The sequence below is a fragment of the Enterobacter cloacae complex sp. 2022EL-00981 genome (assembly GCF_028737495.1).
GTDB classification, from domain to species: Bacteria; Pseudomonadota; Gammaproteobacteria; order Enterobacterales; family Enterobacteriaceae; genus Enterobacter; species Enterobacter cloacae.
In genome coordinates, this window is sequence record NZ_JAQZRK010000004.1 from 55,545 (window position 1) to 170,887 (window position 115,343).

A 115,343-nucleotide genomic window follows, 5' to 3' on the forward strand; every position below is an offset into this window, starting at 1 on the left:
GCCTGGAAGCGGGCATGAACCTTTACGGTCAGGAGATGGACGAAAGCGTCTCTCCACTGGCCGCTAACATGGGCTGGACCATCGCGTGGGAACCGGCTGACCGCGAATTTATTGGCCGTGAAGCGCTGGAGATGCAGCGCGAAAAGGGCACTGAACAGCTGGTTGGCCTGGTAATGAAGGAAAAAGGCGTGCTGCGCGGCGAACTGCCGGTACGTTTTACCGATGCAGACGGCAATCCGCGTGAAGGCGTGATCACCAGCGGTACCTTCTCCCCGACGCTGGGCTACAGTATTGCACTGGCACGCGTGCCGGCCGGCATTGGCGAAACGGCGGTGGTACAGATCCGCAACCGCGAAATGCCGGTCCACGTGACCAAACCGATTTTTGTTCGCGCCGGTAAGCCGGTCGCCTAATCATTTTTATCAGGAGAACTTCAATGAGCAATGTGCCAGCAGAACTGAAATACAGCAAAGAACACGAGTGGCTGCGCAAAGAGGCGGACGGCTCTTATACCGTTGGGATCACCGAGCACGCGCAAGAGCTGCTGGGCGACATGGTGTTTGTTGACCTGCCGGAAGTGGGCGCGACCGTTAGCGCAGGCGATGACTGCGCTGTCGCGGAATCTGTTAAGGCGGCATCCGATATCTATGCACCGGTGAGCGGCGAAATCATTGCCGTCAACGACGCGCTGAGCGACTCCCCGGAACTGGTCAACAGCGAACCGTATGAAGGCGGCTGGATCTTCAAGATCAAAGCCAGCGACGAATCACAGGTTGCTGCGCTGCTGGATGCCACCGCATACGAAGCCCTGTTAGAAGACGAGTAAGCCATTATCCCTCTCCCTTCGGGCTGAGGAATCCCCAGAAAATTAGATATGGATAAATGGTTGTTTATTGTTCAAAAATGGAGCTAAAAACAACCGATAACTCGACAGAAGATGCACATTTATGAGCGTTTTCTGTCTGTCTACGAGCTGAGTGAATCTAACTGCTCGCAAAATATTCATTCTAATCCTCTGAAACCACTAATAAAAAATTAGTGGGGATTCCTCAGCCCTTCGGGAGAGGACAGGGGTGAGGGTGCCCATCTTCCCCTCACCCTAACCCTCTCCCGGTGGGAGAGGGAACTTATATTCACTGCACGTTTCAGGAACCATCGCTCATGACACAGACTTTAAGCCAGCTTGAAAACCGTGGCGCCTTCATTGAACGTCACATAGGGCCGGATGCTCAGCAACAGCAGGAGATGCTGAAGACAGTTGGCGCGGATTCATTAGACGCACTGATCGGCCAGATCGTGCCAAAAGACATCCAGCTTGCCACGCCACCACAGGTGGGCGAGGCGACGACTGAATTTGCTGCGCTGGCAGAATTAAAGGCCATTGCAGCCCTTAACAAGCGCTATAAGTCTTACATTGGCATGGGTTATACCAACGTGCAGTTACCGCCGGTGATCCTGCGCAACATGCTGGAAAACCCGGGCTGGTATACCGCGTATACCCCCTATCAGCCGGAAGTGTCCCAGGGCCGTCTGGAAGCGCTGTTGAACTTCCAGCAGGTGACCCTGGATCTGACCGGTCTCGACATCGCCTCTGCGTCTCTGCTGGATGAAGCGACCGCCGCGGCAGAAGCCATGGCAATGGCGAAACGCGTGAGCAAGCTGAAAAACGCCAACCGCTTCTTCGTGGCGGCGGATGTTCATCCGCAGACGCTGGATGTGGTACGCACTCGTGCGGAAACCTTTGGCTTCGACGTGATTGTCGATGATGCCGACAAAGTACTGGATCACCAGGATGTCTTTGGCGTGCTGCTACAGCAGGTGGGCACCACCGGCGAAGTGCATGACTACAGCGCGCTGATGACCGAACTCAAATCCCGCAAAGTCGTTGTCAGCGTCGCCGCTGATTTTATGGCACTGGTACTGTTGACGGCGCCTGGCAAACAGGGTGCGGATATCGTCTTCGGCTCTGCGCAGCGCTTCGGCGTGCCGATGGGCTACGGCGGCCCGCACGCGGCATTCTTTGCGGCAAAAGATGAATTCAAACGCTCCATGCCTGGCCGTATTATCGGTGTGTCAAAAGACGCTGCCGGTAACACTGCGCTGCGCATGGCGATGCAGACGCGTGAGCAGCATATCCGCCGCGAGAAAGCGAACTCCAACATTTGTACCTCGCAGGTTCTGCTGGCTAACATTGCCAGCCTGTATGCGGTGTTCCATGGTCCGGTTGGCCTGAAACGCATCGCCAGCCGCATTCACCGTCTGGCCGATATTCTGGCCTGCGGTCTGCAGCAGAAAGGCCTCAAACTGCGTCACGCTCACTACTTCGACACCCTGTGCGTTGAAGTGGCGGACAAAGCGGCGGTGCTGGCGCGTGCTGATGCGGCGCAAATCAACCTGCGCAGCGACATCCATAACGCGGTCGGCATCACCCTCGATGAATCCACCACCCGTGTAGATATCGTCAACCTGTTTAACGTGTTGCTGGGCGACGCGCACGGTCTGGATATTGATACGCTGGACAAAGAGGTCGCGCTCGACAGCCGCTCAATTCAGGAAAGCATGCTGCGTAACGATGCGATCCTGACGCACCCGGTCTTTAACCGCTACCACAGCGAAACCGAGATGATGCGTTACATGCACTCTCTGGAGCGCAAGGATCTGGCGCTGAACCAGGCGATGATCCCGCTGGGTTCCTGCACCATGAAGCTGAACGCGGCGGCGGAGATGATCCCTATCACCTGGCCTGAATTTGCCGAGCTGCACCCGTTCTGCCCTGCCGAACAGGCGGAAGGGTATCACCTGATGATCAACCAGCTCTCCGACTGGCTGGTGAAACTTACAGGTTACGATGCGCTCTGCATGCAGCCCAACTCAGGTGCGCAGGGTGAGTACGCCGGTCTGCTGGCGATCCGCCACTATCACGAGAGCCGTAACGAAGGCCACCGTGATATCTGCCTGATCCCAAGCTCTGCCCACGGCACCAACCCGGCCTCCGCCCAGATGGCGGGGATGGAAGTGGTCGTGGTGGCGTGCGATAAGAACGGCAACATTGACCTCGCTGACCTGCGTGCAAAAGCCGAACAGGCGGGCGATAAGCTCTCCTGCATCATGGTGACCTACCCGTCGACTCACGGCGTGTACGAAGAGACCATCCGTGAAGTGTGTGAAGTGGTGCATCAGTTTGGCGGCCAGGTCTATCTCGACGGTGCGAACATGAATGCGCAGGTGGGCATCACCTCGCCGGGCTTCATCGGCGCGGACGTTTCGCACCTGAACCTGCATAAAACCTTCTGCATTCCGCACGGCGGTGGTGGCCCGGGTATGGGGCCAATCGGCGTGAAAGCGCACCTGGCACCGTTTGTTCCAGGCCATAGCGTGGTGCAGATCGAAGGGATGCTGACCCGTCAGGGCGCGGTGTCAGCGGCACCGTTTGGTAGCGCCTCTATCCTGCCAATCAGCTGGATGTACATCCGCATGATGGGCGCGGAAGGGCTGAAAAAGGCAAGCCAGGTGGCGATCCTGAACGCTAACTACATCGCGACCCGCCTCAAGTCAGCCTATCCGGTGCTCTACACCGGTCGTGATGGCCGCGTGGCGCACGAGTGCATTCTGGATATTCGTCCGCTCAAAGAGCAGACCGGCATTAGCGAGCTGGATATTGCCAAACGTCTTATCGACTATGGATTCCATGCGCCAACCATGTCGTTCCCGGTTGCGGGTACGCTGATGGTGGAGCCAACGGAGTCCGAGAGCAAAGCCGAGCTGGACCGCTTTATTGATGCGATGCTGGCCATCCGCATGGAGATCGACCGCGTGCAGGACGGCGAATGGACGCTGGAAGACAACCCGCTGGTCAATGCGCCGCACACGCAGCATGAAATGGTGGCGGAGTGGAATCACGGTTACAGCCGTGAACTGGCGGTCTTCCCGGCCGGTGTGGCAAACAAATACTGGCCAACCGTGAAACGTCTTGATGACGTCTACGGTGACCGTAATCTGTTCTGCTCCTGCGTACCAATGAGCGAATACCAGTAATCGTGTTGATGTAGTAACGTAGGCCGGGTATGGCGAAGCCGCCATACCCGGCTTTTTTATTGGGAGAAAAGAATGGGTATTGCACTTGTAACAGGCGCCAGCCGCGGTATCGGTAAAGCCACCGCGCTGCAGCTGGCAAACGAAGGCTACACCGTGGCGGTGAATTATCACCACAATATCAAGGCTGCGACGGACGTTATCAACCAGATCGTCGGGGCGGGCGGTAAAGCCTTTGCCCTGCGCGCAGATATCAGCGATGAAGCGCAGGTACTGGCGATGTTCGACAGTCTTGACCGAGAAGCTGAGCCGCTGACCGCGCTGGTGAATAACGCCGGGATCCTGTTTGAGCAATCCACTATCGAAAATCTTTCGGCTGAACGCATTAATCGCGTGCTGGCAACCAACGTCACGGGGTATTTCCTTTGCTGCCGTGAAGCGGTAAAGCGTATGTCGCACAAACATGGCGGCAAGGGTGGGGCGATTGTGAATGTCTCCTCCGCGGCGTCACGACTGGGCGCACCGGGTGAGTATGTGGATTACGCGGCGTCCAAAGGGGCGGTGGATTCACTGACAACCGGGTTAGCGCTGGAAGTGGCGGCGCAAGGTATCCGCGTTAACTGCGTGCGCCCTGGGCTTATCTATACCGACATCCATGCCGACGGTGGAGAGCCGGGACGTGTGGATCGCGTTAAGTCGTTGCTGCCGATGCAGCGCGGCGGCCAGCCTGAAGAGGTAGCCCAGGCGATTGTCTGGCTGCTGAGCGAGAAAGCGTCGTACGTGACGGGCAGTTTTATTGAGTTAGCGGGCGGGAAGTAAACCCCTTACCCTAACCCTCTCCCCAAAAGGGAGAGGGGATCAAGCGTAGCGCCGCCCGGCGTTACAGAGTTAAAGCGTCTCACCGTTACTGGCAATCACACCTTTATACCACTCGAAGCTTTTCTTACGGGAGCGCGACATGTCGCCCGTGCCGTCGTCGTGCTTGTTCACGTAGATAAAACCATAGCGCTTGCTGTACTGGCCGGTGGTGAACGACACGCAGTCGATACAGCCCCACGGCGTATAACCCATCAGGTCCACGCCATCGTGCGTCACGGCTTTGATCATCTCTTCCACGTGAGCGCGCAGATAGTCGATGCGGTAATCGTCGTTGATGCTGCCATCTTCTTCCACTTTATCGTAGGCGCCAAAACCGTTCTCGACGATAAACAGCGGTTTCTGATAACGCTCGTATAGCTCACACAGAGAGTAGCGCAGACCCACAGGGTCAATCTGCCAGCCCCAGTCAGAGGCTTTCACATGCGGGTTGGGCACGCTGCCTTCAAAGCCTGAAATTGCATCGCCGGTACCGCCTTCTGCTTTGACGGCGTTAGTCATGTAATAGCTGAAACCTAAGTAGTCGCAGGTACCTTCACGCAGGATCTGCTCATCACCCGGCTCCATGTTAATGTTGAAACCACGGCGCTCCCACTCATTCAGTACATAAGACGGGTAATAACCGCGCAGCTGAACGTCGGTAAAGACATAGCGTTCACGCATGGATTCCTGGGCAAACATCACGTCCTCCGGTTTACAGGAGAACGGATAGAGCGCCACCATCGCCAGCATACAGCCGACCTTCATTTCCGGGTTAATACGACGCGCAGCTTTCACTGCCAGGGCGCTGGCCACAAACTGATGATGCAGCACCTGGTACATGGTCTCTTCCGGGTTGTCGTGCTCGGTATAGACCACACCGGAGCAGCAGTAGCCGAACAGCGGGGCACGCCAGTTACGCTGATTGTTGATTTCGTTGAAGGTCATCCAGTATTTGACCTTGTTTTTGTAACGCTCGAAGACCACTTCCGCGAAACGGACAAAGAAATCGACCACTTTACGGTTGGTCCAGGCGCCATATTCCTGCACCAGGTGCAGCGGCATTTCGAAGTGGGAGAGGGTGATCACCGGCTCGATGTTGTACTTCAGCAATTCATCGAACAGATCGTCGTAAAACTTCAGCCCTTCTTCATTGGGCTGCGTTTCGTCACCTTTCGGGAAGATGCGCGTCCACGCGATAGAGGTGCGGAAACATTTGAAGCCCATCTCGGCAAACAGCTTGATGTCTTCTTTGTAGTGGCCGTGAAAATCGATGGCCTCGTGGTTGGGGTAGTATTTACCCGGTACCACTTCCTGAGTGATTTCACGGGGGACGCCATGTGCACCACCGGTCAGCACGTCACAGATGCTCGGCCCTTTGCCGTCCTTGTTCCAGCCGCCTTCCACCTGGTGAGCAGCAACCGCGCCGCCCCATAAAAAATCTTTTGGTAAGGTTAATTTTTTCATCGTTGCTATTCTCAATTCATGACTTATTGGAATCGAGTCTAGCAAAGCGACATTAAATGTCACGATATAACAATTTGCCTGAATTGTAATTTGTTACATGCAAAAAACAGGATGTTTTATTCTGTTAATTTCTTCGCCAGTTTACGCCCGAGCGACTCCAGAATATAAATAACGGGGATTTGGGTGGTGATATCATACACGCCTGCAATACGTGTCTGTGGAACATGCCAGGAAAGATTAAAATCGGCCAGTTTTGCCAGCCGCGAATGCTCATGGCTGGTAATGGAAAGTACCTTGCAGTGATGCAGGCTGAACTGGCTGGCAAAGCGCAGGATCTCTTCCGTTTCACCGGATACCGACAGTACAATCGCCAGCGCATTTTTGGCCATGTCATTGGTTACCGGGAAATAAGGATCGTCGATATGGTTGCTGAATTTACCGATATTAGAAAAGAAGCGTGCGCCATATTTTGCCAGCGAGCCTGAGGTCCCCGCGCCGACAAAGATAATTCGCTCGGACGATAATATTATCTCCACCGCTTCATCTAATAATGTATCGAACTCTTCATTATTAACGCTTTTAAAGAAGCTGATAATTTCACTGGCACCAAAATTTACCTGCTGAGGCTCATTCTGCTCCAGATAGAGCTTAAAGCGTACGCGGAATTCAGAGTAGCCTTCGCAGTTGAGTTTGCGGCAAAAGCGCAGGATAGTGGTGGTGGAGACACCCGCCGCGTCCGCCAGTTCGCGGATTGTCATGTACATCACTTTGTCACGATTTTTGATGACATAGTTGTAGACCATCATCTCCAGATTATTGAGACTGGCAATGGCGGCGTGGGTGAACATACTCACAGTGGCATAACTCTCATTCAGACTTCATTGATCCATCATAACATGCAGCCGGAGGGCAGGATCCATTTTTATGCCTTTGATTCATAATGATTAAATTTTAATGTGAACAAATGTAAGGTGAAACGGTTTTTTATATATATGATTTTTATATATAAATTATGGATTGAAATTATTTTAGCTAACAGGTGTTCACTGGAATCATTCTCAGTTAGCATAGTCATGCGATGAATAATCATCTTTCGTTTTCCCGGAGTTTTGTATGGTGAGCAGACCATTAATCGCACAGGGATATTCACTGGCTGAGGAAGTAGCCAACAGCATCAGCCACGGCATTGGCCTGGTGTTTGGGATTGTCGGTTTAGTGTTATTACTGGTGCAGGCGGTGGACACCAACGCCAGTGCCATGGCCATTACCAGCTACAGCCTGTATGGCGGGAGTATGATCCTGCTGTTTCTGGCGTCGACGCTGTATCACGCCATTCCGCATCAGCGGGCGAAGATATGGCTCAAAAAATTTGACCACTGCGCTATCTATCTACTTATTGCAGGCACCTACACGCCGTTCCTGCTGGTGGGCTTGAACTCACCGCTGTCGCGTGGCCTGATGATTGTGATCTGGAGCCTGGCACTGCTGGGGATCCTCTTTAAGCTGACCATTGCGCACCGGTTTAAGGTGTTGTCGCTGGTGACCTACCTGACGATGGGCTGGCTGTCGCTGATAGTGGTTTATCAGCTGGCGATTAAGCTGGCGGTAGGGGGCGTGACCTTGCTTGCCGTAGGCGGCGTGGTCTACTCGTTGGGCGTCATTTTCTATGTCTGCAAGCGCATCCCTTATAACCATGCTATTTGGCACGGCTTTGTACTTGGGGGCAGCGTGTGTCACTTCCTGGCAATTTATTTGTATGTGGGGCAGGTTTAGTTTTTACATCTTGCGGCCTGTTGCCCTCACCCTAACCCTCTCCCACAGCGAGAGGGAGAACACCAAAACCGTAGGCCCGGTAAGCGCAGCGCCACCGGGCGATACAGCATCACTCTTCCAGTGAATACGGCAGCGGCTCAATACTCAAGGTATTGGCATCATCACGCACGCGGAACACGCTGTCGGCTTCCATGTCGTTGTTCATCACCGCCTGCACCAGCAGACGGCCATCATCCAGCTGAACGGCGGCTAGCACGGTGCCGGTACGGCGCCAGTTTTCACCCATCTTCAGTTCTAAATCTTCACCTGCTTCCGGTACACGGCTGGCGTGACCCGCCAGAGTCCACAGCGCGCGCTTATTTGCGCCGCGGAATTTTGCCCGCGCGACCATCTCCTGGCCGGTGTAACAGCCTTTTTTAAAGCTAATGCCGCCCAGCGCCTGCAGGTTGGTCGCCTGCGGAATAAACTGCGCGCTGTTGGCCGCGTCAATCACCGGCAGACCCGCTTCAATGTTCAGTGCCAGCCACTGTTGGCTGTTATTGAACTGGGCTTCACCGCGCAGGGCCTCAGTTACGCGCTCGGCGGTCGCGGCGTCGGTCACCAGCAGGAAACGCTCTGCAGGGTGTTCAAACCACAGGATGGAGGTCTCACCTTCGCTAACCAGCTGCTTTTCTGCATCCGGCAGTTCGTTGAACAGGTTTTTCAGCGCGGCACGCGCCTGGAAACCGGCCACGCCCAGCAGCACGTGCTCGTCATCTGGCGCAATGGTGACTTTGGAAAAGACCGCGTATTTCTTCAGCTCTTTAAGCTGGTCATCACGCAGGCTGCGGCGCTCAATAAAGGCAAAGCCATCCTGACGGCGGAACAGACGCAGGTTGCTCCACATTTTGCCTTTTGGATCGCAATGCGCAGCCAGCAGGTGCTGATGTTCGGTCATCTGGCTCACGTCTGCCGTGACCTGGCCCTGAAGGTATTTTTCGGCATCGGCACCAACGAGTGTGGCCAGTGCCCAGTCATCAAGAGAAATAAGCGTCAGCGGCAGACGCGCAGAGGCGGCGGGCTGGCGAGGAGAAAATGGTGTAAATGCCATAACGGTATCCTGAATTGCTTAACGCTTTGATAATGCCTAATGGTAAAAGAGACTACAGCCATTGCAAGCGCTTTCAGCAGGCCATTCGTGCCATAACGCAGCAATGCGTAGCGCCACGCAAAATAGTGTAATCCGCTGTCTTTATAGGGGTTATTCTGGAAGCCCGCTTCAGCTTCGCAATATTCCAGTAAAGAAACGGTCAAAAACACGTTACACTAGCGAGTGTCCCCGCAGAGAAATAAAGAAGACTGAACGGGGTACCGACTGTGCCAAACGTAATGCAGGAAACAGAACATGGATATTAACAACAAGGCCCGTATTCACTGGGCATGCCGACGCGGCATGCGTGAACTTGATATCTCCATCATGCCTTTCTTCGAATATGAGTATGACAGCTTAAGCGATGAGGATAAGCGTCTGTTTGTTCGCCTGCTTGAGTCTGACGATCCCGATTTATTCAACTGGCTGATGAACCACGGCAAGCCCGCCGACACCGAGTTGCAACGGATGGTGCAATTAATTCAAACACGGAATCGGGAACGTGGTCCTGTGGCAATCTGATCTTCGCGTCTCGTGGCGCTCGCAGTGGATGTCGTTATTGCTCCACGGCCTGGTCGCGGCATTTGTTTTACTGATGCCGTGGCCGCTTAGCTATACGCCGCTGTGGCTGTTGTTGCTGTCGTTCGTCGTTTTTGACAGCGTGCGCAGCCAGCGCCGGATCAATGCCCGCCAGGGTGAGATCAAATTACTGATGGACTCCCGCCTGCGCTGGCAGGGTAAAGAGTGGGATATCCTCGGTATGCCCTGGATGCTCAGTTCCGGCATGATGCTACGGTTACGCCAGGTGGGCGGCGGTAAGTGCCAGCATCTGTGGCTGGCCGCCGACAGTATGGATATTGCGGAGTGGCGGGAACTGCGCCGGATGCTACTGCAGCAGCAACCGACGCAGGAATAATACGCGTTAACTGAACTTCTCGGCCATTTCGCCCAGAATCTGTTCGCACCAGGTTTGCAGACGCTCGTCGCTCAGATCGTACTGGTTGGTTTCATCCAGCGCGAGCCCGACAAACAGTTGGCCGTCTGCGATAATCGGTTTTTTACTGGTAAATTCGTAACCTTCCGTTGGCCAGTAGCCGATAAACGTGACGCCCTTCGGTGCCAGCTTATCGTGCAGCATGCCGAGTGCATCCAGGAACCATTCCCCGTAACCGAACTGGTCGCCCATACCGTACATGGCAATGATTTTGCCGTCGAGGTTGAGCGTATCGAGCTGATCCCAGATGGCTTCCCAGTCTTCCTGTATCTCACCGAAATCCCAGGTCGGGATGCCGAGGATCAATACGTCGTACTGCTCCATCAGCGTGAGCGCATCGTCCTTCAGGTTATGCAACGTCACCAGTTCCGGGCCAATGATGTCGCGAATTTTCTCTGCCGCCATTTCGGTGTAGCAGGTGCTGGAACCATAAAACAGACCAATATTCATCGCGTATCTATCTCAATTCTTGCTATGACTTTGCGCGTAGTGTACCAGAAACCGCTCGCAATCAGGCATAATGCCCGGATTGCAGAATCAAAGGGGCTGATGTGGAAAAGGATCTCGCACTCATCGAACAGTTTCTCGACGCGCTGTGGCTGGAGAAAAACCTGGCCCAAAATACGCTGAGCGCCTATCGGCGGGACCTCACCATGCTGGTGGAGTGGCTGGCACACCGGGAACTGTCGCTGGAGAGCGCACAAAGCGACGACCTGCAGGCGTTGCTGGGCGAGCGTATGGAAGGGGGCTACAAAGCCACCAGCTCTGCGCGTCTGCTCAGTGCAATGCGTCGACTGTTCCAGCATCTCTATCGTGAGAAAATTCGCGCGGACGATCCCAGCGCCCTCCTGGCATCGCCTAAACTCCCGCAGCGGCTACCGAAAGATCTCAGCGAAGCACAAGTTGAGAGATTATTACAATCACCGGCTGTTGACCTGCCGCTGGAGTTACGCGATAAAGCCATGCTTGAGCTATTGTATGCTACCGGCTTGCGCGTTTCGGAACTGGTTGGCCTGACGATGAGCGACATCAGCTTGCGTCAGGGCGTGGTTCGTGTGATCGGTAAAGGGAACAAGGAACGGCTGGTCCCGCTGGGAGAAGAGGCGGTGTACTGGCTGGAAACGTATCTGGAGCACGGTCGTCCGTGGTTGCTGAACGGCGTTTCTATCGATGTCTTGTTCCCCAGCCAGCGTGCGCAGCAGATGACGCGGCAAACGTTCTGGCATCGCATCAAGCATTACGCCACACTGGCGGGCATTGACAGCGAAAAGCTGTCGCCGCACGTGTTGCGGCATGCCTTTGCGACACATCTGCTGAACCACGGCGCCGATCTGCGCGTGGTGCAGATGCTGCTGGGACACAGCGATCTTTCCACGACGCAAATTTACACCCATGTCGCGACGGAACGCCTGCGGCAGCTACACCAACAGCACCACCCTCGCGCGTGAGTGCCGACGAATTGTTACAGGATCTTATATGAAAAAGTCTTTTGCGCTGTTCACCCTGCTGGCAGCCTCTTTTACCGGTTTTGCCCATGCGGATGACGCCGCTATCAAACAGTCGCTGACGAAACTCGGCGTAACCAGCAGCGATATTCAGCCTGCGCCGGTGGCGGGGATGAAAACCGTTTTAACCAACAGCGGCGTGCTGTACGTGACCGAAGACGGCAAACACATTATTCAGGGGCCGATGTACGACGTAAGCGGCGCGCAGCCGGTGAACGTGACCAACCAGCTGCTGATGAAAAACCTGAATGCGCTTGAAAAAGAGATGATCGTTTATAAGGCGGCGCAGGAAAAACACGTTATAACCGTCTTTACCGACATCACCTGTGGCTACTGCCACAAGCTGCATGAAGAGATGAAAGATTACAACGCGCTGGGCATTACCGTGCGTTATCTGGCTTTCCCTCGCGCGGGTGTGCAGAGCCAGCCTGAGCAGGACATGAAGGCCATCTGGTGTGCAAAAGATCGTAACAAAGCGTTTGATGACGCGATGAACGGTAAGGGTGTACAGCCGGCTTCCTGTGATATTGATATTGCCAACCACTACGCGCTGGGCGTGCAGTTTGGCGTGACCGGTACGCCAGCCATTGTCTTAAGCAACGGCTACGTTGTCCCGGGCTATCAGGGGCCAAAAGAGATGAAAGAGTTCCTCGACGCGCACCAGAAACAGTTTGGTGGTAAATAATCCGCGTGAAAGCCCCAATAAAATTGCGCCGCCGCGACGCGGTTGCACAGGTTGATTTGCCAGCCGATCTTCCGCCGCTGTTAAAGCGGCTCTACGCCAGCCGCGGCGTGCGGAGTGCAGGCGATCTTGAGCGCAGCGTCAAAGGGATGCTGCCCTGGCAGCAGCTGAACGGCATCGAAAAAGCCACTGAAATGCTCTACAACGCGCTTCGTGAAGGCACGCGCATTGTGGTGGTGGGGGATTTCGATGCCGACGGCGCCACCAGCACCGCGCTGAGCGTGCTCAGCCTGCGCGCGCTGGGCTGCGAAAACGTCACCTATCTGGTGCCTAACCGCTTTGAAGATGGTTATGGCCTTAGCCCGGAAGTGGTCGATCAGGCACATGCCCGCGGCGCGCAGATGATCCTGACCGTAGATAACGGGATCTCCTCCCATGCGGGTGTCGATCACGCGCATCAGTTGGGGATCCCGGTGCTGGTCACCGATCACCACCTGCCGGGTGACACGCTGCCGGCCGCTGAAGCCATTATTAACCCGAACCTGCGCGACTGCGATTTCCCATCGAAATCACTGGCGGGCGTGGGCGTGGCGTTTTATCTGATGCTGGCGCTGCGTACTCTGCTGCGGGATAAAGGCTGGTTCGAGTCCCGCGGGATCGCCGTGCCCAATCTGGCCGAGTATCTCGATCTTGTTGCGCTCGGCACCGTGGCGGACGTGGTACCGCTCGATACCAATAACCGTATCCTCACCTGGCAAGGGTTAAGCCGCATTCGTGCGGGCAAGTGTCGTCCGGGTATTAAGGCGCTGCTGGAGATTGCGAACCGCGATCCGCTCAAGCTCGCCGCCAGCGATTTGGGCTTTGCCCTCGGCCCGCGCCTGAATGCGGCTGGCAGGCTGGACGATATGTCCGTCGGCGTCGCGCTGCTGCTGTGCGATAACATTGGTGAAGCGCGCGTGCTGGCGAATGAACTGGATGCGCTGAACCAGACCCGCAAAGAGATCGAACAGGGAATGCAGGCTGAAGCACTAACCCTGTGTGAAAAGCTTGAACGCAGCGGTGAAGCATTGCCGGGCGGGCTGGCGATGTACCACCCTGAATGGCATCAGGGGGTGGTGGGTATTCTGGCGTCGCGTATTAAAGAGCGTTTCCACCGTCCGGTGATTGCATTTGCGCCCGCAGGCGATGGCACGCTGAAGGGCTCCGGTCGTTCGATTCAGGGGCTGCACATGCGCGATGCGCTGGAGCGTCTGGATACGCTCTACCCGGGCCTGATGCTCAAATTCGGTGGTCACGCGATGGCGGCAGGCTTGTCGCTGGAAGAGGCGAAATTCGACGAGTTCCAGCGTCTGTTTGGCGAACTGGTGACTGACTGGATCGACCCCGCTCTGCTGCAGGGTGAAGTGATTTCCGACGGTGAGCTCGCACCGATGGAGATGACCATGGAAGTGGCGCAAATGCTACGCGATGCAGGCCCGTGGGGGCAGATGTTTCCGGAGCCACTGTTCGATGGCCGCTTCCGTCTGCTGCAACAGCGCATCGTGGGCGAACGTCACTTGAAAGTGATGGTGGAACCGGTGGGCGGCGGCCCGCTGTTGGATGGTATTGCCTTTAACGTCGATACCACTGTCTGGCCGGACAATGGCGTACGCGAGGTCGAACTGGCCTACAAACTGGATATCAACGAGTTTCGCGGTAACCGCTCCCTTCAAATCATCATCGACAATATCTGGCCAATTTAGCGGCAGTAATCTCTATAAAAAAGGGCGTGGATTCGTTACAATCCCGCTCTTATCACCGCATTTTGACAAGTCCATAAAAGAAAACAGACCATGTTTGAAATTAATCCGGTAAAAAACCGTATTCAGGACCTCACGGAGCGCTCTGACGTTCTTAGGGGGTATCTTTGACTACGATGCCAAGAAAGAGCGTCTTGAAGAAGTAAACGCCGAGCTGGAACAGCCGGACGTCTGGAACGAGCCTGAACGCGCGCAGGCGCTGGGTAAAGAGCGTTCCTCTCTCGAAGCTATCGTAGATACGCTGGATCAAATGGCTCAGGGGCTGGAAGACGTTTCCGGTTTGCTGGAGCTGGCTGTAGAAGCCGACGACGAAGAAACCTTTAACGAAGCCGTGGCAGAGCTCGACGTGCTGGAAGAGAAGCTGGCGCAGCTTGAGTTCCGTCGTATGTTCTCCGGCGAATACGATAGTGCTGACTGCTATCTCGATATCCAGGCGGGTTCTGGCGGTACTGAAGCGCAGGACTGGGCCAGCATGCTGATGCGCATGTATCTGCGCTGGGCTGAAGCGCGTGGCTTTAAAACCGAGATTATCGAAGAGTCTGAAGGCGAAGTGGCTGGCATTAAGTCCGTCACCATCAAGATCATTGGTGACTACGCCTACGGCTGGCTGCGTACCGAAACCGGCGTTCACCGCCTGGTACGTAAGAGCCCGTTCGACTCCGGTGGTCGTCGTCATACCTCATTCAGCTCCGCGTTTGTTTACCCCGAAGTTGACGAAGATATCGATATCGAAATCAACCCGGCAGATCTGCGTATCGACGTTTACCGCGCATCTGGCGCGGGCGGACAGCACGTTAACCGTACGGAATCGGCGGTACGTATTACCCACATTCCAACCGGGCTGGTAACACAGTGCCAGAACGACCGTTCCCAGCATAAGAACAAAGACCAGGCCATGAAGCAGATGAAAGCGAAGCTTTATGAGCTGGAGATGCAGAAGAAAAATGCTGAGAAACAGGCGATGGAAGACAACAAGTCTGATATCGGCTGGGGCAGCCAGATCCGTTCTTACGTCCTTGATGACTCCCGCATCAAAGACCTGCGTACCGGGGTTGAAACCCGTAACACGCAGGCGGTGCTGGACGGCAGCCTGGACCAATTTATCGAAGCAAGTTTGAAAGCAGGGTTATGAGGAACCAACATGTCTGAACAACAAGCACAGGGCGCTGACGCGGTAGTCGATCTTAACAACGAACTGAAAACCCGCCGCGAGAAGCTGGCAGCGCTGCGCGAGCAGGGCGTGCCGTTCCCGAACGATTTTCGTCGTGACCACACCTCAGACCAACTGCACGCTGACTTCGACGCTAAAGAAAACGAAGAGCTGGAAGCGCTGAACATCGAAGTGGCCGTTGCGGGCCGTATGATGACCCGTCGTATCATGGGTAAAGCCTCTTTCGTTACCCTGCAAGACGTGGGCGGCCGCATTCAGCTGTACGTTTCCCGTGACGATCTGCCAGAAGGCATCTACAACGAGCAGTTCAAGAAGTGGGACCTGGGCGATATCCTGGGCGCGAAAGGTAAACTGTTCAAAACCAAGACCGGTGAACTGTCTATCCACTGCACCGAACTGCGTCTGTTGACCAAAGCCCTGCGCCCGCTGCCGGACAAATTCCACGGCCTGCAGGATCAGGAAGCGCGCTACCGCCAGCGTTATCTGGACCTCATCTCTAACGATGAGTCCCGCAAGACCTTCAAAATTCGCTCCCAGATCATGGCCGGTATCCGCCAGTTCATGGTTAACCGCGACTTTATGGAAGTGGAAACCCCAATGATGCAGGTGATCCCAGGCGGTGCTTCCGCACGTCCGTTCATCACCCATCACAATGCCCTGGACCTGGACATGTACCTGCGTATTGCGCCGGAACTGTACCTGAAGCGTCTGGTGGTGGGTGGGTTCGATCGCGTGTTCGAAATCAACCGTAACTTCCGTAACGAAGGCATCTCCGTGCGTCATAACCCAGAGTTCACCATGATGGAACTCTATATGGCGTATGCAGATTACAAAGATCTGATCGAGCTGACCGAATCCCTGTTCCGCACCCTGGCGCAGGATATTCTGGGCACAACGCAGGTACCTTACGGTGAAGAAGTGTTCGACTTCGGCAAGCCGTTCGAAAAACTGACCATGCGCGAAGCCATCAAGAAATACCGTCCTGAAACCAACATGGCGGATCTGGATAACTTCGATTCTGCAAAAGCGATCGCTGAAAGCATCGGTATTAAAGTGGAGAAGAGCTGGGGTCTGGGCCGTATCGTGACCGAGATCTTCGAAGAAGCGGCAGAAGCGCACCTGATTCAGCCGACCTTCATCACTGAATACCCGGCTGAAGTGTCCCCGCTGGCGCGTCGTAATGACGAGAACCCGGAGATCACTGACCGCTTTGAATTCTTCATCGGTGGCCGCGAAATCGGCAACGGCTTTAGCGAGCTGAACGATGCAGAAGATCAGGCGCAGCGCTTCCAGGATCAAGTTGACGCAAAAGCGGCAGGCGACGACGAAGCGATGTTCTTCGACGAAGACTACGTGACGGCGCTGGAGCACGGCCTGCCACCAACGGCGGGTCTGGGTATTGGTATTGACCGTATGGTAATGCTGTTCACCAACAGCCACACCATCCGCGACGTGATCCTGTTCCCGGCGATGCGTCCGGTTAAATAACGTCTGCAGATCGTAAAAAGCCCCGTGCGATAGTCGCCGGGGCTTTTTTATTTGGCGGCGAAGGCCCGCAGTTTTTCGCGTGCCGCCGTAGCCTCCATCACCATCCAGGGGCTAAAGGCCCACGGTGTGGCATCCAGAGCCTGGAACAACGCGTCCAGATCAACCCATTCGTATGCCATCACTTCATCACTGTTGATCGTCAGCGCATTCGTGATCCTGGCGGCAAAGACCGGACAAATCTCATTTTCAACGATCCCGGAAGGATCGGTTTCACAGTAGCGAAACTCAGCGGCGACAGGGGTGATCCCGGTAATTTCGGCTCCCACTTCATAGCGGCAGCGGCGCACAATGGCCTGATCAATCGCTTCACCAGATTGCGGATGGCCGCAGACTGAGTTCGTCCAGACACCCGGCCAGGCTTTTTTGCTTAATGCGCGACGGGTGATAAGACATTCCCCTTTGGCATTGAAGAGCCAGGAAGAGAACGCCAGATGGAGTGGGGTATGGGAGGTATGTGCAGCGTATTTTTCCTGAGTGCCAATCACCATTCCCTGGTCATTTACCAAAATAACGTGTTCTTGAATACTCATTGATGCTCCAGTGCTAACCATGCGGATGGCTCAGCACCACCAGCGATGTCATTATACTGCATTCCGGTACGAACGGTTTGTTCCACAGAGCGGAAAAGGGCTGACCCATATCTGTTTGGGCTGGTATTATAGGGCGCCATTCACGCTGACCGAGGATCTGTTTTGTTTGCAGGAAGCCTGACGAGAAACCCCATCACTGCCGTGTTCTGCCTGATGCTGACGCTATTACTGGCAGGCTGTTCAGGGAGTAAATCTTCGGATATGGGCAGCTATTCCGGCGCGGTCTATACCGTGAAGCGCGGGGATACGCTGTACCGGATTTCGCGCGCGACGGGGACCAGCGTAAAGGAGCTGGCGCGTCTGAATAATATCTCTCCGCCATATACCATCGAAGTGGGGCAGAAGCTGAAGGTTAATGGCGGTTCATCCTCGGGCAAAAAATCTTCATCGAAAGGCAAAACCGCCAAAGTGACGCCATCCTATGCGGTGCCGCAATCCTCCTGGCCGCCTGTCGGACAGCGCTGCTGGATTTGGCCGGCCAGCGGTAAAGTTGTGCTGCCGTACTCCTTGTCTGAAGGCGGCAATAAGGGCATCGATATTGCAGCCGCGCGCGGTACGCCGGTTTATGCCTCCGGAGCAGGGAAGGTCGTGTACGTGGGCAACCAGCTGCGCGGTTACGGTAATCTGATCATGATTAAGCATGGTGAAGACTACATCACGGCTTATGCGCATAACGACACAATGCTGGTTAATAACGGTCAGAACGTGAAGGCGGGGCAGAAGATCGCCACCATGGGCAGCACGGGCACGGATACGGTGAAGCTGCACTTCCAGATCCGTTATAAGGCCACCGCCATCGACCCGCAGCGTTATCTTCCGGCACAGGGCAGCAAGCCGAAGTGCTAAGTGATTATTTTATCGCCATTTAGTTGCGAAGAGGCTTGTATGAAGAGGCGTAAGGTCTATAATGCTTTACGCACCTCAAAGCGGGCGTAGTTCAATGGTAGAACGAGAGCTTCCCAAGCTCTATACGAGGGTTCGATTCCCTTCGCCCGCTCCAGATCTCTCCCCTTGTTGCAAAACACCGCCAGTTACTAGCTTAAAGGTGATTTGCTATCAACATGTTACTTCACACAAGTTGTCTATGATCGTTCTACCAGTGAACGATGATTTACCAACACAAGGTACACTGTAAGTTGTCACGGATAGTTACTATCGAAATGAAAGTATAATTATTCGTTTGCTGCAGTTCCAACCTCACACCGCGATAATTCAACGCGAAGAAAAAGCCTGAGCCGTGCATTTATTTACAGTGAAGCGCATTTTGCCGATGCTCTCCTATGCCACACGTCGAAATAACGTTGTAGGGAATAAACAGGTGTTCGTACCTGTAAACGATATGCAGGCTCTACCAGCGGTTCAGCCTCTTTCCTTCGGGTACATGGTCAGCCTGATAAACTTCATTGTCTGACATACCCTGATGTTGTCGTCTAACGGCTCCGCTCGTTGTCTAACCACCAACGGGCTTATTGGCTACTATACCCTTAGTTTATGTGTGTTATTATGCGGGGACATCTTGAAAGAAGGGTGGTTTATGGGCTGGTCTTCGTTGGTTAGGATAACCATTGGTACATTTCTATTGGCTGGGTTGTCATTATCTGTACACGCTAAGAACTGCAAGAAGGGTATTCCATGCGGTAATTCGTGCATTGCGGTTGGAAAAACGTGTCGGATTGGATCAGGTGCCTCTTCTGTGTATAAAAATTATTCTTACTCTTACCCGTCATCTTCTCTTCATAGTTCAATCCCGAAATCCTCTTCACATTCCTCATCAGCCAAGGCTAACGAACAAAATACGTCTTCAACTGCGAAAACTTATCTCTGTCAGTATGCTATTGCAACGATACAGAATGGAAGAATAGGTGCACTACGTGTGCTAGGTAATGCTGAGGTAACATTGTTTGTTGATAGCTTCAAAGCCAACCGTTTAAACGGGACATACCTGCTCTCGCCGAAGCTGAAATCTAACGGTAAGTTAATGATGGCAGATGATAAAAGCAAAGTTTACGCTTATGATTCGTCGCTGATGAACTTTGCAATTAGTGACCGCATAGCAAGAAGTACTGAACAATGGGATCGTTGCAGATTGGTTGATGGACTGACCCCATACCCGTAGACAATTCCTGACCTCACGATGAAACCTATTCAGTGGCCTCTGGTCGGCTCGCCTGTATGCCGATGAGCGAAGCTTACAGACAGCCGTCCGGCCTGTAATCTAGCCTCGCGCCACCCTGAATTAACCAGACAGGTCTTGTATCGTTTAGCGATATAGCGGCAGTACAATTACGTTGCCTTTTAATTAAACAGGGATGTGCTTTGCTAATTGTAGGTTGTGGCTCTTCCATGGTGCACTTTTACAGGCACCATGATCTTTTTAATTACGTGAATATGCAGCCCTGAATGCGTATTCAGAACCGATATTACCCCACTGGTGTTTATTTGGCATGAAATGAGTATGTTACTTCCGCTCAGGTACGTTAATCGAGACGTGTCTTGTTTCAAATCGCTGCCGATACTGAGAGGATATGCAACATAACAAAGAGTAATGCCGTGTGTTTATTGCCTGTTGGTGTAGCGCATATGTTGAACATGTGCGCTACACAATTTTTGAACATCAAACTGCCATCCAGCATTCTCGCTGAATAGCAGTCCGACTTTTTGAAATTAACCCTTTATTTTAAGTTCTTTAATGCGGAAATCATTTCCCATACTGGCTGAAACATGGCTGACTACCGCGAGTTCAGCCTGACTGCCGGTGGCTTTGAATTTTCCACTCAGGGTTACCCATTCATTTGCCTGCTTCAGTTCCAGAGGGGCGGTAATGTCTTTGCCATCAGCACGTAGCGAAACCTTTGGCGCTTCATATTTTCCTATGATGCGCGCACTTTTCACCGTCCAGGTATATTCATGCCCGGCAGTCAGACCTATCAGCGTCTTTTTGAGGATCTCGCCGGCATGGTTTTTATTAGGTCTGGTAATAAACTCGACGGCGCGGGTGCTGGTGTCAACCAGATAAAGATCGTGCCCGGCAGGTCCGGCCTGCCAGTTATTCCAGTTATCGCGCTCAAAGTTGGTTAAATCTTCAAACGGAGCTGGCGCCGCGACGGAAATATCCGCCTCGCGATACACTTCAACGCTGAATTCACCGGCGTTGTCTTTGTACTGGTCTTTGCCATCGGCAAAAAACAGCGTCAACGTCCCTTCAGCTGGAACCGACCAGCGGTATTTATGATTACCAACCGGATAATTTTCGTTACCAAGGCGTGCCTGAAGCGAAGGATTGCGTAACGTAAGCGTTTCACCCTCTCGGGGAATACGCCCCTGTGGTGCGGTAAGCGCAAAATTTTCACTTCCATTCCTGGCCCAACCACTGGCCAGAATGGTAATTATCTCTCCCGCTTTGAGGGCAATTCCTGTATTTGTCCCTTCGGCATTTTTTGCGTCAACTTTTCCTGACCAGATTAAATTTTCGCTCATGTCTGACTCCTGTGACAGCGTGGCGAAGAATTTCGCCATTGAAAGATAGTCCTTACGAAATGCGTGATTTAAGTCACTCAGTTCTGCTAACTGCCTGATAATTTGAATAAATAAAATCATGAGAAGCACGAACTTCTCATCATCATTACCCGGTTGTTATCGGCAGGAATGAGAATAGTCAGGTGGTATATACAATTCAAAACGCTAAAAGCTTTATTAAGGGTTGCGATTTTGTAATCAATTAAAAAAAATAAAATAATTATCGCTGAATTAGGAATAATCTTAAGTAATAAGAGGGTGGGTGCAGGGATTTTTAATCGTTTATTCTCCCCATTGTTTACGTTGATAATCATGTAAGCACTTCAGGAAATCGGGCATATTTATCACGTGTCACGCGGGTAAAGTTCAAAAATAAACAAATTATCTTTTTACGTATGCAGCGACCTCTGATATACCTTCATTCCCTCATACCAGTCTGAGTCATGGCCGCTGTGGTCTATACTGGCCATTATCGAATACCCAAAGGTGGTGTCATGCATATATTGCCTCCTGTTCGCCCTGAACACTCCATTGAACGTCTGACGGCGGTACTTGAACCAATTGCGGAAAAAGTGAAGCTCGCGCCGCGTAAGCGGATTACCTGGAAACATAAAGGCCGCCAGCAAATGTATCTTTTCCAGGAAGGAGAGCTTTCTTTGTTGCGGGCATCTGACGGGTTACTGTTAGTTAGCGTTTTTGAGCCACATCTGTTCGGCATTGCCGAGATGATCCAGCCGACGCAAGGACATATATTACGCGCAGAACGGGAGTCTCTGATTTTGCGTGCTGATGCAGATGAAGCCGCCGCGCGATTTCGTGAACAGGGCGTCTGGGAGGATGTGGCAGCCTTGCTGTCGTACCATACGGCCTATCTCATTTATCGTGATGCCCAGGTTGTGCAGCAGCGCACCTATTCCGTGATTCGCAGCTATCTGCAGGAGATGATATTACTGCCCGATGAGGTGCGGATGCGAACAACTATTCTGGAATATATTCAGGATCGTACGCTTCTTTCCCGCAGCAGTATTCTCAATGTATTATCTGCACTTAAGCAAGGTAAATATATCGCGTTCAAACGTGGCGGATATTTACTGGAGGTAGGGCATTTGCCAGAGTCATTTTAAAATTTAAAAATAAACAGAAAATGATTTCGCGATTGTCGTGTTTGTCGATATCGTTTGCTCACTGAAATATTCAACAGAGTAAACGGGATTTCTATGAAAAAGACACTTGTTGCATTAATTCTGGCTAACGCTTTTACCGCAACGTCTGCATTTGCAGCGGCAGATACAGGCACCTGGTATAGCGGTGCTAAATTCGGCTGGTCACACTATTTTGACGCCAACACCGGCTCGAAAGCGAGCGATAATAATAATGGCTCGAACCAGTATAATATCGATCATGATAATGTCGGTGGTGGGGTATACGCGGGTTATCAGATGACTCCGTGGCTGGCACTGGAAGGCGGTTACGATTATTTAGGCAATATGCAGATTAAAGGCAAACATAGCGCGGGGGCACAAATGAAAAGCCAGGGGCTACAGATGTCCTTAAAAGCCAGCTATGCCGTGACCGACAGCTGGGATATCTATGGTCGTGCCGGGGCGATGGCCTATCGTGCTGAATCTGATGTAAGTGGTCACAATCGTTTTGAAACAGGCGTTCGCCCGCTTGCCGCAGTCGGGACGGAGTATGCGTTTAACAAAAATTTAGCGGGCCGTCTGGAATATCAATGGGTAAGCAACGTGGGTAATGCCAACCAGATTGGCGTCAGCAGCGACGTAAGCTCTGTGACTGCTGGACTGACATGGCGATTTGGACAGCACGATTAATCCTTGCCATCCTTTCCGTTACAAAAGCCCGACTGTTCAGCAGTTGGGCTTTTGGCATTTAACCGGTGACTAAAGGTTGAAGGACAATGTTAATCTTTTGCAGTCCCGTGACGTTTTTATCTTTCAGGTACTGCTGATTAACCATTTCCAGCTGCTCAAGTTTAGTCAGCGAGGCGAAGACCGGCTGAACAGGGCTATCTTCGGTAAAAATATCTTTCGCGGTAGTCTGTTGTAAATAATCTGATTTCAACTGCGCAGTTAAACGGTCAATCTGAACTTTATTTTCCTGATACAGCGCAGCGATACGCGATGCTGGAATTTCTGGCGGTTTTTCTCCCGGCAAAACTAATGGGATCTGCAGATGATGGATTTGTTCAACCTTATCAGGCGCAGACGCGCTGCAGGCGGTTAATAAACTGAGGCTGAGCAGAGTCAGTAATAATGACCGTTTCTTCATGGGGGACTCGTGTTAAATAAGCAGAGCGGACATTATCGTAAACAACCGATACATCTTCAGATTAAACTTGTTTAATTTTAAATATCCCGGCGGGAATAATCAGCCAGGCTGACGCAACCACCCCGTCTGCGTCAGTCATGCACGCAGGGGAAACAATCCGGCAAGAAAACGCTATACGTTATAGCCATCAGGATCCCGTAAGGCTATGCTTCATTCAGCACGATAATAATTACAGAGGCAATGTCATGGATAAAGAACTACTGGATGCGGGTTACCGGGCCTATACCGGGGAGAAAATTGACGTCTACTTCAATACCGGGATCTGCAAACACTCCGGTAACTGCGTTCGCGGCAGCGCAAAGCTGTTTAATCTGAAACGTAAACCGTGGATCATTCCTGATGAAGTGGACGTGGAAACCGTTGTACGCGTGATTGATACCTGCCCGAGCGGTGCGCTGCAGTATCGCCAAAAATAAGCGAGGAACCATGGATATTCTGGAAGGCCATAACAAGTTTTATGTGAACGATGCGAACGGCAATCAGGTCGCAGAGATTGTCTTCGTACCCACAGGTGAGCACCTGAGTATTATTGAGCACACTGATGTCGATCCGAGCCTGAAAGGGCAAGGGGTTGGCAAGCAGCTGGTGGCGAAGGTGGTGGAGAAAATGCGCGGTGAGAATCGCAAAATTATCCCGCTGTGTCCGTTTGCGAAGCATGAGTTTGATAGCACGCGGGAATATGACGATATTCGGGCGTAAAACACACCGGCGATGGCCGGTGTTTTTTTATCTCACCTGCTCCAGCAGCAATCCCAGCGCGATCGCCACCATAATCCCCCCTGAGGCCATGCTCACCGCACGTGCCGCCTGCGGACGGGTCGCCAGCACCGCTTTCGAACCATACCCCACCAGCAAATAGACCAGTGTGCAGGTGATAAGATGCATCACACCCAGGGCTGACATCTGCGTGGCAATCGACCAGCTTCCCTTTGGATCGGTAAACTGCGGAAGCAACGCCAGAAACAGTAAGAAGACTTTTGGGTTGAGCCCGCTGATACATAATCCCTTCACCGCCCACTGTTTCCAGTTTCCTGCATGCTGCACGGTGCTTTCCGGCGCGGCAGGATGGCGTAACAGCGTGATGCCGAGCCACAGCAGATAAACCGCCCCCGCAATTGTCAGCCCTGATAATGCCAGTGGATGTTGAGCCATCAACACACCCACGCCCGCCACTACGACCAGCGTGGCGAGCAGATGCCCGGACATCAGTCCCATCACCGCCGGCACTACGCGCCGCCCGTTGATCCCGGCGCTGATCGCATAGGCCCAGTCTGCACCCGGTGTCATGATGAGCAGGAAGGACACCACCCAAAAACCGGCCACAATACTCATTTCCATCGTCTGTGAAACTCCTGTACCTGAATTACCCGGAGAGAAAGAATATCGGTATCGGTACGAAATGAGTTTTCAATGTTATGCTCATAAAACGCTAAAATTGAGAAAATCTTCCATATGGATAGCATTGATCGAAAAATTCTTGCTGAACTGCAGGCTGATGGCCGTTTATCTCTTACGGAGCTGGCGGAGCGGGTGAACCTGAGCCTCTCTCCGTGTCACCGACGCGTACGTGCGCTGGAGCAGAGCGGAGCCATTACGGGGTATCGCGCCAATCTCGATCCCGCCAAAATGGGGTTTAATTTCCTGGCGATTGTGTTTGCCACCCTGAAAGAGGGTGATAAGAAAGCGGTCAGCGCGTTCGAAGAGGCGGTGGAAGAGATCCCGCAAATCGTGCTGGCCCAGCGATTATTTGGTGATCCCGACTACCTGATGCATGTTGTCACCCGCGATCTGTCGGCTTTTCAGAAACTGTATGATGAGAAACTTTCTGCCATGCCAGGCGTACAGCATCTTCGCTCTACGCTGGTGATGAAAACGGTCGTGCAGGACAGACCGTTTCCACTGTAAAAATCAGACGCGCCCGGCAGAAGGCCGGGCACGCGAGGGTTAGCCGACAAACATCACCGACACGCACAGCACGCCAACAATGAGCGTGAGCAGGCTGCCAATGGAGCGATACGGCTTCAGGGCGGGGATCAGGTACGTCGACAGCGTCGGCATGATAAACAGGATCATGGCGATAAGCGGACCGCTGATGGCGTAAATCATCGAAATGGCGTTCGGGTTAATGCAGCAGACCGCAAAGGTGATCAGCGACACGCCCAGAATAGAAATCGCACGGTTAAAGGCGCGGCTCTTCTTCACGCCGACCTGATTCAGCGACGACTTTACGATTTCCGTCGCCCCTTCAATCACCCCAAAATAGGTGCCCAGGAACGATTTCGACATGGCAATAATCGCAACAATAATGCCGGAAATGCCGAGCCAGGCCGGAGAAGAGGGCATCATCGACAGCGCTGACAGGATCGTCACCCCTTGCTCTTTTGCGGTCACAATATAGGACGGCGGAATCGAGAGCAGGCAGCTGAACACAAAGAACAGCACGCTCAGGCAGATGATCAGATACGCCACCTTCATGATTTTCTTGCACTTGTCCATGGCTGCTTCACCGAACTTCTCGCGGCGATCGACGGCAAAGGTGGAGATAATCGGCGTATGGCTAAACGCGAACACCATCACCGGGATTGAGATCCACACCTGATGCAAAGTGTGGCGATCAAACGCCATCTGGCTGGTGAGCAGTGAGGGTTGCCAGCTGCCGGTCAGGTACAGGGAGACAAACAGGAAATAGGCGATCAGCGGAAACACCAGGAAGCCCATCACTTTGATCGTGATATGTCGCCCCATCAGGAAGATAAGATTCAATACCAGCACCACGCCAAAACTGACCAGCACGCGAGTGGCGGTATCCACCGTCATCCTTTTTGCCAGCTGCTCGGTTAATGAATTGGTGATGGCCACGGCGTAAATCTGCACCACCACGAAGAAGGCGATGAAATAGAGCGTGGTGATCAGATTCCCAATTTTCCTGCCGTAGTAGTGGGAGACCGCGCCGGTGATCCCTTCATTGCCTTTCATTTTTGACGACAGGATAAATTGCGCCAGCGCTTTATGCGGCCAGTAGGTTAATGGGTAGGCCACAAGGGCAGTAATGAACAGGACAATAGCGCCTGCGGAGCCCAGCTGGATGGGCAAGAACAGCGTTCCTGCGCCCACGGCCGTGCCATAGAGAGCGAAACTCCACAGAGTCTCATCTTTTGACCAAATTTTCGACATTAGAGCAACGTATCAACTAGCAAACCATTCAGAATGGAGTGCAATTTACCATAGTTATGCGTTGAGAGCGCAGTTGCTTCGACGGAGTTTGGCCGGACCAGTCGTCCGGCCAGGGGGGAGTTAGCCCGCCAGGGCGCGTCGCTGCTGACGACGCTTCAGGAATTTCTCACGTAACGTGTCATACGCCCAGTTGTAGAACATGGTGTAGGGCAGGAAGAACAGGAAGAAACCTATTTCCAGCGTGAATGCCTGCAGCAGCGTGACGCCCAGAACCGCGGCGACAATCGACACGCCAATCACGATAAACCCACATTCGAACCCCAGGGCATGCAGCGCGCGGACTTTTGCCGTGCGTTTTACGCACTGGACAGGCCAGAAACGGTCGAAACCGAAGTTATAGATAATGTTCCAGAGCATGGCCGTAGTGGCGAGGATAATGGTCAACCCACCCATTTCCACCACGGAACGCTGCATCAGCCACGCTGCCGTTGGGGCGAGGATCGCCGTGGCAATCCCCTCAAAGCAGACCGCGTGGAAGATCCGCTCCGGCAGTTTACGTTGGAGTGCATCCTGATGTTGCATAGCTTTCGACCTCGTTAATTCGCCGGTATGGGCGTTGATGGCGCCTATTTTTATCGCTAAAGGTGATATATTAAAGATGGTATCCATCGATAAAGTAGATAGGTTATGCGCTACTCACCTGAAGCCCTTACCGCGTTTGTTGAAACCGTGGCAGCGGGCTCTTTCTCTGCTGCCGCACGGCGGCTGCGTAAAAGCCAGTCAACAATCAGCACCTCAATTGCCAATCTTGAAGCTGACCTCGGCTTTGATCTGTTCGACCGTTCGGCGCGCCAGCCGGTGTTAACCGCTCAGGGAGAGCAGGTGCTGGGCTATGTCCAGGCGATCCTCGCCGCCAGCACGCGGCTGGACGAACTGGCGGTATCGTTGACCGCGCAAACGGAGGCGCGCCTGACGTTTGTCCTCTCTGATACGCTTAACCCGGACGTGCTGGAAGATCTGATGAACCAGTTTGACCAGCGTTTTCCCCATACGGAATTTGAGTGCCTGATTGGCGAGGAAGAGGACGTCATCGATCTGCTGCAAAAGGAGAGGGCGCAGGTTGGCCTGACGGAGGCGCGTGACGCTTACCCGACCGATATCGGCGTCACCCGGCTGCCGATGCAAACCCGGATGGCGATTTATGTCGCGACCACGCATCCTCTGGCCGGGCAACATGAAGTGCAGGCCGATGAGCTGCACGGCTGGCGGGAACTGCGGCTCAGCACCTACCTGGAGCGCGAGGCAACGCTCGCCCGGGGGCCGGTCTGGTCGGCACCGAATTACCTGTTACTGCTGAGTATGGCGGTGCAGGGATTTGGCTGGTGCGTGTTGCCGTGTGCGCTGGTGGAAGAATTTGCCGCCGCGAAATCGCTGGTGCAGTTGAATGTTCCTGGCTGGCCTCGCGCGATCGGTATCGATCTGCTGTGGAATAAACGATCCCCTCCCGGCGTCGCCGGAAGCTGGCTGCGGCAGTATTTGCAGGACGCACGCTGATCCTTGTGATTAAACTCACTATTTTTAAACAATTAAGATAAATGCCAGTAACAATCCTCTACTATCGTCATGTCCTTTAACGCAGAGGTGGTGATGAAAGATGTCGTTATAGTGGGTGCGTTGCGTACAGCTATCGGCTGTTTTCAGGGAGCGCTGGCGCGTCACTCGGCTGTTGAACTGGGTAGCGTGGTGGTGAAAGCGCTGGTGGAGCGCAGCGGGATCCCGGCACATGAAGTCGATGAGGTGATCCTCGGACAGGTCCTGACGGCCGGCGCCGGGCAAAACCCTGCCCGTCAGGCGGCGCTAAAAGGCGGCCTGCCCAACACCGTCTCGGCAATCACCATCAACGACGTCTGTGGCTCAGGGTTAAAGGCGCTGCATCTTGCCACGCAGGCCATCCAGTGTGGTGAAGCGGATGTGGTCATTGCCGGTGGGCAGGAGAACATGAGCCGCGCGCCGCATGTCCTCACCGACAGCCGCACCGGCGCGCAGCTGGGTAACAGCCAGCTGCTCGACAGCCTGGTGCATGACGGGCTGTGGGACGCGTTTAATGATTATCATATGGGCGTGACGGCGGAAAACCTGGCGCGTGAGTACGGTATAAGCCGTGAGCTGCAGGATGCTTACGCGTTGAGCTCGCAGCAGAAAGCGCGTGCCGCGATTGATTCCGGGCGTTTTCGCGATGAAATTGTCCCGGTGTGCACCCAGCGCCAGAACGGTCAGACGATTGTCGTCGACACCGATGAGCAGCCGCGAACCGATGCCAGCGCAGAAGGGCTGGCCATGCTCAATCCTGCTTTTGAAACGCAAGGGTCGGTCACGGCGGGAAATGCCTCTTCGATTAACGACGGTGCGGCAGCGGTGATGATGATGAGCGAAAGCAAAGCGCAGGAACTGGATCTCCCCGTGCTGGCCCGGATTAAGGCGTTTGCCAGCGTGGGGGTTGATCCGGCATTAATGGGGATCGCGCCGGTGTATGCGACCCGCCGCTGCCTGGATCGCGCGGGCTGGCAGCTTTCCGATGTGGATCTGATTGAAGTCAACGAGGCCTTTGCCGCGCAGGCGATCTCAGTGGGCAAAATGCTGGAGTGGGATCCGCTGCGGGTGAATGTCAACGGCGGTGCGATTGCGCTCGGTCATCCCATCGGTGCTTCCGGCTGCCGCATTCTGGTATCGCTGGTTCACGAGATGAAAAAGCGTAACGCCCGTAAAGGCATTGCCACGCTCTGTATCGGCGGTGGGCAAGGAGTAGCGCTGGCTATCGAACGTTAATCCCTTCCTTCATAAAAAAACCTCCCGATGGGAGGTTTTTTTATGCGCGTTATTCCTGCCTGACGTGATCTCCCTCCATTAATTTCGCCTAAATCCCACTTGTTTGTTGACGTGTATCACGCCGATTTGTACCGAAAAAAATGAAACAAATAATTACGATCTTGCTCACTAAAATAGCATTTATTAAAAAATAAACTGCCATTTCATAAAAATGAAACGTTATTTTAATTGAGGGTTTTTGTCATGTTTAACAAATCTCTGGTTGTAGCTTCTCTTATTGGTACCTCTTTCGCCGCGCAGGCGGTGACCGTCGATCTGCGTCATGAATACATCGACAACGGCGCAAATGCAGACCGTGTTTCAGTCTCGCATCGCTTTGCGAATGGCGTCGGTTTTTCTGTAGAAGCGAAATGGAAATCGGGTGGTGATAAGGCCGACCAGCCTTTTGCGGATGTGGTGGGTAACGGTCATGAAGATCAAATTAGCTGGCGCTGGAAAGCGACAGAGAATATTGCGCTGACTCCCGCGTTCACGCTTGAGAGTAACGACAGCCGTACCATTTATAAACCGAACCTGCACCTGCAATACAGTTTCGATAATGGCTTTTACGTGGCCGCGCGTTACCGTTATGAATATACCCGTTATCCGTCGAGCTCTAATAAAGACGATGACAAAGTTAACCGTGGTGATGCCTGGGTCGGCTGGGTCATGGGAGACTGGCGTACCGAACTGAATTATGTTTATGCAAAAAGTACGGAAGGGATGGTCCGTAATAATAATAAAGATTATTCCACCGAATATAACGCGAAGCTGGCGTATAAATGGGATAAAAACTGGGCGCCGTATGTTGAGGTGGGTAATGTGGGGGTAAAAGAGAGCGATGAACGTCAGACCCGCTTCCGTTTAGGCGTGGCGTATTCCTTCTGATATTTCCCTCCAGGCCCGGTGAGCGCAGCGTCACCGGGCAAAACGTTCAGAGCAAAAAAAGCCCTCCGTAAGGAGGGCAAGGCCAGTTACAGAAACACATTTTTAAATCATGCAGACAACATATCCGGTTGCGCGGGGAGTTTCGCAATATAGAGGGCAGGTTTACCGTCTTTATCGGAACTGAATAGCACCGCTTTCTCGTCCGGTGTAAAGGAGGGATGCGGATGGGTGACCTGGCGGCTATTTTCTACCGTCGCCCAGGAGGTGTCATGACGGGCGATGCGATAGTAGCGCTTTTTCGCCACGTCAAAGGCGTAGAGATAGGGATCGTTATCGATGGTGTAACCGTGGGTGTCTTTCACATCCACCGGTGTGCCGGAACCGTCGCCTACCAGTAACGTGCCGTCGAAATTACTCATCAAATGTGAACAGGATGGCATCTGCATTATCGTCTCATTCACGCCGGTTTGTGGATCGAAGCGGCAGATGGAACGACCCTGCTGGCCTTTCAGATACGAGACGTATACCAGCGCGGAGCCATCCGGGACCCAGAATTCGTGGGTACAGCTTTCACCTTGTGCATGCGTTTTGACTTTACGTATGTCGGTGCCATCTTCGTTGACCAGCCACATCCGGGCATCGACCAGATCGTGTGGTCCCTCGTGACAAAACGCCACCGTATGGTCATCAAACGGACGATAGATAGGATGCCCCAGCCACTTCTTCTCTTCATGAATGATTGAGCTCTCGCCGGTTTTCAGATCCACGCGCAGCAGCCGGCAGTGTGGCCCTTTATGGAAGAAGTCGTGGAAAATTTGCCAGTCGTTCAGCGGCGTCCAGTCGCGTTTCGCAATTTCAATGCCCACAAGGCTGGTGCAGTCGCTGTTCGCCACCCAGGTGCCGTAACCGACCCAGTCATCCGGGACGCGGTACACTTCACGCTCTGCCCGTGTCTCAAGAGAGACCTCCATAAGCGTGCGATCGTTCTTCACATAGTAGAAGGCGCGATCGTCCGGGGAGAGAAATCCGCCAAAGGTGTTATCGCCTGCGCCCTCCGTCAGCTGTACGGCTTCGGCGTTCTGCAGATCCAGCAGGTAATAGTTCCAGTGACCATCGAACGCTCCGGCGAACAGCAGATGACTGCCGTCATTAAAGAAGCACTTCTGGTAAAAGTAGTTGCGATGACAGGTTACTTCAGGCGGGGTCAGACGCGTGACTTCCACGCCTGTATCCGGATCCCGGCCGATCTCGTAGTTCAGCTTGACCCGCATACCTTTAGCCATAATGCGCTCCTTTCGGCAATAAAAATAAGATTAAAAAGTAGGTGTTAAATTATCAAAACACTGTTTTATTTGGTGTGACTTATCGCGCAGTTTGTCAGTTTGAGGGAGATGAAGCGGCGAATCCTGACGCTTCCGTGATCGGAACACCATTTCTGGTATAAAGAATCACAAAAAATGAAACGATGTTTTAAATGTAATTGAAAACCCCATTATGGGCGTTTACACTGTGCTTATCCTTAAAACGGAACGATGTTTCGTTAATTTTCTGCCTTCGGGCACGATCCATTCTGGAGGTTATCGTGGACGTCAGACAAAGCATCCACAGCGCGCACGCCAAAACCCTCGACACGCAGGGGCTGCGCAGTGAATTTTTAGTTGAGCAGGTGTTCGAAGCCGATCGCTACACCATGGTCTACAGCCACATTGACCGCATTATTGTGGGCGGAATTATGCCGGTGACCAAAACTGTCTCCGTGGGTGGGGAAGTGGGTAAGCAGCTCGGCGTGAGCTATTTCCTGGAACGGCGTGAACTGGGCGTGATTAACATTGGCGGGCCGGGCACCATTACGGTTGACGGCCAGTGCTACGAAATTGGTCACCGCGACGCGCTGTATGTCGGCAAGGGCGCGAAAGAGGTGGTTTTTGCCAGCGTCGACGGCAGCACGCCAGCGAAGTTTTACTACAACTGCGCCCCGGCTCACACCACCTGTCCTACCAAAAAAGTTACCCCGGCAGACGTAGCCCCGGTGACACTGGGCGATAACCTCACCAGCAATCGTCGCACCATCAACAAATACTTCGTTCCGGATGTGCTGGAGACCTGCCAGCTCAGCATGGGGCTGACCGAGCTGGCGCCGGGCAACCTGTGGAACACCATGCCGTGCCATACCCACGAGCGCCGCATGGAGGTCTATTTCTACTTCAACATGGATGAGGATGCCTGCGTATTCCACATGATGGGGCAACCGCAGGAAACACGCCATATCGTGATGCATAACGAGCAGGCGGTTATCTCTCCAAGCTGGTCAATTCACTCCGGTGTGGGGACGAAGGCGTATACCTTCATCTGGGGAATGGTCGGTGAAAACCAGGTCTTTGATGACATGGACCACGTCGCGGTAAAAGATCTGCGCTAGTCGCGGGCAGTTAAGTATAAATCTGCCTGTTGCTGACAGGCATCGAAAGAGTAAGGAACAAACATGATTCTGGATGCATTCTCTCTGCAAGGTAAAGTGGCTGTGGTTTCCGGTTGTGACACCGGTCTGGGCCAGGGCATGGCGTTGGGGCTGGCAGAAGCGGGCTGCGATATCGTGGGCATCAACATCGTCGAGCCTACGGAAACCATCGAGCGCGTGACCGCGCTGGGCCGCCGTTTCCTGAGCCTGACCGCGGACCTGCGTAAAATCGACGCCATTCCTGACCTGCTGGATCGCGCCGTGGCGGAATTCGGTCATATCGATATTCTGGTCAATAATGCCGGGCTGATCCGCCGTGAAGACGCGATTAACTTCAGCGAGCGCGACTGGGACGACGTGATGAACCTGAATATCAAAAGCGTGTTCTTTATGTCTCAGGCGGCGGCGAAACACTTCATCGCTCAGGGGAACGGCGGCAAGATTATCAATATCGCTTCCATGCTCTCCTTCCAGGGGGGCATCCGGGTGCCGTCTTACACCGCGTCAAAAAGCGCAGTGATGGGGGTCACCCGTCTGCTGGCGAACGAATGGGCGAAGCACAATATCAACGTTAACGCCATTGCCCCGGGCTACATGGCGACCAACAACACCCAGCAGCTGCGTGCGGACGAGCAGCGTAGCGCGGAAATCCTTGACCGAATCCCGGCAGGGCGTTGGGGGCTGCCGGACGATCTGAAAGGACCTGTGGTGTTCCTGGCATCGAAGGCGTCGGACTACATCAACGGTTATACCGTAGCGGTTGATGGCGGCTGGCTGGCACGTTAATTCGCGCTGACGAAAGAGCCTCTGCCTGCGGGTGGAGGTTTTTTTTGCTCAAAAATTGTCATTATCCATATCGACAAAGATGAAAAATCCATACTAAAAAATCATAAATGACGCGCATCACAGTTTTATTACTTAAATATTAATCAATTAGTAAAATATGGCGATATTTCACCGCGAGTTGAAATTGTAATGTCCATCACAGATCGCCATGCCATAGCGAAATAATCCATATCTTCGCGAATTCCGGCCTGACACTTTTCTTCGCTATCTCGTAATTTCACTTAACGAATTTCTCTGTTCAGGCAGGAAACTATGACATCTATAAATGACTCTACCCTCATGCCCGCGGCGCTGCGCGATACTCGCCGCATGAACCAGTTTGTCTCCATTGCGGCGGCAGTGGCTGGCTTGTTATTTGGACTGGATATCGGCGTCATTGCTGGCGCATTACCGTTTATTACCGATCACTTTACGCTGAGCAGTCGCCTGCAGGAGTGGGTGGTGAGCAGCATGATGCTTGGCGCGGCCATCGGCGCGCTGTTCAACGGCTGGCTCTCGTTCCGTCTCGGGCGCAAATATAGCCTGATGGTTGGGGCGATCCTGTTTGTGGCAGGCTCCATTGGCTCTGCGTTCGCTACCAACGTGGAAGTGCTGTTGCTCTCCCGCGTCCTGCTGGGCGTGGCGGTCGGGATTGCCTCCTACACTGCGCCGCTGTATCTCTCGGAGATGGCGAGCGAGAACGTGCGCGGCAAGATGATCAGTATGTACCAGCTGATGGTCACGCTGGGTATCGTACTGGCGTTTCTGTCAGATACTTACTTCAGCTACAGTGGTAACTGGCGCGCCATGCTGGGCGTGCTGGCGCTGCCCGCGCTGTTGCTGATTGTACTGGTGATTTTTCTGCCGAACAGCCCGCGCTGGCTGGCGCAGAAAGGTCGTCACGTGGAAGCGGAAGAGGTGCTGCGCATGCTGCGTGATACCTCAGAGAAAGCGCGTGAAGAGCTGAACGAGATCCGCGAAAGCCTGAAGCTGAAGCAGGGCGGCTGGTCGCTGTTTAAAGCCAACCGCAACGTGCGTCGCGCGGTGTTCCTTGGCATGCTGCTGCAGGCGATGCAGCAGTTCACCGGGATGAACATCATCATGTATTACGCGCCGCGTATCTTCAAAATGGCCGGATTTACCACCACCGAACAGCAGATGATTGCAACGCTGGTGGTCGGGCTGACCTTTATGTTTGCCACGTTTATCGCGGTATTTACCGTGGATAAAGCCGGTCGTAAACCGGCGCTGAAGATTGGCTTTAGCGTAATGGCGCTCGGTACGCTGATCCTCGGTTACTGTCTGATGCAGTTTGATAACGGCACCGCCTCAAGCGGTCTCTCCTGGCTCTCTGTCGGGATGACCATGATGTGTATCGCCGGGTATGCCATGAGCGCCGCACCGGTGGTGTGGATCCTGTGCTCTGAAATTCAGCCGCTGAAATGTCGCGATTTTGGTATCACCTGTTCCACCACCACCAACTGGGTGTCGAACATGATCATCGGCGCAACCTTCCTGACGCTGCTGGATGCTATTGGCGCAGCAGGAACGTTCTGGCTCTACACGGTACTGAACGTGGTGTTTATCGGGGTGACCTTCTGGCTGATTCCTGAAACCAAAGGCGTGACGCTGGAGCATATTGAACGCAAGCTGATGAGCGGGGAGAAATTACGTAATATTGGCGTGTAATGTTATTGCCCGGTGGCGCTTCGCTTACCGGGCCTACAATACCTTGTCGGCCCGGTAAGGCGTCGACTTTTAACGCATCGCCCGCTTCAGAATACGCTCAGCCTGACGCTGGAAATCTGCAGCGGTCTCTTCCACCGATTTCTGACCATAGTCGATATACTGCAGCGAGGTGCCGAACTGCGCCACAATCTGCGGATCGTCAAAGTAAGGTGACACGCTGAGTTTTGCAGGCAGCGACTGCGCCAGACGCAGGCCAGCAACCGACGGGTCGTTTTCTTTAATGGTACCGGCTTCAGTCAGGTACTGAACCGCCACTTTGCTCAGCGGTACGCCACGCTCCAGGCCCAGCGTCTCCACGCCCTCTTTACTGTTCAGCAGGAAGTTAATCAGCTTTGCCGCCGCTTCCGGGTTTTTGGTCGATTTACCGATCGACAGCATCTGTGCCGGTTTGAAGAACAGGCCCGCATCCGTGGCACCCGGCAGCATCGGGTAACTGCCCAGCACCAGTTTTGCCGGTGGCTTGAGGTTATCGGAGTATTTATTGATGGTGGAGTTCCACATATAGGTGCCGCCCCATTCCCCCTGGATCCACGGCTTCATCTCATACATGTTGCTCTTGCCAAACGACGCATAGTATTTGGTGTCCGGCATCACATGGCTATCAATCAGTTTTTTGTAGGTCTGGAAGAACTCCACCCATTGCGCCTTGCTGTAGGTGAATTTTTTGGTTTTCTCGTCCACGGCAGGGATGTTGTATTTCTGAACCATGTAAGAATTTAGCAACGCCAGCGTGTCCTGGTGTTCCAGTATGACAGGGTAATACTGCTTGCCGAGCTTGCTTTCGAAGGTTTTACCGGCGGCCATCAGTTCGTCCCAGGTTTTTGGGTAGTCGATGCCCGCTTTTTTCCACGTTTCGTCGTTAAAGTAGAAGACGCGCGCGGTCACGGAAATTGGGATCCCGTTCAGCTTGCCGTTGACCGTTGTGGACTGGAGCTCTTTGGCATCAAACTGGCTTAGATCTACCACGTCCTTCATTTTGTTCAGATCGTAAAAGCCGTCGCCGGTTTTCGAGAAGATCGGCAGCCAGTTCCAGTTGGTTTGCATCACATCCGGCTCTGTGCCGCCTGCGATCTGGGTGGTCAGACGGGAAAGATGGCCGTCCCAGCCGGTGTATTCCGCCTTAACGTTAATGTCAGGGTTCTGTTTATGGAACTCTTCTAACGCTTTCAGCGTCACCTGGTGACGGCCATTACCGCCCCACCAGGACATACGTAAATCGGTATTTTGCGCCATCGATGGCAAAGCAGTAAGGCCCAGGGTAGCGGAGATTGCTGCGCTTAAAAGCACATTTTTCATTTTTCTTGCTCCATCAGAGAGAGAGGTTCAGTTCAGTTTTTGCGTCAAAAATATGGCACTTATTCATGTCGAAGCGGAAATAGACTTTGCGGTTAAGCCCTTTAGCAATCATCGGCTTAGCCTCTTCCGAAGGGATTCTGGCGGTCAGTTCGTGGTCCGCTACCTTCAGGTACACAAAGAATTCGTGGCCCATGTTCTCCACGCGCACCATTTCGCCGCTGCACCCATCCGGGAAAGGCGAGTCTGAGATCGACACAAATTCCGGGCGCACGCCGTAGAACACGTCCTGACCGGCGTAAGCAGCGACTTTTTCCTGCGTTTGTGCATTGAGCGGCATGGTTTCATTGCCGAGGGTGATGTGCAGTTGACCGGCTTTTTCCACCAGCTGGCTTTTACGAATGTTCATCTCCGGTGCACCGATGAATCCCGCGACGAACATGTTGTTGGGCTTGTGGTAGAGGTTATCCGGGGTATCGACCTGCATGATGTGGCCCAGCTTCATTACACAGATACGGTCGCCCATGGTCATCGCTTCGGTCTGGTCATGCGTGACGTAGACGGTGGTGGCCGGTTTACCGGACTGCTTCAGCTGCTTATGCAGATCTGAAATACGAATACGCATCGAGGCACGGAGCTTGGCATCAAGGTTTGACAGCGGTTCGTCAAAGAGAAACACGTCCGGCTTTTTCACAATCGCGCGGCCAACCGCGACGCGCTGGGCCTGTCCACCGGAAAGCTGACGCGGCAGGCGGTCAAGCAGCGACTCCAACTCCAGGATTTTGGCCGCTTCGTTTACCTGCGACTCAATTTGCTCTTTCGGCAGTTTGCTCAGCTTCAGACCAAAGGCCAGATTTTCGCGCACCGTCATGTGCGGGTAGAGCGCGTAGTTCTGGAACACCATCGCAATGCCGCGCTCCTTCGGTGCGAGGTTGTTCACGATCTTATCGCCGATCCGCACTTCACCGCCGCTGATGGTTTCCAGCCCCGCCAGCATGCGAAGGGTGGTGGACTTGGCACAGCCGGATGGACCGACGATCACCATAAACTCCCCCTCGGCGATCTTCAGGTCGATAGCATGTACGGCTTTGAAGCCGTTGGAGTAAACCTTTTCCAGTTTATTGAAGACAACTTCAGCCATGATATTTCCCTCTTAACCTTTAATTCCGCTGCTGGAGACGCCCTGCACGAAGTAGCGTTGGGCCAGGAAGAACACAATGATGGATGGCAGAATGGAGATGCTCGCCATTGCCAGAATTTCGTTCCACGGCGCACCTTCGGTAACGTCGATGGACATTTTCAGCGCTAATGCAATCGGGTATTTATCCACGCTGTAGACGTAAATCAGCGGCCCGATAAAGTCATTCATTGACCACATGAACTGGAACAGGGCGACGGAGATAATGGCCGGTTTCAGGATCGGCACCACCACGTACCACAGCACCTGAAGGGAGTTACAGCCGTCGATTTGCGCCGCCTCTTCCATGTCACGCGGCACGCCGCGCAGGAACTGGATCAGCATAAAGACGAAGAACCCCTGCGTGGCGAAGGCCAGCGGCAGGTACAGCGGCATGTAGCTGTTCAACATGCCCATTTCACGGAACATCAGGTACTGCGGAATCAACAGCACGGTGCTGGGCAGCAGCATGGTAGTGATGAGCGTGGCGAACCAGAATTTTTTCCACGGGATCTCAAAGCGGGCAAAACCATACGCCACAATGGTGGAGGAGATAATGGTCAGGATCACTTTGGGGATCACATACTTAAAGGTGTTCAGCATGTAATGGCCGAAGGTGTACTCGGTCCCGGTCTTCCAGCCGTTGATAAACCCGTCCCAGGTGGCATGCGCCGGCCACAGGCTCAGGGTAGTGAAGATCTCGTGGTTAGGTTTGAACGACGCTGAGAACATCCACACCAGCGGGTAGAGCATCAGCAGGCCGACAAACAGCAGGATCGTATAGCGAACGGTGGCGTTGATTTTCTCTCTGCGCTGCGTACGGGCAACCTCGCGTTCGGCGACGCTTCTTGCCGCGGAAAGGTGTTGAATATCAGCCATTTTTGCCTCCTTTATCGGCGGAGTAGAACACCCAGTATTTCGACGACTTAAAGGCGATACCTGCAAAGACGGCCACCACCAGGAACAGGATCCACGCCAGCGCCGCGCCATAACCCATATCGAAATATTTGAACGCCGTGTCGTAGATGTAGAGCGAGAACAGATAGGTCGAGTAGGTTGGCCCGCCGCCGGTAATGACGTACGGCCCGGTAAATTCCTGGAATGCCTGAGTGGTTTGCATGATGAAGTTGAAGAAAATCACTGGCGTAATCAGCGGCACGGTCACTTTCATGAACATTTGCCATCTGGACGCGCCGTCGATCATTGCCGCTTCATACTGAGACTGCGGAACGTTTTGCAGCGCCGCCAGGAAGATGACCATCGCGGAGCCGAACTGCCAGACGCGCAGCAGGGTCACGGACATCAGCGCCAGAGAGGGCTCACCCAGCCAGTTCACCGGGTCGAAGCCAAATACGCCAATAAAGCTGTTCAGCAGACCATCTATCGCAAATAAGGCGCGCCACAAGACAGCAATCGCCACGGAGCTGCCGAGGATCGACGGAATATAGTAAGCGGTACGGAAAAAGCCGATCCCGCGTAATTTGAAGTTGAGAACAAACGCAATCCCTAATGCAAACGCGAGCTTCAGCGGAATGGTCAAAAATACATACGCGAACGTGACACCCATTGATGTCCAGAAGAGCGTGTCTTCAGTAAACATATAGCGATAGTTTTCGATGCCGTTAAACACCGGTGGGCTCATCAAATCGTAATCCGTAAAACTGAGGAAAAACGATGAGACGAAGGGGAAAGCCGTAAAGAGTATCAACCCAATAATGTAGGGGGATATCCATGCGAGCCCCAGCAGCTTGTTTTCATTCATACAGACCTACCTGGCAATCAGTGGGTGAAATGACGGTATGAGTTTCAGGACATCCGAACCGTAGTTTTCGAATAATAAAACAGTGTTTTATTTTATATTATGGCTATTTTTTCCCGCGTCATTCGCTTAATGATGGAAATGTGATCAGCATCGAAACGCTGTTTCAATAAAGTGAGGAGGGTGGCATTTTGCCGCTATTTCTGGCGATCAAGGCAGGTCTTGCATGTAAGCAGAAAGAAAAGCGGATGATTAATAACAATAATACCGGAAAGGTACTAACTACCAACTTTGATAGCCAGTACACAGATAGATCAATATCGCGTTCAGATTATTCTTACTTTCTTGTATCATCGGACCACTTGAACTCACGAGGCAGAAATTACCTGCACTCTTAACAGAAGAACGTCTATGTCAGCGATGGATTTCAAAAAAAACACGGACCTCGATTTTCCTTCTTATGCCACCCCGGCTGTCAGCACTAAAGAAATCGACCTTTTGGGGCTGTTAGACATCCTGCTTGCCGCCAAAAAACGCATCATCGCAATTGCGTTCGCGTTTGCGCTGGCCGGACTGGCGATTGCCTTTTTACTGCCGCAGAAATGGACCAGTAAAGCGGTGATCACGCCTGCCGAACAGACGCAGTGGAACCCGCTGCGCCAGATGATGGTGGCACTCCAGGTTTTGGATGTGGACGTAAAAGTGTCCCGTGATGAAGTGTTTGGACTGTTTATCAAAAAGTTTCAGTCGCAGTCATTGCTTGAAGAGTATATGAAATCCTCCCCTTACGTTATGTCACAGCTTGAGGGGACAAACGTGGATCCGCTGGAGCTGCATCGTGCGGTGGTCAATATCTCTGAGAAGATGAAAGCGATTGATAACACTCAGGTAAAAGACGCGGATAAAGCGCCTTACGTCTCCTGGACGCTCAGCTTCACCGCCCCCACGGCGGGAGATGCGCAAACCGTTCTGGAAGGGTATATCAAGTATATTGCCGCGATTGTCGAGCAAGAGATCATGCTGAATATCCGTAACCAGCTCGCCCTGAAAACGAAGGTGGTAGAGCAGCAGCTGGATCTGGATCGGGTGCGTCTGACCAATATTCACAACACCAATCTGCAGCGTCTTAACTATTCGCTGGAAGTGGCTAACGCGGCGGGTATTAAGAAACCTGTCTACAGCAACGGACAGGCCGTAAAAGACGATCCGGATTACTCCGTTGCCCTCGGCGCTGACGGTATCGCGCAGAAATTGCAGATTGAGAAAAATCTCAAGGATGTGTCTGAGCTGAATGCAGACTTCCAGAACCGTGAATATTATCTGGCGCAGCTGAAAAAACTCTCCGTTGAAGACGTTAAACTGGAACCCTTCAAATATCAGCTTTCGCCTTCCATGCCGGTGAAAAAAGATGGCCCGGGGAAAGCGCTGATTGTCATGCTGGCGGGGATCCTGGGTGGGCTGTTCGCCTGCGGTAGCGTATTGCTTCGTGAAGCGATGCTTAGCCGTAACCCGCTGCCAGAGCCGGTAGCGGAATAACTGACGCAGAGAAAAAGGGCGCTGAAATCAGCGCCCTTTTTTATTGCAGAAAATCTTCCCGTACGGGGGTAAAGGTATCCAGCAGGGTGCCGGGTTGAAGACATACGCAGCCGTGCATGACGTGTGGCGCTTTGTAGAGCGTATCGCCGGCCCTGACGATATGCTTCTCTTCACCAATGGTGAATTCGAACTCACCGGACAGCACATAGGTTAGCTGTTCATGCGGATGGCTATGCATCGGGCCAATCGCGCCCTGGGCGAAATTCACTTCAACCGCCATCATCTTACCGCTATGGGCCAGGATCCGACGGGTTACGCCGTTACCCAGATCGTCAAGCGTGGTCTCGTTGTGGAAAATAAACATGCTTTCCCTCATCATAAAATGAAATATTGTTTCATTTAATTTATATCACCTCTTTTTAAAAAGAAACGGCGCGACAAAGAACTGGAAACGCGATCACAAGTTTGCTTCACTGAGATAAACAAAGAAGGAGGGATAATGAAAACAATCGGCCTGCTGGGTGGCATGAGCTGGGAATCGACCATTCCCTACTATCGTTTAATTAATGAAGGGGTGAAGCAGCGCCTCGGGGGACTGCATTCTGCCAGTTTGCTGCTGCACAGCGTGGACTTCCATGAGATTGAAGCGTGCCAGTCGAGCGGTGAATGGGACAAAGCCGGAGAGATACTGGCGCAGGCGGCACTCGGGCTTCAGCGTGCCGGTGCCGAAGGGATTTTGCTCTGTACCAACACGATGCATAAAGTCGCTTCGCACATTGAAGCGCGTTGCCCGCTGCCGTTTTTGCATATTGCGGATGCGACCGGGCGCGCGATTGGCGCGGCGGGGATGCGTCGCGTGGCGCTGCTGGGCACGCGCTACACCATGGAGCAGGATTTTTACCGTGGCCGGTTGAGCGGTGAGTTCGGTATCGAAAGCCTGATCCCGGATGACGCCGACCGGGCGCGCATTAATCAGATTATTTTTGATGAGCTTTGCCTCGGCACCTTCAGTGAATCTTCCCGGGCGTATTACGTCAGCGTGATTGAACAACTTGCCCGGCAGGGGGCAGAAGGGGTGATCTTCGGCTGTACCGAGATCGGCCTGCTGGTACCGGCTGAGCGAAGCCCGATCCCGGTATTCGACACTGCCGCCATTCACGCTGCTGATGCGGTGGAGTTTATGCTGTCATAACGGATTTTGCCGGTCAGGTAAGCGAAGCGCCACCTCACGCGCATGCTCAACTAAATGCCCGGTAAAGGCATCTACCAGTGCCGACGCCGGGCGATGCAGGGGGCGGATCAGGCTGACGGTAAACGGGACGGAGAGGCTAAACGGGCGAATCACAATCTCGCTCCCGGCATAGTCCAGTGCCGTAAGCGGGTTAACCACGGCTACGCCTACCCCGGCACGTACCATCGCGCATATTGAGGCCGCGCTGTGCGTTTCCACCACCATCCGGCGTTTTACCTGATGTTCGGCAAACAGCGTGTCCAGCAGCTGTCGATAGCTGTCGGTCTGCGACAGGCTAATGTAATTTTCCCCGTGGAAATCAGCGGGGGTCAGCATTGCTTTACTGGCAAGCCGGTGCCCGGCAGGAAGCACGCAAACCTCATCCAGCGTGAGCAGTTCCGTGCGCTCCGTACCTGCAGGGGTGGTGAGGGTTTCGGTTAACCCCAGGTCGTGACGCTGCGCTGAAAGCCACTCTTCCAGCAGCGGAGATTCCTGCGGCACGATAGTGAGACTGACCTCCGGATATCGGGCCAGAAAAGGCTGCAGCAGCGTCGGTAAAAAGGATTGTGAAAAGACGGGCAGGCAGACAATCGACAGTTCGCCCTGACGAAACTCGCGCAGGCTTTCCGCGGCACTGACAATTCTGTCCAGCCCATACCACGAGCGCTGAACTTCCTCGAACAGACGCAGCCCTTGTACCGTTGGGTGCAGCCGGCCCCGGGTGCGTTCAAACAGTTTCAGTCCCAGCACTTTCTCGAACCGTGCCAGCTCGCGGCTTACCGTAGGCTGCGAGGTGTGCAGCATCTGCGCGGCTTCGGTGAGGTTGCCGGCGGTCATCACGGCGTGAAAAATCTCAATATGGCGTAAGTTGACGGCGGGCATAGGGCACCTGAAAGCGAAGGACTGTCCATATCATTTTTGCATAGACTCGCGATAAAACGATATTTTTTATTCTCTTTCTGCTGTGGCGTAATCATAAAAAAGATGACCACCCGGAGAAGACCATGCCACGCCCGCTTAACCAGACTGACACCGATTTAAATGCCGACAACCTGCTGCGCCTGCCTGCCGAGTTTGGCTGCCCGGTATGGGTCTACGATGCGCAAATCGTTCGCGAGAAAATTGCCGCGCTGCATCAGTTTGACGTGGTGCGTTTTGCCCAGAAGGCGTGCTCCAATATCCATATCCTGCGCCTGATGCGCGAGCAGGGCGTGAAGGTTGACTCCGTGTCGCTGGGTGAAATCGAGCGCGCGCTGGCGGCTGGTTACGATCCTAAAACCGATCCTGACGCAATTGTCTTTACTGCGGATCTGATCGACGACGCGACGCTTGCCCGCGTGCATGAACTGCAGATCCCGGTTAATGCCGGGTCTGTGGATATGCTGGAACAGCTTGGACAGGTTTCTCCCGGCCACCGCGTCTGGCTACGTGTGAACCCCGGTTTTGGGCATGGTCACAGCCAGAAAACCAACACTGGCGGTGAAAACAGTAAACACGGCATCTGGTATGCCGATATGCCCGCCGCCCTGGAGGTATTACAGCGTTACAACCTGAAGCTGGTGGGCATTCATATGCACATTGGTTCGGGCGTGGATTACGGTCACCTGGAACAGGTGTGCGGCGCGATGGTGCGTCAGGTTATCGACTTTGGGCAGGATCTGGAGGCGATTTCCGCCGGTGGTGGCCTCTCGATTCCTTATCGTGAAGGGGAAGAGGCGATCGATACCGATCACTATTACGGCCTGTGGAGCGCCGCCCGCGACAAAGTTGCCGCGCATGTGGGGCATCCGGTGAAGCTCGAAATTGAACCGGGTCGTTTCCTGGTGGCGGAATCTGGCGTGCTGGTTGCTCAGGTGCGTAGCGTGAAAGAGATGGGATCGCGCCACTTCGTGCTGATTGATGCGGGCTTTAATGACCTGATGCGTCCGTCCATGTATGGCAGCTACCACCATATTTCAGCGCTCGCCGCCGATGGCCGCGATTTAACCGACGCCCCACGTATTGATACGGTTGTCGCAGGCCCGCTGTGTGAATCGGGCGATGTCTTTACCCAGCAGGAAGGGGGTAAAGTAGAAACCCGCGCGCTGCCGGAGGTGAAACCCGGGGATTATCTGGTGCTGCACGATACCGGCGCTTATGGGGCGTCGATGTCTTCTAACTACAATAGCCGCCCGCTGCTGCCGGAAGTGCTGTTTGATAACGGCAAGGCGCGGCTGATCCGTCGCCGCCAGACCATTCAGGAGCTGCTGGCGCTGGAACTCGTCTGAGTAAAATATGGCCCCGTGGTTACCGAGTCGCGTAGTACCAGCGTACCGGTAAACGGCGGGATCGCTTCTACCGGCTGGTTTTTTGCCAGCCGGATCGCCTGGTCGATGGCCGTGACAATCATATTATCTATCGGCAGATAGACCGATGAGAGCGCAGGCTCCAGCCATTTTGCGCTGGGCGCATCGTCAAAGCCAAACAGTGAAATATCCTGCGGGATCTTCAGCCCTGCCTGGTGCAAGGCTTTGGAGGCTCCCAGCGCCATATCATCGTTACAGGCAAACAGGGCGCTAAACGGCACACCGTCGGCAATCAACTCCCTGCACAACTCATACCCCCGCGTCATGCCCGCATCGCCGTACTTAATCCGGCGCTCATCCAGACGAATGCCGTGCTTTTCCAGCGCTTTACGGTAGCCCATCAGGCGGGCTTTACCGGTAGGGGTGTGGATAGGGACGGTAATACAGGCGATCTCACGGTGGCCCTGGTTTATCAGGTAATCCACGGCCTTAAAGGCGGCATCCTGCTGTTCGAAGAAGACGCAGCGATCGGGAGCCTGGCTGACTTCCCGGTTGATGACCACCAGCGGGGTTTGCACGGAGTGGATCAACTTCATGATCGCTTTTTCGCTCATGTACCGCGTGTAGAGCACAATGGCGTCACACTTGCGATCGGCCAGCATCTGTACCGCCTGTTCTTCCTGTTCCGGCGCGTCATGACCATCGGTGACGATCAGCTGCTTCCCGTGCGTTTCGGTCTGCCGGGAGGCCTGCTGAAGGAGGCGGCCAAAGTAAAAGCCATCGAAGGTCGAGACCACCAGACCAATGCTGTTGCTGGTCTGGTTAGCCAGCGAACGCGCGAGAAAATTCGGGCGATACCCCAGCTCTTCCATTGCCGCGAACACCTGCTGACGCGTGCTCTCTTTGACCTGACCTGTGCCGTTCAGCACGCGCGATACCGTGGCTTTTGATACACCTGCGCGCAGTGAGACATCCAGCATTGTTGCCATTAGACATTCCTGATTCCACGTAACGATCTGCAGTTTAACACAGACCATCCGGCGCATAAGCGACGCGGGAAGGGCAAAACGCCCATCACGATCACGCTTTTCAGTAACGATCTGTCAGAACCGAAGAAATTGCTGCAATTGGTATACCAAATTGGTCATAAATCACGATCTGGAATACCGCTGGTGGTGTTGAGAGCTTAATCACAGAACCATTACCCTCATAAAGCTATTTTTGGTATGCCAATAGTATCCGGCTGTACACCTTATTCAATAAAAGCCCTTTTACTGAGGTAATACCCTATGGCATTGCAGGAAAAACTGATCGACGCTCTGGGCAGTTTCGCCACTAAATTCAACAGTTATCGCTATATCATGGCGATCAAGTCAGCCTTCATTACATTAATGCCGGTCATCATCGTTGGGGCGTTCTCTGTGCTGATCTCCAATATGGTGCTGGATCCGAAAAACGGCCTGGCGAGCTTCTCGTCGCTGTCGTTCCTCGCCGCGCTAAAGCCGATCACCAGCGCGCTGAATTACGCCACGCTGAACTTCCTTAACATTGGTGCGGTATTCCTGATTGGCATTGAGCTGGGGCGCATCAACGGTATCAAATCCCTTTTCCCGGGGCTGCTGGCGGTGATCTGCTTTATTTGCGTGACGCCCACCACCGTGGAGATGCTGGTGGATGGCGAAATGCACGTGGTGAAAGACGTGCTGCTGCGCCAGTTCTCAGATACCCGCAGCCTGTTCCTCGGCATGTTTATCGCCATTCTGTCCGTTGAAATCTACTGCTGGCTGGAGAACCGCCCGGGGCTGAAGATCCGAATGCCGGACACCGTGCCGCCTAACGTGGCCGCGTCGTTCTCCGCGCTGATCCCGGCGATTATTACCACCACCGCCATTGCCACACTGGGGTTTGTGTTTCATCAGATCACCGGGATGTATCTCTACGACGCGGTGTATCAGGTGGTGCAACAGCCGCTGGAGCGGGTGGTGCAAAGTCTGCCTGGGATCCTGCTGCTGATGTTCGTTGCACAGCTTTTCTGGGTGATTGGTATCCACGGCAACCAGATGATCAAGCCGATCCGCGAGCCGCTGCTGCTGGGGGCGATCACCGTCAACATGAGCGCGTTTGAGCAGGGTAAAGAGGTGCCGAACATCATCACCATGCCGTTCTGGGATGTATATATGAGCATCGGCGGTTCGGGCCTGACTATCGGCCTGCTGATCGCGGTGATGATTGCCACCAAACGCAAGGAGATGAAAGAGATCGCCAAGCTTTCCATCGGCCCGGGGATTTTTAATATCAACGAGCCGGTGATCTTCGGTATGCCAATCATGCTTAACCCGATCCTCGCCATTCCCTTCATTATCACTCCACTGGTGACGGGCTCCATCGGCTACTTCGCCACCGTGACCGGGTTTGCCGGTAAAGCGGTGGTGATGGTGCCGTGGACGACGCCGCCGCTGATCAACGCCTGGCTCTCTACGGCAGGTTCGATGGGGGCGGTGATCACCCAGCTCATCTGCATTGTGACTGCCGTCATTATCTATCTGCCGTTTGTGAAAATCGCTTCACGCCGCGCAGAGCAGGCCGCGCTGCAGCAGGCCACTGACAACCTGTGAGGATGCGATGAGCACAAAACAGATAGCCATACCGCAGGATTTTATTCTCGGCGCGGCCGCATCGGCCTGGCAGACCGAAGGCTGGAGCGGTAAAAAGCCGGGGCAGGATTCATGGATCGATCTCTGGTACAAGAATGACCGTCACGTCTGGCACAACGGCTATGGCCCGGCGGTGGCGACCGATTTTATCAACCGTTTTCGCGAGGATGTGGCCCTGATGAAGCAGGCGGGGCTGACGCACTACCGCACCTCGATCAACTGGTCACGCTTTTTAACCGACTACGAAAACGCGACGGTGGATGAAGAGTACGCTGCCTACTACGACGCGCTGTTCGATGAGATGCACCGTCAGGGCATTGAGCCGATGATCTGCCTCGAACATTACGAACTGCCGGGCGTGCTGCTGGATACCTACGGCGGCTGGGCGTCAAAGCATGTGGTTGAGCTGTTTGTCCGCTATGCGGAAAAGGTCTTTGCACGCTACCACGGTAAAGTGACCCGCTGGTTTACCTTCAACGAGCCGATTGTCGTCCAGACCCGCGTCTATCTGGACGCGCTGCGTTGGCCGTATGAGCAGAACACCGGCACGTGGATACAGTGGAATCACCATAAGGTGCTGGCGACGGCAAAGGTGGTGAAGCTGTTTCGCGAGAAAGGCCATCGCGGTTCTGTGGGTTGTATTCTCAACCCGGAGGTGACCTATCCCCGCTCCTGCGCCCCGCATGACCTGCGGGCCGCTGAGATGTATGACCTGTTCTACAACCGTGTCTTCCTCGACCCGCTGGTGCACGGGCGCTATCCCGCAGAGCTTTTTACCCTGCTGGAGCAGCATCAGGTTGAGTGGGAGTACACCGCGGACGAGCTGGCGTTGATTGCGGATAACACCGTCGACGAACTGGGGATTAACCTCTACTACCCGCACCGTGTGAAGGCACCTTCCCGCGCCTGGCATCCGGACACGCCATTCCACCCGGCATACTACTACGAGCCGTTTGAACTGCCGGGGCGGCGCATGAACCGTTCCCGCGGCTGGGAGATCTACCCGCGCATTATTTACGACATGGCGATGCGGATTAAAAATGACTATCGCAATATCGACTGGTTTGTGGCGGAAAGCGGAATGGGAGTGGAAAACGAAGCGCAATTTCGCAATCGCGATGGGATTATCGACGACACTTACCGCATCGATTTCATCAGCGAACACCTCTACTACACGCTGCTGGCGCGGGAGGAGGGGGCGAACTGCCATGGCTATATGCTGTGGGCATTTACCGACAACGTCTCGCCGATGAACGCGTTTAAAAACCGCTACGGGTTGATTGAGATCGATCTGGATAACCAGCGTGCCAGACGAGCAAAAAAATCAGCCTTCTGGTTCCGGCAGCTACGCGATACGCGGAGGCTCACGCTTCAGGTTGATGATGAATGGAAGTAGGCGAAAAGCATGCCGGTTCTGGTAAAATAGCGCACAAACTGGCCGGGAGGACGCCCGGTCTGCGCATTAACTGAAAAAACAGGTGAAAACGTGGATAAGGCTGTCATCCTGCCGGAAAAAAAACAGTACCAGGAAATTGGCGAGGATTTACGGGCGCAGATTATCCAGGGGCACTATCCCGTTGGTTCGCGCCTTCCTCCTGAGCGCAATATTGCCGAGAAGTACGGCGTAAGCCGCACCATCGTGCGTGAGGCCTTACTGATGCTGGAGTTGCAGGGCACGGTGGATATTCGCCAGGGCTCCGGTGTTTATGTGATGCGCATCCCCGAAGAGCATGAAAACGAAGAAGAGCGTTTTCTCAATAGCGACGTGGGGCCGTTTGAGATTTTACAGGCCCGTCAGCTCCTCGAAAGCAATATTGCCGCGTTTGCCGCCAAAATGGCGACCCGTGCAGACATCGACAATCTGCGCCGTATTATCGAGCAGGAGCAACGCGCGATTGCCGCCGACGATAATAGTCAGGACAACAATAAGATGTTCCATCTGGTCCTGGCGGGCGCGACGCAAAATCAGATGCTGCTGGCGACGGTGGAGAGTATCTGGCATCACATGGACAGCAGTCCGCTGTGGCAGCAGTTTAATGGCCACATCGCCAGCCGCGCGTACCGCCTGAAATGGCTGGGTGACCGGCAAACCATCCTGGCCGCGCTGCGCCGCCGTGACGTCATGGGCGCCTGGCAGGCAATGTTCCAGCATCTGGAAAACGTGAAAAAGAGCTTACTTGAACTCTCAGACGAAGACGCGCCGGACTTTGACGGCTATCTCTTTGAATCTGTGCCTATTTTCCAGGGGAAGCTGGTATGACTATTCTGCCGCTCTACGCCGCACCGCAGTATGCGGAGCAGGTGACCGACTGGATCTGGCAGGCCTTTGGCGACGGCCTGCCCCGGGCGTTTTTCCACAGTATTGTTGAGCACAGCCAGACGCCGGGCGCATTACCGCTGACCTTTATTGCCCTGGAGAACGAACAGCTTGTAGGCACCGTGGGGCTCTGGCGCTGCGATCTGATCACCCGACAGGATCTTTGCCCCTGGCTGGCAGCCCTGTATGTGGATGATGCGGCGCGAGGCAAGGGGCTGGCGGGGCTGCTGCAAAAGCATGTTATCCACTATGCCGCACAGGCCGGGTATGACACGTTGCATCTCTGGTCTGCCTGCCGTGACTTCTACGAACGTTACGGCTGGCAGTATATCGGCGATGCGCTGGAGTACCCGGACAAAACGGTACATCTCTATCGCTATTCGTCCGGGGCTTCGGCGGGTGCCCCAACAGAGTGACGGCGCACTAACGTTGGACTAAACAGGTGGGTGATTTCCGGTGGCTGACGCTGCTCGGCGAGTGCTAACGCCAGCTCGGCCGCCTGCGTGGCCATGGTGATAATGGGGTAGCGGACGGTGGTCAGGCGAGGGCGCACGTAGCGGGAGACCAGCACATCATCGAAGCCAATAAGGGAAATTTCTCCCGGCACCTCAATCCCGTTGTCATTTAACACCCCCATAGCTCCGGCTGCCATCGAGTCGTTATAGCTGGCGACTGCGGTGAAGTTCCTTCCACGTCCTAACAGCTCTGTCATTGCCTGTTCGCCGCCGCTCTCGTCGGGTTCACCGTAAGCCACCAGCCGGTCATTGCACGGCAGACCGTTTTCGCGCAGGGCATCGTAATACCCCTGCAGGCGATCTTCGGCATCGGAAATGGGGTGGTTTGAGCAGAGATAACCAATGCGGGTGTGACCCTGTTGAATCAGATGGCGGGTGGCAAGCCAGGCACCGTAGCGGTCGTCGAGCGCCACGCAGCGTTTCTCAAACCCGGGAATAATCCGGTTGATGATCACCATGCCGGGGATCTGCTTCATCAGATGAATGAGTTCGGCGTCGGGGATCATTTTGGCATGGACAACCAGCGCCGCGCAGCGGTGGCGGATCAGTTGCTCGATAGCCTGGCGTTCTTTTTGTTCATTATGATAGCCATTGCCGATCAGCAAAAAATTCCCGGTTTGATAAGAAACCTGCTCAACCGCTTTCACCATGGCGCCGAAAAAGGGGTCAGAGACATCACCGACAACCAGCCCGATGGTTTCGGTTGACTGTTGAGCGAGTGCACGGGCGTTAGCATTAGGATGGTAGTTCAAAGATTCCATGGCGTTTTGCACCGCCTGGCGTGATGCGTCACTGGCTTTTGGGGAGTCGTTGATCACGCGCGACACGGTCGCGACGGAAACACCTGCCAGACGGGCCACATCCTTTATTGTCGCCATTCATTACCTTCTTAGTGGGGGTAAGCGTTTACACGCCAATAAGTGTTGCGGAAAAGCGCCGTGCATTCAAGGGGGGCGCACTTTCCCTCTCCACAAACGTGACGCAGCACAACCCCGGCGGTGTAATCGTTACACGGCCAGACATGTCGGAATAATGTCAATCTGAACCTTTAGTTACACTTTGCCTCAGGCTGTTGCGATTGTCCGATAGCGGGAAAGAAGACGACATTGATAAAGTTGAGATCCCAGAGGTATTGATTGGTGAGATTTCTTAGTACGGTTTCGTACTCATCTCTTGCACCAACCTGCGCGGATGCGCAGGTTTTTTTTCGCCTCTATTTTTGCTGTCGCTCCTGTACCACTTCTCGTGTAATCTGCCACCATTTACTTACCCTTCACACTGGCTGGCAAAGGGAGTTGAGATGCTTTTTGGGTTCTTTCGCACACTGTTCCGTATCCTCTTTCGCGTCCGTTTAACGGGCGATGCAACGGCGCTCCGCGGCGAGCGTGTACTTATCACACCAAACCATGTTTCCTTTATCGACGGCATCCTGCTGGCGCTGTTTCTGCCTGTGCGCCCGGTGTTTGCGGTCTATACCTCTATTAGTCAGCAGTGGTACATGCGCTGGCTCACCCCGCTGATTGATTTTGTGCCGCTCGACCCGACAAAACCGATGATGATTAAACATCTGGTACGTCTGGTTGAGCAGGGACGTCCGGTGGTGATTTTCCCGGAAGGGCGGATCTCGGTCACCGGCTCGCTGATGAAAATCTACGACGGGGCAGGGTTTGTGGCGGCGAAGTCAAAAGCGACCGTTGTGCCACTGCGTATTGAAGGGGCGGAGCTCACCCATTTCAGTCGTCTGAAAGGGTTAGTGAAGCAGCGCCTGTTCCCGAAAATTACCCTGCATATTCTGCCGCCAACCTCATTACCGATGCCCGACGCGCCGCGTGCGCGCGACCGCCGTAAAATCGCCGGTGAAATGCTGCACCAGATCATGATGGAAGCGCGGATGGCCGTCCGCCCGCGCGAAACGCTCTATGAATCTCTGCTGTCGGCGCAGTACCGCTATGGCGCGAAGAAAAACTGCATTGAAGACATTAACTTCACCCCGGACACCTATCGCAAGCTGCTGACCAAAACCCTGTTCGTGGGACGTATTCTTGAGAAATACAGCCAGAAAGGCGAGAAGATTGGCCTGATGCTGCCTAACGCCGGGATCAGCGCGGCGGTGATTTTTGGCGCGGTTTCCCGGGGCCGTATCCCGGCGATGATGAACTACACGGCGGGCGTAAAAGGGCTGGCCAGTGCCATCACCGCGGCTCAAATCAATACCGTTTTTACCTCGCGCCAGTTCCTCGACAAAGGCAAGCTGTGGCACCTGCCGGAGCAGCTGACGCAGGTACGCTGGGTCTTCCTGGAAGATCTGAAAGCGGATGTGACGACGGGTGACAAGCTGTGGATTTTCGCTCACCTGCTGATGCCGCGTCTGGCCCAGGTCAAACAGCAGCCGGAAGATGACGCCATTATCCTCTTTACCTCTGGCTCAGAGGGGAACCCGAAAGGGGTGGTTCACAGTCACAAGAGCATTCTGGCAAACGTGGAGCAGATTAAAAGTATTGCTGACTTTACCGCCAATGACCGGTTCATGTCGGCGCTGCCGCTGTTCCACTCCTTTGGCCTGACAGTGGGGCTTTTTACCCCGCTGTTGACCGGTGCCGAAGTGTTCCTTTACCCAAGCCCGCTCCATTATCGCATTGTGCCGGAGCTGGTGTATGACCGTAACTGCACCGTGCTGTTTGGCACCTCAACCTTCCTCGGTAATTACGCGCGCTTTGCCAATCCGTATGACTTTTACCGCGTGCGCTATGTGGTGGCCGGGGCGGAAAAACTGCAGGAGAGCACGCGCCAGATTTGGCAGGACAAGTTTGGTCTGCGCATTCTTGAAGGCTATGGCGTTACCGAATGCGCGCCGGTGGTCTCGATCAACGTGCCGATGGCGGCGAAGCCGGGGACGGTGGGCCGTATTCTGCCGGGAATGGATGCGCGTCTGCTGGCGGTACCTGGCATTGAGGACGGTGGCCGTCTGCAACTCAAGGGGCCAAACGTGATGAACGGTTATCTGCGCGTGGAAAATCCGGGCGTGCTGGAAGTGCCGACGGCGGAAAACGTCAATGGCGAGAGTGAGACGGGCTGGTATGACACCGGAGATATTGTCCGTTTCGATGAACAGGGCTTCGTGCAGATCCAGGGCCGGGCAAAACGCTTCGCCAAAATTGCGGGTGAGATGGTCTCGCTGGAGATGGTTGAGCAACTGGCGACAGCGGTATCCGCTGACAAGCTGCATGCTACGGTTGTGAAGAGCGATGCCAGCAAAGGCGAAGCACTGGTGTTGTTCACCACCGACAGCGAACTGAAACGCGACCGGTTGCTACAGCATGCGCGTGAACATGGCATTCCTGAGCTGGCGGTACCGCGCGATATTCGTTACCTGAAGCAGCTTCCGGTGCTGGGCAGCGGGAAGCCTGATTTCGTGACCCTGAAGGGTATGGTTGACGAGGCGGAACAGCAAAATGCGTGAGTCAGTACACACTAACACCTCACTCTGGTCGAAGGGCATGATGGCGGTCATTGCCGCCCAGTTTCTCTCTGCCTTTGGTGACAATGCGTTACTGTTTGCCACCCTGGCATTGTTGAAGGCCGAGTTTTATCCAGACTGGAGCCAGCCCATCCTGCAGATGGTGTTTGTGGGTGCTTACATTATTTTCGCTCCGTTTGTCGGACAGGTGGCGGACAGCTTCCCGAAAGGCCGGGTGATGATGTTTGCGAACGGCCTGAAACTGCTGGGCGCCGCCAGTATTTGTTTTGGTATCAACCCGTTTATCGGCTACACGCTGGTGGGCATTGGCGCAGCGGCGTACTCCCCGGCGAAGTATGGTATCCTGGGGGAACTCACGACCGGCGATAAGCTGGTGAAAGCCAACGGGCTGATGGAGTCCTCTACCATTGCGGCGATCCTGCTCGGTTCTGTCGCAGGGGGCGTGCTGGCGGACTGGCATGTGCTGGCGGCGCTGAGCGTGTGTGCAGTGGTGTATGGCGGGGCGGTGGTAGCCAACCTGTTTATTCCAAAATTGCCGGTGGCTCGCCCGGGGCAATCCTGGCGCTTTACGCCTATGACAGGCAGTTTCTTCAACGCCTGCCGCGTACTGTGGCGTAACGGTGAAACGCGCTTCTCCCTGATGGGCACCAGCATGTTCTGGGGCGCAGGCGTCACGCTGCGTTTTCTGCTGGTGCTGTGGGTGCCGGTGGCGCTGGGGATTACTGACAATGCGACACCGACTTATCTTAACGCAATGGTGGCGATTGGGATTGTCGTTGGGGCTGGCGCGGCGGCGAAGCTGGTGACGCTTGAGACCGTTGCACGCTGCATGCCTGCGGGGATCCTGATTGGCGTGGTGGTGCTTATCTTCTCGCTGCAACACGCCTTGCTACCCGCCTACGCGCTGCTTGTCCTGATTGGTATTCTGGGGGGCTTTTTCGTTGTGCCGCTCAATGCGCTGTTGCAGGAGCGCGGCAAGCAGACCGTCGGCGCAGGGAATGCCATTGCAGTGCAAAATCTCGGTGAAAACCTGGCGATGCTGTTAATGCTGGGGCTCTATTCGCTGGCCGTTAAAGTCGGTGTGCCGGTGGTGGGGATTGGCGTAGGATTCGGTGCGCTGTTTGCGCTGGCGATTGCCGGATTATGGCTCTGGCAGCGTCGCCGTTGATAAGAGCGGCCTGACGCCCTCACCACGGCCCTCTCCTGCGGGAGGGGGCGCAAACATTAAAAACGGCAACCAGGTTGCCGTTTGCTTTTATTACGGTGCCGGGTAGGTGTATACCTGATGCACCGCTTCAATCTCTGCTAATACCTCTTCGCTCAGATTCAGATGGAAACTCTCGATATTCGTTTTCAACTGTTCCATGGTCGTTGCGCCCAGCAGAGTGCTGGCAACAAACGGCTGACGACGCACGAAGGCCAGAGCCATCTGAGCCGGATCAAGACCGTGACGTTTCGCGATATCCACATAGGCCGCCACGGCTTTTTGTGTCTGCTCACCGCTGTAGCGGGTAAAGCGGCTGAACAAGGTGTTACGCGCTCCGGCAGGTTTCGCGCCGTTAAGGTATTTCCCTGTCAACGTACCAAAGCCCAGACATGAATAGGCGAGCAATTCCACCTCTTCGTATTGCGTCACTTCGGCCAGACCCACTTCATAGCTGCGGTTGAGCAGGCTGTATGGGTTCTGGATGGTGACGATGCGGGGCAGGTCATGTTTGTCCGCCAGGTGCAGATAGCGCATCACGCCAAAGGCCGTTTCGTTAGAGACACCGATGTAGCGGATTTTTCCCGCTCGCTGGCATTCGGCCAGGGCTTCCAGCGTTTCCAGTAGCGTAACGGCCGGGGCGCTCTCATTCCAGCTATAACCCAGCTTTCCAAAGCAGTTAGTGGGACGCTGCGGCCAGTGAACCTGATAGAGATCGAGATAGTCGGTTTGCAGGCGCTTCAGGCTGGCATCCAGCGCGGCGCGGATATTTTTGCGATCGAGGATCTGGTTTGGACGGATCCCGGCATCGTTGTTGCGTGCGGGGCCGCTGACTTTTGACGCAACAACCAGCTTTTCGCGATTCCCGCGTTTGGCGAGCCAGTTGCCGACGTAGGTTTCGGTAAGCCCCTGCGTTTCCGGACGAGGCGGTACAGGGTACATCTCTGCAACATCAATCAGGTTAATGCCCTGGCTGACGGCATAATCGAGTTGTGCATGGGCATCGGCTTCGCTGTTTTGTTCACCAAATGTCATCGTGCCCAACCCCAGTTGGCTTATTTCCAGAGCGCTGTGGGGGATACGGTGATAATGCATAGCCGGCTTCCTTCATTAGAAATACAGACCACGTCAGGAACCTCCCGACAAAGGAATATAAACATGGCAGAGGGGAAGCAAAAGAGGAAGAAAAAAAATCAAAAAGGCCAGCAAGCCACTGACCTTTATCTGTTTATCGCTCGATAATCTGTGAAACTTCGTCGCGATTGATCTGCATTTTATTACCCTGCTGGTCATGGTAGCTGACCAGGCCGGTATCATCGTCGACTTCGGGTTTACCGTCGGTCAGGATCATTCGGCCATCTTTCGTCGCCATAACGTAATCGCTGCTACAGCCCGATACCGCAAACGCTAAACCCACTGCTGAAATCAACACTGCCCATTTTTTCATCGTTATCGTCCTCACCTGGCTCGTATCAAATCATAGTGTAGTATTAACCTGATATATCGAAAGGAGAAAGGGGGAAAATCTTAAATCCCCGTCGATTATGTTTGATAGTTCGCAAAATGAGTAAAAAACTATGTTTTCAGTAAGAAATGGCGAGCCAGCAGCGCACCTGTGAAGTTCTTTTTGAGATAAAAGCCGCGCGGCAACGTGAGTATCGGTTCGCCCTGGGCGCCGATAGCCTCGGTGAGGGCTTTGCTGTTGGCAGCTTTCGGACGCAGCTGTAAAACTTCTCCGTGTCGGGCCGTGATGCGCTCTACCTGCCCAAGGACGATCATATCCATCAGCTCTTCCCAGTCCAGTCTTAGCTGCCGCTCTTCATCTTCATTGGGACTCCAGAGCAGCGGCGCGCCTACCCGGCGTTCAGCCAGCGGGATCTGGCGTTCACCCTCAACCGGAACCCAGAGCACGCGCTTGAGTTTATGGCGAACATGGCTGGTTTCCCACGTCACGCCGGTATTTCCGGTTAATGGCGCAACGCAGACAAAGGTGGTTTCAAGGGGCTTTCCCAGACGGTCTATGGGGATGGTTTTTAGCTCAACGCCCAGAGCCGCAAAATCCTGCTCGGGTTTACTCCCCGCACTAGCCCCCAGCCATAGCTCAAGCAACATGCCGATCCAGCCCTTATCCCGTTTCAGATCCTTTGGGATCGGTAACCCTGCCATCGCTGCCAGTTCGCCAAGCGAAAAGCCCGCCAGACGCTGCGCCTGCCCAAGCAACTGGGCTTCGCTTGTTGGCGGAGAAAGCTTGGGTGAGAGCGCAAGCATGACGGCAACCTTTTGATTAAAAAATAAACTAAGAAACTATCCCCTGTGGATAGAGTTTAACTTTTTCTGTACGAATATGCCATGTGCATGATTTTTAGGTTTTTTTAGTCATGCCAGACCGTTCTTTATGAAACGAAAAACGGGTTGTTCAATTCTGGTCACTGACAATAAACAGGATCTTACACCATGTTATCCACAGAAAAGTGGGATAACTGGGAATAACCCTGACTACTGTTTCAATTTACAGCCTTGACGTGCGACGAAAATCGAATTTTCACACAAATTGTGCCTAACTTATTGGCACAATCTGTGGATAAAACCGACGCTGTTCGATCTTTCATCAGCATAACGATCACAGGTGTGATGATCGTCACGTAATTCCTTCCTGGGGCGCTAAAAACAGAGCTAATTAAATGAATATTATAGGAATGTTTTCAGCGGGTGACACGGTGTAGCGAAGGGCTCTTCAGGTTGTTCATCGGTAATTCCACACTTCTTCACAACTATATCCACAGAAAAGGTGAATAAAATTGCCCTTGTTGCCGCTTATCTGTTTATAACTCTGCGCATATTTGTGAGTTATTCAAATGTTATTAGGTTGCAGGCCTGTAAGAGAGTGGTTTACCGCCTCCCTGTAGTGTGAAACAATCATTCATATATCAGATTTAGTTTGGGGTAGTCCGGTGATTGATGACGATGGCTACCGCCCGAACGTAGGAATAGTAATTTGTAATCGTCAGGGCCAGGTGATGTGGGCCCGGCGATATGGTCAGCACTCCTGGCAGTTTCCGCAAGGCGGGATCAACCCAGGGGAGTCCCCAGAACAAGCGATGTACCGGGAGCTGTTTGAAGAGGTCGGTTTAAGCCGAAAAGATGTTCGCATCCTGGCTTCGACCCGCAACTGGTTGCGTTACAAGTTACCGAAACGTTTGGTGCGTTGGGACACAAAGCCGGTTTGTATCGGCCAGAAACAGAAGTGGTTTCTGTTGCAATTGGTGGGCAACGATTCAGATATCAATATGCAAACCAGCAGTACGCCGGAGTTTGATGGCTGGCGCTGGGTGAGTTACTGGTATCCTGTTCGTCAGGTCGTGTCATTTAAACGCGATGTTTACCGTAGGGTGATGAAAGAGTTCGCAAGTGTTGTCATGCAGCTTCAGGAGATCCCGCCTAAGCCGCAGAGCGCACCTGCCTGGCGACGTAAAAGAGGTTAAGCTACGCAAATCATGCTCACCCGCTTGCGAGAAATAGTCGAGAAAGTGGCCAGTGCGCCTCGTCTGAACGAGGCGCTGAATATTCTGGTCACTGACATCTGTCTTGCGATGGAAACTGAAGTCTGTTCGGTGTATCTGGCCGATCATGACCGACGTTGCTACTACCTGATGGCGACCCGTGGTTTAAAAAAACCACGTGGTCGTACCGTTACGCTCGCCTTTGATGAAGGTATCGTAGGCCTGGTGGGGCGACTGGCTGAACCCATCAACCTTGCCGACGCGCAAAAGCACCCCAGCTTTAAATACATTCCCTCCGTAAAAGAAGAGCGTTTCCGCGCCTTCCTGGGCGTACCGATCATCCAGCGTCGTCAACTGCTTGGCGTACTGGTCGTTCAGCAGCGCGAACTGCGTCAGTATGACGAAAGCGAAGAGTCTTTCCTCGTGACGCTAGCCACGCAGATGGCTGCGATCCTCTCTCAGTCTCAGCTTGCCGCCCTGTTTGGGCAGTACCGTCACACGCGTATTCGTGCGCTGCCGGCCTCGCCTGGCGTGGCGATTGCTGAAGGCTGGATGGATGCCACCCTGCCGCTGATGGAACAGGTGTACGAAGCCTCAACGCTGGATGAAGCGCTTGAGCGCGAGCGCCTCACGGCGGCGCTGGAAGAGGCAGCAAACGAATTTCGGCGTTACAGCAAACGCTTTGCCGCCGGGGCGCAAAAAGAGACGGCGGCCATTTTTGACCTCTATTCGCACCTGCTCTCCGATGCACGTCTGCGCCGTGAGCTTTTTGCCGAGGTTGATAAAGGTGCCGTAGCGGAATGGGCCGTTAAAAAGGTCATCGAAAAATTTGCGGAGCAATTTGCCGCACTGACAGACGGTTACCTGAAAGAGCGCGCGGGAGATCTACGTACACTCGGTCAGCGTCTGCTGTTCCACCTTGATGACACGATCCAGGGGCCGAATGCCTGGCCAAAACGCTTTGTGCTGGTTGCCGATGAACTGTCTGCGACGACGCTGGCGGAGCTCCCGCAGGACAGGCTGGCAGGTGTGGTGGTGCGCGATGGCGCAGCTAACTCCCATGCGGCTATTATGGTTCGTGCCCTGGGTATCCCCACCGTTATGGGGGCAGATATTCAGCCCTCGGTGCTGCACCGACGCACGCTGGTGGTGGATGGCTATCGCGGTGAGCTCCTGGTCGATCCTGAGCCGGTCCTGCTCCAGGAATACCAGCGCCTTATCAGTGAAGAGAATGAATTAAGCAAGCTGGCGGAAGATGACGTCGACCTGCCTGCACAGCTCAAAAGCGGCGAGCGCATCAAAGTTATGCTCAACGCAGGGTTAAGCCCCGAGCATGAAGAGAAGCTCGGCAGCCGCATTGATGGCATCGGCTTATATCGCACTGAAATCCCGTTCATGCTGCAAAGCGGCTTTCCCTCAGAAGAGGAGCAGGTCGCACAGTATCAGGGCATGTTGCAGATGTTTAACGACAAACCGGTTACCCTGCGTACCCTGGACGTTGGGGCGGATAAACAGCTGCCGTATATGCCAATCAGTGAAGAAAACCCGTGCCTGGGCTGGCGAGGGATCCGCATTACGCTGGATCAGCCTGAGATCTTCCTGATCCAGGTGCGCGCCATGCTGCGCGCGAATGCGGCGACCGGGAACCTCAGCATTTTACTGCCTATGGTCACCAGCATTGATGAGATCGACGAAGCGCGACGGTTGATCGAACGTGCAGGCCGTGAAGTCGAAGAGATGATCGGTTACGCGATCCCCAAACCGCGGATCGGGGTAATGCTCGAAGTGCCATCCATGGTCTTCATGCTGCCGCAACTGGCGAACCGGGTCGATTTTATCTCTGTCGGGACCAACGATCTGACGCAGTATATTCTGGCCGTCGATCGTAACAACACGCGTGTTGCCAGTATTTATGATAGCCTGCATCCGGCCATCATTCGGGCGCTGGCGATGATTGCCCGTGAAGCGGAGCAATACGGTATCGATTTGCGGCTGTGTGGCGAAATGGCCGGGGATTCAATGTGCGTTGCGATCCTCATCGGCCTGGGGTATCGCCATCTGTCGATGAACGGCCGCGCTGTCGCACGTGTGAAGTACCTGCTGCGCCATATTGACATCGAGGATGCCCGCGAGCTGGCCGAGCGCAGTCTTGAAGCGCAGCTGGCAACAGAAGTGCGTCATCAGGTCGCCGCGTTTATGGAGCGACGTGGCATGGGCGGCCTGATCCGCGGTGGCCGCTGAAGTTTTTATCTCTCTACCTGTAGGCTGAGGGATCCACAATGATTCATAAACAGAAGTAATAACGCTGCTCTCAGAATGACCACCAGAGCAGTGTGTTCCCCCTCACCCCAGCGCTCTCCCAGGAGGAGAGGGAGCCGTCCGTGCGTAATTTTTCTGTGGGGATCCCTCAGCCCCGTGGGGGAGGGCAACATCCCATACCATCCTCTATACACATCTTTTACATCTCTGGCGCATCCTCCGCGTCCGCCTTGTGCTATGATTCGCAACTTTGGAGCCTCTGCTGACCGCCGGGGCGCATCTCTACCGCTGTCCACTTTCAGCGGAATAACAACATCTTGTGGTGACAGATGAACAGTGGTTATCTGCATTTTCCGGAATTTGATCCGGTCATTTTCTCAGTAGGACCCGTTTCGCTTCACTGGTACGGTCTGATGTACCTGGTGGGCTTCATTTTTGCTATGTGGCTTGCTGGCCGTCGCGCCAGTCGTCCTGGCAGTGGCTGGACCAAAAACGAAGTCGAAAACCTGCTTTACGCGGGCTTCCTCGGTGTGTTCCTTGGTGGGCGTATTGGCTATGTCTTGTTCTATAACCTCCCGGTATTCCTCAACGATCCGCTCTATCTGTTCCGCGTCTGGGACGGGGGGATGTCCTTCCATGGCGGCCTGATTGGTGTGATTCTGGTGATGGTGATTTTTGCCAAACGCACCAAACGCAACTTCTTCCAGGTATCGGATTTTATCGCGCCATTGATTCCGTTTGGTCTGGGGGCTGGTCGTCTGGGCAACTTTATCAACGGCGAGCTGTGGGGACGTGTCGACCCGAGCGTTTCCTTTACTATGCTGTTCCCGGGCTCGCGCGCGGAAGACCTGGCGCTGCTGCCGTCTCATCCTGAATGGCAATCCATTTTTGATACGTACGGCGTTCTGCCGCGTCACATGTCTCAGCTCTATGAACTGGCGCTGGAAGGCGTGGTGCTGTTTATCATCCTGAATCTGTTTATCCGCAAACCGCGCCCGATGGGGGCTGTCTCCGGCCTGTTCCTGATTGGCTACGGTGCGTTCCGTATCATCGTTGAGTTCTTCCGCCAGCCGGATGCGCAGTTCACCGGCGAGTGGGTACAGTACATCAGCATGGGGCAAATCCTCTCCATTCCGATGATCGTGGCGGGTGCCATTATGATGATTTGGGCGTATCGTCGTCGTCCACAGCAACAACTTTCCTGAGGAACCATGAAACAGTATCTTGAATTGATGAAAAAAGTGCTCGACGAGGGCACGCCGAAAAATGACCGTACCGGAACCGGCACGCTCTCCATTTTTGGCCACCAGATGCGCTTCAACCTGCAAGAAGGCTTCCCCCTGGTGACGACAAAGCGCTGCCACCTGCGCTCGATCATTCATGAACTGCTCTGGTTCCTGCAAGGCGATACCAACGTTGCCTATCTGCACGAAAACAATGTCTCTATCTGGGACGAATGGGCAGATGAAAACGGCAATCTGGGCCCGGTGTACGGCAAGCAGTGGCGTGCGTGGCCAACGCCTGATGGCCGCCATATTGACCAGATCACCACCGTGATGAACCAGCTGAAAAACGACCCGGACTCGCGCCGTATTATCGTTTCTGCCTGGAACGTGGGTGAGCTGGATAAAATGGCGCTGGCACCGTGCCATGCGTTCTTCCAGTTCTATGTGGCTGATGGCAAACTCTCCTGCCAGCTTTACCAGCGCTCTTGCGATGTCTTCCTCGGCCTGCCGTTTAACATCGCCAGCTATGCGCTGTTAGTACATATGATGGCCCAGCAGTGCGATCTGGAAGTGGGAGATTTTGTCTGGACCGGTGGGGATACGCACCTGTACAGTAACCACATGGAACAGACGCATCTCCAGCTGACCCGTGAGCCGCGTGCACTGCCGAAGCTGATTATCAAACGTAAACCGGAATCGATCTTCGATTACCGCTTTGACGACTTCGAGATTGAGGGATACGACCCGCATCCTGGCATCAAAGCGCCTGTCGCAATCTGATACGGCAAATCGTTACATAACCGGCGCATTTACGCGCCGGTTTTTTTTCGTCTGTACTCTGTTCCCCGAGGCGTTATCCAGTCGGCGTGCAACGCGCTGCAACGGATAACATTCTCTGGATAACGCCTCGTAAAACCCCGAATCGTGGCTCGTCATGTTCACGGCGTTTCGCCACACTCCCGGCATGAAAAAAGAGCATGGCTTTACGCTTATCGAAACTCTGGTTGCCATTTCGCTGGTTATTATCCTCAGCGCGACAGGGCTCGCCGGCTGGGACAACTGGCAACAGCGGCAGAGGTTGTGGCAGGTCGCCTGTCAGGTCCGCGACTATCTGGTGTTTCTGCGAAACGATGCCAATCGTCACAACCGTGACCACCTGATCACGCTTCAGCAGGACGACAGAGGTGCCTGTTTGATGAGCTCTGCGGTGCAGGGCTGTGAGAACAACAGCCCGTATGTGCTCAGACCGTTGTGGCCTGACGTCGTGCTAAGGGAGGTTACGCCTTCATTAGGATTCTACGGATTAAGGGACACGGCGTGGGCAGGGCGGATACGGATACAGAGCAGGGCAGGAGAATGGATGATTGTCGTCTCAAACGGAGGGCGTATCAGGATGTGCACTGTTACAGGGGAAAATGCATGCCGATGAACCAGCACGGCTTCTCACTCACAGAGGTGCTGGTTGCAATGGCGATCAGCAGCATTCTGTTACTCAGCACGTCGCGTTTTTTACCGGAGCTGCAACGGGCAGTTTTGCTGCAATCCAGGGCGCAGGAGCGTGAAGAAGAGATCTGGCAACGCCTGTTCGCCATTGGCAAGCAGTTACAGCGCGCGGGGTATTGCGCGGGTAATTGTCAGGGGCAGAGCCTGACCATCGGCAGAGAGGGAAGCTGTGTGATTGTCCGGTGGGATGCAAACAGTAACGGCACCTGGGACACCTCAGCATCGGATAACGAAAGTACGGGGTTTCGTCTGGAATCAGGCGCGCTGGAAACCCTGCGTGGCGCGACGGGGTGTGAAGGAAAAGGATGGGAGAAACTTACCGACCCGGCCCGGCTTATGATCCACACATTTGTGGTACGTAAACATGAGCACCCGGGATTTGCGCCAGCATTCTATCTCGAGTTGACCGCCAGCGGGGTGAATGATAAGCACGCTGCCCCTTACCAGGCTCGCTATGGCGTTACGGGGTTTAACTTGTGAGCCGCCAGAATGGGATTGCCTCACTGACGCTGGTTCTGCTGTTACTGGTGTTAGGCACACTGATCCTGACCGGCCTTAACCAGCAACTCATAACATTTACCATGCTGGTTGGCGACGAGAGCCGCGCCATCCAGCAGCAGGCAGCCACGCATTCTGCGCTGGAGTGGGGGCGCGTTCAGCACTGGTCGTTGCAGCCTCATGTACAGTGCAAACAGAGACAAACGCAACGTGTTTGTTTGCGTGTACTGAATGAGTCGCAGGTGTTACTCATCGCTGGAGATGGAGAGCTGTTGCTCTGGCGTGGCGGGGAGATTGTCAACGGGCACATACGCTTTTTACCTCATGGCTGGAGTGATTTTTGCCCGCTAAAGGAGCGTGCGTTATGTCGGTTGCCGTAAAGAATGAAAAGGGGTTCAGCATGGTCGATGTGTTGCTGGCGATGCTGCTGCTGGTGGCGATCGTAACGGCGCTGTCCGGCTATCACCGGGCGCTGGCTTCCCGCTTTGCCCTGTTTAGCCAGTATCGTCAGCTCTGGCACATCGCCTGGACGCAGTCGCAGATGGATGCTGGTGCGCTGCCAGCAGGCTGGCAGATAAACCGGATGCAGACAACGCAGTCTGGATGTGTCAGCATCACGGTTACACTTATTTCTCCTCTGGGTCGACGCGGTGAGATGACGCGTCTGCATTGCCCGGTTAGCCAGTAGTCGGGAGCGTCTATGTTAAGGGTCTACCACTCAAATCGTCTGGATGTGCTGGAAGCGCTGATGGAATTTATCGTTGAGCGTGAGCGGCTCGACGATCCGTTTGAGCCTGAAATGGTGCTGGTGCAGAGCACCGGTATGGCACAATGGCTGCAGATGTCGCTTTCCCGTAAATTTGGCATCGCGGCGAATATCGATTTTCCGCTTCCCGCGAGCTTTATCTGGGAGATGTTTGTCCGCGTGTTGCCTGACATCCCGGAGCAGAGCGCGTTTAACAAACAGAGCATGAGCTGGAAGCTGATGGCGCTTTTGCCAGATATGCTCACGCATGATGAGTTTGCCATGCTGCGCCACTACCTGCATGACGATACCGACAAACGCAAGCTGTTCCAGCTGGCATCACGTACCTCGGATCTCTATGACCAGTATTTAGTGTATCGTCCGGAATGGCTGACTCGCTGGGAGGCGGGTGAGTTAGTGGAAGGTCTGCCGGAGGCGCAGGTCTGGCAGGCGCCGCTGTGGAAAGCGCTGGTGGAGCATACCGAAAAGCTGGGTCAACCCAAGTGGCACCGTGCGAACCTCTACCAACGCTTCATCTCCATACTGGAAAATAGCACTGACCGACCGGCCCGGCTGCCCTCCCGCGTATTTATCTGCGGTATTTCCGCCTTGCCACCCGTCTATCTGGATGCGCTGAAAGCGCTCGGAAAACACACCGACATCCATATTCTGTTTACTAACCCTTGCCGCCATTACTGGGGCGACATTCAGGATGACCGGTGGCTTTCGCGGCTTGTGACGCGCCAGCGGCGACGTCTCTTTGAAGAACGCACGGTGCCCTTGTTTAAAGACAGCGCCTCTGCCGCGCAGCTTTTTGATGAGCAGGGCATTCAGAACCTGCCAAACCCGCTGCTTGCCTCATGGGGCAAGCTGGGCCGGGACTACATTCATATGCTCTCTGATATCACCTCGTCAGGCGAAGGCGACGTGGATGCGTTTGTTGAAATCACGCCGGACAGCCTGCTGCACAATATCCAGTCCGATATTCTGGATCTGGAAAATCGCGCGGTGATGGGCGTGACGGCAGAAGAATTTGAACGCAGCGACACGAAGCGGAGACTGGATCCCGAAGATCGCAGTATCACGGTGCATGTTTGCCACAGTGCGCAGCGTGAAGTCGAAGTCCTGCACGATCAGTTGCTCGCCATGCTACAGGACGATCCTGACCTGACACCGCGTGATATCGTGGTGATGGTGGCGGATATCGACAGCTACAGCCCCTTTATTCAGGCCGTTTTCGGCAGTGCGACGGGAGAGCGCTACCTGCCTTATGCCATCTCTGACCGTCGGGCTCGCCAGTCTCACCCGGCCTTGCAGGCATTCGTTACCCTGCTGTCACTGCCCGACAGCCGCTTCATTTCCGAAGATGTCCTGGCATTGCTCGATGTCCCCGTGCTGGCCGCTCGTTTTAACATTAACGAAGAGGGGTTACGCTACCTTCGTCAGTGGGTAAACGAGTCTGGCGTACGTTGGGGGATCGATGACGACAACGTACAGGAGTTTGAGCTTCCCCCTACCGGGCAGCACACCTGGCAGTTTGGTCTGACGCGTATGCTGCTGGGGTATGCAATGGAAAGCAGCCAGGGCGAGTGGAACGAGGTCCTGCCTTATGATGAATCCAGCGGGCTCATCGCGGAGCTTGTCGGGCATTTAGCCTCGCTGCTGATGCAGCTTAACCGCTGGCGACGTGCGCTAATGCAGCCGCGTCCGCTGGGGGAGTGGCTGCCGGTTTGCCGGGAACTGCTCAATGATTTCTTCCTGCCGGACAGTGACACGGAAGCCGCAATGGCGCTGATTGAAACACAGTGGCAGGCGATAGTCGATGAGGGGTTGAACTCCCACTATAACGAAGCGATCCCGCTTTCGCTTCTGCGGGACGAATTGACCCTGCGCCTCGATCAGGAGCGTATCAGCCAGCGCTTCCTTGCCGGGCCGATCAATATCTGCACGCTGATGCCCATGCGTTCCATTCCCTTCAAAGTGGTGTGTCTGCTTGGTATGAATGACGGTGTTTATCCGCGAGCCCTGCCGCCGCTGGGCTTTGATCTCATGAGCCCGGCACCGAAGCGGGGCGACCGTAGCCGTCGTGATGATGACCGCTACCTCTTCCTTGAGGCGCTTATTTCCGCGCAGAACAAGCTTTACATCAGCTATATCGGTCGGTCGATTCAGGACAACAGCGAGCGTTTTCCCTCTGTTCTGGTGCAGGAACTGGTGGACTATATCGGACAGAGCCACTACCTGCCGGGGGATGAAGAACGTAACTGCGATGAGAGCGACCAGCGGGTGAAAGCGCATATCACCTGTTGTCACAGCCGTATGCCGTTTGACCCGATAAACTACGTCGCCAGCGAATTGCAGAGCTATGCCCAGGAGTGGCTCCCCGCGGCGAAGAAAGAGGGGAGGGCGCACAGCGATTTCATTCAGGAGCTCGACGCGCGGCCCATTGAAACCCTGACCTTCGAACAGCTGCAACGGTTTTGGGCGCACCCGGTACGCGCCTTCTTCCAGCAGCGGTTGCAGGTAAATTTCCGCTCGGAAGAGAGCGAAATTCCTGACGCAGAACCGTTTACGCTGGAAGGGCTGGAACGTTATCAGTTAAACCTCCAGCTGCTGAATGCGCTGGTGGAGCAGGAAGATGCTGACAAACTGTTCCGCCGCTATCGCGCTGCGGGGCAATTACCGTATGGTGCGTTTGGGGAGATCGTCTGGGAGGCGCAGTGCACAGAGATGAAGGCGCTTGCCGAGCGTGTTATCGAATGCCGACAGCCGGGAACAAGCCTTGAAATCGACCTCAACTGCAACGGTATCCAGCTGACGGGCTGGCTGACGCAGGTTCAACCGGACGGGCTGCTGCGCTGGCGGCCTTCCATGCTGAGCGTTTCACAGGGTTTGCAACTCTGGCTCGAACATCTTGTCTACAGTGCTGGCGGTAACCAGGGTGAAAGCCGGATGTTTGTACGCAAGGAGGGCGAGTGGCGTTTCCCGCCAATGGAGCCGGAGCAGGCGTTACATTACTTATCCTTGTACATTGAAGGTTACCGTCAGGGGATGAACAAGCCGCTGCTGCTGCTGCCTGAAAGTGGCGGGGCGTGGATAAAAGCCTGTTATGACGCGCAGAATGATGCGATGTTAACGGATGACGCTTCACTGCAGAAAGCGCGGAGTAAATTTGTTCAGGCCTGGGAAGGTAACATGATGGTCCGTGGTGAAGGCGATGATGTCTGGTATCAACGGTTATGGCGAACGCTTGAGCCAGAATACTTTGAGACCATCACGGAAGAGGCACAACGTTACCTGTTACCGTTGTTCAAATTTAATCAGTCCTGAGCGCTGTATAAAAATTGCGCAGTAAAGGGTGTTCATTTATGATGCACCTGCTATCACGGACTGATGTACAGAAAGAAAGAGATGCTGGCGTGTCCAGCACGAAGTTTGTTAATGATGTAGCCGTGATAAAGAGGTCGTTAATGCCAGGCAGCACCTTGTTCAAAGCGTTTGTTTTGTTTGTCGCCCTTTGGGCTCCCGTCACTCAGGCAGACTCCGGTTGGCAACCCGTTCAGGAAACTATCCGTAAGAGCGAAAAAGATACCCGTCAGTATCAGGCTGTCCGCCTTGATAACGGGATGACCGTGCTGCTGGTTTCCGATCCGCAGGCGGTGAAATCCCTCTCGGCGCTTGTGGTACCCGTTGGGTCGCTGGAAGATCCCGAAGCGCACCCGGGTCTTGCGCACTATCTGGAACATATGACGCTGATGGGGTCCAAAAAATACCCCCAGCCGGATAGCCTCTCCGAATTTCTGAAAATGCATGGCGGCAGCCACAACGCCAGTACGGCACCGTATCGGACGGCGTTTTATCTGGAAGTCGAAAATGATGCGCTGGAAGGGGCGGTGGATCGTCTCGCCGATGCCATTGCCGCACCGCTGCTGGATAAAAAATACGCTGACCGTGAACGTAATGCCGTCAATGCTGAATTGACCCTGGCCCGTACGCGAGACGGTATGCGCATGGCGCAGGTGAGCGCCGAAACCATCAACCCGGCGCACCCTGGATCCCGTTTTTCCGGGGGTAACCTCGAGACGCTGAGTGACAAACCAAACAGCCCGGTGCTTGATGCGCTGCATGCGTTTCGCGACAAATACTACTCCGCAAACCTGATGAAAGCGGTTATCTACAGCAACAAACCGTTGCCAGAACTGGCTGCCATGGCGGCGCAGACCTTTGGACGGGTACCAAATAAAAACATTGACCTGCCGCAGATAAACGTACCGGTAGTCACCGACGCGCAGAAAGGGATCGTGATCCACTACGTGCCCGCACTGCCGCGCAAGGTGTTACGCGTTGAGTTCCGCATTGATAACAACACCGCACAGTTCCGCAGTAAAACGGATGAACTGGTCACCTATCTTATTGGTAACCGCAGCCCGGGAACGCTTTCTGACTGGCTGCAAAAGCAGGGGCTGGTGGAAGGGATCCGTGCCGACTCCGATCCAGTGGTTAACGGCAACAGCGGTGTGCTGGCGATTTCCGCCACCCTGACCGACAAAGGGCTGGCGCACCGTGATGAGGTGGTCGCGGCTATCTTCAGCTATCTCTCGTTGCTGCGCGATAAAGGCGTCGATAAACGCTACTTTGACGAACTGGCACACGTGCTGGATCTCGATTTCCGCTATCCGTCCATTACCCGCGACATGGACTATGTTGAGTGGCTGGCGGATACCATGATCCGCGTGCCGGTTGAACATACCCTGGACGCGGTCAACATTGCCGACCAGTATGACGCTGAGGCGATAAAAGCGCGCCTGGCAATGATGACCCCACAGAATGCCCGCATCTGGTACATCAGCCCGAACGAGCCGCATAACAAAACGGCCTATTTCGTGGATGCCCCTTACCAGGTGGATAAAATCAGTGAGCAAACGTTCGCAAACTGGCAGAAAAAGGCCAGCGAGATCGCGTTGAAGCTGCCGGAACTGAATCCCTACATCCCGGATGATTTCTCCCTGATTAAAACCGCGAAAGCGTACCCACACCCGCAGCTTATTGTTGATGAGCCGACGTTGCGCGTGGTGTACACCCCAAGCCACTACTTCGCCAGCGAGCCAAAAGCCGATGTCAGCGTTGTTCTTCGCAACCCGAAAGCGATGGATAGCGCCAAAAATCAGGTGATGTTTGCGCTCAATGACTATCTGGCCGGTATCGCACTTGACCAGCTCAGCAACCAGGCCGCCGTAGGTGGGATCAGCTTCTCTACCAACGCCAATAACGGACTGATGGTCAATGCAAACGGCTATACCCAGCGTTTGCCTCAGCTGTTCCAGGCGTTGCTGGAGGGCTATTTCAGCTACACGCCAACGGAAGAGCAGTTTGAGCAGGCGAAGTCCTGGTATGCGCAGATGATGGATTCCGCTGAGAAAGGCAAGGCGTACGATCAGGCGATTATGCCGGCGCAGATGCTGTCGCAAATCCCTTATTTCCAGCGTGAAGATCGCCGGGCGCTGCTGCCATCCATCACATTAAAAGAGGTGCTGGCCTACCGCGACTCGCTGAAAACTAACACACGTCCGGAGTTTCTTATCGTCGGCAACATGAGCGAGGACCAGGCCAAAACGCTGGCGGAGAACGTACGTCAGCAGCTCGGTTCAAAAGGCGACGAGTGGTGCCGTAACCAGGACGTGCTGGTTGAGAAAAAACAGAATGTGATTTTTGAAAAAGCAGGTAACAGCACGGATTCCGCGCTGGCCGCCGTGTTTGTTCCTACGGGCTATGATGAATTTGCCAGCTCTGCGCAGAGTGCCGTTCTGGGACAAATTATACAGCCGTGGTTCTACAATCAGCTGCGCACTGAAGAGCAGCTTGGCTATGCGGTCTTTGCCTTCTCCATGAACGTTGGCCGCCAGTGGGGGCTGGGTTTCCTGCTGCAGAGCAGCGATAAACAGCCCGCTTATCTCTGGCAGCGTTACCAGGCTTTCTTCCCGCAAGCGGAAGCTAAACTGCGAGCCATGAAGCCGGATGAGTTTGCCCAAATCCAGCAGGCCGTCATCGCGCAGGTGATGCAGCCGCCTCAGACGCTGGGTGAAGAAGCATCCCAGCTGAGCAAAGATTTCGATCGCGGTAATCTGAAATTTGATTCGCGTGATAAAGTAGTGGCCGAGATAAAACAGCTGACGCCTCAGAAGGTTGCCGACTTCTTCCATCAGGCGGTGGTTAAACCGCAGGGAATAGCCATTCTGTCTCAGGTTTCTGGTAGCCAGAACGGAAAAACGGACTACGTTAACCCGAAAGGCTGGAAAATCTGGAAGAGCGTCAGCGCCCTGCAGCAATCTATGCCCTGGAGTAAGAAAGAATGACCGACACCGCTGAGTCCCTTGATCCCTTACGTTTACCTCTGCAGGGTGAACGATTGATTGAAGCCTCAGCGGGAACGGGAAAAACCTTCACCATTGCCGCGCTTTATCTGCGTCTGTTGCTGGGGCTTGGCGGCCAGGCCGCTTTTCCGCGTCCGTTAAGCGTGGAGGAACTGCTGGTGGTGACCTTCACCGAGGCCGCCACCGCTGAGTTGCGCGGCCGTATCCGTGCCAATATTCATGAACTGCGTATCGCCTGTCTGCGCGAAAGCACGGATAACCCTCTCTACGCGAGCCTGCTGGAAGAGATTGCCGATAAACAGCAGGCTGCACAGTGGCTGCTTCTGGCTGAACGGCAAATGGACGAGGCCTCTGTCTTCACCATCCACGGTTTTTGCCAGCGCATGCTGAGCCTGAATGCGTTTGAATCCGGCATGCTGTTTGAACTGCAGCTTATTGAAGATGAGTCTGAGCTTCGCTACCAGGCCTGTGCTGATTTCTGGCGTCGCCACTGCTATCCGTTACAGCGGGAGATCGCGGAAGCGGTACATGCGTTGTGGAAAGGCCCTGAGGAGCTTCTGCGCGCCATTGAGCGCTATCTGCAGGGGGAGGCCCCGGTCATTAAATCTCCACCGCCTGCGGATGAAACGCTGGCCTCGCGCCATGAAAAAATCGTCGCGAAGATTGCAGCCGTTAAGCAAAAATGGATTGAGTCTGTCGGCGAGATCGACGCCATTATCGAAAACTCCGGGATCGACAGGCGCAAGTTTAACCGTGGCAATCAGGGGAAATGGATCGATAAGATCACTGCCTGGGCGCAGGAAGAGACGCGCGGTTACCAGCTCCCGGATGCGCTGGAAAAATTTTCCCGGCGTTTTCTGGTTGAGCGAACCAAAGCCGATGGCATTGTTCCGGAGCACCCGCTGTTTGTTGAGATCGAAACCCTGCTGGCAGAGCCATTAACCCTTTACGACCTGATGATCACCCGCGCCATGGCGGAGATCCGTGAAGCGGTGTCGCGTGAGAAACGCCGCCGGGGTGAGCTGGGCTTTGACGATATGCTAAGTCGCCTGGACGCGGCGTTGTGCAGTGAAAATGGCGAGGCGCTTGCCGCCGCCATCCGCACGCGCTTTCCGGTGGCGATGATTGACGAATTTCAGGATACCGATCCCCAGCAGTACCGCATTTTCCGCCGCATCTGGCGACAGCAGCCCAACACGGCACTGTTGCTCATTGGCGATCCAAAACAGGCCATTTATGCCTTCCGTGGCGCGGATATTTTCACTTACATGAAAGCCCGCAGCGAGGTTGAGGCGCACTACACCCTGGACACCAACTGGCGCTCCTCGCCGGGGATGGTGGAGAGCGTCAATGCGCTCTTCAGCCGCATGGATTCGGCGTTTATGTTCAGGGAGATTCCCTTCCAGCCGGTAAAGTTCGCCGCCAGAAATGCTTCGTTGCGCTTTGAATTCAACGGCGTGAACCAGCCCGCCATGAATTTCTGGCTGCTGGACGGCGAGGGGTGCGGCGTTACGGACTATCAACATGCGATGGCTCAGCACTGCGCCGCGCAGATCCGGGACTGGCTCAGCGCAGGTACGCGCGGTGAGGCGTTGCTGTGGAAGGGGGACACATCAGCCCCGGTAAAAGCATCCGATATTACGGTGCTGGTGCGCAGCCGTCAGGAGGCGGCGCTTATCCGTGATGCCCTGACGTCACTGAACATCCCGTCCGTGTATCTCTCTAACCGCGATAGCGTCTTTGAAACGCTGGAAGCGCAGGAGATGCTGTGGCTGCTGCAGGCCGTGCTGGCGCCGGAGCGGGAAAGCACCCTTCGCAGCGCGCTGGCAAGCAGCATGCTGGGACTGAACGCGCGCGATATTGATGCGCTAAATTGCGACGAAGCCGCCTGGGATGCGGTGGTCGAAGAGTTTGTGCAGTACCGCGAGCGCTGGCAAAAACGCGGCGTGATGGCGATGCTGCGTGAACTGATGAGGCAGCGCCACATTGCCGAGAATATGCTCGCCACAGCGGGCGGCGAGCGCCGTCTGACCGATATTTTGCATATCAGCGAACTGTTGCAGGAGGCGGGCACGCAGCTGGAGAGCGAGCATGCCCTGGTGCGCTGGCTGGCGCAGCAAATTGCCGATCCGAACAGTAACTCGTCGAGCCAGCAGATGCGTCTTGAGAGTGATAAACACCTGGTGCAAATCGTCACCATTCACAAGTCGAAAGGCCTGGAGTATCCGCTGGTCTGGCTGCCTTTTATCGCCAATTATCGGGTGCAGGATCAGGCTTTTTATCACGATCGCGAGTCGTTCGAAGCGGTGCTTGATCTCAGCAAAGCAGAGTCCAGCGTAGAACTGGCCGAGGCCGAGCGCCTGGCGGAAGATTTACGCTTGCTCTATGTGGCCCTGACCCGCTCGGTCTGGCACTGCAGTCTGGGTATCGCTCCGCTATTTCGCCGCCGTGGCGAAAAGGCAGGCGAGACCGATTTTCATCTCAGCGCGCTGGGCAGGCTGATTCAGCTTGGTGAGCCAAAAGATGCTGCCGGGCTGCGTCAGTGTATTGAAAGACTGTGCGGGGAACATATTGCCCTGCATATCCCGTCGCAACCCGATAACAGTCGCTGGCAGCTGCCAGAACAGCAGACAACCGACCTGCAGGTCCGGCAGATTACGCGAACCGTTGCAGACGACTGGCGCGTGACCAGCTATTCCGGTTTACAGCAGCACGGGCAGAGCATTGCGCAGGATCTGATGCCTAAGCTTGACGTGGATGCCGCAGGTACCGGCAGTGTGCCGGATGAACCGGTGCTGACCCCTCATCAATTTCCGCGCGGCGCGTCACCGGGCACATTTTTACACAGCCTGTTTGAAGAGCTGGATTTCACGCAACCTGTCTCTGAGGAGTGGGTGCTGAAAATGTTGCAAAGCGGCGGCTACGACGCGCAATGGCAGCCGGTGCTCAGCGAATGGATCACCGCTATCCTTCACGCCCCGCTCACGACACAGGGTATTTCGCTCAGCCAGCTGACCGCCAGAGATAAGCAGGTGGAGATGGAGTTTTATCTCCCCATCGCCAGCCCGCTAAGAGCCGAGGCGCTGGATGCGCTGATCCGCGAGCACGACCCGCTATCAGCCGGTTGCCCGCCACTTAACTTCCGTCAGGTTCAGGGGATGCTGAAGGGCTTTATCGATCTGGTGTTCCGCCATGAAGGGCGTTACTACCTGTTGGATTACAAATCGAACTGGTTGGGTGAAAACAGCGAAGCCTATACCCAGCAGGCGATGGCCTCTGCCATGCAGATGCATCGTTACGATCTGCAGTACCAGCTGTATACCCTGGCGCTGCATCGCTATCTGCGTCATCGCATTGCAAATTACCGCTACGAAGACCATTTTGGCGGGGTGATTTACCTCTTCCTGCGCGGGGTGGATGCCGCCGATCCGCAGTCTGGTATTTTTAGTACGCGCCCGGACGCGGCACTGATTGAGAAAATGGACAGTTTATTTGCCGCAGGCACGGAGGAGTTGGCATGACGATGCAGGAATTACTGCTGGAAGCCGTAGAACAGCGTTTACTGCGCCATCTTGATGTGCAGTTCGCCATCATGGTGGCTGGCGAGCAGCCGGCCGTAATGCTGGCTGCCGCTATCCTGAGCAACGACGCGGGGGAAGGGCATGTCTGCCTGCCGCTTTCGCGCCTGACCATTGATGAGAAAATGCCTGCGGCTCTTCAGTCCTGTTTTGCCCTGCTGGGCGAGTCGGTAGACTGGCAGAGCGTTTTGCTAAGCTCTCCTGCTGTCAGCAGAGCCGATACCCAGACGCCCATGATCCTTATTGGCGACCGGTTGTACCTTAACCGGCTGTGGCGTAATGAACTGACGGTAGCGCGCTTTTTCAGCGAGACAAATGCGCCGCTTCCCTGTGAAGAAGCGCGGCTCCGGCAAACGCTGGATGCCCTGTTTACCTCAGATGAGGCGACAGACTGGCAGAAAGTGGCGGCGGCCGTCGCCTTAACGCGGCGGATCTCGGTGATCTCGGGCGGACCGGGCACGGGTAAAACCACCACCGTGGCAAAACTGCTTGCGGCGCTGATTCAGCTGTCGGGTAAGCAAAAATGCCGTATTCGCCTGGCGGCGCCCACCGGCAAAGCGGCGGCCAGGCTGACGGAGTCGTTAGGTGGCGCGCTGCAAAAACTGCCGCTCACGCAGGAACAGCTTGCGCTTTTCCCCAATGAAGCCAGCACCCTGCACCGGCTACTGGGCGCCCAGCCGGGCAGCCAGCGCCTGCGTTACCACGCCGGAAACCCGCTGCATCTTGACGTGCTGGTGGTGGATGAAGCGTCGATGATCGACCTGACGATGATGTCGCGGCTGATTGACGCCTTACCTCCCCACGCGCGCGTAATTTTCCTTGGCGATCGTGACCAGCTTGCCTCGGTGGAAGCCGGGGCCGTGCTGGGCGATATCTGCACGTATGCGAGTCTTGGGTATACCGCGGAACGTGCTGAGGAGTTAGCCCGCCTCACCGGATGTTCGCTCGCAGCCGAAAGTCAGTCTCTCGCGGCGGCGCTGCGAGACAGCCTCTGTCTGCTGCAAAAAAGCTACCGTTTCGGGAGTGATTCCGGCATTGGCCAACTGGCGGCGGCCGTGAACAGAGGGGATCGGCATGCGACCAGTGCCGTTTTTGACGGCAGCTTCAGTGATATTGAGAAGAAATCGCTGCAAACCGGGGAAGAGTATCAGGCGATGCTGGATGATGCCCTGCTGGGCTATCAGCACTTCCTGACGAGCGTGCAGCAGCAACATACGCCTGAGCAGGTCATTGCCGCGTTTGGCGAATATCAGCTGCTGTGTGCGCTGAGAGAGGGGCCTTTTGGTGTCAGCGGCCTCAACGACAGGCTTGAGCAACTGCTTGCGCAAAAGCGCAAAATCATCCGCACGCCGCATTCACGATGGTACGAAGGTCGGCCAGTGATGATCTCCCGTAACGATAGCGCGCTGGGGTTGTTTAACGGCGATATTGGCATTGCGCTTGACCGTGGACAGGGGCTGCGCGTCTGGTTCCTGATGCCGGACGGAAGCGTGAAGTCTGTGCAGCCCAGTCGCTTGCCTGAACATGAAACAGCATGGGCGATGACGGTACACAAGTCCCAGGGCTCGGAGTTCAACCATGCGGCGTTGATCCTGCCCACCCAGCTTTCACCGGTGATTACCCGCGAGCTCATCTACACCGCCATCACCCGCGCGCGTCAGCGCTTGTCGCTCTATACCGACGAGCGTGTGCTGGTGCAGGCGATTGCCACCCGTACAGAACGGCGAAGCGGCCTGAGCGCGATATTTGAGTCCCTCTGAACGAGGTGAGAAAGAGAGGCCGGGTCGGCGCAACGCCACCCGGCGAAGGATCTGTTATCCCAGGTCGGCCATCAGCACCTTTGAGCGGCGTTGATAGTTGTACATCTCTTTTTTACTTTCAGGCAGCAAATCAATATCCACGGGCGTAAATCCGCGCTCCTGAAACCAGTGAATACTGCGAGTGGTCAAAACGAACAGCTTGCTCAGGCCCATCTGGCGCGCCTGAGCCGCCACGCGCTCAAGCAGCATCTCGCCGCGTGAAGAGCTGCGGTAGTCTGGATGGACGGCAACGCAGGCCATTTCGCCGATCTTCTCCTCCGGGAACGGATAGAGCGCGGCGCAGGCGATGGTCAGATTATCGCGCTGGATAATCGTAAATTTGTCGATCTCCATTTCCAGCTGTTCGCGGGAACGGCGTACCAGGATCCCTTGCTGCTCCAGCGGGCGAATTAACTCCAGAATGCCACCGATATCGTTAATGGTGGCGCGGCGGATCTGCTCCGCACTCTCCATTACAATCTGGGTGCCGATACCGTCGCGGGAGAACAGCTCCTGCAGAAGGGCACCGTCTTCCTGATAGCTGATGAGATGGCTGCGACGCACGCCGCTGCGGCAGGCTTTCACAGCACCGCGCAGGAACCGGACGGTACCAGAGTAGTAATCTCCCTCGGCTTCCAGCGCTTCCACGCGGGCCTGGGCCTCATTCGGGAAGAGCTCTGGCACGATCACCCCTTCTTCGTTCACGACGCCCTGTGAGGAGCAAAACCCAATCATTTTCTCCGCCTTCAGTTTGATCGCCAGCTGGGTGGCAATCTCTTCTGAAGTGAGGTTAAAGCTCTCGCCGGTTACGGAAACGGCCACCGGCCCCATCAGCACAATGGCACCGCTGTCCAGTTGACGATGAATGGCTTCCTCATCAATACGACGAATGCGTCCGCTGTGGCAATAGTCCACCCCGTCGTCCACGCCAAGAGGCTGAGCGATGATGAAGTTACCGCTGACGACGTTGATATGCGCCCCCTGAAGCGGCGTGTTGTTCAGGCTCATGGACAGACGCGCGGTGATATCAAGCTGCAGCAGACCCGCTGCCTGTTTCACCAGCTCAAGGGTTTTGGCATCCGTAACGCGGGTATGTTTGTGATAAATCGGCTCGTGATGGTGTGCGGCCAGGTTCGCATCGATCTGCGGACGCGCACCATACACCACCACCAGGCGGATGCCGAGGCTGTGCAGCAGGCCAATGTCATTGACGATGCTGGAAAAGTTTTCATGCTCAATGGCTTCGCCGCCGAGCATGATGACAAACGTTTTTCCCCGATGGGCGTTGATATAGGGAACAGAATGGCGGAATCCCTGGACCAGTTCGGTTCTACGTTCCTTCACCATGGCACAACCCTTAATGAATGTTTATTCGTAATTTATGTATTTTTATTCGATCTTGGCCGCATGTGCAAGCCTAAATTTTCTGCGACCCACAGAAATTAATAAGTAATCCGTGCGTTAACGTATGATTGTTTACCCTTTTATAGATGACAGTTTATGCGTCATTCGTTAAAGTTTTCGGTCAATTTTGATGTTTTGTCTGTCAATCAGATTTCTTGCTCGGGAGAAGCATGTCGGGATCCAATTCAGCAATAAGCCGCCGCCGTTTGTTAAAAGGGGCAGGGGCGATGTGGCTGCTCAGCGTCAGCCAGGTGGGTCTTGCCGCCACAAGTCAGGTGGTGGCGGTGCGCGTCTGGCCGTCGTCAACCTATACGCGTGTGACGGTGGAATCCAATCGGGTGCTGAAATATAAGCAATTTGCCCTGAGCAACCCTGAGCGTGTGGTGGTGGATCTCGAAGGCGTTAACCTGAACTCCGTTCTGAAGGGGATGGCGGCGCAGATCCGCGGTGACGATCCGTTTATCAAATCGGCGCGCGTTGGGCAGTTTGATCCGCAAACCGTGCGCATGGTGTTTGAACTCAAGCAGAACGTGAAACCGCAGCTGTTCGCCCTTGCGCCTGTGGCATCGTTCAAAGAGCGTCTGGTGATGGATCTCTATCCGGCGAATGCAACGGACATTCAGGATCCGCTCCTGGCGTTACTGGAAGACTACAACCAGGGCAATCTGGAGAAACAGGTTCCGCCTGCGCAGAGTGGTCCGCAGCCCGGAAAAGCAGGGCGCGATCGCCCGATTGTGATCATGCTCGATCCTGGCCACGGCGGAGAAGACTCGGGTGCGGTAGGCAAATACCGGACGCGGGAAAAAGATGTGGTGTTGCAGATTGCCCGCCGTCTGAAGGCGTTAATCGATAGAGAGGGCAACATGCGCGCCTACATGACGCGTAACGAAGACGTTTTTATTCCGTTGAAAGTCCGCGTGGCAAAAGCCCAGAAGCAGCGGGCGGATCTCTTCGTCTCTATCCATGCTGATGCTTTTACCAGCCGTCAGCCGAGTGGATCGTCAGTATTTGCGCTCTCAACCAAAGGGGCAACCAGTACCGCGGCGCGTTACCTCGCGGACACGCAGAACGCCTCGGATCTCATCGGTGGTGTGAGCAAAAGCGGCGACCGCTACGTCGATCATACCATGTTCGACATGGTGCAATCGCTGACCATTACCGACAGCCGGAAGTTTGGTAAAGCGGTACTGGGCAAGCTGGGGCGGGTCAATAAGCTGCACAAAAACAGCGTCGAGCAGGCCGGGTTTGCGGTGCTGAAGGCACCGGATATTCCGTCTATCCTGGTTGAAACGGCGTTTATCAGTAACGTGGAAGAGGAGCGTAAGCTCAAGACGGCCAAATTCCAGCAGGAAGTGGCTGAGTCGATTCTGGCAGGGATCCGAGCGTATTTCTCTGACGGGGCGACGCTGGCACGACGTGGATAATGCTCAACGCCGGGTTAACCCCCGGCAAATTCACAAACGACAGATACAAAAAAACACCCTTAAGGGTGTTTATTGTTTTTAGAAGTATTGGTTGCGGGGGCCGGATTTGAACCGACGACCTTCGGGTTATGAGCCCGACGAGCTACCAGGCTGCTCCACCCCGCGGCACCGTACTGCTTTTACTTCATCAAATTTGATTGGTTGCGGGGGCCGGATTTGAACCGACGACCTTCGGGTTATGAGCCCGACGAGCTACCAGGCTGCTCCACCCCGCGTCACCGTACTGCTTATACTTCATCAAATTTTAATTGGTTGCGGGGGCCGGATTTGAACCGACGACCTTCGGGTTATGAGCCCGACGAGCTACCAGGCTGCTCCACCCCGCGTCCGTGGAAGCGCACTATACTCGGTTAGGTTTGTGATGCAACCCCTTTTTCACATAATTCATTAATTTTGTATGTAAATTGAACGACATTGAAACCTTTGGACTATTTTTTGCTCAGAATTTGCCAAAGGGCATGTGATTCCGTTTCATTAGAACAGTGGGTTTGTTATCTTCATCACGCGGAAATGGGCAACTTAAAGACGAGATATAATGAAAGGACGTTGGGCAAAGTATCTGATCACGGGCGCAATGGTAGCCATTCTTGCGGCCTGTTCTTCTAAACCGACCGATCGCGGTCAACAGTATAAAGACGGGAAGTTATCCCAGCCTTTCTCTTTAGTTAACCAGCCGGATGCTGTCGGCGCACCGATCAACGCCGGTGATTTCTCCGAGCAGGTTTACCAGATCCGCAATGCGTCGCCGCGCCTGTATGGTGCCCAGAGTAGCGTCTATAACGCGGTGCAGGACTGGCTGCGCGCGGGCGGCGATACGCGCAATATGCGCCAGTTTGGTATCGACGCCTGGCAGATGGAAGGGGCGGACAACTACGGCAACGTGCAGTTTACCGGCTATTACACCCCGGTTATCCAGGCGCGACATACGCGTCAGGGCGAATTCCAGTATCCTATTTATCGTATGCCGCCAAAACGTGGTCGCCTGCCGTCCCGTGCGGAGATCTACGCCGGTGCGCTTAGCGAAAACTACGTCCTGGCTTACAGCAACTCCCTGATGGATAACTTCATCATGGACGTTCAGGGCAGCGGCTACATCGATTTTGGTGACGGTTCTCCGCTGAACTTCTTTAGCTACGCCGGTAAAAACGGCCATGCCTATCGCAGCATTGGTAAAGTGCTGATCGACCGTGGCGAAGTGAAAAAAGAAGATATGTCGATGCAGGCGATCCGCGAGTGGGGCGAAAAACACAGTGAAGCTGAGGTACGCGAGCTGCTGGAGCAGAACCCGTCGTTCGTCTTCTTCAAACCGCAAAACTTTGCGCCGGTGAAAGGGGCGAGCGCCGTGCCGCTGATTGGCCGTGCGTCGGTAGCATCGGATCGTTCCATCATTCCTGCGGGGACCACGCTGCTGGCAGAAGTGCCGCTGCTGGATAATAACGGTAAATTTAACGGCCAGTACGAGCTACGTCTGATGGTGGCTCTGGACGTTGGTGGCGCGATTAAAGGCCAGCACTTCGATATTTATCAGGGAATTGGTCCGGATGCCGGTCACCGGGCGGGCTGGTATAACCACTATGGCCGCGTATGGGTGCTGAAGACAGCGCCTGGCGCCGGAAACGTATTCAGCGGCTGATTGTGGTATTCTGAGCGGAATACGGATTACTGTTCAGGGTGAGGAAAAACCTCACCCTTTTTACATCTGAGGTTTTATGTCTGTGGTAATCAGCGACGCCTGGCGCCAGCGTTTTGGCGGTACGGCACGTCTCTATGGTGAAAAAGCCCTGCAGCTGTTTGCGGATGCGCATGTCTGCGTCGTGGGCATTGGTGGTGTGGGCTCGTGGGCGGCAGAAGCGCTGGCGAGAACCGGTATTGGCGCAATCACGCTGATTGATATGGATGACGTGTGCGTCACCAACACCAACCGTCAAATCCATGCCCTGCGTGACAACGTCGGCCTGGCAAAATCTGAGGTCATGGCAGAGCGTATCCGCCTGATCAACCCGGAATGTCGGGTCACGGTGATTGATGATTTTGTGACGGCGGATAATGTCGCAGACTATATGAGTAAGGGCTACAGCTACGTGATTGACGCGATCGATAGCGTGCGTCCAAAAGCGGCGCTTATTGCGTACTGTCGTCGTTACAAGGTGCCACTGGTGACCACCGGTGGCGCAGGCGGACAAATTGATCCCACACAGATCCAGGTGGCCGATCTGGCTAAAACCATTCAGGATCCTCTGGCGGCCAAGCTGCGTGAACGTCTGAAAAGCGATTTTAACGTGGTGAAAAACAGCAAGGGCAAGCTGGGCGTCGACTGTGTTTTCTCGACCGAAGCGCTGGTGTATCCGCAGGCGGACGGCTCGGTGTGTGCAATGAAAAGCACGGCGGAAGGGCCAAAAAGGATGGATTGCGCCTCAGGATTTGGTGCGGCCACTATGGTGACCGCCTCTTTTGGCTTTGTGGCGGTGTCTCACGCACTGAAAAAGATGATGGCGAAGGCGGAACGTCAGGCCTGAGCCTGACGGGCGGCGTCCTGCACCGCTTCGCTAAGGGCGACCAGGCCCTGACCGCGTGAGGCGCTCAGCTGCGCGCGCAGCCCTAACTCATCGAACAGAGCCAGCGGCGAGTGCGCCAGTAGCGTCGCCGCGCTTTTCCCTTCGATGGCGGTTAACAGCACCGCCAGCAGACCGCGAACGATACGTCCTTCGCTGTCGCCAAAGAAATGCAGTTTCTCACCGGATACGCTGAACCCAAGCCAGACGCGGTTTTCACAGCCCGCGATCTCTTTTGCCTGCGCTTTGAGATCGTCAGAAAGGGCCGGAAGCTGCTTACCCAGCAGGATCAGTTGACGATATTTATCTTCCCATTGTGTGAGCGGCGCGAAGGTCTGTTTTAACGTTTCTTCTGTGATCACTGTGCCAAACGGATGTCCGGCTAAAGCTGAGCTAGTCATTAATCCACCAGGAGTTCAAGGGCGCGGTCAACCGCGGAAATCAGCGCGTCGACATCGCTTTGGGTATTGTAAGGTGCAAACGAGGCGCGCAGTGTACCACTCACGCCAAGCGCTGCCAGCAGCGGCTGGGCACAGTGCTGCCCGGCACGCAGCGCAATGCCATATCCTGCCAGCAGGGTCACCATGTCGCTATGGTGTACGCCCGCAAAATCAAAGGCTAACAGGCTTGAATCCTGCACGCGGAACGAACGGAAGCCAGGGCGTTTTTTAAGCTCCTCTTCAGCCAGCGTCGCCAGACCCCGGCTCCAGCTCTCCGCCTGGACAATGTCCGTTTCGGCGAGCCATTCGAGCGCAGCGCTCAGGCCAATGACGCCCGCCACGTTTGGCGTACCCGCTTCCAGCCGGTAAGGGACGTCCTGGGTTTTAAAGCCCTCGAAAGAGACTTCCGCGATCATCTTGCCGCCACCGAGCCACGGCGTCATTTTTGCCAGCAGCTCAGGCTTACCGTACAGCGCCCCGATACCGGTTGGTCCGTAGAGCTTATGCCCTGAGAAGGCATAAAAATCGATATCCAGTTTTTGCACATCGGCCGGGAAATGGACCACGCCCTGCGCGCCGTCAACCATCACTATGATGCCGTTGGCATGCGCGATGCGGATAGCCTGCGCCAAATCCGGGCAGCCACCGGTGACGTTGGACATCTGTCCAAGCGCCAGAATGCGGCTGCGCGGTGTAATCAACTCCGGTAACTGTGCTACGTCCGGCAGGTAATCTGTCCCCAGCGGGAGCTTCACCACGCGTGCCCCTGTTTGCTCTGCCACCATCAGCCATGGGACCAGGTTGGCGTGATGTTCCGCTTCACTGACGATGATCTCGTCTCCGGGCTGAAGCAGTGGGCGTGCATAACACTGGGCCACTATGTTTATGGCTTCGGTGGTACCCCGCGTCCAGACGATGTTTTTCCCGCTTTCGGCATTGATCAGACGAGCAACCTGATCGCGTGCCGCTTCGTAGCGCGCGGTTAAGCGCTGGGCCTCGGCAAACTGGCTACGATGCACATTGCCTGCGCTCAGGCTATAAAACTGCTGCGTTGCCTCAATAACCGCCTGCGGCTTTAAGGCTGTGGCAGCGCTATCGAGATAAATACCGGCATCGGCCAGCGCCGGAAACTGTGCGCGAAACTGCGCAGGGCTGAAAGCGTTCATGGAATTCCTCATTGCATTACTGAGATCGTCGCGCAATTTCAGCGGCAGGGCAAGGAGGTTGATATCTATCAGAATTGTCTGCTTATCCCAACGCCCCAGAAAAAGCAGGTTATGCTAAATAGTGTTAGGCGGATGTTTTAGCCTGTTATAAATCGAGGTTTGAATAGCATTAATTGCTAAAGGAGAAGAATCATGAATAAGACAGCTGCAATCATTTCTGCCTGTGCGTTTACTTTTGCCCTGAGCGCCTGTTCTGGTAACAACTACGTCATGCACACTAACGATGGTCGTTCCATTGTTTCGGAAGGGAAACCGACAACCGATAACGATACCGGGATGATTTCATACAAAGATGCTAACGGGAACAAGCAGCAGATCAACCGCACGGATGTGAAAGAGATGAAAGAGATCGAGCATTAACAGATCGCTAAGCAAAAAAAAGCACCGCAAATTGGCGGTGCTACATTAATCACTATGGACAGACAGGGTAAATGTACAGGAAGTGAAAAATTGGTAGCGTTGCTACCGTGGTCTGAATCGCAGACCAATTGCAAACACAACAACACAACATCACAACCGTAAGCCAAAAGCTCTTCAGAACACGCATTCCAAAAAAAGCTTCTCGTTCCGGCTCAGGAAGTGCCGCCACTATAGGTATTTGCTGGTAGTTCCTCAACGGACAAATTATAATGGCTCAGATAAAAAAAACTAATAGGTTAAACGTTGTTTCCTGTTTGTTAAATCTCGTTAACATCTAAGCCAGATAACCATGTCCAAGCGATTGCCACCCCTAAATGCATTACGTGTTTTTGATGCAGCAGCACGTCATCTAAGCTTCACCCGCGCAGCAGATGAGCTTTTTGTGACACAGGCCGCAGTAAGTCACCAAATCAAGTCCCTGGAGGATTTTCTGGGCCTCAAGCTGTTTCGCCGACGCAACCGTTCGCTGTTGCTGACGGAAGAGGGGCAGAGCTATTTTCAGGATATTAAAGAGATTTTTTCCCAGCTCACGGAAGCCACGCGCAAGCTGCAGGCCAGGAGTGCAAAAGGCGCACTGACAGTCAGTTTATTGCCCAGTTTTGCCATTCAGTGGCTGGTGCCCAGACTCTCAAGCTTTAACTCAGCTTATCCGGGAATTGATGTCAGGATCCAGGCGGTGGATCGTCAGGAAGACAAACTGGCGGACGATGTGGACGTTGCCATTTTTTATGGGCGTGGTAACTGGCCGGGCTTGCGTGTCGAGAAATTATACGCAGAATATCTGCTGCCAGTCTGTTCACCGCTGCTTTTGACAGGCGATAAAGCGTTAAAAACGCCCGCCGATCTGGCACAACATACGCTGTTACACGATGCTTCTCGCCGCGACTGGCAAACTTATACCCGTCAATTAGGTCTTAATCATATAAACGTGCAGCAGGGCCCCATCTTTAGCCACAGTGCGATGGTGCTACAGGCTGCCATTCACGGACAGGGCATTGCGTTGGCGAACAACGTCATGGCGCAGTCCGAAATTGAGGCCGGCCGTCTGGTTTGCCCTTTTAATGATGTACTGGTCAGCAAGAATGCGTTTTATCTGGTTTGTCATGACAGTCAGGCAGAACTGGGTAAAATAGCCGCTTTCCGGCAGTGGATACTGGCGAAAGCGGCGAGCGAGCAAGAAAAATTCCGCTTCAGGTATGAACAATAACTTTTGTGTGCCGGGCACGCATTACTTTAGGACTGAAACATGACCAGCCGATTCATGCTGATTTTTGCCGCGGTGAGTGGCTTTATTTTTGTTGCACTGGGCGCGTTTGGCGCACATGTCTTAAGCAAGTCTTTGGGCGTGGTGGAGATGGGCTGGATCCAGACCGGCCTTGAATACCAGGCGTTCCATACGCTGGCTATTTTTGGGCTGGCGGTAGCGATGCAGCGCCGCATCAGCATCTGGTTTTACTGGAGCAGCGTTTTCCTGGCGCTGGGTACGGTGCTGTTCAGCGGCAGCCTTTACTGCCTTGCGCTCTCGCATTTGCGCCTGTGGGCGTTTGTTACACCTGTCGGCGGCGTCAGCTTCCTGGCAGGGTGGGTATTAATGTTTATCGGAGCTATCCGTCTGAAACGCAAGGGCGTTGTTCATGAATAAGATTGTTTTATATTGTCGCCCGGGGTTTGAGAAAGAGTGCGCCGCGGAAATTACGGATAAAGCGGCGAAGCGAGAAGTCTTCGGTTTTGCGCGCGTTAAGGATAATGCGGGCTATGTGGTGTTCGAATGCTACCAGCCTGACGATGCGGATAAGCTGGCACGCGAGCTGCCGTTCAGTTCACTGATCTTTGCGCGCCAGATTTTCGTCGCGGGTGATCTGCTGAAAGATCTTCCGCCAGAAGATCGCATCACCCCGATTGTGGGCATGCTGCAGGGCGTGGTCGAGAAGGGGGGCGATTTGCGCGTTGAAGTGGCCGACACCAACGAAAGCAAAGAGCTGATGAAGTTCTGCCGTAAGTTCACCGTACCGCTGCGCGCGGCGCTGCGTGATGCCGGCGTGCTGACAAACTACGAAACGCCAAAACGTCCGGTCGTGCATATCTTCTTTATTGCCCCGGGCTGCTGCTACGCCGGTTACTCTTATACCAACAACAACTCTCCGTTCTTTATGGGGATCCCACGCCTGAAGTTCCCGGCTGATGCGCCGAGCCGTTCAACCCTGAAGCTGGAAGAGGCGTTTCACGTCTTTATTCCGGCGGATGAGTGGGATGAGCGTCTGGCCAACGGCATGTACGCGGTCGATCTCGGTGCGTGTCCCGGTGGCTGGACCTATCAGCTGGTGAAACGCAACATGTGGGTGTCGTCTGTTGATAACGGCCCGATGGCGCAAAGCCTGATGGACACAGGGCAGGTCACCTGGCTGCGTGAAGACGGTTTCCGCTATCGTCCAACCCGCAATAACATCTCCTGGATGGTATGCGATATGGTGGAAAAACCAGCGAAAGTGGCGGCACTGATGGCCTCCTGGCTGGTGAATGGCTGGTGCCGTGAGACGATTTTTAACCTCAAGCTGCCAATGAAAAAGCGCTATGAGGAGGTCTCTCAGAACCTGGCCTATATTCAGCAGCAACTGGATGAACACGGCATTAACGTGGAGATCCAGGCGCGTCAGCTGTATCACGATCGCGAAGAGGTGACGGTGCATATTCGTCGCTGGTGGGCGGCCGTGGGCGGGCGTCGCGACGAGCGATAGGCCCCTCACCCTAACCCTCTCCTCAACGGGGAGAGGGGACTTTTAACGCTCTAATCTCAACTGCTGCAAATTCCCGTCCAGCTGTAAATCCGTCTGTAACGTCGCCACATCCCGGCAGATAAAGGCCATTTCTTTATGGGCCTCCAGCTTCTTACGCCATTTTTCCGGAACTTCATCGAGCCGGGCGTAGATCCCTTCCAGGTTCTGAAAATCCGTCAGCAGCTGTGCGGCGCTTTTAGGCCCAATACCGGCAACGCCCGGCACCTTGGAGCTGCTGATCCCCGCCAGCCCCCAGTAGTCAGGAAGTTGCTCAGGCGAGACGCCAAATTCACTGGCAATAAACGGGGCGTCGAGCCAGCGTTTCTGGAAGTAATCACGAATGCGGATAGTGGGTGAGAGCAGCTGGCAGTAGCCTTTATCCGTCGACACAATGGTTGCCTGATGCCCGGCGCTGGCCACTTTGACCGCAAGCGTCGCCGCGAGATCGTCCGCTTCATTGCCCTGGGCGCCCCAGCAGGGCACGCCGCGCTTTTCGAATGCCGAGCGAATCATCGGCATTTCTGCATGCAAATCGTCCGGCATGGGGGCGCGTCCGGCTTTATAGTCTGGCAAACGCTGATGTCGCCAGCCGGAATTACGCGCCTCGTCATCAAATACGGCCACGACATGCGTCGGTTCGCTGTGGCGAATAAGTTGCTCCAGCGCGTGCAGACAGGTGTCCTTACAGGGCGTGCCTTGCACTGCATGGATCCGGCGAATCAGGTTGAGCGCGTCGACGATAAGCAAATGAACAGCCACAGATAATCTCCCTTCTGTCTCATGAAGGAAGGGTAACACTGTCAGCGGTATGAAACTATGCGCGGCGGGGAAAACAGGAAGAAGCCTCGCAAAACGAGGCTTCCTGAGAGGCTTAATCGCAGGTCACGATCTTCATTGCCAGACCACCGCGAGAGGTTTCACGGTATTTGGCGTTCATATCTTTACCGGTTTCGTACATGGTTTCGATAACCTTATCGAGGCAGACGCGTGGCTCGCTGGTGCGGCGCAGCGCCATTCGTGCGGCGTTCACTGCCTTCACGGAGGCGATCGCGTTACGTTCGATACACGGCACCTGAACCTGTCCGGCAACCGGGTCACAGGTCAGCCCCAGGTTATGCTCCATGCCGATTTCGGCGGCAATGCAGACCTGCGCCGGGCTTGCGCCTAACAGCTCTGCCAGACCCGCAGCGGCCATGGAACAGGCCACGCCCACTTCACCCTGACAGCCCACTTCCGCGCCGGAAATGGAGGCGTTCATCTTATACAGAGAACCAATCGCACTGGCGACCAGCAAGTAGCGCGCCAGCGAGTTGGCGTTCACTTCACGGATAAACTTGTCGTAGTACGCCAGTACGGCCGGAACGATACCGCAGGCGCCGTTGGTTGGCGCCGTGACCACGCGCCCCCCTGCGGCGTTCTCTTCGTTCACCGCCAGGGCGAACATGTTGATCCAGTCTACGACGGCCATTGGGTCGGTGGTCGTTTTGTCGGTGCTCACCAGCATACGGCGCAGCGCGGCCGCACGACGCGGTACGCGAAGCTTACCGGGCAGAACACCTTCGGTGGTGATCCCGCGTTCAATCCCGCCACGCATCACCTCCCAGACGTTAGCAAAGTGCTGTTCCAGCTCCGCTTTGCTGTGCAGGGCCAGCTCGTTTTTCATCATCAGACCGGAGAGGGAAAGCCCCGTCTCCTGACAGTGACGCTGGAGATCGGCCGCAGTTTTGTACGGATACGGCACGTCAACAGATGAGGTGCTGGTTTGACCAAAGTGGTCTTCGTCGACGATAAACCCGCCGCCGATAGAGTAATAGGTCTGGCTGTAAACCGCAGTGTCGCCGGCCAGCGCGGTAATGCGCATGCCGTTTTCGTGCAGCGACAGGTTGTCCGCATGGAAATTCATGCAATGGTCAACCGGGAATTCCACTTCGTGTTCGCCGTTTGCCAGCAGCAGGCGACCGTGGGTGTTTACGTCCTGGATGAAGCCAGGGATCGCATCAATATCAACGGTATCCGGCAGGTTTCCCGCCAGGCCCATGATAATGGCGATATCGGTATGGTGGCCTTTCCCGGTCAGGGAAAGCGAGCCGTACACATCGACAACCACGCGGGTGATGTCGTGCAAGATGCCGCGTGCAATCAAGTCATCCGTGAACTGCTTACCGGCTTTCATTGGTCCGACAGTGTGAGAGCTGGAAGGACCAATACCGATTTTGAAGATATCGAATACGCTAATCATGATGCGTCCATTGCTTTCAGTCAGAGAGGAAGGAGTGCGCCGTCCGGGGACGGCGCGGGTGATAATCAGAACATGGTGTACAGGGAGTAGAAGATCGCAGAGATAGCGATAAGCCCCATGATAACCACAAAGATGTTGCTCACATGACCGCTGTACTTACGCATAGCAGGGACTTTCTGAATTGCGTACATCGGCATCAGGAACAGAATCATCGCGATAACCGGACCGCCCAGGGTTTCAATCATGCCCAGGATGCTTGGGTTCAGCGTAGCAACGGCCCAGGTGGTAAGCAGCATGAACAGTGCAGTGATTTTGTTCAGCTTGCTGATTTCAATGCTCTTGCCTTTACCGCGCAGAGATTTGATCACCATACCGTTAAAACCTTCACGTGCGCCCAGGTAGTGGCCGAGGAAGGATTTGGTGATGGCGATAATGGCGATGATCGGTGCCATCCACGCAATAATCGGTGCGTTAAAGTGGTTCGCCAGGTAAGACAGAATGGAGATGTTCTGCTCTTTCGCTGCTGCCAGGTCCGCCGGGGAGAGGCTCAGTACGCAGCTGAAGACGAAGAACATTACGGTCAGCACCATCATGATGTGTGCACGTGCCAGGATGCTGGAGCACTTCTTCTCTGCGCCTGCGCCGTACTCTTCACGCTTCGCCACAGCGAAGGAAGAGATGATCGGGGAATGGTTGAAGGAGAAGACCATTACCGGAATCGCCAGCCACAGGGTCATCATCAGGCCGTTACCGGTTGCAGATGCGCTGCTCAGGGAGAGGGTTTCCAGCGCCGCACCGTTCCACTGTGGGATCAGGTAGCAGGCCAGCACCATCAGTGCGGCAACAAACGGGAACACCAGGACGCTCATTGCTTTAACGATCATCTGCTCGCCGAAGCGCACGATGGTCATCATACCGACGATCAGGATCAGGGACAGAATGGCACGCGGTGGCGGCGTCATCTGCAGCTGGTGCGTCATGAAGCTTTCAACGGTGTTGGTGATCGCCACGCTGTAAACCAGCAGAATCGGGTAAATGGCGAAGAAGTAGAGCAGGGTAATCAGTTTCCCTGCGCCAACGCCGAAATGCTCTTCAACCACTTCGGTGATGTCTTCGCCCGGGTTTTTACCGGACAGCACGAAGCGGGTCAGACCGCGGTGTGCGAAGAAGGTCATCGGGAACGCGATGATGGCCATAATGATCAGCGGGATCAGACCGCCGACGCCTGCGTTGATAGGAAGGAACAGTACACCAGCGCCGATTGCTGTGCCGTAAAGGCCAAGCATCCACATGGTATCCGTTTTGCGCCAACCACTTCGGGATTCAATCGAAGCAACGGTGCTGGTTTGAGTGGTTTCCATCTGTATCTCCTGGAGGAAGCAAATTGTCAGGTTTGTAGTCAAATCCGATGAAAAAATGCCTGACGGTAATATGAAATTCGTTCAGTGACGGTTTTTTAATAATTTTCACCCGTAACTATTGGCGGGCGGAAAGATACATTCTACTTATGAATGTATCAGTGATCGCGATCCCAAATGCAATAATCCACTCATGATGTGGGTATATTTAGACCATTTCTCTGTTAAAAAAACATCAAAGAGAATTTACGGGCGCGAAGGCTACCATTAACAACATATGTCCGGAAAGAGCGGCCCCGAAGATAGGTGTCTTGCGCTGTAAAGATGGTGGGTTTTAGGATTTTCTGATGAGTAATTTGCTTTAAAGCTGATAATTTATGGTTTTAAAATCCAGGTAATCGTTTGCGTTGGCGTGCAGTTTATAAATTCTATAAGCAATGACTATGAATTGATGCGAAAAAAAGGCCGGGTAACGACAGAACGCGCCCCGGCCCTCAGAAGAACGATTAACGTGTTATGTGCAGATTTCGTAGCAAGGAATATAAGCCGAGCCCGGCAGCTTCATACGGTGTTGGGCGACAAAGCCCTGCAGCATGTCGTCCATGCGGCGCATCATCTCCGGGTCACCGTGGATCTTATACGGGCCAAACTGCTCAATGGCGCGGATCCCCACCTCTTTCACGTTACCCGCCACAATGCCCGAGAAGGCGCGTCGCAGGTCGGCGGCCAGCACTTCTACCGGCTGGTCAGGATAGAGTTTCAGGTTCGCCATATTCTCATGCGAAGGCTCGAACGGGATCTGCAGATCCGGCGCAATACGGATTGACCAGTTAAAGCTGTAGGCATCACCGGTATCACGACGGTTCTCTTTCACCAGCGGCATCGCTTTTTTCATCTGACGCGCCACTTCTGCTGCATCGTCAATGATAATGCGATAGTGACGACGCGCGGCTTCACCCAGCGTATGCACGATAAACTCGTCCAGCACGCGGAAGTAGTCGGCACTCTCTTTCGGCCCGGTCAGGATCAGCGGCAGAACCTGATCTTTGTTGGCCGGGTTCATCAGGATCCCCAGCAGGTAAAGCAGCTCTTCCGCCGTACCGACGCCGCCTGGGAAGATGATGATGCCGTGAGCGATACGGACAAACGCCTCAAGGCGTTTTTCGATATCCGGCATGATAATCAGTTCGTTAACCAGCGGGTTAGGTGGCTCAGCGGCGATGATCGACGGTTCGGTCATGCCGATAAAACGCCCCTCTTTATAGCGCTGCTGAGCATGGCCTACCGCGGCACCTTTCATGGGGGCTTCCATCGCTCCCGGACCGCAGCCGGTACAGATGTTCAGCTCGCGCAGGCCGAGCTGATTACCCACCCGACGGGCGTACAGATATTCGGTTTCGTTAATGGAGTGACCGCCCCAGCAGACGACCATATTCGGTGCTTCGCCAACGTGCAGGGCACGGGCGTTACGCAGAATAGAAAACACCAGGTTGGTGATATGAACCGAGCTTTCCAGGTCAAGATGCTGGAAGCGGCCCGCGTTGTGGATCTGCCCGTTAACAAACAGGATGTCACGCAGCACGGCAAACAGGTTGGCCTGCAGGGAACGAATAATCCGCCCGTCGACGAAGGCCTCTTCCGGCGGGTTGATCACTTCAAGTTTCACGCCGCGCTCGCGGCGCAGCACGTTGATATCAAAGCTTTCGAAGCGGGATAACAGTTCTTTACTGTTGTCTGTCAGGCTTCCGGAGTTCAGTACGGCAAGTGAACAGTTACGAAACAGTTGATAAAGATCGCTGCTGGCCGTGCGTTTAAGCATGTCCACTTCCAGCTGCGACAACATATCCATTGAGCCAAGCGGGCTAATATGTGTAATCAAGTGAGCTCCTTATGGGACGATTATCGTCATTCCCTGCTGATTACAATAGCCCTGCCGCGTGACGTTTCACAACCTAAAGCGCTGCATTACCCGCGCATATTGTGAAAATATTTATATTACTGACGCACCAGTCGGCCCGTTGCAGGTACAAAATCGGTATTGGTGCGCCACGGGTTAATATCCAGCCCGCCACGACGGGTGTAGCGCGCGTACACGCTCAGCGTTTCTGGCTGGCAGAAGCGCTGAATATCGCTGAAGATGCGCTCCACGCACTGCTCGTGGAATTCGTTGTGATGGCGGAACGACACCAGATAGCGCAGCAGCTTTTCCCGGTCAATTTTGGGGCCGCGATACTGAATTTGCACAGAACCCCAGTCCGGCTGGTGGGTGATCAGGCAGTTGGACTTCAGCAGATGGCTGACCAGCGTCTCTTCCACGATCTTCCCGCTTGCCGCATTTTCCAGGTACCCGGCGCTGAACTCGTAGTTATCCACCTCGATATCCTGATCGTCAATGCAGGTGCCGTTAAAATGGGCGACAGGTTGGCCTTCCAGTTCATTCAGGCGATACAGCGCAACCGTCACGTTGCCCTGGGCGCAGGCGCGTAAATCACGCTCCAGCGTGTGCTGAACCTCTTCCAGGCTGGTGAATTTGGTCTGATTAAAACTGTTGAGATACAGCTTGAAGCTTTTGGATTCCACCAGGTTAAGGCTGGCATGATCCAGCTCAACCTGGCCTACCGCCACCTGCGGCAGACCACGAGCATTCAGCCAGGAGAGCTCATACAGCGTCCAGATATCACCGCCGACAAACGGCAGCGCGTCTGCACGCAGCCCTAAAGGATCGCGGTTAAGGCTGCGCGGAACACCCTGCAGCAGGCTGGCATCGTAGGTGTCGCGGTAATCGGTCGATTTACCCAGCGTTAAGCCACTTAACGCCTGATGATTTTCGTAAGACATGTTTCATAGTCACTTTACAGGTACACTTAGGGCTGAGTTTATCCTGTCTTACCAGAAGAGAGAAATCGGTGGATATCGAAACTGCAAATGCCCTTAAGACCTTCACGACCCGTTACTGCGACGCATGGCATGACACCCGGGGCACCTGGCCGCAAAGTGCTGATCTCTATGGTGTGCCTTCGCCCTGCATTATCTCTTCGGTGGACGACTACGTTATCTGGCAGCCGCAGCCCTGGTCTGTCGAGGAGAATGTAAATGCGGTTGAACGGGCAATGGACATTGTGGTACAACCAGCGGTTCACGCGTTCTACACCACGCAGTTTGCAGGGGATATGCCTGCCCGCTTTGGTGAGGTAACGCTGACGCTGTTGCAGACCTGGAGCGAAGACGATCTGCAGCGTGTTCAGGAAAACCTGATTGGTCATCTGGTCACGCAAAAACGCCTTAAGCTTTCTCCGACACTCTTTATTGCCACGCTGGACAGTGAACTGGATGTTATTTCCGTCTGCAACCTGTCTGGTGAAGTGATCAAAGAGACAATCGGCACCCGCAATCGCGAGACCCTCGCCCCCTCACTTGCGGATTTCCTTACCCGACTTGAGCCGCTTCTGTAATCCATCATGCTACAGCGCGTGTGAGAGATCTCTTACACGGTTTGTGAGAGATCGCCGCAACGATCAGTATTACCTTACGTAATTAAGAAAAATATTATGATAATTATCAAAGGATTAATAAAATCCTGATGCAGCAAACCCGCTTTTCGGAGGCTGACAACGCTTACAGGGTGGGTTGTAAGACGAAGCGGAATAGCGGATTCTATCTCTGTCGACAGGACGCCGACACGAGAAACGAACATCAGGATGATGGCGCTTCTCACACAGGACACGTCAGGATGGCGCTGCAGGAAGGCTTCAGGATGAAGCAAAGGATAACGCAGGACGCGTAAGGGACACCTCCAGGAAGGAGAACGAGAGCCGCTCAGGATGATCGGTGGGTCAGGATGGCCAGGACGTTTCAGGATGAAACAGACACATCAGGACGATGTGTGCAGGATGCAAACAGTTTACGGATGAACAGGCCTTCGGGCTTCAGGAAAAGTTGTCACGGAAGAGCAGGGAGCATAAATTGTAGCTGGAATGCTGCGAAACGAACCGGGAGCACTGTTTTTACAGTGCTCCCTTTTTTTATTTCTGCTGCCTGCAATGCTATGCTGCGCGCCGTTCATTTTTTCAGTTGAGGTTACTATGACGCAACACGATAGGGTTCGTGCCCGGTTGCACGCCATCGAAGCTCTTTTGCGCCAACATCAGCTGTGGCAGGAGACCGCGCCGCAGCCAGAGGCGTTCGCAAGCACCCAGCCGTTCTGCCTGGATACGCTGGCACCGTTTGAGTGGCTCCAGTGGGTGTTAATTCCCCGTATGCATGCGCTGCTGGAAGGTGGACATCCGCTGCCGCAGGCGTTTGCGGTCTCGCCTTACTATGAAATGGCGCTGGAGGCCACCCACCCGGCGCGTGCTGTCATGCTGGCTGAGCTGGAAAAGCTGGATGCGTTGTTTGCCGGTGATGACGCATGACGCTTGAGATCCTCTATCAGGATGAGTGGCTGGTGGCAGTGAACAAACCGTCGGGATGGCTGGTGCACCGCAGCTGGCTGGATCGTGACGAGAAGGTGGTTGTGATGCAGACCGTGCGCGACCAGATTGGTCAGCATGTGTTTACCGCCCATCGCCTGGACAGACCCACCTCCGGTGTACTGCTGATGGGATTGTCCAGCGAAGCGGGTCGTCTGCTGGCGCAGCAGTTCGAGCAGCATCAGATCCAGAAACGCTACCACGCGATCGTGCGTGGCTGGCTGACAGAAGCCGCCACGCTCGACTATCCTCTGGTGGAAGAACTGGACAAAATCGCCGATAAATTTGCCCGTGATGACAAAGGTCCGCAACCTGCGGTAACCGAGTATCGCGGTATGGCGACCACCGAAATGCCGGTGGCAACCAGCAAATTTCCCACCACTCGCTACAGTCTGGTTGAGCTTTTGCCCAAAACCGGGCGTAAACACCAGCTCCGCCGACACCTGAAGCATTTGCGACATCCGATTATCGGTGACAGCAAGCATGGCGATCTGCGCCAGAACCGCAGTGCGGCTGAACATTTTGGTTGCGATCGTCTGATGCTGCACGCAAGCGAACTGAGCCTGACGCATCCGTTTACCGGCAAACCTCTGACGATCCATGCGGGGCTGGATGATGTCTGGATGCAGGCGCTGTCACAGTTTGGCTGGCTGGGGCAACTCCCCAAAAATGAAAGGGTTGAGTTTGTACCGGGCAACGTTCAGGATGAACGGCAAGCGCAATAATTTAGGGAACATATCATGGCTGAAGTAGGCATTTTTGTCGGCACAATGTACGGCAACTCGCTGCTGGTTGCGGAAGAGGCTGAAGCGATACTCGCAAGCCACGGGCATAAAGCCACGGTTTATGAAGACCCGGAGCTGGCAGACTGGGAAAAGTATAAAGATAAATACATTCTGGTGGTCACCTCCACCACCGGGCAGGGCGATCTGCCGGACAGCATCGTGCCGCTTTTCCAGGGCATTAAAGATATTGGCTACCAGCCGGACGTTCACTACGGCATCATCGCCCTGGGCGACAGCTCTTACGCCAATTTCTGCGGCGGCGGCAAGCAGTTCGACGCAATCCTGCAGGAACAGAGCGCCCAGCGCGTGGGCGACATGCTGCTGATTGACGCCGGAGAACACCCGGAACCCGAAAGCGAATCAAACCCGTGGGTTGAGAACTGGGCCACACTGCTTAAATAACATCCTGCCCGGCGGCGCTTCGCTTGCGCGGGCATGTGGGTTTTCCTGGCCGGGTCAGGCGTTGCCGCCACCCGGCGATAACTTCCGCACCAAACGCCAATTCCGTGAACCATCTTCCATTCTTTTAGGCTTTTGCCACAAACAACCTTTCTCATGCCCCTTAATGTTGTGTTTTTGCACGGTGAGAGAACGTGTCACTCCTTCATATACTTTCCCGGTCACAATAAAACGGCTTCAGGCCGTACCAAAACGACAAACACAAATCTCATTCTGATTACCCTACCGGTGCTGTACAGAGTGAACCAGGCGAAAGCTATGTTTCAGGAGTGCAACAATGAGTACATTAAGCCACGCGGCGAGCAGTGCGGAGAAGCGCACTAATGCTCGCTACTGGATAGTGGTGATGCTGTTTATCGTCACGTCCTTTAACTATGGTGACCGCGCCACGCTGTCGATTGCCGGCTCAGAAATGGCAAAAGACATTGGGCTTGATCCGGTTGGCATGGGGTATGTTTTCTCCGCATTTTCATGGGCCTATGTTATTGGTCAGATCCCGGGTGGCTGGCTGCTCGATCGTTTTGGATCCAAGCGCGTCTACTTCTGGTCCATCTTTATCTGGTCGATGTTTACCCTGTTGCAGGGCTTCGTCGATATCTTCAGCGGCTTCGGTATTATCGTCGCGCTCTTTACTCTCCGCTTCCTGGTGGGGTTAGCAGAAGCGCCATCCTTCCCGGGTAATAGCCGCATCGTGGCCGCCTGGTTCCCGGCGCAGGAGAGGGGAACGGCGGTGGCGATTTTTAACTCTGCCCAGTATTTCGCGACGGTGATCTTTGCGCCAATCATGGGCTGGCTGACGCATGAAGTGGGCTGGTCACACGTCTTCTTCTTCATGGGCGGATTGGGGATTGTCATCAGCTTTATCTGGCTGAAAGTGATCCACGAGCCGAACCAACATCCGGGCGTGAACAAGAAAGAGCTGGAGTACATTGCGGAAGGCGGGGCGCTGATCAACATGGATCAGAAAAGCCAAAAAGCAAAAGTTCCGTTGAGCCAGAAATGGGCGCAGATCAAGCAGCTTGTCGGTTCGCGCATGATGATTGGCATCTACCTGGGGCAGTATTGCATTAACGCCTTAACCTACTTCTTTATCACCTGGTTCCCGGTCTATCTGGTGCAGGCACGCGGTATGTCAATTCTGAAAGCGGGCTTTGTCGCCTCCGTACCGGCTATCTGCGGCTTTGTGGGGGGCGTACTGGGTGGGGTGATTTCCGACTGGCTGATGCGTCGTACCGGTTCGCTGAACATCGCCCGTAAAACGCCAATTGTGCTCGGCATGTTGCTTTCAATGACCATGGTGTTCTGTAACTACGTCAGCGCGGAGTGGATGATCATCGGCTTTATGGCGATGGCCTTCTTCGGGAAAGGGATTGGTGCGCTGGGCTGGGCAGTGATGGCGGATACCGCGCCAAAAGAGATCAGCGGCCTGAGCGGCGGTCTGTTTAACATGTTCGGCAACATCTCCGGGATTGTCACCCCGATTGCCATTGGCTACATCGTCGGGACCACGGGCTCATTCAACGGTGCGCTGATTTATGTGGGTGTGCACGCCCTGGTGGCGGTCCTGAGCTATCTGGTGCTGGTGGGTGATATCAAACGCATTGAACTCAAACCTGTAGCGGAGCGTGGCTGATGACAACACAATCGAGCCCGGTTATTACCGACATGAAGGTCATCCCGGTGGCCGGCCAGGACAGCATGCTGCTTAATATTGGCGGCGCGCATAACGCCTGGTTTACCCGCAATATCGTGGTGCTGACCGACAGCGCAGGGAACACCGGCGTTGGGGAAGCGCCGGGCGGTGAGGTGATTTTCCAGACGCTGTCAGACGCGATTCCGCAGGTGGTCGGCCAGGAGGTCGCCCGTCTCAATAAAGTGGTCCAGCGTGTTCACAAAGGCAACCAGTCGGCGGACTTTGACACCTTCGGCAAAGGCGCCTGGACGTTTGAGCTGCGCGTCAATGCCGTCGCCGCGCTGGAGGCCGCCCTGCTCGATTTGCTCGGTAAGGCGCTGAACGTTCCGGTCTGTGAACTGCTGGGGCCGGGCAAACAGCGTGACGCGGTGACGGTACTCGGCTATCTGTTTTATGTTGGCGATCGGCAAAAAACCGATCTGCCTTATCTGGCGCACTCGCCGGGCCACCATGAGTGGTATCACCTGCGTCACCAGGAGGCGCTCTCCAGTGACGCGGTGGTTCGGCTGGCCGAGGCGGCACAGGACCGCTACGGTTTTAAAGACTTCAAACTCAAAGGCGGGGTATTACCCGGCGAGCAGGAGATTGAAACCGCGCGTGCGCTCAAGAAACGTTTTCCGGATGCCCGCATTACCGTTGACCCTAACGGTGCCTGGCTGCTGGATGAGGCTATCGCCCTGTGCAAAGGGCTGGGCGATGTCCTGACCTACGCGGAAGATCCGGTTGGGGCTGAACAAGGCTTCTCGGGTCGCGAGGTGATGGCGGAATTCCGACGTGCCACCGGGCTACCGATCGCTACGAACATGATCGCCACCAACTGGCGTGAAATGGGCCATGCGGTCATGCTGAATGCGGTCGATATTCCGCTGGCAGACCCGCACTTCTGGACGCTTTCAGGCGCCGTGCGTGTGGCGCAGCTGTGTGATGACTGGGGGCTCACCTGGGGTTGTCACTCCAATAACCATTTCGATATTTCGCTGGCGATGTTTACCCACGTTGGCGCGGCGGCACCGGGTCACCCAACCGCTATCGACACACACTGGATTTGGCAGGAGGGTGAGGCCCGTCTGACGAAAAATCCGCTGGAAATTAAAAACGGCACCATCGCGGTACCGGATGCGCCGGGATTGGGCGTGGAGCTTGACTGGGATCAGGTCCACAAGGCGCATGAAGCGTATAAAAAACTGCCGGGCGGCGCGCGTAATGATGCCGGGCCGATGCAGTACCTGATCCCTGGCTGGACATTTGACCGTAAGCGCCCTGTTTTTGGACGTCACTGATAAAAGGATTGCACCATGAGCACTTTTACCACCCCTGTTGTTACTTCCATGCAGATCATTCCGGTTGCCGGCCATGACAGCATGCTGATGAACCTGAGCGGCGCACATGCGCCGTTTTTCACCCGCAATATTGTCATTATTAAAGATAACGCCGGGCATACCGGCGTGGGGGAAATCCCGGGCGGTGAGAAGATCCGCAAAACGCTTGAAGACGCCATCCCGCTGGTGGTGGGAAAAACGCTGGGCGAATATAAAAACGTCTTAAATACCGTGCGGAATACCTTTGCCGATCGCGATGCGGGTGGCCGTGGGCTGCAAACGTTTGATCTGCGCACCACCATCCACGTGGTGACCGGCATCGAAGCCGCCATGCTGGATCTGTTAGGTCAACACCTGGGGGTTAACGTTGCTTCCCTGCTGGGTGAGGGGCAGCAACGCAGCGAAGTGGAGATGTTGGGCTATCTGTTCTTTGTTGGTGACCGCAACCTGACGCCGTTGCCATACCAGAGCCAGCCGGACGAGCAATGTGACTGGTACCGACTCCGCCACGATGAAGCGATGACGCCGGATGCGGTGGTGCGCCTGGCGGAGGCCGCGTACGAAAAATATGGTTTTAATGATTTCAAACTGAAGGGCGGCGTGCTGGCCGGGGAAGAAGAGGCCGAAGCTATCTCAGCCCTGGCTAAACGATTCCCGCAGGCGCGCGTCACGCTGGATCCGAACGGGGCCTGGTCGCTTGATGAGGCGATCGTCATCGGCAAGCAGCTGAAAGGCGTGCTGGCCTACGCGGAGGATCCGTGCGGGGCAGAACAAGGTTTCTCTGGCCGTGAAGTGATGGCGGAGTTCCGCCGCGCCACGGGTTTACCTACTGCGACCAACATGATCGCCACCGACTGGCGTCAGATGGGGCACACCTTGTCCCTGCAGTCTGTCGATATTCCGCTGGCTGACCCGCATTTCTGGACGATGCAGGGCTCTGTACGCGTGGCGCAGATGTGCCATGAGTTCGGTCTGACCTGGGGCTCGCACTCCAATAACCACTTTGATATCTCGCTGGCGATGTTCACCCACGTGGCCGCTGCCGCGCCGGGCACGATCACCGCGATCGACACCCACTGGATCTGGCAGGAAGGCAATCAGCGCCTGACGAAAGCGCCGTTTGAAATCAAAGGGGGGATGGTGCAGGTCCCGTCCACACCGGGTCTGGGCGTGGAACTGGATATGGATCAGGTGATGAAAGCCCATGAGCTGTACCAGAAACATGGGCTGGGTGCGCGCGATGACGCGATGGCGATGCAGTATCTGATCCCAGAGTGGACATTCGACAATAAACGTCCGTGCATGGTACGATAAACGCATTGGGACCGCTCCCATGAGCGGTTCTTTACGTGGTGTATGCTTAACGTAACGACTATGCGTAAGGATGGCTTATGAAAATTGTTATCGCACCGGACTCGTATAAGGAAAGTTTGAGTGCGCTTGAGGTTGCGACAGCGATAGAGCAGGGTTTTCGCGAGATCTTTCCTGAGGCGGTTTACGTCAAACTGCCGGTCGCGGACGGCGGTGAAGGCACCGTCGAAGCGATGATCGCGGCAACGCAGGGACGCATTGTGCATGTTCCGGTGACCGGCCCTCTGGGCCATCGCGTGGAAGGGTTTTACGGGATATCCGGCGACGAGAAGAGCGCCTTTATCGAAATGGCGGCGGCCAGTGGTCTTGAGCTGGTTGCACCTTCGCAGCGCGATCCTCTGAAAACGACCTCCTGGGGCACGGGTGAACTTATCCGTCACGCGCTGGATGCGGGCGTTAAGCATATCATCATCGGCATCGGTGGCAGCGCCACTAATGATGGCGGTGCAGGAATGGTGCAGGCGCTGGGGGCCAGGCTGCTGGACGACCGTGAACAGCCGCTGGGGCAGGGCGGAGGCGAGCTGGGCAAACTTGCCCGTATCGACCTGAGCGGGCTGGACAAGCGTCTGGCCGAGTGCCGCATAGAAGTGGCCTGCGATGTGACGAATCCGCTTACCGGTAAGCTGGGCGCATCAGCGGTTTTTGGTCCGCAAAAGGGGGCCACACCCGAGATGATCATTACTCTGGACAATGCGCTTGCGCACTATGCGCGGATCATTGCCCGGGATCTTGATATGGATGTGCTCAACCTGGCGGGCGGCGGTGCGGCAGGTGGAATGGGGGCGGCGCTGTACGCCTTCTGCGGTGCGCAGCTGCGCCAGGGCATTGAGATCGTCACCGATGCGCTACATCTGGCTGACCAGATTGCCGATGCGGATTTGGTGATAACGGGTGAAGGTCGCATCGACAGCCAGACGATCCACGGCAAAGTGCCGGTTGGGGTGGCGAAGGTAGCCAAACGCTTCAACAAGCCGGTTATCGGGATTGCAGGCAGTCTGACGGCGGACGTTGGCGTCGTGCACGATCACGGCATCGATGCGGTGTTTAGCGTGATTTACACCATCTGCTCGCTGGAAGATGCGCTGGAAAATGCCAGCGAGAACGTCAGGATGGCCGCAAGAAATATCGCGGCGGTACTGAAACTCGGGCAGGGGATGTAGTTCTCCCTCTCCCGGTGGGAGAGGGGTGAGGGTGTAGGCCCGGTAAGCGTCGCGCCACCGGGCATTTACCTCAATTTCCTAACACCTTCATAGCTTCCCGCGTCACGTTATCCATCTCATCCAGCAGCTCAAGGAACTCCGGTTCCAGTTCAGATTCTGGTGTCCCTGCGCGTAGCTGCTGCTCCAGCAACTGGCAGAGGTTTTTCAGGCGGGGCACGCCGCTGTAGCCACAGCTACCGTGCAGCTTGTGGATAGCCTGCAGCAGCTCCTCCGGGTTTTCGCCCACCAGCTGTTCTTCTACCTTATTGCGAATTTCCGGCAGAAACGCGACCAGCATCTGTAGCATCTCGCGGGCTAAATCAGGTTTCCCCGCCGCCTGGCGTAACGCAAGCTGCCAGTCAAAAGTGGCGTTCTGATTCACGCTAATCTCAACTGGTTCTGCTGATAAGGTATACGTACCGCCGATATGCCCCGGCTTATAGCGCAGCAGCAGGTTATGCAGTTTCTCTTCGTCGATAGGTTTCGCCAGATAATCGTTCATTCCGGCGCCGAGCAGCTTCTCTTTCTGTCCGGCCATCGCATGCGCGGTCACGGCAATGACCGGCGTTTGCTGTTGATGAGGTAGCTGGCGGATGAGCTCACAGGCGCGAATGCCATCCATACCCGGCATTTGAATATCCATCAGAATCAAATCGAACTGCATCTGTTTGGCCAGTTCAACCGCCTCAGCACCGCTGGCGCAGAGCTCGACATGCTGAACCTGATCCTCAAGCAGCACGCCAATCAGCTTCAGGTTTGCCGGGTTATCATCCACCGCCATCACGCTCATCGGCAGCCTCTGCTCGTCATTAACCAGCGCCACGGCATGCTCATTCAGGCGGCAGTAGGCCGTCAGGGCAGGTAACAAGCGTGTGGCGGTGAGCGGTTTAAGCAGACAGGCGGCCGCCCCGTCGTTTTTCAACTCTTCGGCATTGATTTGCGCATGGCACGGCAGCGCCAGCAGCAGGTAGTCGGTCATTGATGCGGCTTTCGCCAGCCGTTCCTGCTGCATGGTGAGCTCCCCGGTAAAGGTGACCGGGATCCCCATCAGCAGGATGTCGTAATGCTCAACGGTAAGCGCAGAGAAGGTCGGGCTGTAGACCACCTCAAGCGGCGTGGTGCTTAAGATGTCCAGCGTGCACTGGGCAGCGGCGGCGTTCGGCTCCACGTAAGCGAGGCGCTTGCCTTTCAGGCAATCCGTCACCGGGCCGTCCGTCAGCACGTTCGGGTTGAGATCCAGGTTGATATGGAACCAGAACGTCGACCCCCGGTTTGGCTGGCTGTGGAAAGAGATATCGCCACCCATCTCTTTAACCAGTTTTTGCGTGATAACCAGCCCCAGGCCCGTACCACCGTGACGCCGTGAAATACTCGCATCCGCCTGACGAAACGCCTGGAACAGACGGGATTGATCCCGTTCGGGAATGCCAATGCCGGTATCGCGGATCTGAACTTCAATCTGTACTTTGTTATTACTGATGGCACGTTTTTCCACCAGAATGTCGATGTTGCCACTTTCGGTAAATTTGATGGCATTACCGACAAGATTGGTAATGACCTGCTGCAGGCGCAGCGGATCGCCGATGACGTTATCCGGCACGTCGTTTTTAATGTTCAGCGTCAGCTCAAGCCCTTTGTCGTGCGACGAGTGCGCCAGTAGCGTAACCACCTCATCAAGCGTACTGCGCAGCGGGAACGGAATGCTCTCCAGAATCAGCTTGCCCGCCTCCAGTTTGGAGAAGTCCAGCACGTCATTAATGATCGCCAGCAGATTGTTGGCCGAACGTTCAATGGTGTGCAGGTGATCGCGCTGGGTGGGGTTAAGCTCGCTCTTCAGGGTCAGGCGGGTAAAGCCAATCACGCCATTGAGCGGCGTACGCAGCTCGTGTGACATATTGGCAAGGAACTCCGATTTAATGCGGGCAGCCTCCTGGGCACGCTTTTTCGCCAGATCCAGCTCGACGTTCTGGATCTCCATCTGTTCCAGCGTTTCGCGCAGATCCGAAGTGGCCTGATCCACGTTATGCTGCATCTCTTCGTGATAGGCCGCCAGCGACATCGCCATCGAGTTGATGCCGTTTTTCAGCATGTCCAGTTCGCCCAGCATAAACCCTTCCACGCGGCTGTCGAGCTGGCCACGGCGAATGCGGTCAACGGTGTTGACCATATTGCGGATGGGCCCGGTCACATCGCGCATCAGTCGCCAGCCGAAGATAAGCGCAATGCCGATACAGAACAGCATCATCACGCCGGAGATAAAAATCTCTTTGTACTGCTGCAGTCGCACCGACTTGAGGTCCAGCTCCAGCGCCACATATCCGAGCATATTGCTGCTGGACTTGGCGTCGGATTGCGCGGACTCATCCGGCGAATAACTTTCCGAAATTATCGGCGTGCGCAGGATCATAATATCGCCCCGTCGCATCACCGTGAGATGGCGCGGGAACGGCGAACCGTCAGGAATTTTTAACGCTGCCGGATCAAGATGAAAATTAGAGGTGACGAACAGCCGGTTATGCTCGTCATAGACGGAGATCGCACGCACAATATCCGAGTGGCGGCGATGCAACACACTGATTAACTGACCAATCGATTCGCGGTTTTGCAGATTCATCCCGTATTCGCTGGACACGGCCAGCGGTTCGATGATGCTGGCTCCGGCATCTTCCAGCTGTCGCTGCAGGTCGTTATAGCGGTGCACAACGAAGAAGATGCTCAGCAGCAAACCGATGAGAACGGTGGGGGCGAGGATCAAAATCATCATGCGCGCGCGCAGGCTGTAGTTGGTCATGGCGTTCCGTTATGGGACAATTAAGATAATTATGTATATCTGAGAAAATTCCCGGCGATGGCGCAATTCTACTCTGCAAAGCGACGCGTGACGACGCGTCAGATCATCACTGTCGAAGCCACGGACCTTGACCCTTTTGGTCAGGGCGTTGCGCATCACAATGGTAAGACACTGTTTATAACAGGTTTGCTGCCCACAGAACGAGCAGAAATTACGCTGACGGAAGATAAACGCCAGTACGCACGCGGGAAGGTGAAGCGCCGTCTGACCACCAGCCCGGAGCGCACAGAGCCACGCTGCCCGCATTTTGGCGTCTGCGGAGGCTGCCAGCAACAACATGCCAGCGTAGTTTTACAGCAAAAAAGTAAGAGTAATGCCCTGGCACGCCTGCTCAGGCATGACGTTGACGACATCATTGCCGAACAGCCCTGGGGCTATCGTCGTCGCGCGCGGCTGAGCCTTAGCTATCAGCCCAAAAACGAGCGGCTGGAGATGGGGTTTCGCAAAGCGGGCTCCAGCGATATCGTCGATATCAGGCAGTGCCCCATTTTGGTGCCCCGTCTTGAGGCATTGCTCCCGGACGTGCACGCATGCCTGTCCGGGCTGGACAGTGTTCGCCACCTCGGGCATGTGGAACTGGTCCTGGCAAACAATGGTCCGCTGATGGTGCTGCGCCATACCGCGCCGCTGTCCAAAAAAGACCGCGAAAAACTGGAACGCTTTTCGCATTCCCACGAGCTGGCGCTTTTTCTCGCCCCACAAAGCGAGATACTGGAGCAGGTTACAGGTGACGCGCCCTGGTATGCGTCAAACGGACTACGCTTAACGTTCAGTCCGCGGGATTTCATCCAGGTTAATGACGGCGTTAATCAGCAGATGATCGAAACCGCGCTGACGTGGCTGGATGTCCAGCCGACCGACCGCGTGCTTGATCTCTTCTGCGGCATGGGCAATTTCACGCTGCCGCTGGCCCGTAAAGCGGCGAGTGTTGTGGGGGTAGAAGGCGTCGACGCGCTGGTGGCGAAAGGCCAGGAGAATGCGCAACAGAACGGCTTGCAAAATGTGACATTCTTTCATCAAAATCTGGAGGAAGATGTCACGCAGCAGCCCTGGGCAAAACAGGGCTTTGACAAAATCCTGCTCGACCCGGCACGGGCAGGCGCACCGGGCGTGATGCAGCATATAATTAAACTCGCCCCGAAACGCGTGGTCTACGTTTCCTGTAACCCGGCAACACTTGCCCGGGACAGCGAGGCATTACTCAGCGCGGGTTACCAGATTCAGCGTCTGGCAATGCTGGACATGTTCCCGCACACTGGGCATCTGGAATCAATGGTGTTGTTCGAGCACATCTAATTAGTTTGGCTTGTCGACTTCGACAGGCCCTGGTCCCTAAAGGAGAGGACGATGGTTGCGGTAAGAAGTGCACATCTTAATAAAGCTGGTGAGTTTGACCCTCAAAAATGGATCGCAAGTCTGGGAATTTCCAGCCAGCAGTCGTGTGAACGCTTAACCGAAACCTGGGCCTATTGTCAGCGCACCACGCTGGGGCATCCGGACGCCGAGCTGCTGCTGTGGCGCGGCGTGGAGATGGTCGAAATCTTATCCATGCTCAATATGGATATCGAAACGCTGCAGGCCGCGCTTCTGTTCCCGCTTGCCGATGCGGACGTCGTCACGGAAGACGTGCTGCGTGAAAGCGTCGGAAAATCGGTCGTGGCGCTGATCCACGGTGTCCGCGATATGGCGGCCATTCGTCAGCTTAAAGCCGCGCACACCGATTCCGTCTCCTCTGAACAGGTCGATAACGTTCGCCGGATGCTGCTGGCCATGGTGGATGATTTCCGCTGCGTGGTGATCAAGCTTGCCGAGCGTATCGCCCACCTGCGTGAAGTGAAGGACGCGCCGGAAGATGAGCGCGTACTCGCCGCCAAAGAGTGTACAAACATCTATGCGCCGCTGGCGAACCGCTTAGGCATTGGTCAGCTCAAATGGGAGCTGGAAGACTACTGCTTCCGTTACCTGCACCCGGCGGAATATAAGCGCATAGCGAAACTGCTGCATGAACGCCGTATCGACCGCGAACACTATATTGAAGAATTTGTCAGCGGGTTGCGCCAGTCGATGAAGGAAGAGAACGTCCGTGCCGAAGTGTACGGTCGGCCAAAGCATATCTACAGCATCTGGCGCAAAATGCAGAAGAAACACCTCGCCTTTGACGAGCTGTTCGACGTGCGTGCCGTGCGTATTGTGGCGGAGCGTCTGCAGGACTGCTACGCCGCACTGGGGATCGTGCACACGCACTTCCGCCATCTGCCGGATGAGTTCGATGACTATGTCGCCAACCCGAAACCTAACGGCTACCAGTCTATTCATACCGTGGTGCTGGGCCCCGGCGGTAAAACGGTTGAAATTCAGATCCGTACCAAACAGATGCACGAAGACGCCGAGCTGGGTGTCGCCGCGCACTGGAAATACAAAGAGGGCACCTCGGGCGGAGCGCGCACCGGTCACGAAGACCGCATTGCCTGGCTGCGTAAGCTGATTGCGTGGCAAGAAGAGATGGCCGACTCCGGCGAGATGCTCGACGAAGTGCGCAGCCAGGTCTTCGACGACCGGGTGTACGTCTTTACGCCTAAAGGGGACGTTGTCGACCTGCCTGCCGGGTCAACGCCGCTCGACTTTGCCTATCACATCCACAGCGATGTCGGGCACCGCTGCATTGGTGCGAAAATCGGCGGGCGCATTGTGCCGTTCACCTACCAGCTGCAAATGGGCGATCAGATTGAAATCATCACCCAGAAGCAGCCAAACCCGAGCCGTGACTGGCTGAACCCGAACCTGGGGTATGTCACCACCAGCCGCGGACGCTCCAAAATTCACGCCTGGTTCCGTAAACAGGATCGTGACAAGAACATCCTTGCCGGTCGCCAGATCCTGGATGACGAGCTGGAGCATATAGGCATCAGCCTGAAAGAGGCGGAGAAGTTCCTGCTGCCGCGTTACAACTTTAATGAGCTCGATGAGCTGTTAGCGGCCATTGGCGGCGGCGATATTCGTCTCAACCAGATGGTGAATTTCCTGCAGGCGCAGTTCAACAAGCCAAGTGCGGCAGAGCAGGATGCGGCGGCGCTGAAACAGCTGCAGCAGAAAACCTACGCCCCGCAGCAGCGCAGCAAAGACAATGGCCGCGTGGTGGTGGAAGGCGTCGGCAATCTGATGCACCACATCGCCCGCTGCTGCCAGCCTATCCCGGGGGACGACATCGTCGGCTTTATCACCCAGGGGCGTGGGATTTCGATTCACCGCTCAGACTGTGACCAGCTTGCTGAGCTGCAGTCGCATGCGCCGGAACGCATCGTTGAAGCCGTCTGGGGTGAAAGCTACTCTGCCGGCTACTCGCTGGTGGTGCGCGTCACCGCCAACGACCGCAGCGGTCTGCTGCGCGACATTACGACCATTCTTGCCAATGAGAAGGTCAACGTGCTGGGCGTTGCCAGCCGCAGCGATACCCGCGAGCAGCTTGCCACCATCGATATGACCATCGAAATCTACAACCTGCAGGTGCTGGGCCGCGTGCTTGGCAAACTGAACCAGGTCCCGGATGTGATTGACGCGCGTCGTCTCCACGGCGGTTAAACATCCTCTTCTGTAAGCCGGGTAAGGCAACGCCGCCACCCGGCATTTTTTCATCAGGACAGTACTATGACTCAAATCGACCGCCTGCTCGGCATCATGAAACGCCTGCGCGACCCGGAAAACGGCTGCCCGTGGGATAAAGAGCAGACTTTCGCGACTATCGCCCCGTACACCCTCGAAGAGACCTATGAAGTACTGGACGCCATTTCACGTGAGGACTTTGACGACCTGCGCGGCGAACTCGGTGACCTGCTGTTCCAGGTGGTGTTCTATGCGCAGATGGCGCAGGAAGAGGGGCGCTTTAATTTTGACGATATCTGCGCCGCCATTAGCGACAAGCTTGAGCGCCGCCATCCGCATATCTTTGGCGATGCCACGGCGGGCAACAGCGCGGAAGTGCTGGCGCGCTGGGAGCAGATTAAAAGCGCCGAGCGGGCTGAAAAATCCCAACACTCCGCGCTGGATGACATCCCGCTGAGTCTGCCCGCCCTGATGCGTGCCCATAAGATCCAGAAACGCTGCTCGGCAGTGGGGTTTGACTGGCACTCGCTTGGCCCGGTACTGGACAAAGTCCATGAAGAAATCGACGAAGTGATGCACGAAGCGCAGCAGGCCGTGGTGGATGAAGCAAAGCTTGAAGAAGAGATGGGCGATTTGCTGTTTGCCACCGTCAACCTTTCGCGCCACCTGGGTGTAAAAGCGGAAACGGCCCTGCAAAAAGCCAACCTTAAGTTCGAACGACGCTTTCGCGAAGTCGAGCGCATTGTGGCCTCGCGCGGCCTGGAAATGACCGGAATTGACCTCGATGTGATGGAAGAAGTCTGGCAGGAAGTAAAACGCCAGGAATCTGATCTCTAACGGAATTTTGCGATCAAGCGCAATTTGTGTGATTTTTTAAATGACAAGCGCTTGATTTGCGTCAAAAACATTTACCCAAAAGGGGCTATTTTCTCACTCCTTATGTTTGTCATGGCCTGGAATGGAGACGGAGAATGAAAGTTTGTGGCGCTCGCCGTGTTCGGGTATACTACTTTCCCGTCCTGGTTATTCCATCGTTTCACCCTAACTTCTCAGGTTCAGCATGACAACGAACTATATTTTTGTGACCGGCGGGGTCGTATCCTCTCTGGGTAAAGGCATTGCCGCAGCCTCCCTCGCAGCCATTCTTGAAGCCCGTGGCCTCAATGTGACCATGATGAAACTGGATCCGTACATCAACGTCGATCCTGGCACCATGAGCCCAATCCAACACGGGGAAGTGTTCGTTACTGAAGACGGCGCTGAAACCGATCTGGATCTTGGCCACTACGAGCGTTTCATTCGCACCAAAATGACCCGTCGTAATAACTTCACGACTGGCCGTATCTACTCCGACGTTCTGCGTAAAGAGCGTCGTGGTGATTATCTGGGTGCGACCGTTCAGGTTATCCCGCACATCACTAACGCTATCAAAGAACGCATCATTGCGGGTGGCGAAGGCCACGACGTGGTGCTGGTTGAAATCGGCGGTACCGTGGGTGATATCGAATCCCTGCCGTTCCTGGAAGCGATTCGCCAGCTGGCGGTTGATATCGGTCGTGAACACGCGCTGTTCATGCACCTGACGCTGGTGCCTTACATGGCAGCCGCAGGTGAAGTGAAAACCAAACCGACCCAGCACTCCGTGAAAGAGCTGCTCTCCATCGGTATTCAGCCTGACATTCTGGTTTGCCGCTCCGATCGCGCGGTTCCGGCGAACGAACGTGCGAAAATTGCATTGTTCTGTAACGTGCCGGAAAAAGCCGTTATTTCAATGAAAGATGTCGATTCCATTTATAAAATCCCGGGCCTGTTGAAATCACAGGGCCTGGACGATTATATTTGTAAACGATTCAGCTTGAACTGTCCGGAAGCTAACCTGTCTGAATGGGAACAGGTTATTTATGAAGAAGCCAATCCGGCAGGTGAAGTGACTATCGGTATGGTCGGCAAGTACATCGAACTGCCGGATGCCTATAAGTCCGTTATCGAAGCGCTGAAACACGGTGGTCTGAAGAACCGCGTCTCCGTGAACATCAAGCTGATTGATTCGCAGGATGTTGAAACACGTGGCGTCGAAATTCTGAAAGATCTGGATGCGATTCTCATCCCTGGCGGCTTTGGCTACCGTGGTGTAGAAGGCAAGATCGCCACTGCACGCTATGCGCGTGAAAACAATATTCCATACCTCGGCATCTGCCTGGGTATGCAGGTTGCGCTGATCGAATTTGCGCGCAACGTAGCGGGAATGGAAAACGCGAACTCTACGGAATTTGTGCCAGACTGTAAGTACCCTGTAGTGGCGCTTATCACTGAATGGCGCGACGAAGACGGTAACGTCGAAGTCCGTACCGAGAAGAGCGATCTGGGTGGCACTATGCGTCTTGGCGCACAGGCCTGCCAGCTGTCTGACGATAGCGTGGTTCGTAAGCTGTACGGCGAACCGGTCATCACTGAGCGTCATCGTCACCGCTATGAAGTCAACAACATGTTGTTGAAACAAATTGAAGCTGCGGGTCTGCGTGTTGCGGGCCGCTCCGGGGATGATCAGTTAGTCGAGATCATCGAAGTGCCAAACCATCCGTGGTTTGTCGCCTGCCAATTCCACCCGGAATTTACTTCAACGCCACGTGACGGGCATCCGCTGTTTGCTGGTTTCGTGAAAGCCGCCAGCGAGTATCAGAAGCGTCAGGCGAAGTAAAAAAGTTAGAACGGCAACGCGTACCCTCGGTACGCGTTGTTTGTCTGGAGTTTTAGTTTAACTTGTACTGAGGAAAATCTAATGTCCAAAATCGTTAAAGTCATCGGTCGTGAAATCATCGACTCCCGTGGTAACCCGACCGTTGAAGCCGAAGTTCATCTGGAAGGTGGTTTCGTCGGTATGGCAGCTGCTCCATCAGGTGCTTCTACTGGTTCCCGCGAAGCGCTGGAACTGCGCGATGGCGACAAATCCCGTTTCATGGGCAAAGGCGTACTGAAAGCTGTTGGCGCTGTAAACGGTCCTATTGCTCAGGCAATCATTGGCAAAGACGCTAAAGACCAGGCTGGCATCGACAAGATCATGATCGATCTGGACGGTACTGAAAACAAATCTAACTTCGGTGCGAACGCAATCCTGGCGGTTTCCCTGGCGAACGCCAAAGCCGCTGCGGCAGCGAAAGGTATGCCACTGTTCGAGCACATCGCTGAACTGAACGGCACCCCAGGCAAATACTCCATGCCTGTACCAATGATGAACATCATCAACGGTGGTGAGCACGCAGACAACAACGTTGATATTCAGGAATTCATGATTCAGCCAGTTGGCGCGAAAACCCTGAAAGAAGCAGTACGTATGGGTTCTGAAGTGTTCCACAACCTGGCTAAAGTGCTGAAAGCGAAAGGTATGAACACGGCTGTGGGTGACGAAGGTGGCTACGCGCCAAACCTGGGTTCTAACGCAGAAGCACTGGCTGTTATCGCTGAAGCAGTAAAAGCCGCTGGCTATGAGCTGGGCAAAGACATCACGCTGGCGATGGACTGTGCAGCATCTGAATTCTACAAAGACGGTAAATACGTTCTGGCTGGCGAAGGCAACAAAGCGTTCACCTCTGAAGAGTTCACTCACTTCCTGGAAGACCTGACCAAACAGTACCCAATCGTTTCTATCGAAGACGGTCTGGACGAGTCTGACTGGGATGGTTTCGCATACCAGACTAAAGTACTGGGCGACAAAATCCAGCTGGTTGGTGACGATCTGTTCGTAACCAACACCAAGATCCTGAAAGAAGGCATCGAGAAAGGCATCGTTAACTCCATCCTGATCAAATTCAACCAGATCGGTTCTCTGACCGAAACTCTGGCAGCGATCAAAATGGCGAAAGACGCTGGCTACACCGCTGTTATCTCTCACCGTTCTGGCGAAACTGAAGACGCTACCATCGCTGACCTGGCTGTTGGTACCGCTGCTGGCCAGATCAAAACCGGTTCTATGAGCCGTTCTGACCGTGTTGCTAAATACAACCAGCTGATTCGTATCGAAGAAGCGCTGGGCGAAAAAGCACCTTACAACGGTCGTAAAGAGATCAAAGGCCAGGCATAATTGCTTAAGCCTTAAAATAAAAATGCCAGTCGAAAGACTGGCATTTTTTTTGGTTATTTGAAATCAACCGCCATTTGCTCCGGGATGCTCAACCCCCGGGTAGTTTGTACGCAGCGGGCAATATAGTCCGTAAAACGCGGCGGTTTAGGCATGCCCATACTGAGCAGCTTGTCGTTGCTGAAACGTACATTCAGCGTGGCAAAGGCCCCGTACAAGCGCATTGCTCTCAGCATCAGACGTTCATTGCAGGGGCCAAAAATATCCTTCAACTCACGGCGCATTCTGACCAGCGTTTCGTAGCTTACCTGGGCATACTTATCACCGACCGGGGCTTTCTCCAGCGCCTGTGCCATCGCATTATCGATATCCGCAAAGCGCACGCTGTTCTCTTCTCCGGCAGAAATATGTACCACTTCTCCCGGCTGCGCAGCGCTGTTAAGCAGCATCAGCAGCGCATCGGCGCAGTAATCCACCGGGACAACATCTATTTTGTCTTCCATTGAGCACATGAATTTTTGCAGCATCAGCCCCATGCTGAAGACCCAGAAAATACTGCTCGACGGCGTACAGCCATGACGGGTATGGCCGACCACGATGGACGGACGGGCGATGAGCAGCGGCAGGTCGGGGCAGTGCTGGCGCATCAGTTGTTCAATGGTGGATTTCGAATACGTGTATTCCACCAGATGCTCAGCGTTCTCTCTGAACTCCGCGCTTTCGGCGACCAGCGAATCCTGCTCCGGCGTGCACGACATGGCTGTTCCCACATGCAGAAATCGCTGCAAACCGGCAACCTGATTCATGCGTCTGGCGAGCGCCAGCGTCCCCTCCACATTCACTTTCCAGATCAGCGGATTGTTACCAAATGACGCGACGGCTGCGCAGTTAAGAACATGCGTCACCTGTTCCAGACGCGGGTCGTTCAGGAACCCCTCCGGCTGGCTGAGATCGCCGATAAGGATATTCTCCTCACTCAACGCGGCCAGCGTCTCCTCTGAAACCTTGAATTTACGCATGTTGTCCCGCACGCGTTCCAGCCCTTGTTGCGGGTCACTGGCGCGCGCAAGCAGCAGTAATTTTACTGAACTATTGCTGGTAAGTATTTTTTCAAGTACTGCACCGCCCAGAAAACCAGTCACGCCTGTAATAAATAACATATTAATCTATACCGTCTCATAATGATTGATGAGGCGGATTGTAGGCAGGGAAAAGTAAACGGCATTTAAATAGAAAAATGGCAAAGCTGACGGCGTCTTAAGCTTATTTTAAGGTAAGGAACTGAGGTGGAAATATTGGACACTAGCGGAGTGAGAAAAATTCAATTTATAAATTAAATAATTTTAACTTGCTGATTTTGTTCTATTATCTGTGCGGTTTTATTGCTTTTAACACTCATTGAATATGTAATAAATAAAATAATTTGTTACACCATTATGCCGCGCACGAAATAACCGTATCAGCACTTAAATGGAATCGACATCACGCCATGCAGGCTATTTTATTTAGCCTGCAAAGGGTTTTAGAGTAATAAAGGCAGCGTTGCGCTCGCGGTTTGCTGGCTAACCTCACCGTAATGGCTATCAATCGCAATCAGGGAAGTTGTAAGCAATTCAACCAGTAACATTACGCCCACTTTAGCATTGAGCGCGCCTGCGCTGAGTGGTCCTTCCGGTTTTGCGGCGACCAGCTGCATATCGCTAAGCGAAGCCAGCGGGCTGCGGGGCGTATTGCTAAGGGATAACACCTTAACGCCGCGTTTGCGTGCAAGTTTTACGACGTGGAGCAAATCCCGCGTTGAACCGGAACTGGAAATGGCCACCACCAGCGTCCCTTCTGAAAGCGTTGCTGCATTCATGGCCGCACGATGCATATCGCTAAAAAGCTGTGCAGGTTTGCCGAGTCGCAACAGTTTGTAATGTAAATACTCACCGAGGATCGCGCTGGCGGCCACCCCATATATTTGTACGGCTTGCGCCTGATGCAGCGCCTGAGCGGCCTTTTCCAGCAGTGCTCTGTCGAGCAGTCTGGCGGTATCCTGCAGCGCCTGAACAGACTCATCGACGACGTTATCAATTTCGTCCCCGGCCACGCGTGCGGGCTGACCCTGCTGAATATCCAGCGCCAGTGCCATCTTGAATTCGTTATAGCCTTTGCAGCCGAGCGTCCGGCAAAGACGCGTCACGCTGGCTTCACTGGTGTGGCTCTCCCGTGCCAGTTCGGTGATCGTCAGGTAGAGCACCCGGGCCGGATCGTTGAGAACAAACTCTCCCAGTTTTTTTTGCGTGGGGCTGTACCCGGAAGCCTCCTGGCGCAGCTTCAGCAGCAGGTTTTCATGGTCTGACATGCTAGATCCTTAATGCGTTTCTCTGCGTCCTAGTGTGGCGGAAAGCGGGGCAGGGATGCCAGTCATTTCGAAAAAGTATGATCGTCCTCCTGGTTTTTGATGGTGATTTTCACTATTAAATATAATTGTGGTAAAAATTTTCATCGTTAACTAAGGGGATGAAAAAATGATGCAAATGTTCAGTGGTGCTTCGTCCGGCGGATGGTTTGAAAAAGCGCAGCGCTTTGGCAAATCCTTTATGTTGCCCATCGCCGTACTGCCTGCGGCGGGTCTGCTGCTGGGGATAGGCGGCGCGTTATCGAATCCCAATACGCTTACGGCATATCCGTTTTTAGATGTGGGCTGGTTACAGGCTATTTTTACCATCATGAGCAGCGCCGGTTCGATTGTGTTCGCGAATCTGTCGGTGCTGTTTGCCGTTGGGGTTGCCGTCGGGCTGGCAAAAAATGATAAAGGTACGGCAGGGCTGGCGGCGTTACTCGCGTTTCTGGTCATGAATGCCACCATTAACGCACTGCTGATGCTCACCGGAAAACTGGCGCACGAGAATCCGGGGGCGGTCGGGCAAGGCATGACGCTGGGGATCCAGACGCTGGAGACCGGCGTATTTGGTGGTGTGGTCATTGGTCTTGTGACCTGCGCGCTGCATCATCGATTTAATAAGATCGCGCTGCCACAATTCCTGGGATTCTTTGGCGGGTCACGCTTTGTGCCGATTATCAGCTCACTGGCTGCGATCCTGGTCGGAGCCTTAATGACCGTAGTCTGGCCGCATTTCCAGAAGCTGATCTTTGGTCTGGGCGGGCTGGTGGAAGCGACCGGTTATCTGGGAACACTGCTGTACGGCTTCATTTTGCGCATGCTGGGCCCGTTCGGTTTACACCACATCTTCTACCTTCCGTTCTGGACCACCGCGCTTGGCGGCAGCGAGATTGTCAACGGACAACTGGTTGAAGGTACGCAGCGGATCTTCTTCGCTCA

The 115,343-nt window shown here is 54.7% G+C and carries 100 protein-coding genes, 4 tRNA genes and 1 pseudogene (2 of these 105 cut by a window edge); 68 read left to right on the forward strand and 37 right to left on the reverse strand.

Features of this window, described 5'->3' with window-relative positions; all coding sequences use genetic code 11:
- From gcvT to PUZ33_RS05290, 4 genes are all read left to right on the forward strand, one after another.
- Positions 1 to 413 carry the end of a glycine cleavage system aminomethyltransferase GcvT gene (gene gcvT / locus PUZ33_RS05275; protein WP_058680991.1) on the forward strand. Its footprint begins 682 nt before the window's first position, so the window shows 413 of its 1,095 coding nt (coding positions 683-1,095); its start codon lies beyond the left edge, outside the window; the stop codon is at positions 411 to 413.
- A 23-nt stretch (positions 414 to 436) separates the two neighbouring features.
- Complete coding sequence (gene gcvH, locus PUZ33_RS05280; RefSeq protein ID WP_013098622.1) at positions 437 to 826, forward strand: glycine cleavage system protein GcvH; 390 nt, start codon at positions 437 to 439, stop codon at positions 824 to 826.
- Between the two features lie 335 nt (positions 827 to 1,161).
- The gene (gene gcvP / locus PUZ33_RS05285; protein ID WP_029883155.1) at positions 1,162 to 4,035 is read left to right on the forward strand and encodes an aminomethyl-transferring glycine dehydrogenase; all 2,874 of its coding nucleotides are present in this window, start codon (positions 1,162 to 1,164) and stop codon (positions 4,033 to 4,035) included.
- Positions 4,036 to 4,107: 72 nt separating this feature from the next.
- The gene (locus PUZ33_RS05290) at positions 4,108 to 4,851 is read left to right on the forward strand and encodes an SDR family oxidoreductase (protein ID WP_013098620.1); all 744 of its coding nucleotides are present in this window, start codon (positions 4,108 to 4,110) and stop codon (positions 4,849 to 4,851) included.
- A 69-nt stretch (positions 4,852 to 4,920) separates the two neighbouring features.
- Here the strand turns inward: PUZ33_RS05290 and PUZ33_RS05295 are convergent, their stop codons facing one another.
- Both PUZ33_RS05295 and PUZ33_RS05300 read right to left on the reverse strand, forming a co-directional pair.
- Entirely contained in the window at positions 4,921 to 6,354 is a 1,434-nt protein-coding gene (locus PUZ33_RS05295) for a 6-phospho-beta-glucosidase (RefSeq protein WP_062677016.1), read from the reverse strand.
- A 116-nt stretch (positions 6,355 to 6,470) separates the two neighbouring features.
- Positions 6,471 to 7,202 (reverse strand): MurR/RpiR family transcriptional regulator, encoded by a 732-nt coding sequence (locus PUZ33_RS05300; protein WP_014833183.1) that lies wholly within the window; start codon positions 7,200 to 7,202, stop codon positions 6,471 to 6,473.
- A 265-nt stretch (positions 7,203 to 7,467) separates the two neighbouring features.
- On the opposite strand from PUZ33_RS05300, the gene trhA reads away from it, so the two are divergent.
- Positions 7,468 to 8,127 carry a PAQR family membrane homeostasis protein TrhA gene (gene trhA / locus PUZ33_RS05305; RefSeq protein WP_003863433.1) on the forward strand — a complete coding sequence of 220 codons (660 nt, stop codon included), beginning with the start codon at positions 7,468 to 7,470 and terminating at the stop codon, positions 8,125 to 8,127.
- Positions 8,128 to 8,236: 109 nt separating this feature from the next.
- Here trhA and ygfZ read toward each other — a convergent pair whose 3' ends face one another.
- Positions 8,237 to 9,217 (reverse strand): tRNA-modifying protein YgfZ, encoded by a 981-nt coding sequence (ygfZ, locus tag PUZ33_RS05310; protein ID WP_023620448.1) that lies wholly within the window; start codon positions 9,215 to 9,217, stop codon positions 8,237 to 8,239.
- Positions 9,218 to 9,511: 294 nt separating this feature from the next.
- Here ygfZ and sdhE point away from each other — a divergent pair, with 294 nt between their 5' ends.
- The gene (gene sdhE / locus PUZ33_RS05315) at positions 9,512 to 9,778 is read left to right on the forward strand and encodes an FAD assembly factor SdhE (protein WP_013098615.1); all 267 of its coding nucleotides are present in this window, start codon (positions 9,512 to 9,514) and stop codon (positions 9,776 to 9,778) included.
- On the forward strand, positions 9,759 to 10,172 hold the full coding sequence (locus tag PUZ33_RS05320; protein WP_023620447.1) for a protein YgfX: 414 nt from the start codon (positions 9,759 to 9,761) through the stop codon (positions 10,170 to 10,172). Before sdhE ends, PUZ33_RS05320 begins: the two co-directional genes overlap by 20 nt.
- A 6-nt stretch (positions 10,173 to 10,178) precedes the next feature.
- Here the strand turns inward: PUZ33_RS05320 and fldB are convergent, their stop codons facing one another.
- On the reverse strand, positions 10,179 to 10,700 hold the full coding sequence (gene fldB / locus PUZ33_RS05325) for a flavodoxin FldB (RefSeq protein WP_013098613.1): 522 nt from the start codon (positions 10,698 to 10,700) through the stop codon (positions 10,179 to 10,181).
- 101 nt (positions 10,701 to 10,801) lie between these two features.
- Here fldB and xerD point away from each other — a divergent pair, with 101 nt between their 5' ends.
- The 5 genes from xerD (at position 10,802) to lysS (ending at position 16,895) form a co-directional block, all read left to right on the forward strand.
- On the forward strand, positions 10,802 to 11,698 hold the full coding sequence (gene xerD / locus PUZ33_RS05330) for a site-specific tyrosine recombinase XerD (protein ID WP_058680972.1): 897 nt from the start codon (positions 10,802 to 10,804) through the stop codon (positions 11,696 to 11,698).
- Between the two features lie 28 nt (positions 11,699 to 11,726).
- Positions 11,727 to 12,440, forward strand: coding sequence for a bifunctional protein-disulfide isomerase/oxidoreductase DsbC (dsbC, locus tag PUZ33_RS05335; protein WP_013098611.1), 714 nt, complete (start codon positions 11,727 to 11,729; stop codon positions 12,438 to 12,440).
- Positions 12,441 to 12,445: 5 nt separating this feature from the next.
- The gene (recJ, locus tag PUZ33_RS05340) at positions 12,446 to 14,179 is read left to right on the forward strand and encodes a single-stranded-DNA-specific exonuclease RecJ (protein WP_058680971.1); all 1,734 of its coding nucleotides are present in this window, start codon (positions 12,446 to 12,448) and stop codon (positions 14,177 to 14,179) included.
- A gap of 90 nt (positions 14,180 to 14,269) precedes the next feature.
- Positions 14,270 to 15,368 (forward strand): peptide chain release factor 2 gene (gene prfB / locus PUZ33_RS05345; protein ID WP_095908218.1). Its coding sequence is split into 2 segments (ribosomal slippage): positions 14,270 to 14,344 and positions 14,346 to 15,368, totalling 1,098 coding nucleotides; the frame shifts between segments, so codons are not numbered across the junction.
- A gap of 9 nt (positions 15,369 to 15,377) precedes the next feature.
- Positions 15,378 to 16,895, forward strand: a complete 1,518-nt coding sequence (gene lysS, locus PUZ33_RS05350; protein ID WP_058680970.1) for a lysine--tRNA ligase — start codon at positions 15,378 to 15,380, stop codon at positions 16,893 to 16,895.
- Positions 16,896 to 16,942: 47 nt separating this feature from the next.
- Here the strand turns inward: lysS and idi are convergent, their stop codons facing one another.
- A complete protein-coding gene (gene idi / locus PUZ33_RS05355; RefSeq protein WP_013098607.1) occupies positions 16,943 to 17,485 on the reverse strand; it encodes an isopentenyl-diphosphate Delta-isomerase in 543 nt (180 codons plus the stop codon).
- A 162-nt stretch (positions 17,486 to 17,647) separates the two neighbouring features.
- Between idi and actS the strand changes: the two genes are divergently transcribed.
- The 3 genes from actS (at position 17,648) to PUZ33_RS05370 (ending at position 19,661) form a co-directional block, all read left to right on the forward strand.
- Positions 17,648 to 18,391 carry an amidase activator ActS gene (actS, locus tag PUZ33_RS05360; RefSeq protein ID WP_013098606.1) on the forward strand — a complete coding sequence of 248 codons (744 nt, stop codon included), beginning with the start codon at positions 17,648 to 17,650 and terminating at the stop codon, positions 18,389 to 18,391.
- Between the two features lie 80 nt (positions 18,392 to 18,471).
- Positions 18,472 to 18,545 (forward strand) — tRNA-Gly (locus PUZ33_RS05365).
- A gap of 693 nt (positions 18,546 to 19,238) precedes the next feature.
- Positions 19,239 to 19,661 (forward strand): hypothetical protein, encoded by a 423-nt coding sequence (locus tag PUZ33_RS05370; protein ID WP_159424636.1) that lies wholly within the window; start codon positions 19,239 to 19,241, stop codon positions 19,659 to 19,661.
- Positions 19,662 to 20,209: 548 nt separating this feature from the next.
- Here the strand turns inward: PUZ33_RS05370 and PUZ33_RS05375 are convergent.
- A complete protein-coding gene (locus PUZ33_RS05375; RefSeq protein ID WP_235836496.1) occupies positions 20,210 to 21,142 on the reverse strand; it encodes a LecA/PA-IL family lectin in 933 nt (310 codons plus the stop codon).
- Positions 21,143 to 21,555: 413 nt separating this feature from the next.
- Here PUZ33_RS05375 and PUZ33_RS05380 point away from each other — a divergent pair, with 413 nt between their 5' ends.
- Complete coding sequence (locus PUZ33_RS05380) at positions 21,556 to 22,185, forward strand: helix-turn-helix domain-containing protein (protein ID WP_013098589.1); 630 nt, start codon at positions 21,556 to 21,558, stop codon at positions 22,183 to 22,185.
- Positions 22,186 to 22,278: 93 nt separating this feature from the next.
- On the forward strand, positions 22,279 to 22,893 hold the full coding sequence (locus tag PUZ33_RS05385) for an outer membrane beta-barrel protein (RefSeq protein WP_013098588.1): 615 nt from the start codon (positions 22,279 to 22,281) through the stop codon (positions 22,891 to 22,893).
- 58 nt (positions 22,894 to 22,951) lie between these two features.
- On the opposite strand, the gene PUZ33_RS05390 is transcribed toward PUZ33_RS05385, so the two are convergent.
- The gene (locus PUZ33_RS05390; protein ID WP_038983889.1) at positions 22,952 to 23,350 is read right to left on the reverse strand and encodes a hypothetical protein; all 399 of its coding nucleotides are present in this window, start codon (positions 23,348 to 23,350) and stop codon (positions 22,952 to 22,954) included.
- Between the two features lie 245 nt (positions 23,351 to 23,595).
- On the opposite strand from PUZ33_RS05390, the gene yjdI reads away from it, so the two are divergent.
- Both yjdI and PUZ33_RS05400 read left to right on the forward strand, forming a co-directional pair.
- A complete protein-coding gene (gene yjdI / locus PUZ33_RS05395) occupies positions 23,596 to 23,826 on the forward strand; it encodes a 4Fe-4S mono-cluster protein YjdI (protein ID WP_013098586.1) in 231 nt (76 codons plus the stop codon).
- A gap of 10 nt (positions 23,827 to 23,836) precedes the next feature.
- Positions 23,837 to 24,109 carry a GNAT family N-acetyltransferase gene (locus tag PUZ33_RS05400; RefSeq protein WP_058680968.1) on the forward strand — a complete coding sequence of 91 codons (273 nt, stop codon included), beginning with the start codon at positions 23,837 to 23,839 and terminating at the stop codon, positions 24,107 to 24,109.
- Between the two features lie 27 nt (positions 24,110 to 24,136).
- Here the strand turns inward: PUZ33_RS05400 and PUZ33_RS05405 are convergent, their stop codons facing one another.
- On the reverse strand, positions 24,137 to 24,748 hold the full coding sequence (locus tag PUZ33_RS05405; RefSeq protein WP_013098584.1) for a LysE family translocator: 612 nt from the start codon (positions 24,746 to 24,748) through the stop codon (positions 24,137 to 24,139).
- A 114-nt stretch (positions 24,749 to 24,862) separates the two neighbouring features.
- Here PUZ33_RS05405 and PUZ33_RS05410 point away from each other — a divergent pair, with 114 nt between their 5' ends.
- Positions 24,863 to 25,315, forward strand: coding sequence for an Lrp/AsnC family transcriptional regulator (locus PUZ33_RS05410; protein WP_013098583.1), 453 nt, complete (start codon positions 24,863 to 24,865; stop codon positions 25,313 to 25,315).
- A gap of 39 nt (positions 25,316 to 25,354) precedes the next feature.
- On the opposite strand, the gene PUZ33_RS05415 is transcribed toward PUZ33_RS05410, so the two are convergent.
- Both PUZ33_RS05415 and PUZ33_RS05420 read right to left on the reverse strand, forming a co-directional pair.
- A complete protein-coding gene (locus PUZ33_RS05415) occupies positions 25,355 to 26,584 on the reverse strand; it encodes an amino acid permease (protein WP_058680967.1) in 1,230 nt (409 codons plus the stop codon).
- A gap of 120 nt (positions 26,585 to 26,704) precedes the next feature.
- Complete coding sequence (locus PUZ33_RS05420) at positions 26,705 to 27,166, reverse strand: multidrug/biocide efflux PACE transporter (protein ID WP_058680966.1); 462 nt, start codon at positions 27,164 to 27,166, stop codon at positions 26,705 to 26,707.
- Between the two features lie 105 nt (positions 27,167 to 27,271).
- Between PUZ33_RS05420 and PUZ33_RS05425 the strand changes: the two genes are divergently transcribed.
- The 3 genes from PUZ33_RS05425 to PUZ33_RS05435 all read left to right on the forward strand — a co-directional run bounded on the left by PUZ33_RS05425 (position 27,272) and on the right by PUZ33_RS05435 (position 30,337).
- Entirely contained in the window at positions 27,272 to 28,138 is an 867-nt protein-coding gene (locus tag PUZ33_RS05425) for a LysR family transcriptional regulator (RefSeq protein ID WP_013098580.1), read from the forward strand.
- A gap of 93 nt (positions 28,139 to 28,231) precedes the next feature.
- Positions 28,232 to 29,410 (forward strand): acetyl-CoA C-acetyltransferase, encoded by a 1,179-nt coding sequence (locus PUZ33_RS05430; RefSeq protein ID WP_023620438.1) that lies wholly within the window; start codon positions 28,232 to 28,234, stop codon positions 29,408 to 29,410.
- A 243-nt stretch (positions 29,411 to 29,653) separates the two neighbouring features.
- A complete protein-coding gene (locus tag PUZ33_RS05435; RefSeq protein ID WP_020687115.1) occupies positions 29,654 to 30,337 on the forward strand; it encodes a porin in 684 nt (227 codons plus the stop codon).
- 107 nt (positions 30,338 to 30,444) lie between these two features.
- Here the strand turns inward: PUZ33_RS05435 and PUZ33_RS05440 are convergent, their stop codons facing one another.
- Complete coding sequence (locus tag PUZ33_RS05440; RefSeq protein WP_029883167.1) at positions 30,445 to 31,620, reverse strand: oligogalacturonate lyase family protein; 1,176 nt, start codon at positions 31,618 to 31,620, stop codon at positions 30,445 to 30,447.
- A 299-nt stretch (positions 31,621 to 31,919) separates the two neighbouring features.
- Here PUZ33_RS05440 and kduI point away from each other — a divergent pair, with 299 nt between their 5' ends.
- From kduI to araE, 3 genes are all read left to right on the forward strand, one after another.
- Positions 31,920 to 32,756: a 5-dehydro-4-deoxy-D-glucuronate isomerase gene (gene kduI / locus PUZ33_RS05445; RefSeq protein ID WP_013098576.1), complete on the forward strand. Its 837-nt coding sequence runs from the start codon at positions 31,920 to 31,922 to the stop codon at positions 32,754 to 32,756.
- 63 nt (positions 32,757 to 32,819) lie between these two features.
- Positions 32,820 to 33,581 (forward strand): 2-dehydro-3-deoxy-D-gluconate 5-dehydrogenase KduD, encoded by a 762-nt coding sequence (kduD, locus tag PUZ33_RS05450; protein WP_013098575.1) that lies wholly within the window; start codon positions 32,820 to 32,822, stop codon positions 33,579 to 33,581.
- Positions 33,582 to 33,875: 294 nt separating this feature from the next.
- The gene (gene araE, locus PUZ33_RS05455) at positions 33,876 to 35,309 is read left to right on the forward strand and encodes an arabinose-proton symporter AraE (RefSeq protein ID WP_286012102.1); all 1,434 of its coding nucleotides are present in this window, start codon (positions 33,876 to 33,878) and stop codon (positions 35,307 to 35,309) included.
- Between the two features lie 69 nt (positions 35,310 to 35,378).
- Here araE and PUZ33_RS05460 read toward each other — a convergent pair whose 3' ends face one another.
- Genes PUZ33_RS05460 through PUZ33_RS05475 form a run of 4 tightly spaced genes read right to left on the reverse strand, consistent with a single transcriptional unit; the run spans position 35,379 to position 39,601 of the window.
- Positions 35,379 to 36,665 carry an ABC transporter substrate-binding protein gene (locus tag PUZ33_RS05460; protein WP_058680965.1) on the reverse strand — a complete coding sequence of 429 codons (1,287 nt, stop codon included), beginning with the start codon at positions 36,663 to 36,665 and terminating at the stop codon, positions 35,379 to 35,381.
- Between the two features lie 13 nt (positions 36,666 to 36,678).
- A complete protein-coding gene (locus tag PUZ33_RS05465; RefSeq protein ID WP_023620437.1) occupies positions 36,679 to 37,803 on the reverse strand; it encodes an ABC transporter ATP-binding protein in 1,125 nt (374 codons plus the stop codon).
- Positions 37,804 to 37,815: 12 nt separating this feature from the next.
- Positions 37,816 to 38,718 carry a carbohydrate ABC transporter permease gene (locus tag PUZ33_RS05470; protein WP_023620436.1) on the reverse strand — a complete coding sequence of 301 codons (903 nt, stop codon included), beginning with the start codon at positions 38,716 to 38,718 and terminating at the stop codon, positions 37,816 to 37,818.
- Complete coding sequence (locus PUZ33_RS05475; RefSeq protein WP_013098570.1) at positions 38,711 to 39,601, reverse strand: carbohydrate ABC transporter permease; 891 nt, start codon at positions 39,599 to 39,601, stop codon at positions 38,711 to 38,713. Before PUZ33_RS05475 ends, PUZ33_RS05470 begins: the two co-directional genes overlap by 8 nt.
- A gap of 408 nt (positions 39,602 to 40,009) precedes the next feature.
- On the opposite strand from PUZ33_RS05475, the gene wzz(fepE) reads away from it, so the two are divergent.
- Positions 40,010 to 41,134 (forward strand): LPS O-antigen length regulator Wzz(fepE), encoded by a 1,125-nt coding sequence (gene wzz(fepE), locus PUZ33_RS05480; RefSeq protein ID WP_013098569.1) that lies wholly within the window; start codon positions 40,010 to 40,012, stop codon positions 41,132 to 41,134.
- A gap of 40 nt (positions 41,135 to 41,174) precedes the next feature.
- Here wzz(fepE) and PUZ33_RS05485 read toward each other — a convergent pair whose 3' ends face one another.
- Entirely contained in the window at positions 41,175 to 41,498 is a 324-nt protein-coding gene (locus tag PUZ33_RS05485; RefSeq protein ID WP_013098568.1) for a cupin domain-containing protein, read from the reverse strand.
- A gap of 135 nt (positions 41,499 to 41,633) precedes the next feature.
- Here PUZ33_RS05485 and PUZ33_RS05490 point away from each other — a divergent pair, with 135 nt between their 5' ends.
- Positions 41,634 to 42,326: an aspartate/glutamate racemase gene (locus tag PUZ33_RS05490; RefSeq protein WP_047024522.1), complete on the forward strand. Its 693-nt coding sequence runs from the start codon at positions 41,634 to 41,636 to the stop codon at positions 42,324 to 42,326.
- Here PUZ33_RS05490 and PUZ33_RS05495 read toward each other — a convergent pair.
- On the reverse strand, positions 42,321 to 43,247 hold the full coding sequence (locus PUZ33_RS05495; RefSeq protein WP_058650439.1) for a LysR family transcriptional regulator: 927 nt from the start codon (positions 43,245 to 43,247) through the stop codon (positions 42,321 to 42,323). The two genes, PUZ33_RS05490 and PUZ33_RS05495, sit on opposite strands and share 6 nt — an antisense overlap.
- Positions 43,248 to 43,369: 122 nt before the next feature.
- Between PUZ33_RS05495 and lysA the strand changes: the two genes are divergently transcribed.
- Positions 43,370 to 44,632 (forward strand): diaminopimelate decarboxylase, encoded by a 1,263-nt coding sequence (gene lysA / locus PUZ33_RS05500; RefSeq protein ID WP_029883890.1) that lies wholly within the window; start codon positions 43,370 to 43,372, stop codon positions 44,630 to 44,632.
- Here lysA and PUZ33_RS05505 read toward each other — a convergent pair.
- The gene (locus PUZ33_RS05505) at positions 44,602 to 45,639 is read right to left on the reverse strand and encodes a LacI family DNA-binding transcriptional regulator (protein WP_023620433.1); all 1,038 of its coding nucleotides are present in this window, start codon (positions 45,637 to 45,639) and stop codon (positions 44,602 to 44,604) included. The two genes, lysA and PUZ33_RS05505, sit on opposite strands and share 31 nt — an antisense overlap.
- Before the next feature lie 300 nt (positions 45,640 to 45,939).
- On the opposite strand from PUZ33_RS05505, the gene PUZ33_RS05510 reads away from it, so the two are divergent.
- The 4 genes from PUZ33_RS05510 to PUZ33_RS05525 all read left to right on the forward strand — a co-directional run bounded on the left by PUZ33_RS05510 (position 45,940) and on the right by PUZ33_RS05525 (position 50,037).
- Positions 45,940 to 47,265 carry a PTS sugar transporter subunit IIC gene (locus PUZ33_RS05510; RefSeq protein WP_058680964.1) on the forward strand — a complete coding sequence of 442 codons (1,326 nt, stop codon included), beginning with the start codon at positions 45,940 to 45,942 and terminating at the stop codon, positions 47,263 to 47,265.
- Between the two features lie 7 nt (positions 47,266 to 47,272).
- Positions 47,273 to 48,700 (forward strand): glycoside hydrolase family 1 protein, encoded by a 1,428-nt coding sequence (locus tag PUZ33_RS05515; RefSeq protein ID WP_058680963.1) that lies wholly within the window; start codon positions 47,273 to 47,275, stop codon positions 48,698 to 48,700.
- Positions 48,701 to 48,790: 90 nt separating this feature from the next.
- A complete protein-coding gene (locus PUZ33_RS05520) occupies positions 48,791 to 49,564 on the forward strand; it encodes a GntR family transcriptional regulator (RefSeq protein ID WP_013098561.1) in 774 nt (257 codons plus the stop codon).
- A complete protein-coding gene (locus tag PUZ33_RS05525) occupies positions 49,561 to 50,037 on the forward strand; it encodes a GNAT family N-acetyltransferase (RefSeq protein ID WP_040021659.1) in 477 nt (158 codons plus the stop codon). The genes PUZ33_RS05520 and PUZ33_RS05525 overlap by 4 nt, the downstream gene beginning before the upstream one ends.
- Here PUZ33_RS05525 and galR read toward each other — a convergent pair.
- On the reverse strand, positions 49,998 to 51,014 hold the full coding sequence (gene galR / locus PUZ33_RS05530) for an HTH-type transcriptional regulator GalR (RefSeq protein ID WP_013098559.1): 1,017 nt from the start codon (positions 51,012 to 51,014) through the stop codon (positions 49,998 to 50,000). The genes PUZ33_RS05525 and galR overlap by 40 nt on opposite strands.
- 422 nt (positions 51,015 to 51,436) lie before the next feature.
- On the opposite strand from galR, the gene aas reads away from it, so the two are divergent.
- Together aas and lplT are read left to right on the forward strand one after the other, a co-directional pair.
- Positions 51,437 to 53,596: a bifunctional acyl-ACP--phospholipid O-acyltransferase/long-chain-fatty-acid--ACP ligase gene (gene aas / locus PUZ33_RS05535; protein WP_058680962.1), complete on the forward strand. Its 2,160-nt coding sequence runs from the start codon at positions 51,437 to 51,439 to the stop codon at positions 53,594 to 53,596.
- Positions 53,589 to 54,782: a lysophospholipid transporter LplT gene (gene lplT, locus PUZ33_RS05540; protein ID WP_038983856.1), complete on the forward strand. Its 1,194-nt coding sequence runs from the start codon at positions 53,589 to 53,591 to the stop codon at positions 54,780 to 54,782. The genes aas and lplT overlap by 8 nt, the downstream gene beginning before the upstream one ends.
- A gap of 90 nt (positions 54,783 to 54,872) precedes the next feature.
- On the opposite strand, the gene PUZ33_RS05545 is transcribed toward lplT, so the two are convergent.
- The 4 genes and pseudogenes from PUZ33_RS05545 to PUZ33_RS05560 all read right to left on the reverse strand — a co-directional run.
- Entirely contained in the window at positions 54,873 to 55,913 is a 1,041-nt protein-coding gene (locus PUZ33_RS05545; protein WP_013098556.1) for an NADP(H)-dependent aldo-keto reductase, read from the reverse strand.
- A gap of 133 nt (positions 55,914 to 56,046) precedes the next feature.
- On the reverse strand, positions 56,047 to 56,265 hold the full coding sequence (locus PUZ33_RS05550) for a YgdI/YgdR family lipoprotein (RefSeq protein WP_013098555.1): 219 nt from the start codon (positions 56,263 to 56,265) through the stop codon (positions 56,047 to 56,049).
- Positions 56,266 to 56,393: 128 nt separating this feature from the next.
- On the reverse strand, positions 56,394 to 57,086 hold the full coding sequence (mutH, locus tag PUZ33_RS05555; RefSeq protein ID WP_274205304.1) for a DNA mismatch repair endonuclease MutH: 693 nt from the start codon (positions 57,084 to 57,086) through the stop codon (positions 56,394 to 56,396).
- Between the two features lie 154 nt (positions 57,087 to 57,240).
- Positions 57,241 to 57,327, reverse strand: a pseudogene (locus PUZ33_RS05560) (hypothetical protein); the annotation flags it as partial.
- Positions 57,328 to 57,769: 442 nt separating this feature from the next.
- Here PUZ33_RS05560 and rppH point away from each other — a divergent pair.
- The 12 genes from rppH (at position 57,770) to recD (ending at position 76,258) form a co-directional block, all read left to right on the forward strand.
- Positions 57,770 to 58,300, forward strand: coding sequence for an RNA pyrophosphohydrolase (gene rppH / locus PUZ33_RS05565; RefSeq protein ID WP_013098553.1), 531 nt, complete (start codon positions 57,770 to 57,772; stop codon positions 58,298 to 58,300).
- A 12-nt stretch (positions 58,301 to 58,312) separates the two neighbouring features.
- The gene (gene ptsP, locus PUZ33_RS05570) at positions 58,313 to 60,559 is read left to right on the forward strand and encodes a phosphoenolpyruvate--protein phosphotransferase (RefSeq protein ID WP_020689338.1); all 2,247 of its coding nucleotides are present in this window, start codon (positions 58,313 to 58,315) and stop codon (positions 60,557 to 60,559) included.
- Between the two features lie 347 nt (positions 60,560 to 60,906).
- Entirely contained in the window at positions 60,907 to 61,782 is an 876-nt protein-coding gene (gene lgt, locus PUZ33_RS05575; RefSeq protein WP_013098551.1) for a prolipoprotein diacylglyceryl transferase, read from the forward strand.
- A gap of 6 nt (positions 61,783 to 61,788) precedes the next feature.
- On the forward strand, positions 61,789 to 62,583 hold the full coding sequence (gene thyA, locus PUZ33_RS05580; RefSeq protein WP_013098550.1) for a thymidylate synthase: 795 nt from the start codon (positions 61,789 to 61,791) through the stop codon (positions 62,581 to 62,583).
- A 184-nt stretch (positions 62,584 to 62,767) separates the two neighbouring features.
- Positions 62,768 to 63,232, forward strand: coding sequence for a prepilin peptidase-dependent protein (locus PUZ33_RS05585; RefSeq protein ID WP_058680989.1), 465 nt, complete (start codon positions 62,768 to 62,770; stop codon positions 63,230 to 63,232).
- Positions 63,223 to 63,786, forward strand: a complete 564-nt coding sequence (locus tag PUZ33_RS05590) for a prepilin peptidase-dependent protein (RefSeq protein ID WP_058680959.1) — start codon at positions 63,223 to 63,225, stop codon at positions 63,784 to 63,786. Before PUZ33_RS05585 ends, PUZ33_RS05590 begins: the two co-directional genes overlap by 10 nt.
- Positions 63,783 to 64,184 carry a DUF2509 family protein gene (locus PUZ33_RS05595; protein ID WP_058680958.1) on the forward strand — a complete coding sequence of 134 codons (402 nt, stop codon included), beginning with the start codon at positions 63,783 to 63,785 and terminating at the stop codon, positions 64,182 to 64,184. The genes PUZ33_RS05590 and PUZ33_RS05595 overlap by 4 nt, the downstream gene beginning before the upstream one ends.
- Positions 64,169 to 64,492 carry a prepilin-type N-terminal cleavage/methylation domain-containing protein gene (locus PUZ33_RS05600; RefSeq protein ID WP_038420517.1) on the forward strand — a complete coding sequence of 108 codons (324 nt, stop codon included), beginning with the start codon at positions 64,169 to 64,171 and terminating at the stop codon, positions 64,490 to 64,492. The genes PUZ33_RS05595 and PUZ33_RS05600 overlap by 16 nt, the downstream gene beginning before the upstream one ends.
- 12 nt (positions 64,493 to 64,504) lie before the next feature.
- The gene (gene recC, locus PUZ33_RS05605; RefSeq protein ID WP_058680957.1) at positions 64,505 to 67,879 is read left to right on the forward strand and encodes an exodeoxyribonuclease V subunit gamma; all 3,375 of its coding nucleotides are present in this window, start codon (positions 64,505 to 64,507) and stop codon (positions 67,877 to 67,879) included.
- A 140-nt stretch (positions 67,880 to 68,019) separates the two neighbouring features.
- A complete protein-coding gene (ptrA, locus tag PUZ33_RS05610) occupies positions 68,020 to 70,902 on the forward strand; it encodes a pitrilysin (protein ID WP_058680956.1) in 2,883 nt (960 codons plus the stop codon).
- A complete protein-coding gene (gene recB / locus PUZ33_RS05615) occupies positions 70,899 to 74,441 on the forward strand; it encodes an exodeoxyribonuclease V subunit beta (protein ID WP_058680955.1) in 3,543 nt (1,180 codons plus the stop codon). The genes ptrA and recB overlap by 4 nt, the downstream gene beginning before the upstream one ends.
- The gene (gene recD, locus PUZ33_RS05620) at positions 74,438 to 76,258 is read left to right on the forward strand and encodes an exodeoxyribonuclease V subunit alpha (RefSeq protein ID WP_058680954.1); all 1,821 of its coding nucleotides are present in this window, start codon (positions 74,438 to 74,440) and stop codon (positions 76,256 to 76,258) included. The genes recB and recD overlap by 4 nt, the downstream gene beginning before the upstream one ends.
- Positions 76,259 to 76,312: 54 nt before the next feature.
- Here the strand turns inward: recD and argA are convergent, their stop codons facing one another.
- Positions 76,313 to 77,644: an amino-acid N-acetyltransferase gene (gene argA, locus PUZ33_RS05625; protein ID WP_013098542.1), complete on the reverse strand. Its 1,332-nt coding sequence runs from the start codon at positions 77,642 to 77,644 to the stop codon at positions 76,313 to 76,315.
- A 227-nt stretch (positions 77,645 to 77,871) separates the two neighbouring features.
- Here argA and amiC point away from each other — a divergent pair, with 227 nt between their 5' ends.
- Positions 77,872 to 79,125 (forward strand): N-acetylmuramoyl-L-alanine amidase AmiC, encoded by a 1,254-nt coding sequence (gene amiC / locus PUZ33_RS05630; RefSeq protein ID WP_274205305.1) that lies wholly within the window; start codon positions 77,872 to 77,874, stop codon positions 79,123 to 79,125.
- 88 nt (positions 79,126 to 79,213) lie between these two features.
- Here amiC and PUZ33_RS05635 read toward each other — a convergent pair.
- The 3 genes from PUZ33_RS05635 to PUZ33_RS05645 form a co-directional block, all read right to left on the reverse strand.
- Positions 79,214 to 79,290 (reverse strand) — tRNA-Met (locus PUZ33_RS05635).
- 33 nt (positions 79,291 to 79,323) lie between these two features.
- A tRNA-Met gene (locus PUZ33_RS05640) sits at positions 79,324 to 79,400 on the reverse strand.
- 34 nt (positions 79,401 to 79,434) lie between these two features.
- Positions 79,435 to 79,511 (reverse strand) — tRNA-Met (locus tag PUZ33_RS05645).
- A gap of 209 nt (positions 79,512 to 79,720) precedes the next feature.
- Here PUZ33_RS05645 and mltA point away from each other — a divergent pair.
- Together mltA and tcdA are read left to right on the forward strand one after the other, a co-directional pair.
- On the forward strand, positions 79,721 to 80,818 hold the full coding sequence (mltA, locus tag PUZ33_RS05650) for a murein transglycosylase A (RefSeq protein ID WP_013098540.1): 1,098 nt from the start codon (positions 79,721 to 79,723) through the stop codon (positions 80,816 to 80,818).
- Between the two features lie 76 nt (positions 80,819 to 80,894).
- Positions 80,895 to 81,701: a tRNA cyclic N6-threonylcarbamoyladenosine(37) synthase TcdA gene (gene tcdA / locus PUZ33_RS05655; protein ID WP_014833111.1), complete on the forward strand. Its 807-nt coding sequence runs from the start codon at positions 80,895 to 80,897 to the stop codon at positions 81,699 to 81,701.
- On the opposite strand, the gene csdE is transcribed toward tcdA, so the two are convergent.
- Both csdE and csdA read right to left on the reverse strand, forming a co-directional pair.
- Positions 81,692 to 82,138 (reverse strand): cysteine desulfurase sulfur acceptor subunit CsdE, encoded by a 447-nt coding sequence (gene csdE / locus PUZ33_RS05660; RefSeq protein ID WP_023622033.1) that lies wholly within the window; start codon positions 82,136 to 82,138, stop codon positions 81,692 to 81,694. The genes tcdA and csdE overlap by 10 nt on opposite strands.
- Entirely contained in the window at positions 82,138 to 83,343 is a 1,206-nt protein-coding gene (gene csdA / locus PUZ33_RS05665; protein ID WP_045295621.1) for a cysteine desulfurase CsdA, read from the reverse strand. The genes csdE and csdA overlap by 1 nt, the downstream gene beginning before the upstream one ends.
- A gap of 192 nt (positions 83,344 to 83,535) precedes the next feature.
- Here csdA and PUZ33_RS05670 point away from each other — a divergent pair, with 192 nt between their 5' ends.
- From PUZ33_RS05670 to rlmM, 4 genes are all read left to right on the forward strand, one after another.
- A complete protein-coding gene (locus tag PUZ33_RS05670; protein ID WP_008499648.1) occupies positions 83,536 to 83,763 on the forward strand; it encodes a YgdI/YgdR family lipoprotein in 228 nt (75 codons plus the stop codon).
- Between the two features lie 349 nt (positions 83,764 to 84,112).
- Entirely contained in the window at positions 84,113 to 85,030 is a 918-nt protein-coding gene (gcvA, locus tag PUZ33_RS05675; protein WP_023622031.1) for a glycine cleavage system transcriptional regulator GcvA, read from the forward strand.
- A gap of 39 nt (positions 85,031 to 85,069) precedes the next feature.
- Positions 85,070 to 85,465 carry a DUF423 domain-containing protein gene (locus tag PUZ33_RS05680; protein ID WP_003862756.1) on the forward strand — a complete coding sequence of 132 codons (396 nt, stop codon included), beginning with the start codon at positions 85,070 to 85,072 and terminating at the stop codon, positions 85,463 to 85,465.
- Positions 85,458 to 86,558, forward strand: coding sequence for a 23S rRNA (cytidine(2498)-2'-O)-methyltransferase RlmM (rlmM, locus tag PUZ33_RS05685; protein WP_058680953.1), 1,101 nt, complete (start codon positions 85,458 to 85,460; stop codon positions 86,556 to 86,558). Before PUZ33_RS05680 ends, rlmM begins: the two co-directional genes overlap by 8 nt.
- A gap of 42 nt (positions 86,559 to 86,600) precedes the next feature.
- Here the strand turns inward: rlmM and xni are convergent, their stop codons facing one another.
- The 5 genes from xni to queF form a co-directional block, all read right to left on the reverse strand.
- Complete coding sequence (gene xni, locus PUZ33_RS05690; protein WP_045902065.1) at positions 86,601 to 87,356, reverse strand: flap endonuclease Xni; 756 nt, start codon at positions 87,354 to 87,356, stop codon at positions 86,601 to 86,603.
- A 112-nt stretch (positions 87,357 to 87,468) separates the two neighbouring features.
- Positions 87,469 to 88,836: an L-serine ammonia-lyase gene (locus PUZ33_RS05695; protein ID WP_020689323.1), complete on the reverse strand. Its 1,368-nt coding sequence runs from the start codon at positions 88,834 to 88,836 to the stop codon at positions 87,469 to 87,471.
- A 65-nt stretch (positions 88,837 to 88,901) separates the two neighbouring features.
- Complete coding sequence (locus PUZ33_RS05700) at positions 88,902 to 90,197, reverse strand: HAAAP family serine/threonine permease (RefSeq protein WP_013098531.1); 1,296 nt, start codon at positions 90,195 to 90,197, stop codon at positions 88,902 to 88,904.
- 511 nt (positions 90,198 to 90,708) lie between these two features.
- Entirely contained in the window at positions 90,709 to 92,073 is a 1,365-nt protein-coding gene (gene ppnN, locus PUZ33_RS05705) for a nucleotide 5'-monophosphate nucleosidase PpnN (protein ID WP_058680951.1), read from the reverse strand.
- A 116-nt stretch (positions 92,074 to 92,189) separates the two neighbouring features.
- On the reverse strand, positions 92,190 to 93,032 hold the full coding sequence (queF, locus tag PUZ33_RS05710; RefSeq protein WP_013098529.1) for an NADPH-dependent 7-cyano-7-deazaguanine reductase QueF: 843 nt from the start codon (positions 93,030 to 93,032) through the stop codon (positions 92,190 to 92,192).
- 68 nt (positions 93,033 to 93,100) lie between these two features.
- On the opposite strand from queF, the gene syd reads away from it, so the two are divergent.
- The 8 genes from syd (at position 93,101) to PUZ33_RS05750 (ending at position 101,450) form a co-directional block, all read left to right on the forward strand.
- The gene (gene syd, locus PUZ33_RS05715; protein WP_013098528.1) at positions 93,101 to 93,646 is read left to right on the forward strand and encodes a SecY-interacting protein; all 546 of its coding nucleotides are present in this window, start codon (positions 93,101 to 93,103) and stop codon (positions 93,644 to 93,646) included.
- A 630-nt stretch (positions 93,647 to 94,276) separates the two neighbouring features.
- Positions 94,277 to 94,606 (forward strand): YqcC family protein, encoded by a 330-nt coding sequence (locus PUZ33_RS05720; RefSeq protein ID WP_047024567.1) that lies wholly within the window; start codon positions 94,277 to 94,279, stop codon positions 94,604 to 94,606.
- Complete coding sequence (gene truC, locus PUZ33_RS05725; RefSeq protein ID WP_013098526.1) at positions 94,603 to 95,388, forward strand: tRNA pseudouridine(65) synthase TruC; 786 nt, start codon at positions 94,603 to 94,605, stop codon at positions 95,386 to 95,388. Before PUZ33_RS05720 ends, truC begins: the two co-directional genes overlap by 4 nt.
- Before the next feature lie 15 nt (positions 95,389 to 95,403).
- The gene (locus PUZ33_RS05730; protein ID WP_058680950.1) at positions 95,404 to 95,850 is read left to right on the forward strand and encodes a flavodoxin; all 447 of its coding nucleotides are present in this window, start codon (positions 95,404 to 95,406) and stop codon (positions 95,848 to 95,850) included.
- 334 nt (positions 95,851 to 96,184) lie between these two features.
- Entirely contained in the window at positions 96,185 to 97,540 is a 1,356-nt protein-coding gene (gudP, locus tag PUZ33_RS05735) for a galactarate/glucarate/glycerate transporter GudP (protein WP_013098524.1), read from the forward strand.
- Positions 97,540 to 98,880 (forward strand): enolase C-terminal domain-like protein, encoded by a 1,341-nt coding sequence (locus PUZ33_RS05740; RefSeq protein ID WP_058680949.1) that lies wholly within the window; start codon positions 97,540 to 97,542, stop codon positions 98,878 to 98,880. Before gudP ends, PUZ33_RS05740 begins: the two co-directional genes overlap by 1 nt.
- 15 nt (positions 98,881 to 98,895) lie before the next feature.
- A complete protein-coding gene (gene gudD / locus PUZ33_RS05745) occupies positions 98,896 to 100,233 on the forward strand; it encodes a glucarate dehydratase (protein WP_058680948.1) in 1,338 nt (445 codons plus the stop codon).
- Between the two features lie 77 nt (positions 100,234 to 100,310).
- Positions 100,311 to 101,450: a glycerate kinase gene (locus PUZ33_RS05750; protein WP_040021628.1), complete on the forward strand. Its 1,140-nt coding sequence runs from the start codon at positions 100,311 to 100,313 to the stop codon at positions 101,448 to 101,450.
- 70 nt (positions 101,451 to 101,520) lie between these two features.
- Here PUZ33_RS05750 and barA read toward each other — a convergent pair whose 3' ends face one another.
- On the reverse strand, positions 101,521 to 104,280 hold the full coding sequence (barA, locus tag PUZ33_RS05755) for a two-component sensor histidine kinase BarA (protein WP_061771909.1): 2,760 nt from the start codon (positions 104,278 to 104,280) through the stop codon (positions 101,521 to 101,523).
- A 57-nt stretch (positions 104,281 to 104,337) separates the two neighbouring features.
- On the opposite strand from barA, the gene rlmD reads away from it, so the two are divergent.
- From rlmD to eno, 5 genes are all read left to right on the forward strand, one after another.
- On the forward strand, positions 104,338 to 105,636 hold the full coding sequence (gene rlmD, locus PUZ33_RS05760) for a 23S rRNA (uracil(1939)-C(5))-methyltransferase RlmD (protein WP_058681962.1): 1,299 nt from the start codon (positions 104,338 to 104,340) through the stop codon (positions 105,634 to 105,636).
- Between the two features lie 51 nt (positions 105,637 to 105,687).
- Positions 105,688 to 107,919, forward strand: coding sequence for a GTP diphosphokinase (gene relA, locus PUZ33_RS05765; protein WP_013098518.1), 2,232 nt, complete (start codon positions 105,688 to 105,690; stop codon positions 107,917 to 107,919).
- A gap of 66 nt (positions 107,920 to 107,985) precedes the next feature.
- Positions 107,986 to 108,777, forward strand: coding sequence for a nucleoside triphosphate pyrophosphohydrolase (mazG, locus tag PUZ33_RS05770; RefSeq protein ID WP_029883908.1), 792 nt, complete (start codon positions 107,986 to 107,988; stop codon positions 108,775 to 108,777).
- A gap of 223 nt (positions 108,778 to 109,000) precedes the next feature.
- Positions 109,001 to 110,638: a glutamine hydrolyzing CTP synthase gene (pyrG, locus tag PUZ33_RS05775; protein ID WP_013098516.1), complete on the forward strand. Its 1,638-nt coding sequence runs from the start codon at positions 109,001 to 109,003 to the stop codon at positions 110,636 to 110,638.
- 81 nt (positions 110,639 to 110,719) lie between these two features.
- Positions 110,720 to 112,018 carry a phosphopyruvate hydratase gene (eno, locus tag PUZ33_RS05780; protein ID WP_013098515.1) on the forward strand — a complete coding sequence of 433 codons (1,299 nt, stop codon included), beginning with the start codon at positions 110,720 to 110,722 and terminating at the stop codon, positions 112,016 to 112,018.
- A gap of 53 nt (positions 112,019 to 112,071) precedes the next feature.
- Here the strand turns inward: eno and PUZ33_RS05785 are convergent, their stop codons facing one another.
- Both PUZ33_RS05785 and PUZ33_RS05790 read right to left on the reverse strand, forming a co-directional pair.
- Positions 112,072 to 113,181, reverse strand: coding sequence for an SDR family oxidoreductase (locus tag PUZ33_RS05785; protein ID WP_058680946.1), 1,110 nt, complete (start codon positions 113,179 to 113,181; stop codon positions 112,072 to 112,074).
- Between the two features lie 356 nt (positions 113,182 to 113,537).
- Positions 113,538 to 114,362, reverse strand: coding sequence for a MurR/RpiR family transcriptional regulator (locus PUZ33_RS05790; RefSeq protein WP_013098513.1), 825 nt, complete (start codon positions 114,360 to 114,362; stop codon positions 113,538 to 113,540).
- Positions 114,363 to 114,528: 166 nt separating this feature from the next.
- On the opposite strand from PUZ33_RS05790, the gene PUZ33_RS05795 reads away from it, so the two are divergent.
- Positions 114,529 to 115,343 carry the 5' portion of a maltose/glucose-specific PTS transporter subunit IIC gene (locus PUZ33_RS05795; RefSeq protein ID WP_058680945.1) on the forward strand. 745 nt of this gene lie beyond the right edge of the window, so 815 of the gene's 1,560 nt are visible here — the first part of the coding sequence; its start codon is at positions 114,529 to 114,531; its stop codon lies off the right edge, out of view.

What these genes read in the sequence shown, in the direction of transcription:
- PUZ33_RS05495 (WP_058650439.1), bottom strand. Translation starts at nt 43,247, where the DNA reads ATGCCCGCCGTCAACTTACGCCATATTGAGATTTTTCACGCCGTGATG.
- PUZ33_RS05465 (WP_023620437.1), bottom strand. Translation starts at nt 37,803, where the DNA reads ATGGCTGAAGTTGTCTTCAATAAACTGGAAAAGGTTTACTCCAACGGC.
- recB (WP_058680955.1), top strand. Translation starts at nt 70,899, where the DNA reads ATGACCGACACCGCTGAGTCCCTTGATCCCTTACGTTTACCTCTGCAG.
- PUZ33_RS05490 (WP_047024522.1), top strand. Translation starts at nt 41,634, where the DNA reads ATGAAAACAATCGGCCTGCTGGGTGGCATGAGCTGGGAATCGACCATT.
- PUZ33_RS05700 (WP_013098531.1), bottom strand. Translation starts at nt 90,197, where the DNA reads ATGGAAACCACTCAAACCAGCACCGTTGCTTCGATTGAATCCCGAAGT.
- PUZ33_RS05290 (WP_013098620.1), top strand. Translation starts at nt 4,108, where the DNA reads ATGGGTATTGCACTTGTAACAGGCGCCAGCCGCGGTATCGGTAAAGCC.
- fldB (WP_013098613.1), bottom strand. Translation starts at nt 10,700, where the DNA reads ATGAATATTGGTCTGTTTTATGGTTCCAGCACCTGCTACACCGAAATG.
- dsbC (WP_013098611.1), top strand. Translation starts at nt 11,727, where the DNA reads ATGAAAAAGTCTTTTGCGCTGTTCACCCTGCTGGCAGCCTCTTTTACC.
- PUZ33_RS05385 (WP_013098588.1), top strand. Translation starts at nt 22,279, where the DNA reads ATGAAAAAGACACTTGTTGCATTAATTCTGGCTAACGCTTTTACCGCA.
- mutH (WP_274205304.1), bottom strand. Translation starts at nt 57,086, where the DNA reads ATGCTTGCGCTCTCACCCAAGCTTTCTCCGCCAACAAGCGAAGCCCAG.
- PUZ33_RS05400 (WP_058680968.1), top strand. Translation starts at nt 23,837, where the DNA reads ATGGATATTCTGGAAGGCCATAACAAGTTTTATGTGAACGATGCGAAC.
- PUZ33_RS05590 (WP_058680959.1), top strand. Translation starts at nt 63,223, where the DNA reads ATGCCGATGAACCAGCACGGCTTCTCACTCACAGAGGTGCTGGTTGCA.
- galR (WP_013098559.1), bottom strand. Translation starts at nt 51,014, where the DNA reads ATGGCGACAATAAAGGATGTGGCCCGTCTGGCAGGTGTTTCCGTCGCG.
- PUZ33_RS05740 (WP_058680949.1), top strand. Translation starts at nt 97,540, where the DNA reads ATGACAACACAATCGAGCCCGGTTATTACCGACATGAAGGTCATCCCG.
- csdE (WP_023622033.1), bottom strand. Translation starts at nt 82,138, where the DNA reads ATGACTAGCTCAGCTTTAGCCGGACATCCGTTTGGCACAGTGATCACA.
- PUZ33_RS05295 (WP_062677016.1), bottom strand. Translation starts at nt 6,354, where the DNA reads ATGAAAAAATTAACCTTACCAAAAGATTTTTTATGGGGCGGCGCGGTT.
- PUZ33_RS05545 (WP_013098556.1), bottom strand. Translation starts at nt 55,913, where the DNA reads ATGCATTATCACCGTATCCCCCACAGCGCTCTGGAAATAAGCCAACTG.
- PUZ33_RS05720 (WP_047024567.1), top strand. Translation starts at nt 94,277, where the DNA reads ATGACGCAACACGATAGGGTTCGTGCCCGGTTGCACGCCATCGAAGCT.
- PUZ33_RS05390 (WP_038983889.1), bottom strand. Translation starts at nt 23,350, where the DNA reads ATGAAGAAACGGTCATTATTACTGACTCTGCTCAGCCTCAGTTTATTA.
- lgt (WP_013098551.1), top strand. Translation starts at nt 60,907, where the DNA reads ATGAACAGTGGTTATCTGCATTTTCCGGAATTTGATCCGGTCATTTTC.
- kduD (WP_013098575.1), top strand. Translation starts at nt 32,820, where the DNA reads ATGATTCTGGATGCATTCTCTCTGCAAGGTAAAGTGGCTGTGGTTTCC.
- idi (WP_013098607.1), bottom strand. Translation starts at nt 17,485, where the DNA reads ATGAGTATTCAAGAACACGTTATTTTGGTAAATGACCAGGGAATGGTG.
- PUZ33_RS05435 (WP_020687115.1), top strand. Translation starts at nt 29,654, where the DNA reads ATGTTTAACAAATCTCTGGTTGTAGCTTCTCTTATTGGTACCTCTTTC.
- PUZ33_RS05505 (WP_023620433.1), bottom strand. Translation starts at nt 45,639, where the DNA reads ATGGCAACAATGCTGGATGTCTCACTGCGCGCAGGTGTATCAAAAGCC.
- PUZ33_RS05440 (WP_029883167.1), bottom strand. Translation starts at nt 31,620, where the DNA reads ATGGCTAAAGGTATGCGGGTCAAGCTGAACTACGAGATCGGCCGGGAT.
- PUZ33_RS05525 (WP_040021659.1), top strand. Translation starts at nt 49,561, where the DNA reads ATGACTATTCTGCCGCTCTACGCCGCACCGCAGTATGCGGAGCAGGTG.
- PUZ33_RS05460 (WP_058680965.1), bottom strand. Translation starts at nt 36,665, where the DNA reads ATGAAAAATGTGCTTTTAAGCGCAGCAATCTCCGCTACCCTGGGCCTT.
- queF (WP_013098529.1), bottom strand. Translation starts at nt 93,032, where the DNA reads ATGTCTTACGAAAATCATCAGGCGTTAAGTGGCTTAACGCTGGGTAAA.
- ygfZ (WP_023620448.1), bottom strand. Translation starts at nt 9,217, where the DNA reads ATGGCATTTACACCATTTTCTCCTCGCCAGCCCGCCGCCTCTGCGCGT.
- ptsP (WP_020689338.1), top strand. Translation starts at nt 58,313, where the DNA reads ATGCTCACCCGCTTGCGAGAAATAGTCGAGAAAGTGGCCAGTGCGCCT.
- gcvH (WP_013098622.1), top strand. Translation starts at nt 437, where the DNA reads ATGAGCAATGTGCCAGCAGAACTGAAATACAGCAAAGAACACGAGTGG.
- PUZ33_RS05550 (WP_013098555.1), bottom strand. Translation starts at nt 56,265, where the DNA reads ATGAAAAAATGGGCAGTGTTGATTTCAGCAGTGGGTTTAGCGTTTGCG.
- PUZ33_RS05405 (WP_013098584.1), bottom strand. Translation starts at nt 24,748, where the DNA reads ATGGAAATGAGTATTGTGGCCGGTTTTTGGGTGGTGTCCTTCCTGCTC.
- thyA (WP_013098550.1), top strand. Translation starts at nt 61,789, where the DNA reads ATGAAACAGTATCTTGAATTGATGAAAAAAGTGCTCGACGAGGGCACG.
- mltA (WP_013098540.1), top strand. Translation starts at nt 79,721, where the DNA reads ATGAAAGGACGTTGGGCAAAGTATCTGATCACGGGCGCAATGGTAGCC.
- truC (WP_013098526.1), top strand. Translation starts at nt 94,603, where the DNA reads ATGACGCTTGAGATCCTCTATCAGGATGAGTGGCTGGTGGCAGTGAAC.
- sdhE (WP_013098615.1), top strand. Translation starts at nt 9,512, where the DNA reads ATGGATATTAACAACAAGGCCCGTATTCACTGGGCATGCCGACGCGGC.
- PUZ33_RS05425 (WP_013098580.1), top strand. Translation starts at nt 27,272, where the DNA reads ATGCGCTACTCACCTGAAGCCCTTACCGCGTTTGTTGAAACCGTGGCA.
- ptrA (WP_058680956.1), top strand. Translation starts at nt 68,020, where the DNA reads ATGCCAGGCAGCACCTTGTTCAAAGCGTTTGTTTTGTTTGTCGCCCTT.
- PUZ33_RS05430 (WP_023620438.1), top strand. Translation starts at nt 28,232, where the DNA reads ATGAAAGATGTCGTTATAGTGGGTGCGTTGCGTACAGCTATCGGCTGT.
- PUZ33_RS05515 (WP_058680963.1), top strand. Translation starts at nt 47,273, where the DNA reads ATGAGCACAAAACAGATAGCCATACCGCAGGATTTTATTCTCGGCGCG.
- aas (WP_058680962.1), top strand. Translation starts at nt 51,437, where the DNA reads ATGCTTTTTGGGTTCTTTCGCACACTGTTCCGTATCCTCTTTCGCGTC.
- lysS (WP_058680970.1), top strand. Translation starts at nt 15,378, where the DNA reads ATGTCTGAACAACAAGCACAGGGCGCTGACGCGGTAGTCGATCTTAAC.
- yjdI (WP_013098586.1), top strand. Translation starts at nt 23,596, where the DNA reads ATGGATAAAGAACTACTGGATGCGGGTTACCGGGCCTATACCGGGGAG.
- PUZ33_RS05475 (WP_013098570.1), bottom strand. Translation starts at nt 39,601, where the DNA reads ATGAATGAAAACAAGCTGCTGGGGCTCGCATGGATATCCCCCTACATT.
- gudP (WP_013098524.1), top strand. Translation starts at nt 96,185, where the DNA reads ATGAGTACATTAAGCCACGCGGCGAGCAGTGCGGAGAAGCGCACTAAT.
- PUZ33_RS05750 (WP_040021628.1), top strand. Translation starts at nt 100,311, where the DNA reads ATGAAAATTGTTATCGCACCGGACTCGTATAAGGAAAGTTTGAGTGCG.
- csdA (WP_045295621.1), bottom strand. Translation starts at nt 83,343, where the DNA reads ATGAACGCTTTCAGCCCTGCGCAGTTTCGCGCACAGTTTCCGGCGCTG.
- PUZ33_RS05670 (WP_008499648.1), top strand. Translation starts at nt 83,536, where the DNA reads ATGAATAAGACAGCTGCAATCATTTCTGCCTGTGCGTTTACTTTTGCC.
- rlmM (WP_058680953.1), top strand. Translation starts at nt 85,458, where the DNA reads ATGAATAAGATTGTTTTATATTGTCGCCCGGGGTTTGAGAAAGAGTGC.
- pyrG (WP_013098516.1), top strand. Translation starts at nt 109,001, where the DNA reads ATGACAACGAACTATATTTTTGTGACCGGCGGGGTCGTATCCTCTCTG.
- PUZ33_RS05410 (WP_013098583.1), top strand. Translation starts at nt 24,863, where the DNA reads ATGGATAGCATTGATCGAAAAATTCTTGCTGAACTGCAGGCTGATGGC.
- PUZ33_RS05300 (WP_014833183.1), bottom strand. Translation starts at nt 7,202, where the DNA reads ATGTTCACCCACGCCGCCATTGCCAGTCTCAATAATCTGGAGATGATG.
- PUZ33_RS05420 (WP_058680966.1), bottom strand. Translation starts at nt 27,166, where the DNA reads ATGCAACATCAGGATGCACTCCAACGTAAACTGCCGGAGCGGATCTTC.
- PUZ33_RS05585 (WP_058680989.1), top strand. Translation starts at nt 62,768, where the DNA reads ATGAAAAAAGAGCATGGCTTTACGCTTATCGAAACTCTGGTTGCCATT.
- mazG (WP_029883908.1), top strand. Translation starts at nt 107,986, where the DNA reads ATGACTCAAATCGACCGCCTGCTCGGCATCATGAAACGCCTGCGCGAC.
- eno (WP_013098515.1), top strand. Translation starts at nt 110,720, where the DNA reads ATGTCCAAAATCGTTAAAGTCATCGGTCGTGAAATCATCGACTCCCGT.
- rlmD (WP_058681962.1), top strand. Translation starts at nt 104,338, where the DNA reads ATGGCGCAATTCTACTCTGCAAAGCGACGCGTGACGACGCGTCAGATC.
- PUZ33_RS05695 (WP_020689323.1), bottom strand. Translation starts at nt 88,836, where the DNA reads ATGATTAGCGTATTCGATATCTTCAAAATCGGTATTGGTCCTTCCAGC.
- recD (WP_058680954.1), top strand. Translation starts at nt 74,438, where the DNA reads ATGACGATGCAGGAATTACTGCTGGAAGCCGTAGAACAGCGTTTACTG.
- lplT (WP_038983856.1), top strand. Translation starts at nt 53,589, where the DNA reads ATGCGTGAGTCAGTACACACTAACACCTCACTCTGGTCGAAGGGCATG.
- PUZ33_RS05510 (WP_058680964.1), top strand. Translation starts at nt 45,940, where the DNA reads ATGGCATTGCAGGAAAAACTGATCGACGCTCTGGGCAGTTTCGCCACT.
- gudD (WP_058680948.1), top strand. Translation starts at nt 98,896, where the DNA reads ATGAGCACTTTTACCACCCCTGTTGTTACTTCCATGCAGATCATTCCG.
- PUZ33_RS05470 (WP_023620436.1), bottom strand. Translation starts at nt 38,718, where the DNA reads ATGGCTGATATTCAACACCTTTCCGCGGCAAGAAGCGTCGCCGAACGC.
- argA (WP_013098542.1), bottom strand. Translation starts at nt 77,644, where the DNA reads ATGGTGAAGGAACGTAGAACCGAACTGGTCCAGGGATTCCGCCATTCT.
- PUZ33_RS05380 (WP_013098589.1), top strand. Translation starts at nt 21,556, where the DNA reads ATGCATATATTGCCTCCTGTTCGCCCTGAACACTCCATTGAACGTCTG.
- lysA (WP_029883890.1), top strand. Translation starts at nt 43,370, where the DNA reads ATGCCACGCCCGCTTAACCAGACTGACACCGATTTAAATGCCGACAAC.
- gcvA (WP_023622031.1), top strand. Translation starts at nt 84,113, where the DNA reads ATGTCCAAGCGATTGCCACCCCTAAATGCATTACGTGTTTTTGATGCA.
- PUZ33_RS05415 (WP_058680967.1), bottom strand. Translation starts at nt 26,584, where the DNA reads ATGTCGAAAATTTGGTCAAAAGATGAGACTCTGTGGAGTTTCGCTCTC.
- relA (WP_013098518.1), top strand. Translation starts at nt 105,688, where the DNA reads ATGGTTGCGGTAAGAAGTGCACATCTTAATAAAGCTGGTGAGTTTGAC.
- recC (WP_058680957.1), top strand. Translation starts at nt 64,505, where the DNA reads ATGTTAAGGGTCTACCACTCAAATCGTCTGGATGTGCTGGAAGCGCTG.
- gcvP (WP_029883155.1), top strand. Translation starts at nt 1,162, where the DNA reads ATGACACAGACTTTAAGCCAGCTTGAAAACCGTGGCGCCTTCATTGAA.
- PUZ33_RS05600 (WP_038420517.1), top strand. Translation starts at nt 64,169, where the DNA reads ATGTCGGTTGCCGTAAAGAATGAAAAGGGGTTCAGCATGGTCGATGTG.
- PUZ33_RS05680 (WP_003862756.1), top strand. Translation starts at nt 85,070, where the DNA reads ATGACCAGCCGATTCATGCTGATTTTTGCCGCGGTGAGTGGCTTTATT.
- PUZ33_RS05485 (WP_013098568.1), bottom strand. Translation starts at nt 41,498, where the DNA reads ATGTTTATTTTCCACAACGAGACCACGCTTGACGATCTGGGTAACGGC.
- barA (WP_061771909.1), bottom strand. Translation starts at nt 104,280, where the DNA reads ATGACCAACTACAGCCTGCGCGCGCGCATGATGATTTTGATCCTCGCC.
- PUZ33_RS05375 (WP_235836496.1), bottom strand. Translation starts at nt 21,142, where the DNA reads ATGATTTTATTTATTCAAATTATCAGGCAGTTAGCAGAACTGAGTGAC.
- amiC (WP_274205305.1), top strand. Translation starts at nt 77,872, where the DNA reads ATGTCGGGATCCAATTCAGCAATAAGCCGCCGCCGTTTGTTAAAAGGG.
- tcdA (WP_014833111.1), top strand. Translation starts at nt 80,895, where the DNA reads ATGTCTGTGGTAATCAGCGACGCCTGGCGCCAGCGTTTTGGCGGTACG.
- trhA (WP_003863433.1), top strand. Translation starts at nt 7,468, where the DNA reads ATGGTGAGCAGACCATTAATCGCACAGGGATATTCACTGGCTGAGGAA.
- PUZ33_RS05790 (WP_013098513.1), bottom strand. Translation starts at nt 114,362, where the DNA reads ATGTCAGACCATGAAAACCTGCTGCTGAAGCTGCGCCAGGAGGCTTCC.
- PUZ33_RS05730 (WP_058680950.1), top strand. Translation starts at nt 95,404, where the DNA reads ATGGCTGAAGTAGGCATTTTTGTCGGCACAATGTACGGCAACTCGCTG.